Origin of the sequence: Thermanaerothrix daxensis (assembly GCF_001306145.1) — a bacterium.
Classification (GTDB): Bacteria; Chloroflexota; Anaerolineae; order Anaerolineales; family Anaerolineaceae; genus Thermanaerothrix; species Thermanaerothrix daxensis.
In genome coordinates, this window is record NZ_LGKO01000004.1 from 173,015 (window position 1) to 288,357 (window position 115,343).

Consider the following 115,343-nt stretch of genomic DNA (forward strand, 5'->3'; position numbering starts at 1 on the left):
GCTCACCTCAGGAATATTCGGGAGAACTGCTCCACATGCCCGGCTACCCCCAAGAAGGCGCCCAGCGTGGCGGGCATATCCCGGGAGCGATTAACATTCCCTGGGCTCAAGCGGTAAACCCCAACGATAGCACCTTTAAGCCGCCTAGTGAATTACGCACTTTATTCGAAAGTCACGGTATTACCCCAGATAAGGAAGTCATCGCTTATTGCCGCATTGGCGAGCGATCCTCCCTTACCTGGTTTGTCCTTAAGTACCTCCTGGGCTACCCAAAGGTAAAAAATTACGACGGCTCCTGGACCGAATGGGGCAACCTGGTCAATGCTCCCATTGAAAAGTAATGGCTTTATGGAAATATCCACCTCAATCCCTCCACGTCTCTCCGAGATTCTTGATGACTTCCAGCTGAGCGATCGTCACGAAAAGATGGAACTCCTGCTCGATTTTTCCGGGCGCCTCCTCCCACTCCCTGAAGGGCTGGCCACCGCAAACGTTCAGCCCGAACCCGTTCCCGAATGCATGACGCCAGTGACGGTTACGATGCTCAATCAGGGTGGTCGTTTGCGTTTTTACTTTGACGTGCCCGCAGAAGCCCCCACCATCCGTGGTTACGCTGCCATCATCCAGCAGGGGCTGTGGGATGAGACACCCGAAACCATCCTCCAGATCCCCGATGACTTTTATCTAAGAATGGGGTTGCATCAGATCCTAACCCCACAGCGTCTTAACGGCCTCATTGCTATTGTGGCTCACGTCAAACGCCTGGCTGCACAGGTCCTGAACATGCCTGCCAATCCAAAGCCAACAATTTTGTAAAGACAGCCTCGCCCTTTTTGCACTTATAATGTCTTTAAGGAGGCTCTCGATGAATAAAGAGCGAGGCACTTTACTGTTGGTTTCGTTTATCCTGGTACTGGGGATCAGTCTGGGATCCATACCCCCTCACGTTTCGGCAGCAACCCCAACACCCCTTTCACCTGTCTATCCACTAGGACCCGATCAATCCCAGTTTCCGAGTGGATACAACCCCCTGACCGGACTGCCAGTCTCGGACCCATCCTGGCTCGATTTGCCCGCCGTGCTGGTCTCTCTTTCTAATTTTCCGCCCAGTGTACGCCCTCAGACAGGGCTTTCCTTCGCTTCTCAGGTCTATGAGATCTACATTACCGAGGGAATGACGCGCTTTCTAACTGTGTTCTACGGCGAACCACCCCGCCGACTGCCCACTCCCTCTGAACTCACTCCCCGCACCGAACCCCTGGGACTCTCTGGCATTTTGCTGGGCAACCGGGTTTGGTGGGATGAAAACGCAGATGGACTGCAACAACCCTGGGAAGCCGGGCTTGGGGGTATTGAAGTACAACTTTTGGACAGCCAGGGCAACGTACTTCAAACTGCCCGAACGGATGGTAACGGGTATTATGCCTTCTCACCCCTGAGCGGCAACCCATATCGCTTGCGCATTCAACTGCCTGAGGGTTTCACGCTGACGCGTGCACATGCTGGTGACGAAGTAGAAGATAGTGATGCCGATCCGCGTACTGGGCAGACCGAATTATTTGAGTTCATAACCTCGGACTTGACCCGAGACTTTGGCCTACTCTGGCAGCCCCCTGCGGTTTCTACCCCCAGCGGAAGTACCGCCGGTGATTCTAGCCTGCGTGGAATTGAGCAGCCCCAGGATGCCGGTCTTGCGGGGGTTCGTTCCGGGCGCGAAGCCTATGTGCCCATCGTTAATGCGTTCCCCAGTGGGTGTCTGGTTGCGGCTAGCAAATCGGCAGACGTCAATCTCCGCATTTGTCGCAATGTGTTCGGCATAAATGCCCAGGATATTAACAGCGCGGGACTCACTACAGCCCAAATGCGCGCCCTCGCAGAAGCCAACCGCAATCCCCAATTCCCTCCCAATTATTCCGGGAACCTCTTTGATCCCATTCCACCCGCAGGTGGTCAACCAGCCACACAACTTAATGTATTTTATGCTTACCTCAATCAAGCCCAGTGGGTTTATGACGAAAGCGCTCAGGCTTATTGGCGCTATCAGGATTATGGAACAGAAAATCGAGTTGGCCAGTTTACCCCAGCTACCGACCGTCTCACCCAACGCCCTCTGATTTTTGAAAACATTGTTATTCTGTTTGTTGAACACACTGCTCGTCGTCCTACCATCATTGACTTGAACATGGGGCCAGGCAGTAAAGGGCGAGCCATTGTCTTCCGCAACGGTCAGGTTTACACCAATCTGATCTGGAGCATGGTAGGGGAGGAGTACGAAAAGAAAACCGGATTGGCCCGCCCGGTCCGCTTGCGCTATCTTGATGGACGACCTTTCCCGCTGGCCCCCGGACAAACCTGGTTCCATGTCGCTACCCCAGGCTCAACAGTTCGCCAAGATTCAACTCGGCCCGACCTCTGGAAATTCCGCTATTACCCACCTGTTGGGGCCAAATGACCCTCCGCAATCTCAAAACCAGCACAGAACAAAAAGCACCAGTCCTTGACTGGTGCTTTTTTCACCCCTGGTATGGTTACCTTCTCATCCACCTGAGGGATTTGCATTTATCCCTGGCTTATTAAAATTTGAGGTAAATAGGCTATGGAGGAGGCCTCATGAAACGCTGGTATTGGCTGTCTGGCTTGGTGGCTCTGGTGGTTACCCTTGGCATTATTCTTATCCGTTTCATCTTTACCGCCTCCCCCTCAGTGCCCTCGATCCAAGTCGAAAACGCATGGGCACGTCCGACAGAAGCAATGCTAACATCTTCTTCGAGCCACGATTCCCACAGTATGAACCCACAAGCCGAATCCACAGAAACGACATCAACAGCGGTTTACATGGTAATCCGCAATTTGGGACGTACCCCGGATCGCCTGGTTGAAGTCAGTACTGATATGGCAGCCAAATCTGAAATTCACCAGACCGTGAGGAGCGGTGATATGATGCAAATGCAACCCATCAGCGCGCTGGAAATCCCACCTCAAGGTGAAGTACGCTTGGAACCAGGTGGGTACCACATCATGTTGATGGGGCTAAGGCAGTCTCTCAGGGTTGGCGATTCCCTGATTTTGACTCTAAATTTTGAAAAAAGCGGTCGAGTCGAGGTAAAGGTTACAGTACGTCAGCCCTGAGCACAAAATCTAAACCCAGCGACCTCAATTTTTCCGGGGTAGGCCAGCCGGTTGTGCGATCCCAGCCGCTAACAACATAGTACTCGCTCAATAACTTCTCCACATCGGGCACATATCCCTGTTGCCCCCCCTCTGGCAAAGGTTGGAGCAAGAGGCGTGGCAACTTCTCATACTCAGGTCTCAAACCCAGACGCAAATTGATGAGGCGCTTCATATTCCAACCCCGCTCTCCAGCGCGGAGCATGGTTTCCACGTCCCAATCCAATCCCAAAGCCGCATTCAACAATTCGCAGATTGTCATTGGCGAAACCACTGCAAAATAACAGGTGACCAGGCTGTTGCAGACCGTTCGCCAGTGCTGGTGGCGCGCCACCAACCCGGCTTTTCCTTCATCCCGGAAGCGCTCCGGGAGTGAAATTCCAATTTCCTCCAGGGTTCCTCCCATTTCGACCTGGAAGAAATCGCTTTGATTATGACATGCGCCTCTAGGCGAGGTCAGGTAAGATAGGGTTTGTCCGCTAAATGCACGTGGATCGTGCATGGGAACTTCCAGTCCATTGACCTCGACGGCTAATTCTGGCATGCCAAAATGGGCCGCTAGGGCTCGCGTCCCCTGAGCCAGCAAGGCACCAAATCCCTCACGCCGGGCCATTTTCTCCAAAAGCACAAAACACGGCGAAGGATCACCCCAACGTAACGTCCATCCTTCGGTCTCTTTTTCGGTTATAACCCCTCTCTCAAACAGGAGGTAAGCCAGTGCTAACGTATTGCCCGCTGAAATCGAATCCAACCCTAACCGATCACATACCTCCCCCAGCGCAGTAATCGCCGCCAGGTCATCCACCAACAACTGCGAGCCGAACGAACAAATGGTCTCATACTCCGGCCCTTTCGTCTTCCCTTTGGTTGCATAGGGACCTTGAACAATCTCCACTTCTCGCCCACACGCAATGACACACCCCTGACAGGCCTTGGTACCGGTCAGAATGGTTTCAGCCATGGTCGAACCGCTAATACTCGCAGCCCCCTCAAATGTGGCTTGCGTCCAGTATTTTTGGGGCATATCCCCAAGAAATTGAAGATACTCAGCAGCCCCTGAAGTTCCTGTTGCCCTCAATACAGCGGTCATGTTCTGCTCAAGCAGGCTTTTATTCGAGGCTACACGCAATTTTGCGTACTCATCCCCTCGTGCAAGGGGGATTTTTCCGGTTCCACGCACCACAATTGCCTTGAGATTCTTGGCGCCCATCAGAGCCCCCATGCCGGTACGTGCTGCCAGTCGCCCATGATCTGAGAGAATGCCCGCCATCGGCACCCTATTCTCCCCGGCTAAGCCAATACAGGCAACCCGCGCTCGCGGTTCCCCCACTTCTTCCCGCAATAGGGCCTGGGTCGCATACGTGTCTGCTTGTCCCCAAACATGTCTGGCTGACCGAAGGGTCACGTTTTCGTCATGGATATATAAATAAGCGGGTTCCGGCGCCCTTCCGATAATCCATAGCACGTCTATACCGGCCTGGCGCAATTCGGGTCCCACAAATCCCCCTATGTTCGATTCCCCCCATAAACCGGTTTGGGGAGAGCGCCCGCAAATGGTAAACCGCCCGGTGGTTGGGCCTCCCGTTCCGGTCATCGGTCCGGTGATAAAGATTAAAGGATTGTCAGGATGTAACGGATTATGCTGAGGATTTAGAGCATCCCAGAGCAAACGGGATGCCAGACTACTGCCACCGATAAACCCTTCCACATAGTCGCGGGGCAGCATGGAGAAGGCCACATCCCCACGGCTCAAGTCCACCTTAAGCATTCGGCCGTACATGATGCAATCTCCCCGATCAAAGATCTATCTCACCCGAATAGATTTGCCAGAAGATAGTTTGCATTTCAGATTCATCCGGAATGCGCGGGCTCATAATGGTTTGAGTATCGTTCATGGCATGAGCAACCAGCCATTCCATTTCACGTGCCAGATCGTCACGCGAGATGCCTGCCTCGGCCAGGGTCACCGGCTGATCCACCTGTTTCATCAGATCCCAGACTGCCCTTAACAAGGATTGAGCAGCGGTTTGCTCGTTCCCCGCCGGCAACCCAAGGTAAGCAGCCAGCTCCGCATAACGAGTAGAGCCCGGCTCACCGCTAGCACAATAAGCGATTGTGTATGGCAATGCCAGAGCAACAGCCCGCCCGTGAGGAATGTGGAAAATGGCGCCTAGTGCATGCCCCATGCCATGCGCCAGGGCTGCCATTGCGTTACCAAACCCCAGTCCGGCAATGGTAGCCGCAAAATGCATATGAGCACGCGCTTCGGCATCCTCCCGCCCATAGCGGTAAGCGCGAGGAAGGTATTCAAAGACCAATTTCGCTGCTTTCAAACACAATCCATCCGTAAAATCATTGTGATAGGTGCTGGTAAAACCCTCAATTGCATGAGTCAACGCATCCAAACCCGTATCGGCCGTGAGACGGGGGGGCAAATCCAGCACCAGTGCTGGGTCCACAATCGCAATATCCGCAATGGCCTCGCGACTTCCCAGTCCCAATTTACGCCGTTCTGCCCGATTGGTTAACACAATGGCCCAAGTCACCTCAGAGCCAGTACCACTGGTTGTGGGTATGGCCACAAAACGTGCCCTCTCCCGCAGGTTGAAGCGCTCAATTGGGTTAATGGCTTCGGGTTCCAGATCCGGCCGAGCATAGAGGATCCACATGGCTTTGGCAGCATCAATGACAGACCCACCTCCCAAAGCCACAATCCAATCCGGTTGATGTTCTAGGAGGAATCGTGCCCCGGCTTGGACTTGCTCCAGACTTGGCTCTGGCTCGACGTGATCATAACAAACCACCTGCAAGCCCGCCTGCTGAAGGTTTTGAATCACACGTGCGGCAAACCCTAACCGAACCAACGTATCATCGGTAATCAAGGCCGCACGATGTCCCTCTAATGTAGTCAAGTGAGAGAGCGCATCCTCACCATATACAATGAGCGGAGAAGAGAAATACCACATGCAAGCCTCCCTGAAACGACAGTTTTGGGGTTTCTCAAGTGATTAGCGTCTTTGAGGGGTTACACCGGAAAAATGGTGGGAATGCGCGTGCACGACTCGACCAGTTCCTTGGCGGCACGGACGTTCTTCATCACCATAGCCATGTTCCCTCGCAAGCGTAGTTGCCCAGTCATCATCGCCTGAATGGGATCTAATTGACGTGTCATCACTTTCTTCCAAGTCTGCACGGGCCCACTTAACCAAAAAGCCGGTTGGCGAGCCTCCGGGTCTTTAACCTCATAGGCTTCACGACACTTGCCATGCCACAGGTCCATATACAGTATCACCGTGTGATCCAGACTGCCACCGGGTTCAATGACAAAATAAAAATCCCCTTCCCAATTCTTTGCTGCCTCTTCATAAGCCTGGCTTTGGTTCAGATCCTCCATCATGGCCTTAATCCAGGCATCACTGGGAAACGGAATACTCATGACAGCCTCCTGGGCGTGAAATGGGTTTGTAAACTATTATATAATTCCTCTCCCCTCCGCAAACCCAAACGCCTCACCTTTTAGAGAGTTTTTTCGATGAGTGCTTAAATCTTCCCTAAAAGAAACACCCGGCGGTGAGCCGGGTGTTGGGTACATTCTCAAGAAAGGACAAGGAACGGCAAGCGCTCTCGCACCCGTTCTTTGACTGCCTGAGCGCTCTCCAATTTTAAAACCTCCCGGGCCAGTTCCTGGCATTGAGGCAGGCTTAGCGAGCGGATGATTTGCTTGGCTAACGGGATAGCACTGGGGTTCATGCTGAACTCATCCAATCCCAGGCCCAGAAGAATCGGAATCCCCAGGGGTTCACCCGCTAATTCGCCACATAACCCCACCCACTTCCCGTGACGATGGGCCGCCTGAATAACCTGCCCAATCAGAATTAAGACGGCAGGTGAAAAGGCGCTGATCAGATCTGCCAGTTGCGCATTGGCACGATCCGCTGCCAACGTGTACTGGGTCAGATCATTGGTACCGATGGAAAAGAAATCCACCTCACGAGCAAAGTGCTCGGCCATCACCGCCGCGGAAGGCACCTCCACCATGATTCCAATTTCAATGCTTTCAGCCACGGGCTTACCATCGCGGTGTAACTCCTCCCGGCATTCCTCCACAATGCGCTTGGCTGCCCGAACCTCATCCAGTGTCGCAATCATTGGGAACATGAGCTTCAGATTATATCCCACACCCGCACGCAATGCTGCCCGGATCTGGGGACGAAAGAGTTCCGGATGCGCCAAACACAGGCGGATTCCGCGTACTCCCAAGAAGGGATTTTCCTCCTTGGGGAGTTCCATGTAAGCCAGCTCTTTATCGCCACCGATATCGAGCGTCCGCAACACAACTGGTTGTTGGCCAAACGCCTCTAAAATGGCGCGGTAGGCCTGATACTGTTCTTCTTCATCCGGGAGAGTGGAGCGTTCTAAATATAGAAACTCAGTTCGAAGCAATCCCACCCCTTCTGCGCCATGCTCCAGAGCAATACGTGCCCCTTCCACATTCCCAATATTGGCAACGACCTCCACCCGATGCCCATCTAATGTCACTGCCGGTTCTTTACAATGCGCAAAGGCTTCCTGCCGCAAACGGGCCAAGGCTTCCCGGCGCTGTATGAAGGTGATTTGAGTCGGCTCATCAGGTTCAACGATCAACAGCCCTTGCACCCCATCCACAATCACCTGTGTGCCACTCGGAATTTCAAGCACTTCGGGCCCCGCCGCTACCACCGCCGGCAGACCCAAACTGCGGGCAAGAATGGCTGTGTGCGAGGTCTCACCACCCCCAGCAGTACAGAATCCCAGCACCATGGATTTATCCAGGCTTACCGTATCCGAGGGACTTAGATCCTGGGCCAACACCACCACTGACTGGGTCAATTGCACGGGCTCCTCAGTAATACCTTTCAGAATGCGCAAAACCCGCCGTCCCACATCACGAATATCGGCTGCGCGGGCGCGAAAATACTCACTTTCCATTTCTTCCAGAATGGATGCAAATCGCTCAACCGTGCTCCACCAGGCAGCCTCAGCATTCAAACGCTGATCGCGAATGGCTGCCTGGGTCTCTCCCAGGAGTTCCGGATCACGCAACATTTCCAACTGGGCTTCAAAAATAGCCGCCTGATCTGCGCCGGCCTCCCGGCGTGCCTTTTCATGCACCAACCGCAACTGCCCCTCTGCCATTTCAAGGGCCTGGAAGAACCGAGCAAATTCGGCGTCCACATCGTGCACGGTGCGTGCCTCCACATGCAGGTCCATCCGCTGGAAGCGATAGGCGGGCCCAATGGCAATTCCCGGCGAGGCGCCAATCCCCTGAATGGTTTTCATTCGGCCTCCCCAAAATTTGACTCAATTAGACTGATCAGCGCCTGCACGGCCTCTTCCGCATCTTCGCCTTCAGCCTGAAGGACCAATTCCGCTCCTTGATCGGCCCCTAGCGTCAAGACACTAAGAATGCTTTTGGCATTTGCCTTGCGTTCACCGTGAATGGCTGTGATCGCGCTCTTAAACTTGTTAGCCGTCTGAACAAACAAGGAAGCCGGACGAGCATGCAGACCAACTTTATTTTTGATCAACACTTTTGCTTCAACCATGGGCGTGCCTCACCTCAGTGGATATCTGTTTCTTTACCCCAGGTCAGGGGGAACCCTCCCCACCCCAGCATGCTCCTAATTTTACCGAATTTTCCTCTGCATGGAATGGACAACTTTGTGAAAAATTCTGCATACTCAAACCTTTTTGCGCTGGCGCAACCACCCCCAGGAAAAATCATGGCATGATTATCACATAATTCTCGAATAAAATCATCTCTATCGTCATGATTAGGAGGCACGATGGACTCAGGCACTCTATCCAGAAATCGGCCAGCGATCTCCTCCTTCCTCCGCCGCGACCTGGCTCTTCCTCAGGAACACGGCGCTTGGGTCTTTCTTTTGAGCCCACTTACGATTGGCCTGGCAACAGCAAGCCAGGTTCTAAATTCCACCTCCCTCATCCTGCTCCTGACTGCATTAGCTGCTTTTCTGGCCCGTCACCCTCTGACCCTTGTGGTCAAGGTTTATAGCGGCCGTCGTCCTCGTGCAGATCTTCCGGGTGCGTTTTTCTGGTTGACTGTTTATGGATTGCTTGCCCTGCTTGGCTTAGGGGTGCTGATTATCAGGAATCACACTTTCCTGCTCTGGCTTGTCCTACCTGCTTTTCCCCTTTTGGGAACCTACCTCTACCTTGTTAGCCAACGCGCTGAGCGCCATCGCCCTATCCTGGATATTGCCACAGCCTCAGTGCTAGCACTAGGAGCCCCTGCCGCCCACTGGACCGCCCAGGGAGGCTACTCACCGAGCGGTTGGTGGTTATGGGGATTATGCTGTTTGCACGCCCTCGGTTCAATCTCGCACGCCTTTATGCGCCTGGAGCAACGCCGTTGGGTTTCTGTACCTCCTCTTGTGATCCAATTGAAAACCGCCCTCCCGGCTTTGATCAGTAACTTTGTGGCCTTGGGACTGGTCGGTTGGCTCGCTGCTCAACACACTTTGCCCCAGGCCCTCCCCCTGCCTTATGCCTTACAAACCGCAGAAACCCTACTAGGGGCATGGAAACCGGCACTGGGGCACAAGCCCACCCAAATTGGACTGCGCCAGCTAGGTATAAGCGCCCTTTTCACCCTACTTTTCATCGTATTGTGGCGCCTTACCCCACCCTCTTTCAGCCCTTAAGGGCTCCAGCCAGAATGCCGCGGATAAAATAGCGCCTTAGGAGCAAGAAGAAAGTCAAGGGAATCGGCACAAAAATTAACGCAGCCGCCATCTTGCGGGTTATATAAAGCAATAAAGCTCCCTTTGACTTCGGCGAGTTTAACCCGGATGGTGGTTGCCAACGGAGTAGAAAGCGTTAATGCCAGCAAGAATTCATTCCATACCTGGGTGAAAATTATGATCGCCACCGAGGCATACGCCGGGAGAGATATGGGAGTAACTACTCGGAAGAAAATCTGAATCTTACCGGCGCCATCCACCTCGGCTGCTTCTTCGAGTTCGCGGGGAACCACAGATCAATCATCTTGTCCGGTTTACAACCCACCCGCTTAGCAAAACAGCAAACACCGGAGGCAAGCCAATAAGCAAAGCCCACAATACAACTGCCATCTGGTTCAAACGCAAGGGCTCCGCTAACGCCATGAGCCCTACTATGGCCAACCCGCTCCCTGCCCAGGCTCGCCAGGGACTGGCGGGCAATCCTAGCCGCCAACGGGTCAAATAGACCCCCAACCCTGCGCCTAGTGCAATCCCCACCAGCGCCCCCAGGATCGCCAGGCCCAGGTCCGCGAGACCGCCCCCGCCTCGTCCGCGCCCAATGATGCTCCCCAGGAGAATTCCAAGCACCATCAGCAACCCTTCTCCCAGGAGCCCCCCGACCCCCATCAGAAGATAGAACCGCCACAAATTAGAACGCACACCAACCTCCCGCCTGCACACCCAATTTTTGCCATTCTACCACGCACCTTGCGCTTCCTGCTGATCCTGGAAGTAAAATGCCCCGGCGCAGGGTTGCCACGCCAGGGCAAGGGATTCTCATTCCTGTTTAGGTCTCGGACTCTTAGGGTACCAGCGGTCGGGGTTGCTGCTGAGTAATGCAGTGGATGTTGCCCCCACCCAACAAGATCTCCCGCGCATATACCCCCACCACCTTACGCTCCGGCATCAGTTCCTGCAGGGCTGCCAAGGCCTGTTTATCATGGGGATCGTTGAAAACAGGTACAACTGCCCCTCCATTGGCCATATAAAAGTTGATGTAAGAGGCAGCCAACCGATCACCTTCGCGGCGCGGAAGGGTGCCCTCAATCGCATCCACCCACTCGCTTTCCTCCTTGGTGATGTAAACCGGGTTGGGTTGATGGATCTTATGCACCTCAAGCCGCCGTCCGCGTGCGTCCTTAGCCTGACATAAAATTTCATAGGCCTCTGCCGAAATCTCATACTGCGGATCGCTCTTATCTTCTGTCCAGGTCAAGGCCACCACGCCAGGGCGGATAAAACAGCACAAGTTATCCACATGGCCGCTAGTTTCATCGTTGTATACCCCGCGAGGAAGCCAGATAATCGTCTCTACGTTGAGATATTCCTGAAGGAACGCCTCGATTTGCTCCCGCGTGAGTTCAGGGTTGCGGTTGGGATTGAGCAGACACTCCTCAGTGGTAATCAACGTCCCCTCACCATCCACATGAATGGATCCCCCCTCTAACACCAGCGGGGCTTTGTAAACATCCACGCGTTCAATTTCAGCCACCTTGCGGGCCACCAGGTTATCCTGATCCCAAGGAAAGTACAAACCGCCTTGCAGTCCGCCCCAGGCGTTGAATTCCCAATCAATGGCCCGAATCTCCTTACCATTCGTTACAAATGTCGGGCCACAGTCGCGCATCCATGAGTCATTGTAAGACATCTCAACTACACGTACCTCTGGGGGCAACAGCGAGCGAGCGTTGAGAAACTGCCCGGCTGAAACTCCCATAGTTACCGGCTCAAACTGGGAAATGGCCTTTGCTACCTCCACAAAGGCACGCTGGGCGGGCTTGGCGCCTAGGCGCCAGTTATCCGGCCGTTCTGGCCAGAGCATCCAACAGCCCGCATGCGGCTCAAATTCACCCGGCATTCGAAAACCATCCTGTCTTGGTGTGGAGTTCAATCGTCGTGACATGGGCGAATCCTCCTAATATTTATCCTAAATCGTTTCACGGGCACGCTCAGATTGTAATATCCGGCGACGTTGAGCCACCAGAATCTCTCCAATGACCAGAGTCACCACCACGCCAACGATTACAGGGAGTGCAAAATCCCAGTCCACCGGTTGTCCCGGCACCCAGACAAAGAAGAGAATGGCTTGACCAATGAAGATCTCACATAGAACGGTCAAGATCCATGCCATCGGGGTTCCGCCCGGTACCTGATAGGGCCGTGGGCGGGAAGTGTCCGTAAGGCGCAACTTCAAGAAAGTCGGGAACATGACCAGATAGGGCATTAGAAAGACGATTGAACTAAAGGCAAAAAGGCTCCAGAACAGATCCTCCGCTGTGGATGCGAGAAAGCCGTAAAGGATGATGACCCCCGTCGAGATAAGCCCGGTAATGAGATAAGCCCCCAAGGGAGTTTGGTTAACCGGATGCAGACGACCGAAGACTTCTGGTAGCACGCCCTCATTGGCAGCCTCGGCGGCGCTTCGGTTTGCCCCCATGGTCCAGACCACCATATTGGTCAGGAAAGTATATAACGCCCCAATTCCCAGGATTGTTACAATCCCCTGGCCCAACGGACTATTCCCGAACAATACGCGTAAGGTATCAATGATGCCCGAGACCAAACCCAACTGGTCCAGGGGTAGTGCCATGAGCATTCCCACGGTGCCAAGCAGGTAAAAGAAGGCAATTAGCACCCCGGCTGTTATGACCGCAATGGGCACGTCCCGCTGCGGATCGGTCATCTCCTCGCCCGCGCTGGACATTAATTCAAACCCCATAAAGTTGAACACAATGACTGGCAAAAAGGCCAAACCGGCATCCCAGGTGGGCAATAGGGCGCGAAAAGAGAGATCGTTGGCAACGCCATGATTCAAGGCGTAGTAAAACGCCCCCATACCAATGATCATGATGATCGCCACTTTTAAGATTGCCCCCACGTTTGGCACCCACTTCCCCACATCCAGCGCAATAATTCCAATCCAAACGGTAATCCAGGTCATCAAAATCCCGATCCCAATTTGTCCCCATAACGGAAGCTCGGGAACAAACAATTGCGAGAATATCCCGGCAAACAAAATGTACACCGATGGCATCCAGAGTGCGACATTAACCCAGTAGAGCCAGGTGACTCGTGCCGCCCAGGTTTCCCCAAAAGCCCGCCGCACCCAGGCATAAATGCCCCCCTGCTCAGGGTATGTGGAACCCAACTCGGCTGTGATCAGTCCGTAGGGAATAAAGAAAAGCACCAGGGTGATGATCCACCATGAGACAGCCGAAGGCCCAATGGCCGCAGCCGGCGCCAGGGTATCCACAACCAAAATAGCCGCTACGGTGAATAAAATCATATCCAGCCGCCGCAGAGTTTTTTTGAAACTTCCCCCTTTTGTTACCTCATTTCCCGTCGTCATCTTTCCCTCCCAATATAAGAATCAAGTCCCTGGCTAGTGGAGGGATGGGCTTATATGCCCATCCGCTCCGCCAAAAAGGCCTGAATGCGCCCGCGGTAGTGGGCTTCAAGTTCGGTGCTTGGGCGCTTCAGCCGGGGATAGACCAGCCATACTAAAATTCCCTTCTCAGTATGCAATCGGTTCTCTGCCTGGTCAAAAATAATAGATCGCTCAGAGTCCATTACCTCATCGGTAACCTCGACCCCACGTGAGGCTGGCAAGCAGTGCATGAATTTGCAGTGTGCCGGCGCGTGCTTAAACAGGTCCATATTGACCTGGTAACGAGGCATGAAGGCTTTACTGCGTTCGGGAATTTCAGCCTCCTGACCGACCCACCACCACAAATCGGTGTAAATGAAATCAGCATCTCGCACCGCCTCTATCGGGTCCTCAGTGATGCGCAGGGTCCCGCCGGAAATCTTGCAATTTTCTAACGCCATCTTCACCCAGGTCTCGGGAGGCTGGTAACGCTTGGGAGCGGCGTGTGTGAAGTGCATTCCCAGGCGTGTGCAGATTAACATTAGCGACGAGAGAACGTTAGTAGCATCTCCGATAAAGGTGACCCGTAAATCCTCCAAGCGTTTCCCCTCTGGCATGTGCTCCATCATGGTCAACACATCACAGACCACCTGCGTGGGGTGGTTATAATCGGTTAGCCCGTTGATGACCGGCACAGTAGCCGCCTGGGCCAGCCCCAGGATTGTCTCGTGCTTCAGCGTGCGCGCCATGATCACATCCACCATGCGCGAGAGCACCCGCGCTGTGTCAGCCAGGGATTCACGCACACCCAGATGGATCTCGCCCGGCTTCAGATACAACGCATGTCCCCCCAACTCCGTCATGGCTACCTCGAACGAAACACGCGTACGGGTAGAGGGTTCCTCAAAAATCATTGCCAGGCTGGCATCTTGAAGCAATTTGGGTGTACAACCTTGCTTGTCCGCCTCTTTGATCAATCGGGTCAGGGCGATCAAATCCAGAAGTTCTTGTTTGGTAAAATCCTGTGTGTCAATGAAATGTCGTAAAGTCATATCTCGCTCCTTTATTCCGTTTCGGAAGTTATATATTCCGATTACGTATATATGATAGCGATATTAACCATCAATTTCAAGCATTTTCGGAAGACTTAAGAACAACATCCCAATCCAAGGTGACAAAACACACCTTGAGTCGCAAAAGAGAACGAATTCATCACTTGCAGGCTTCTCATCAATCTGTTAGAGTATGAATCACCCGCAAGAAGGAAACACAACCCATGAAAGCCCACCAACCATCTTATATCCGGGTCAGTTGGAAAAAGCGAACGTTAGTTATTACTCTCCTTCTGGTCATCGCCATAGGTGCTTTTCTAATACCGGCTGCAGCCCAATCGGCATCCCAGGTTCGCGTGGTGTTCATCGACGTAAGTCAAGGCGACAGCATTTGGATTCACGACCAGGAAAACCGAGATGTGCTTGTAGACGGCGGACCTTTGTCGGCGGGGCCAACGGTGGTGGCTTACCTGCAAAGCCAGGCCATTGATGATATTGACCTGCTGGTTCTCACTCACGGGGACGCCGACCATGTGGCCGGGCTGATCCATGTATTGCGTTCCAGTATTCCCATCCAGGCTGTTGCCGATAGCGGACAAACCTGCTCAACCGACACCTGCCAAACACTAACAGCCGAAATGGTTAAGCGTGGCCTCACCCCCACCCCACTGACGGCAGGCCAGAGCCTAGAAATGGGGTTGTTGAAAATCCACGTCCTCAACCCCCAGGTCCTCCTTTCGGGTAATGACAACGACGATTCGGTAGTCCTGCGCATCGAGCATGATCAGGTGCGGTTTCTATTAACCGGTGATATTAGCGCCACGGCTGAAAATCGCATAATGAGCGCTGGTCTACCGCTACAGGCCCAGGTGCTCAAGGTAGCCCATCATGGTAGCAAGTACAGCAGCAGCGCGACCTTTCTAGCTACCGTCCAACCCCAGGTAGCCGTGATCTCGGTGGGTTCCAACTCCTACGGGCACCCCGCCCCAGAAACCCTACAACGGCTGAGTGATAGTGGGGCTCAGGTCCTGCGCACCGATCAATCAGGCACGATTGTTCTCCTGAGCGATGGAAGCACGTTCTGGATAGCGCAAGCCCCCTTTCAGGTCTTTCTCCCCTTGCTCATGCGCGATGGTTCGTCTCCCAACCCCCTGCCAACTGCTACCCCCACACCCAACGTTAAGATCACTTATATTGAATACGACCCGGCTGGCGACGACGTTCAGGGAGAATACGTGAAAATAGAAAACCAGGGTGGCGCTTCTCAAACCCTGACGGGTTGGTCTCTATCTGACAAAGCCAACAATAACTACACCTTTCCGCCGTTCACCCTGGAAAGCGGTCAGTGGGTTCTGATCTGGACCAAAGCCGGCACCAACGACGCTCAGAATCTCTACTGGGAACGCAACCAGGCAGTTTGGAACAATGATGGGGATTGCGCCTACCTCAAAGACAACATGGGAGGCCTTCGCTCCACCTACTGTTATCTGGGCGCCACCCCTTGAGCAAGCATTACTGCTTATTCTTCGGCGAATTCTTCCACAGGCGGCATCCATTCGTCAATGTTGCGTAGAATGCGCGGCACCAGCGCATATCCCTTGACATGCACCCCGGGGATGGAAGGCAGAACACTGCGCAGAAATTCACGCAACTGCTCGTTGTTCTTGAAGCGCACCTCAATCGAAAGATCCTGAGTACCCTGACCAAAGGCCAGATACGAGACCTCAGGCATAGCCAGCAGGGCCGTAATGACTGCCTGCTCGTGCTCAAGTTCTACCTCAAGGAAGATATCCGCAGTGATTACGTAGCCGAAGAAAGCCGGGTCCACAATGCAGGTCAATCGAATAGCCCCTGCTTCTACCATGCGCTCAATACGATTGCGCACAGTGCGCTCGTTCAGGTTGAATTTACGGGCAATCTCTGCTGCAGGTTTGCGGGCATCCGCCTGCAGTTCCCGCAAAATTTGGTAATCCACGAGATCAAACGAATGACGACGCATCAGATGAATCCACCTCTTGCAGGAATCCAAACGGCTCGGATACTATAGCATTACCGTTTCGGAAATGCAAGAGGTGACCACCCCTTATTATTGAAACTGGGGGGCTTCCAGTAAACCCCGCCCCAGTAAGAATGACATTTGGGGACGGCGCCTTCGCCATAAGCGCCACCAGGCCACAGTATCACGCAAGGTTTCTTCAAACGGGCGGGGGCAGTATCCCAGCGCCTGCCGCGCCAGGGCCGAAGACACTCGTAATGGGTCGCTCACCGTTTCAATAGCGTAGGGGGTTAAACGCGGCCGCAAGCGAAACCACCGTCCCAAAGTAACGTTCAGGGAGGCCAGACGCATGGCAAGCCCACGCGGAAGTACCATCACACGAACGGGATGACCGCTCAGCCGTCCCACCTCTCGTAGCATGGCTTTCATCTCCACCCATTCACCCGAAAGCAAATAGGTGCTGCCCGGTTGTCCGTGTTCACTTGCCAGGATGAGGCCTCTGGTCACATCCCGCACATCCACAAAGTCAAAGCCCCCTTCAACCGCCAAAAGAACCCGTTGCGACATTGCTTGTCGGATGAGATTTCCCATCTCCGACCCAAGAAAGTCATAAGGCCCCACAATGCCAGTCGGGCAAACGATCACGGCATCCAGTCCCTCCTGGACCGCTGCCCGAACCAGCAAGGACGCCGTCGCTTTTGAACGATCATACACACCCGCAGGGTTTTCTGGGTCAAACGGCACCTGTTCATCAATCACCTGCATATCGCGGGGGCGTTTCAAGGCATGAATAGAACTGGTGTAGATCAGACGCCTGACCCCCGTGGCAAAAGCCGCCCGAATCACGTTACGCGTTCCTTCCACGTTGACCCGCCAAACCCGTTCATCCATTCCAGGGCGAATGGCAATCAGGCTTGCCAGATGAAACACGCGGTCAACCCCTTGCATCGCGAAACGTAAGATATCCTCATCCAGGACATCACCTGGCACAATCTCAACCGGCAATCCTTCCAAGGGCATCAGACTCTCACCGCGTAAAACCAACGCCCGCACCCGCTCCCCCCGAGCCACTAAATTACGCACCAAAACATTTCCCAGGTGCCCGGTTGCACCCGTTACAAGAATAGTCATCCCTGCCTCCACTTTCATAAATACCGACTGGTTGGTATAATTTTATCCGGTTATAATCTGTTGTCAAGGAGAAACGTCATGCCGAAACACGAACGAGCCGAAGAAACGCGCCGCCGCATTTTAGAAGCAGCCCGTGAGGCTTTTGCCAGCCAGGGTTATCAAGCCACTGGTGTGGCCGAGATCTGTCAGCGGGCAGGTGTTACCAAAGGCGCATTTTTCTATCACTTCCCCACCAAGCAGGCCCTCTTCCTGGCTCTTCTGGAAGAATGGCTGACACAACTGGATCGTTATTTGCAAGCCGAGCGTGCGCGCGGGAGCACTGTGGCGCAGAGTCTCTACGCCATGGCCGACATGTTGCGCCTGGGGCTCACCCAGGGACGTGACTACTTGCCCATGTTTCTTGAATTCTGGCTACAAGCGGCTCGCGATCCTGCCGTTTGGCAAGCCACAATTGAGCCCTACCGACGCTACCGCACTTATTTCACCGACCTCTATCGTCAGGGCATGACCGAAGGATCCCTGCGCGATTCCGACCCCGCACTCATGGCGTTAGTGACAGTATCACTGGCATTAGGATTGTTGCTCCAAGGGCTGATGGATTCCGAGAGTGTCGCCTGGGAAGAGGCTGCGCCTGCCGCTTTTCGCTGGATGCTCAGCCTTATGCAGACCTTCCCTTCCACACCATCAGACCCAACTCCAAGATAGTGAACTCAGGGGGTTGGGATGGGCGTAGGTGCCCACAATCCCAGCCCCTCCTCCCGTGCCTGCTGTTCCGCCTCGCGAAACACCTCAGCACATGCCACATCTGGCGGGTAGCGCAAGGCATTTGCATAACCGCCCCGCACCAGTTCATAATTGACAAATACATCTCCGACCAGTACGTAGCGCAAAAGGCGGTTGTAACGGTCGGTCTCACTCACATCCTTGATCAAGGTGACTTTCTGGCCTGCCACCAGAGTACGATTTCGTTCTGTGGCTTCGAGGCCCCAATACTCAACCCGCGTTGTGCTCTCCGGGGTGTCAATACCAATATAGCGCACCTTATATCGCCGGCCACCCAATTCCACCACGATTGTATCCCCATCCGTAATTTCTACCACCTTCGCTTGCTCACGACGTGTCTGGGACGGTAAACAAGCCAGAGCAGCCGCGTTCGTGAAAAGAGGGGGCGCTGGTTGGGCAGTAACAGTCACAGTTGTCTCTGCTCTCCAGATTACGGGTACTTCCGTTGAAGAGATGGAGGCTTGCTCGCTCTCGGGCACGCGCATTTTAATCAAGACCAACACAACTACCACCACAACCGTCAGCAGCAACGTGCTGGGTGAGAGCGAATAATGTCGTGCGCTATGAGATGAAGGAAGGCGTGACATAAACATTCCTGAAAATCCGAATAAGATCTTTGCAGAATATAACCGAGCGTATTTTACCCGGAACTTGTAAAATCCCCCTCATGGGGTGATTGACACTGTGCACCTGCTTCTCTATAATCTAAATAGCCATTAATGTTCGAACATTCGGTCAGCATAACGTTATATAGTTTTCATTCCTAATCCACCCCCTTTCGTCCAATTTCTATCTTCCACCTAAGGAGCGCCATATGCATAAAATCACTCTGCTCGGAACCGGTTTGATCGGCCAGTTCTATGCTGCAAGTCTCATCGGACTGCGCAACCGCGATGAAATAAAAATGGTGTATTCGCGCACTGCCGAAAACGCGCGCAAATTTGCTGAAAAATGGAACATCCCCCGATGGACCACCGACCTGGCCGAAGCCATCCGCGACCCCGAAACCGATGTGGTTGTGATCGGCTTACCCAATCATCTGCATAAGGAAGCCGCCCTATTGGCCGCTGAAGCAGGGAAAGCCATCTTGTGTACCAAACCTCTTGCCCGCACCGCTGAGGAAGCCTGGGACATGCTAGAAATGGTTGAAAAAGCCGGTGTCTTTCATGGTTACCTGGAAGACCTGGTTTATACCCCTAAGACACTCAAAGCCCTGGAAGCCGTCCGCCAGGGCGCGTTGGGCAAGGTACTCTGGGCGCGTTCACGCGAAACGCATGGCGGCCCTCATAGCGATTGGTTCTGGAAAAAGGAGTTTTCAGGCGGGGGGGCGCTAATTGACATGGGGTGCCATTGCATCGAAATCGGACGCAACTTCATAGGCAAGGACATCCGCCCGGTTGAAGCCATGTGTTGGGCAGATACCCAGGTTCACCCCATTGAAGCAGAAGACCATGCCATTGGACTGGTGCGCTACGAAAACGGTGCCATTGGGCAGTTTGAAGTGGCCTGGAACTTCCGCGGTGGCATGGACCTGCGTGATGAGATCGCTGGTACCCAGGGCACCATCTGGTTAAATCACTGGTTGCGCACCGGGTTCGAAATGTTCACCGCGGTGGGTCCCCAGGGGTACGTTGCCGAAAAGGCCGAAGGCACCACTGGCTGGCTCTTCCCGGTGGGCGATGAAATCGGCGCATTGGGATACGTCCACATGTTCCTGGACCAGTTAAACGCCCTGGACCAAGGCCGCGCCCCCATGGAGACCTTTTATGACGGTTATGTGGTCAACGCCATCATGGATGCCTGCTATCGCTCGGTCAACAGCAAACGTTGGGAACCAGTCGAATTGAAGGAATGGCGCGGTGGTGTTAGCGGCGAAGCACAACAGGCACTGGCCGAGTATGACGCCGATCATTGGATCATAAAGACCGAGACCATGCCCGATGGCAGCCTCAAGTACATTCTCCGTCACAAACACAGCGGCGAAATTTCCCAAAAGATAGTTCCTCCCACTCATTAGAAAGTCATGAGCCGGCAGGAATCCCTCCCAGGTTCCTGCCGGCTGTCTAACAAAGCGAACAATTATCGAACTTAGTCAAAGAAAGATAGAAATATTAACACTTTTGCTACTTTACATACAAAGTTTTTATTGCTATAATCAAATTAACTTCTGCCGGCCGGTTGTCCCATGTCCCAGCCCTCCCCCTATGTTCTCAGTCGCGCCGAGAAAATGATTTTAGATCTCCTCAGCCAACACGGAGCGCTCAGCCGCACCGAATTAGCCTGGCGTACCGGTTATTCCCGGGCCAAGATCGGCGCTGCCGTGCAAAGCCTGATTGAGCGTCGTATTCTTGAGGAGGTGGGGGACGATGAATCGCGCGGTGGGCGGCGCGCACGCTTGCTCAATTTCTCCTCCAGCATTGGTTACATCTTTGGGGTCGACGTGGGAGCAACCAGCGTTGATATTGCCCTCTCAGATTTCACTGGCCGCATCTTGCAACGCTTCGATGCACCCGCGGACGTGCGGGACGGGCCCGACGTTCTGCTGGGCATGATCAAAGACCAAATGCTGACAATGCTACAGAACGCGGGACTGATGCCTGATCAAATCCACGGAATTGGCATCGGCGTTCCGGGGCCAGTCGAGTTTTCTACCGGTTTGCTGATTGCACCGCCCATTATGCCCGGTTGGGAAGCCTTCCCCATCCGTGAGTACTTTAACCGCGTTTTTCCCCAAGCCATTGTCATCGTAGATAACGACGTCAACGTCATGGCGCTTGGGGAACTGCGCAGGGGGAAAAATATCAACGCCCAAAATTTCATTTTCATAAAAATCGGAACCGGAATCGGGTGTGGCATTGTCTGCCAGGGCAAAATCTACCGCGGAAGCAGTGGTTGTGCAGGGGATGTAGGCCACATTTGCGTGGATTATAACGGACCCATTTGCCACTGCGGTAACCGTGGCTGTGTGGAGGCGATGGCAGCCGGTCCGGCCATTGCAGCCAAAGCCATGCAAGCCGCACGAGAAGGCCGCAGCCCCATCCTCCAGCAGTTGATGGAAAGCAACAACGGGGTCCTTACCGCCAAGGATGTGGGCATTGCCGCTGCCCGCGGTGATCGTGTCTCAATTGGCCTGATCCAGGAATCCGGCAAACTCATTGGTGAGATGTTGGCTGGTGTGGTCAACTTTTTCAACCCAAGCCTTATCCTTATTGGGGGTGGAGTTAGCAACATCGGTTATCAGTTGCTTTCATCCATTCGGCAGGCTGTGTTGGCGCGCTCACTGCCGCTTTCCACCCGTGACCTGCGCATTGAATATAACTCATTACGCGGTGAAGCCGGGATATACGGCGCCATTTACCTGGCATTGGAGCACATCTTCACCACCCTTGCAACTCCTGGCATTGACGACGAAGACTAACCGGAATGAAGATCTGAAAGGAGGTGGTCGTAAGCCAGATAAAAATCCCCTTCCCACACCCTCGAATCCAGGCCGTTTAAGATTCACCTTGTGTACCTTTTCTGATGTATCCTTTCAAGGAGGAGTGAGATATGTCTCAACGTAAATTCCAACCCACCCTGTGGCTTGTCAGCCTGCTGGTTATCGTGGCCATGATCCTGACCGCGTGTGGTGGGCAGCCAACAGCTGCACCCACTCAACCTGCTGGTGAGCAGCCCGCCACCCAACCGCCCGCTGGCGAGCAACCCACGAAGAAGTTCACCATTGGCATCTCCAACCCCTTTGTGGGCAGCGAGTGGCGTTCCCAGATGATCAAAGACCTCCAGGAGGTCAACGCCGAGTACATGGCTCAGGGCATCACCAATGAACTCATCATCGAATCCTACGACACCGATGTCCAGGGCCAGATCCAGCAAATCCGCAACCTCATGAACAAGGGCGTTGACGCCATCATCGTCAACCCCTCGGACGCCGCCGGCCTCAACGCCGTCCTCCAGGAAGCCATTGACGCCGGCATCCTCGTCGTCTCCGTGGACCAGGAGGTCTCCGCCAAGGGTGCCATCAACGTCGCCATTGACCAGGCCGAATGGGCCCGCATCAGCGCCCGATGGCTGGTCGAAAAACTCGGCGGCAAGGGCAATGTCGTCATGATCAACGGCATCACCGGCCACCCCGCTAACGAAGCCCGCGTCAAGGCCGCTACCGAGGTCTTCCAGCAGGCCGGCATCAACATCCTCAACAGCGTCGAGGGCAAGTGGGATCAGGCCACCGGCCAGCAGAAGATGGCCGACATGCTCGCCGCTTACCCCAACATTGACGGTGTCTGGGCTCAGGATGGCGTTGCCCTGGGTGCGCTGCGCGCTGTGCAGGCTGCTAACCCCGCCAAGTGGCCCGTCATGGTCGGCGAAGCCCGCGCCGGTTACCTCCAGGCCTGGAAGGAGGTCCTCCAGTCCAAACCCGATTTCGAGTCCATCGGCGTCATCAACCCACCCGGCCAGTGCGCCACCGGCCTCCGCGTCGCCGTCAAATTGCTCCAGGGGAAGAAGTTGCGCTCCGATATCCTGAAGGGCGCCGCCGGCAACACCATCTATGTGCCCATCCCCGGCATCGTAACCAAGCGTAACTTCGATACCATCTATGAAACCGTCAAAGACAAGAGTGACTGGTACACCCTGGATTCGATTTTGAGCGACGCTGAAGTGGATGCCTTCTTCGAGGGCGCACCAGCCCCCAAGAAGTTCACCATTGGCATCTCCAACCCCTTTGTGGGCAGCGAGTGGCGCTCTCAGATGATCAAGGACTTCCAGGAGGTCAACGCCGAGTACATGGCTCAGGGCATCACCAATGAACTCATCATCGAATCCTACGACACCGATGTCCAGGGCCAGATCCAGCAAATCCGCAACCTCATGAACAAGGGCGTTGACGCCATCATCGTCAACCCCTCGGACGCCGCCGGCCTCAACGCCGTCCTCCAGGAAGCCATTGACGCCGGCATCCTCGTCGTCTCCGTGGACCAGGAGGTCTCCGCCAAGGGTGCCATCAACGTCGCCATTGACCAGGCCGAATGGGCCCGCATCAGCGCCCGATGGCTGGTCGAAAAACTCGGCGGCAAGGGCAATGTCGTCATGATCAACGGCATCACCGGCCACCCCGCTAACGAAGCCCGCGTCAAGGCCGCTACCGAGGTCTTCCAGCAGGCCGGCATCAACATCCTCAACAGCGTCGAGGGCAAGTGGGATCAGGCCACCGGCCAGCAGAAGATGGCCGACATGCTCGCCGCTTACCCCAACATTGACGGTGTCTGGGCTCAGGATGGCGTCGCCCTGGGTGCGCTGCGCGCTGTGCAGGCTGCTAACCCCGCCAAGTGGCCCGTCATGGTCGGCGAAGCCCGCGCCGGTTACCTCCAGGCCTGGAAGGAAGTCCTCCAGTCCAAGCCCGATTTCGAGTCCATCGGCGTCATCAACCCACCCGGCCAGTGCGCTACCGGCCTCCGCGTCGCCATCAAATTGCTCCAGGGAAAGCAACTCAAAGACGGCATCCTCAAAGGCGCGGCCGGGAATACCCTCTACGTGCCGATCCCGGGTGTGGTGACCAAGGAGAACTTTGACGTGTACTATGAAATCGTCAAAGATAAAACCGACTGGTACACCCTGGATTCGGTCATGAACGACCTTGAGGTTAGCGCGTTCTTCAAATAATGCCCTATGAACAAGGTGTCCCTTTCCGCTCAGCATCTGGTTAAGCATTACGGGGGTGTAGTTGCCCTTGCCGATGGCAACCTTGAAGTTCACGCCGGCGAGGTCATGACCCTGGTAGGTGCAAACGGGAGTGGGAAGAGCACCCTTGGTAAGATCGTGACCGGAGTAGTCGCTCCCGACGGGGGGCGGCTACTCCTCAACGATCGCGAGGTGGTCTTCCGATCCCCCCAGGCAGCCCGTGCGCTTGGCATCGTGGCGGTTTACCAGGAGCTTTCCCTGGTACCCAGAATGACCATTGCCGAGAATATCTGGCTTGGACATGAATGGCAGGGTACCGGCGCCGTGCTTCGTGACGCCGAGATGCGTAAACGTACTGAGGAGATGTTAGCCCTCTTTGAGGGAACAACCCATAATCACCTGGACCCAGATTTACCTATTGCCTCGCTTTCTCCGGGTGAGAAACAAATTGTCGAGATCCTCAAAGCGCTCTCATGGCAACCTTCCATTCTGTTCCTGGATGAGGCCACAGCTTCCCTCGATTCGCGCCAGGTTAATCGCCTCTTTGAACTGATCAATGAATGGAAGAACCAGGGAATGGCCATTGTGTTTATCTCTCACCGCCTGGATGAGATTTACCGCATTGCCGATCGTGTGACAGTGTTACGCAACGGACGCACAGTAGCGACCGCACCCATCAACGAGCTCAGTCAGCAGGAGTTGATCAACTTGATGATTGAGGGTGGCGTGGCAACCCGCACCAATGGCAAGCGACCCGAAACCTCCCAGGCTGAAGAGATACTGAGGGTAGAATCGCTCTCCACAACCACCCTGCGAAATGTGAGTTTTGTCCTACGACGTGGCGAATTGGTTGGTCTCGGCGGCTTGCAAGGTCAGGGACAAACTGAACTCCTTTTAGCCCTGTTTGGTGCTATTCCCTACTCGGGTCGCATTTTCCTGCACGGGCAACCAGTAAGTATTCATCGGCCCCAGGAGGCAATGCGTCATCAAATTGCCTATGTGCCCGGCGAACGCAACACCGCCGGACTCCTTCCCATCCAATCCATTCTGGATAATCTGCTCCTCCCCTCATGGAAGCAATACGGTTTCCCGCTGCGCGTCCGCCAGGCTCAGGAAGATGCCGCCGGGATTGCTAATGTGCTTAAACTGGTAATGGCCGGACTGGATGCCCCAGTAAATACCCTAAGTGGTGGTAATGCTCAAAAGGTAGTCTTGGGTAAGTGGCTGCTACGCCGTCCAAAAATCCTCCTCCTGGATGACCCCACCAAAGGGGTGGACGTGGGCACCAAGAGCGAATTTTACAAACTCCTTTCGGAGTTGCGCGCCGAGGGAACTTCTATCCTCTTCTACAGTACGGATGATGAGGAATTACTAGGTTTGTGTGACCGAGTAATGGTTTTACACGATGGCAAAATCACTGCCGACCTCTCTGGTGAGCGCCTGGTCCATTCGGAACTGGTGGCCGCCTCAATGGGCAGCAGTGTTTAGGAGCGGGTCATGAAAGCAGCATTGAATTCGGGTCTGCTACGCCGTCTAGGGCGCCAGTATTTTCTGTTCTCACTCCTTTTGCTCATTCTGGGAGTGATTATCAATGCCAGTTTACAACAGAATTTTTTCAAACCCATCGCCTTGGTGGGGCTTTTACGCACCTACCTCCCCCTGGTCTTGCTGGCTGCGGGGCAGACGATTGTGATCATCGGAGGGGGAATTGATTTGTCGGTAGGTGCCATTGTTTCCATGGTAAATGTGATCTTAGTTACCCGGATGGGGGCCGATGCTACCCAATCTCAGGTTCTGACAGCACTAGCCCTTGGCCTTCTGGCTGGTACTCTGGCAGGGGCGCTCAATGGCGCATGCATTGCCTTCTTGAGGTTTCAACCCCTGGTCACCACGTTTGCCACCACCTCCATCTTTGCCGGCATTGCGGTGTGGATATTGCCCCGCCCAGGGGGCAGTGTACCGGATTTCTTCATGCAACCCTATCGTAGCGCTCCTTTGGGAATCACCTTCCCACTATGGATCATTCTTGGAGTGGCTTTACTCTGGTGGTACCTGCGCTCCACGCGCTTTGGGCGATACCTTTACGCTACCGGGGGCGACCCTTACGCCGCTTACATGAGCGCTGTTCCTGTAGAATGGATTAAGTTCTTCTCTTACGTCATCTCTGGTCTGATGGCCGCCCTGAGTGGAACCTTACTGACCATGTCCATTGGCACAGGCTCGGCGCTCATCGGACTGGACATGACCATGCCCTCCATAGTCTCGGTCGTCTTGGGGGGCACAGCCCTCAGCGGAGGTGCTGGTGGAGTGATTGGAACCCTTTTGGGGGTCTTTATCCTCGCCATTATCCGCAATATTATCTCATTTGCCAATGTTCCCTCCTGGTGGCAAACGCTGGTCAATGGCCTGGTAGTTATGCTCATTCTAGCCGGGCCAGGGCTATGGGCACTCATTCGTGGGAGGCGTGAGGCATGAAACGACGCATCAGTCCTACCCTAATCGCGCTGGCTCTGGCGGTTGTACTTTTCTTTGTGGGTGGCTTGATTCAGCCCGGCTTCACTTCATTTGAATTGGCCATGAACATCCTGCGTTTGGCTGCCTTCCTCGGCATCGTGGCAGCGGGCCAAACGCTGGTTATCATCAGCGGGGGCGAGGGGATTGATCTTTCGGTGGGGGCCATGGTCACACTAGGAGCCATCATTTCTTATGGTCTGATCAGCAAACGCGATGACCGCATCCTGATTGGGTTCCTGGCTTCGCTCGGTGCTGGGATGATCATTGGGACCCTCAATGGAATCGGGGTAGCCTATTTGCGCATCCCTCCCCTCGTCATGACTCTTGGCATGGCCACAGTTATCCAGGGGCTAATTTTTGCCGTCACCCAAGGCAGTTTGGAAGGAGGTTCGGCGCCCCTCCTCTCCAAGATCACCACCGAACCATTGCTCTTTGGTATTCCCGGAATCCTTTACATCTGGGCGGCCTTTGCCGGCTTGATGTGGTTGCTTCTGCAACGAACCCGTTATGGCAAGAACCTTTTCGCCATTGGCACAAACCGCGTTACAGCACGCCTCTCAGGGGTAAACGTCAAGGCCACCGTGATCACCACATACATGCTGTGCAGTACGCTGGCCTCTTTTGGTGGATTCATCTTCTTGGGCTACTACGAACGCGTCTTCCTCAACCTGGGTAATCCCTATACTCTGCCCTCCATCGCCGCAGTTGTCATGGGGGGAACCGTGCTTTCAGGAGGGGTTGGAAGTTATTGGGGTACCATGGCTGGTTCCATTGTTCTGACCCTGATCACCAGTTTGCTCACCACCCTGCGCATGGAAGAACACCTCCGCCAAATCGTTTACGGTGCCATCTTGCTGGTCCTGTTGGCGGCTTACGGTCGTCAACGCGCTCTCCGACAGTAATCCCTATCACGCGAGGTCAATCCCATGGACTATCCAATTCTCAATAGTCAGACCATCACCTACGAACAACTTGCCAAAACCATTGACCACTCGCTTTTGCGTCCCGAATTGACCCGAGCCGAGGTCATTCAAGGATGCGAACTGGCAGCCCGGTATCATGTAGCCTCGGTTTGTGTAAAGCCCTGCCATGTGCGCCTGGCGTGGGAAGTGCTCAAAGGCAGTGATGTTGCCGTAGGAACGGTGGTTGGTTTTCCACACGGCTCTTCTACTACTGCAATCAAAGTCGCTGAGGCACTCCAAGCCCTTGAAGATGGTGCCACCGAACTTGATATGGTCATCAATATCGGGGAACTGCGCTCAGGTAATGATGATTTTGTGCGCCAGGACATCCAGGCGGTCGTCACCGCCGCCAAGGGCCACATTGTGAAAGTGATCCTCGAGAATGCCTACCTGAGCAAAGAACAAATTGTACGCGGATGCCAACTGGCTGAACAAGCGGGCGCACATTTCGTGAAAACTTCCACCGGCTTCGCGCCCAGTGGCGCAACCGTGGAAGATGTGCGCTTAATGCGTGCCTCGGTAGGTCCGCGCGTTCAGGTCAAAGCCGCGGGAGGCATTCGCACCCTGGAGGCCATCCTGGAAATCATAGACGCTGGCGCCACACGTGTAGGCGCCACGGCAACTGCGGCCATCCTGGATGCCTTCCGCGCCCGCCAAAACTCGGTTCAGTAAGGCTTAATTCTCGTCTGGAGGGGAAAACATGAGCAAAGATAAACCAATCAAGGTAGGAGTAGCCGGGGTTGGATTCATCGGCCCGGCGCATATTGAAGCCTTACGCCGCATTAACATACCCGTCGTCGGTCTGGTCTCCAGCACCCCAGAAAGAAGCCGGCAAAAGGCAGCCGCTCTGGGCGTTCCCAAAGCCTACGCTTCTTACGAGGAGATGATCGCCGACCCCGAAATCACTGCAGTTCACCTGGCAACGCCCAACTACCTGCACTACCAGCAGGCAAAGGCAGCCTTGCTGGCGGGAAAGCACGTCATCTGCGATAAGCCGCTGGCAATGAATAGCCGTGAATCCGCTGAATTGGTCACACTGGCGCGCGAAAAAGGGCTGGTCAACGCCGTGTGTTTTAACCTACGCTTTTACCCCCTCCTTCACCATGCCCGCTCGCTGATCCAACAGGGTGCTTTAGGTGACCTGTTCATTTTGCAGGGGTCCTACTTGCAGGACTGGCTGCTCTATCCGACTGACTGGAACTGGCGGCTTGAACCCGAACTGGGAGGAACACTGCGCGCTGTGGCGGATATTGGCTCGCACTGGCTGGATCTTCTCACCTTCTTAACCGGGCTGAAAGTTAAAGCCGTGTTTGCCGATTTTAAGACCTTCATTCCCGTGCGCAAGAAACCCTCTAAACCTGTTGAGACCTACACCGGCAAACTCCTCACCCCAGAAGATTACGTTGACCAACCCATTTATACTGAAGACTACGCCACCATACTGCTGCGTTACGAAAACGATGTGCGCGGAGTAGTTACCGTTGCCCAGGTCTGCGCGGGACGAAAAAACCGGCTGTACTTTGAAATTGATGGTTCCAAAGCCGCCATGGCTTTCGATTCGGAACGCCCTAACGAACTCTGGCTGGGCTATCGCGACAAACCCAATGAGGTGCTTCTCAAAGACCCCTCGTTGCTTTCACCGGAAGCCCGTGCCATTGCCTCCTACCCGGGCGGGCACAACGAGGGTTTCCCCGATATCTTCAAACAACTGTTCAAGAAAGTTTACGACTACGTTGAACGTGGGGATTACACTGCGCCTGCCGATTTCCCCACCTTCCTGGACGGGCATCATGAAATGCTGATCGCAGAAGCCATTGAGCGCAGTGCTAAAGAGGGCCGTTGGGTCGAAGTTCAGTATGATCTCTAGTTTAAGAGGAGGAGGTTACCATGAAACTTGGACTGTTCAGTGCTGCATTCCCCCAATGGAGTCTGGAACAATTCCTGGCCTGGTCCGCCGAGAACGGTTTTGAAATGGTGGAAATCGCCTGCTGGCCGCCTGGCAAAGCCGAGCGACGCTATGCTGGGGTAACTCACATTGACGTCACCAATCTGACCCCCGCAGGCGCGAAAGAAATTCAAGCCATGTTAAAAAATTATGGCCTGCAAATCTCTTCATTGGGGTACTACCCCAACCCGTTACACCCCGATCCGGACCATCGCCAAACCGTTATTGAACACCTTAAGAAAGTTATCCTTGCCGCTGAGATGCTCGAGGTTCCTATTGTGGGCACCTTCATCGGTAAAGATAAAAACAAAACGGTCCCCCAAAATCTGGAGGAGTACGCCAAAGTTTGGCCACCCATTGTAAAGTTCGCCCGTGAGCACGGCATAAAGATCGCCATTGAGAACTGCCCCATGATTTTCACTTACGATGAGTGGCCGGGAGGCAACAACCTCGCTAGCACACCTGCCATATGGCGCAAAATGTGGGAGATCATCCCGGACGAGAACTTTGGCCTGAATCTTGACCCCTCCCATCTCATCTTACAGATGATTGACTATGTGCGGGTGGTCTACGAATTCAAAGACCGCATCTTCCATGTGCACGCCAAAGACCTGATGATTGACCGGGAAGGCCTCTACAATAACGGGGTGCTTTCTCAGGGGATGGGCTGGCAGGTACCGCGCTTACCCGGGTTTGGAGAAGTTGATTGGGGTAAGTTTATCGGGGCTCTCTACCGGGTCGGCTATGATTATGTCCTGAGCATTGAGCATGAGGATCGGGCTTTTGAAGGCACCGAGGATCTGGTCAAACGCGGCTTCCTGATTGCCCGCGATGTGCTTCGGCCATACGTCCATTAACGAAAATGTGAGAGGGGTTTAAAATTAGAAAAACCCCTCTCACATTTTATTCTCATTGACTCCATGCAACACAGGTGACTATGAAAGAATGGTATATCGGCTGTGACTTGGGTGGCACTAATCTTCGCGCGGCTTTGGTGAACGTCACTGACGGCTCCGTCCATCATGCCATTTCAACCCCCACCCTTTCCCGTGAGGGCCCCAATGCTGTCATTCAACGCATGATTGACCTATTCCACCGGGTGATTCAAGAAAGTGGCCTTTCTCCCCAGGAAATTGGAGGAATTGGCATTGGAGTGCCCGGAACGGTGGACATGGAGCGTGGGGTTGTCTTGTTCCTGCCTAACCTGCCCACCACCTGGCCTAACGTTCCCCTGGCAGATTATGTTCAGGCTGGCACTACCTTGCCAACCGTCATTATCAATGACGTGCGCGCCATTACCTATGGGGAGTGGCGCTTTGGTGCGGGTCAGGGAGTCAATACCATGGCGTGCTTTGCCATTGGAACGGGCATTGGAGGTGGCCTGGTGATCAATCGCCAACTCCATTTGGGGTTCGGAGGCACCGCCGGTGAATTGGGGCACATAACGGTGGATGTGAACGGGCCCCGTTGCGGGTGCGGTAACTATGGCTGTGTTGAGGTCTTTGCTTCGGGTCCGGCAATCGCCGCCATGGGCATGAAAGCCGTAGCACAGGGCTGGACAACGCAAATTGGAGCATTGGTGGACTATGATCTTAACCGCATAACCCCCGAGATCATCGCACGCGCTGCGCGCAACGGCGATGCAGTTGCCCGCGAGATCTTTGAAATTGCAGGTGGCTATATTGGCACAGCGGTTGCCAATGTGGTAGTAGCGGTCAACCCTGAGCGTGTGGTCATAGCCGGCGGGGTCGCTCAAGCAGGTGACCTTCTCCTCGATCCAATTCGGCGCACCCTGCATCAACGCGTCTTTGTCGTGCCCAAAGAGCGCATTGAAATTGTCCCGAGTAGCCTGGGAAATAACGCCGGGGTCGTCGGCGCAGCCCTATGGGCTTACCACAGTCAACACAGAGACTAATCCCTGAGATGTGAACCAAACCATAGCAGGGTAAAGGCATTGTTTATTGTTCGGACATTCGCACTTAAGCACAAATAAGGACTATAATTGCCCAAGGGTTCCCTTGCACATCCGCACGAGTGATAATCATGGCTTCTCAACCGTCTCTTGCCCTCAACCTGGATATTCGCCCAGCCGATCCGCACAACCCCCTTCCCCTATACTACCAGGTCTATGCCGACCTTAAACGCCTCATCCGCACCGGCGCATTACGACCAGGTGAATTGCTTCCGCCAGAACTCACACTGTGTGATCTTTACAGAGTAGGGCGCCAAACCGTCCGAAGTGCAGTAATGCGCCTGGTAGACGAAGGTTGGCTGGAACGTCACCGCGGAATTGGAACTTATGTCATGGCGCCACAACATGCACAGCGATTTTTCCTGGATCGTTCCTTTTCCCAGCAGATGGAGGAAATGGGAAAACACCCCCGCTCAATGGTCCTTAGACAAACTCCCGGGGTTTTAGACGAACAAGCCCCCGAACCATTCCAATCTAAAAAGGGAGCCCCCTGCTTCTACCTGACCCGCTTGCGCTTTGGGGATGAAGAGCCCATAGGCATCCAGCATGCCACCATTGTGACCGAGCATTGCCCTGGACTGGAGGCTTACGATTTCAACACCCATTCTCTTTATGCAGTGCTCTCACAAAATTACAACCTGATCGTTGCTCGTATTACCCATGCGTTCAGTGCTGTATCTGCCTCTCCCTATCAGGCCGAACTCCTACAAACCATGTTGGGAGCTCCTCTGCTTCTGGTGAAAACAACGGCATTCCTTGAAAACGGCGAGCCCATCGAGCACACGCTCAGTTATTATCGTTCCGACCGCTTTGAGTTTACTGTCGTCCACACCCTTTAGCAGCTCTTTTTTATATTCCCTTTCTCTCCTTGAGGGAGGTCACCAATGAACACTGGTCAGGCAGCTCTGGATTACTTAGAACAGGCCATGCATATTTTGGAACGAATCCGCCAGACTCAGATGGATATGATCCAGGAAGCGGCCGAATTATGTGCTCATGCCATTGCAAACGACGGACTGGTGCACCTGTTTGGCACGGGGCATTCTCGGATGATGGTAGAAGAAATGTTCCCCAGGCATGGGAGTTTCCCGGGATTTCATCCCATTGTGGAACTTTCACTCACCTACCACAACCCCGTTGTGGGAGCGAATGGTCAGCGTCAGGCCATGTTTCTGGAACACGTAGAGGGCCTGGGACGGGTGATCATGCGCAATTTTGTCTTCGCGCCGCCAGATGTCTTTATGATCTTTTCCAATAGTGGCGTCAATGAGGTTGTAGTTGAAGTTGGGCTGGAAGCCAAGCGCCAGGGTATGCCGTTAATCGCGGTAGTATCGGTTGAGCATTGCCGGGCTGTGCGTGCCCTTCACTCTTCAGGGAAAAAATTGATAGATATTGCCGACATTGTCATTGACAACTGTACTCCCGCGGGCGATGCTATGGTCTGGATTGAGGGGTTGGAAGATCCCGTCGGCCCCGGTTCGACCATCGGCGGAGCAGCGGTCGTGAATGCCATTAAGTGCGCCATCGCCGAACGCCTGACCCAAATGGGCAAGCCACCTTTGGTGCTGACCAGTAACTACTTTTTAGGCGAAGAACGCTCCCATCAGCGCTTTGAGGCCTGCTACGATGACTATCGCGCCCGCGTTCAGCGTGTATATGGACGTTGTGGAGGCGAAAAGTGAGTAGAGGTTGGCTTGAAGGAAAGGTTGCTGTGGTCACTGGAGCCGCCAGTGGAATTGGTCGTGCCACGGCACGGGTTTTTGCCCAGGAAGGTGCCCAGGTGATCGGCCTGGACATCAATCCTGAGGTGGAGATGGAATTCCTACGCGAAATTCAGGAATCCGGAAGTCAGGGAATGTATATTCCCACCGACATGACCTCTTCCCCCTCATTGGAACGTGCCCTCCAGATGATCCGTGATCATTATGATCACCTGGATATTTGGGTCAACGTAGCGGGTGGCAGCGGACGCAAATACGGCGACGGCCCAATTGCCGAATGCACCGAGGAAGGGTGGGATTACACCCTGGACCTTAACCTGCGCACCGCATTCCTGGGTTCACGCGCTGCTGTTCGCCAGATGCTGCAACAAGGACACGGCGTGCTTATCAATATCGCCTCCGTGTTGGGGCTGGTCGGGGGTGACGAAGATTTTGCCACTCATGCGTATGCGGCTAGCAAAGGCGGAGTGATTGCCCTCACACGGGCAATCGCGGCTTACTATGCCCCCTACCATATCCGTGCCAATGTCATTTGCCCCGGCTTAATCGCCACACCTATGAGCCGACGTACCCAGGAAAGTCTAAAGATCCGAGAGCGACTTTTGCGTTTACAACCACTTACCGGAGATTTCGGCCATCCCGAAGACGTAGCCTACGCAGCCCTCTTTCTGGCCTCTGACCACGCGGCGTTTATTACAGGTGCTATTCTGACTGTGGATGGGGGTTGGACGGTATTATAAAGAGGTGATTTATGGACATCTGGCAACGCAAACCCTATAAGGAGATCGAGGTCGAGGTCCTTGTGGTGGGCGGGGGGGCGGCGGGAGCAACCGCCGCCATTGCAGCGGCCCGCGAAGGTGCGGCGACTCTGCTGGTCGAGCGATACGGCTTCCTGGGAGGGATCAGCACCCAGGTCCTGGATACATTCTACGGGTTTTACACCCCCGGATCTCACCCTCGTAAAGTAGTCGGAGGAATCCCAGATGAAATTGTTGAAGCCCTTGCTCAACACGACTCTATGCTCATCCGCCCAAATACTTATGGGGCGGGGAATGGCATCACCTACAATCCTGAAATTCTGAAAGTTGTATGGGAGACTTTGGCCATTCGCGCGGGGGTAAAGATCCTTTTCCACACGCTGGCCGTGGAGGTTTCGGTTAATCGTGAGCGGATCGAAACCGTCACAGCAGCCACCAAAAGCGGTTTCCTTCGCATCCGCCCACGTGTGGTTGTGGATGCCTCTGGCGACGCCGATATTGCAGCCCTGGCAGGCGTACCTTATGAGAGTGCAAGTCACGGACCAGTGCAGGCGCTAACCACGACATTTCGGCTGCTCAATGTGGACCTTCAGCGCGCCACCCAGGTGACCAGAAAGGAATTACACGAACGAATGGCACAGGCTATTGCTGAAGGTGCCTACGATCTGCCCCGTAAGGAGGGCAGCGTACACATCTCTCCCTTGCCCGGCGTAATGGCAACCAACATGACTCGCGTTGTAGAGGTGGATCCAACTGACATTGAACAACTCAGCCAGGCGGAAATAGAGGGACGTCGGCAAGCCCTGGAATATTTTCGTTTCCTGCGCGAACGTGTTCCGGGTTATGAACGTGCCTGTTTGGCAGGGCTCAGCGTGCAAATTGGGGTGCGTGAGAGCCGACGCATTTGGGGGCGCTATCGCCTGACCCGAGAGGATGTTCTGAATGGTCGCAAGTTCGAGGACGCCATTGCCCAATGTGGTGCACCGATTGAGGAACACCATGCTGGAAAGGATACCCGCTGGGAGTATCTGCCCGAGGGCGAAACCTACCACATCCCATATCGCTGTCTGCTCCCCGCCAATTGCGAAGGGCTAATCGTTGCAGGACGCTGTTTATCTGCCGATCACGATGCACATGCTTCGGTACGCAGCATGGGACAATGTATGGCAATGGGCCAGGCAGCTGGCGTTGCGGCCGCCTGGGCAGCGCAGCACAAAACCACCCCTGCAGAGATCCCAATTTCCCGACTGCAGGAACGCTTGCGTCAGATTGGTGCCATTCTAGATTAATTTTTTGGAGAAGACGATGCCCGCTACAATGAAGCCACGAGAACGTCTGTTAGCCGCCTTGCACCACACCGAACCAGACCGAGTCCCCACGGCCCTATGGGGAAGCGCTTATGGCATCACCGATGGGTTGTACTTTAAGCTAGTCGAATATCTTAATCTCAGACAACCGCTCCCGCCTTTCCGCCGCCGCCTCGGGCACACCGTAAATCATTATGATGACCGTATCCTTGAGGCTTTGGAAATCGACATACGCCACGTGTGGTGTGGATTTCCCGACTTAGGCGGACCTCAAAAAGGGGGTGGTGCCGATGCCTGGGGGGTCACTTACACCCAAAGTGGGCCTTACCTCACCGCCACCTCTCACCCGCTGGCCTCTGCCACGGTGGAGGATCTAGAAACCTACCCCTGGCCTAAGGTGGATGCCTACCTGCGTCTGGATGAACTGAAAGAACGTGCGCGTTATCTGCGTGAGCACACCGCCTACGCTGTGGTCGGACGGGCTCCAGATTCCTACGGAATCTTCGAACGCTGCTGCACACTACGTGGGACAGAGCAATTCTTGATGGATCTCGTTGACAACCCCTCATTTGCCGAAGTGTTGATCGCTCAGGTCTCTCAAGTCCTGGACACCCTTTTTGTCCGTTACCTTGAAACTGCTGGGCCCTGGCTGGATGTGCTGGAACTGCCCGGCGATGATTACGCGGGTGAACATCCAATCATTTCCCCACGCATGTTCGACCGCTTCTTCGCCCCAGCCTGGCGACGGCTGATCAGCACTATCCGAAGCCTGGCCCCGCACATCAAACTGCTCTTCCATTCTGATGGAAATATGGCTCCTTTCCTGGGGCGATTGGTTGACCTCGGCATAGATATTTTCCACAGTGTTGAACCATTGCCCGGCGTTGATTGGGCCTCATTGAAGGCTCGTTATCAGGGTCAACTTTGCTTCTGGGGCGGGATAGACATCAAGCAAGCCCTGCAAGGCCCCCCCGAGCAAGTCATCGAGGAGGTAAAAAATCGAATTCGTCTCTTAGGCGCAGGCGGAGGATACGTGTTAGCCCCCAGTAATCATTTACAGCCCGACATTCCTCCCCAGAACGTGGTGATCCTGTTCAAGGCAGCCCAGGATTACGGTCGCTATCCACTCATCTGAGAAAGGTAGGTGAAAGCCATGGCGTTTATTCGCACCGTCCGCGGTGACCTGAATCCGAGCGATTTAGGGGTCACATACATGCACGAACACCTGTATTTCCTGCCCCCCGAACCATTTGCCTCTCAAGACCCTGACCTGCGTCTGGATGATCTGGGGGCCGCCATTCGTGAAGTCACCTGGTTCAAAAAAGCCGGGGGAAGCGCTATTGTGGAGATGACCACCCCTGAACTCGGCCGTAACCCCGATGTGCTGCGCCGTATATCCGAAGCCAGCGGCGTGCATATCATTGCCACAACGGGTTTCAACAAGGCCAAGTTTAGTGCTTCATGGGTAGCAGAACGTACCCCGGAAACCCTGGCAGAAGAAATGATCCGGGATCTGACTCACGGGATCAATCACTCCGGAGTACGTGCGGGGGTTATCAAAGCATCCAGCAGCCTTAATGAAATCACCCCTTCTGAGGTCACCGTTTTCAAAGCCGCGGCGCTGGCTCATCAGGCCACCGGGGCACCCATTTCCACGCATACCGAGGCCGGGACAATGGCCTTGGAACAGATCCAGTTATTAACCAGCGCGGGGGTTTCACCCCAACGCATTTTAATTGGACATTTGGACCGTCATCTGGATCCGGATTACCTGCTCACGGTTGCCCGCACAGGGGTTTACTTGGGCTTTGATCAAATCAGCAAAGAAAAATACGCCCCTGATAGCCGGCGGATTGAGATGATCAAACAACTGGTTGCCGAGGGCCATGCTGATCAAATCATGCTTTCCGGGGATCTGGCCCGCAAAAGTTACTGGCCGAGTTTCGGCTTTGGAAACGGACCGGGACTGACCTACATTCTATGGCGCTTTGTGTCCCGTTTGATTGAAGAGGGTCTTCCGCCAGTTACCGTACAACGTTTCTTGATAGATAATCCTGCCCGCTTCCTGGCCTGGGTTGAAAAGTAAATAAAAAGGAGAATGGAATGGATCGCCTAATGGTCTATCGCGCCATCCTGGAAAAGCGCATTATTCCCCTTTTCTTCAACCCTCATCCCCAGACCGCCATCGAGGTTACCAGAGCCTGCTTGCGGGCAGGTGCCACAGTAATTGAATTTACCCACCGGGGAAAAAACGCTTTAGAAGTTTTTGCAGCACTGCGCCGAGAATTTGAGGGCGCCGAAGCCGTGATCGGGGCTGGCACAATTTTAGACGCCTCTACAGCAGCTCTCTACCTGACTCGGGGAGCCGACTTTATTGTCAGTCCGGTTTTTGATCCCTCCATCGCCACCCTTTGCCATCGCCACGGAGTGGCCTATATTCCTGGTGCTGCCACACCTACCGAGATTGTGCACGCCCTCTCCGCAGGTGTGGAGATCATTAAACTCTTCCCCGCCGATTCCCTGGGTGGCCCGGCTTACGTCCGCAGCCTGCGCGGCCCGATGCCCTGGCTCAAGCTTCTCCCTACTGGGGGAATCCCCCTCGAAGAGAGAGCGATTCGCGCCTGGTTCGAGGCTGGCGTTGTGGCAATTGGCATGGGTGGCCAGCTTTTGCGCCCAGAATGGATGACCGCACAAGCCTTTGACCAGATTGAACAGGCAGTTGCCCAAGTCCTGACCTGGATCCACTCGCCTCAGGCGTAGCTGAGCATCTTTCGCGCCTCGGTTTGCTCGGGGAAACGCAGGGCATTGATAAAATGGTTTTGAAAACCCGCATCCTGAGGGATGAGTAAGTACTCCATTCGCTCTACCAAGTCCACGGCATGACAACGCAGGGTGCGATTAAGCAGTGCCATGCAAGCCCCTGCTCCTGCTACATTTCCCACCCCGCGAATGCGATCTAGCCTAATAGAAGGAAGCAATCCCAAAGCCATCACATGACGTGGACTGAGCACAGTACCGAAAACCCCTCCCAAAAGGATCGCAGAGAGATCCTCGCCCCTTATCCCCACCCGTTCGAATAAGAGGGTCAGGCTCGAAGCCAGAGCCCCCTTTGCCAACTGCACAGCCCGCACGTCGCTTTGGGTGAGCACCAAAGGGGATCCCGTACTGCTTGCTTCCGCAGGAACAATTTCTAACGCCAACTGATGGGTAGAGTTTCGGATAATGCATGCCGCACCCTGTCCCTCATGGATGCGTCCGTCGGGGGTTATCAACCCTGCCGCCAGGGCTTCGGCAACGATTTCGATCACTGCCGATCCACACAATCCCTTTGCTTTCAGATTGGGTTTATCCATTGCACGATCCTGACCAATCAGAGAAAAAACGAAGCGTCCCCGTAAAGGATCGAAACTAACACGTTCCACGGCTCCTGCCTCTGCCCGCATTCCATGCGTGATCTGAGCCCCCTCAAAGACTGGCCCCATCGGGACGGAGGTGCAGATCAACCGGTCACCATGCTTCAAGATAATCTCGCCGTTCGTCCCCATATCAACCAGCAAAGCATTTCCCTCAATATTTTCGATGCCACTTCCCAGAACTGCGGCTACTGCGTCGGCCCCTACATAACCTGCTTTTAGAGGTAAAACATGCAGCCGCGCTGCAGGAGCCAGAGACAATCCAATTTGGTGGGCTGGAATATCCAGAGCATGCCGAAGCACAGGTTCAAAAGGCAGACTTCCCAATCCTGATGGATCAAGACCTAAGGCCAGATGATGCATCACGCTGTTTCCCACCAAAACGGCTTCCACAATGTCTTCTACCGAAATGCCCACCCGGCATGCCAATTTGGCAATCATTCCATTGAGCACCTTGACTAATGTTTGCTGCAGATCTCTCAAGCCTTCTGGATGGGTCTGGACAAACCCAATGCGCGAAATAATATCCGCCCCATAGGCCACCTGGGGGTTCAATTCTGAACCTGAGGTCAAAATGCGACCCTCAATCAGGTCACACAGATACACCGCCAATGTGGTTGTTCCCACATCTATGGCAACGCCATAACCGTGTACGTGAAATCCTGGCTGTACATGAATCACGTTGTGATCATCACACAGGGTGAGAGTCACCTCTGTGATTCCATCTTGCCAGAGAGAGAAAAGCCTCTTGCCGGCTGAGGGCACCCATTCGAGGTGTCCCTTCCCCACTGCGTTCTTCACAAATTCCAACAGGTCTGTCAAACCCATTTCAGCGAAGGACATGCGCCCAGGCAGAGTAACATGGAGGAGTTGTATTGTGGGCTCGGTCAGGAATTCTGTGCTAAAGAGTGTTTTCTCCTTTACCCAGCGGCGACGTTGGGACGTTTCGGGGACTCGAACCCAAACTTTTCCATGCACCCGGGCATGACAGGCTAAGCGCCAGCCCTCCAGATAACCCCGTCGCTCCAAAAGCACTTTCTCCTCTGAAGAGACCGGGGAAAGGGCATTGGGATCAGCCATTTCCACCGCCACAACGCACTTCCCACACCAGCCCTTGCCTGCACAGGGTGCCAGGAGATCCAATCCTTCCCGCTGAAGCACCTCAAGCAATGTCTCTCCAGGCTGGGCTCCAATTGAGCGATTTTCTGGAAGTAGCACTACCTCTGGCATCTAAATTAGGGAGGGCCTCCATTTATTGGGGGTTTTTCTGATTATAGACCCAGCTGTGTCTCTCCTGGTTATAATTATTGTCAACACATAATTTTCCGTGAGAGGAAAACATGCCCCCAGACACCCTCACCGCAATTTTTCAAGCCGTTGTAGATGGAAACACCCGTGGAGTGGTTGAAGGCATTGATCGCGCTCTCGATCATGGAATTGACGCCGAGGTAATTCTGAATCAGGCGCTCATTGGAGCAATGGGTGAGGTAGGGCGTTTATTTGAGGAAGGCGAGTACTTTGTCCCCGAGATGCTGGTAGCGGCACGCGCCATGCAGGCCGGCCTCAGCCGCTTACGCCCGCTGTTGGTCGCACAAGGCGTTCAACCTCTAGGAAAAATCGTCCTGGGCACGGTCAAAGGCGATTTACATGATATCGGCAAGAATCTGGTCGGAATGATGCTGGAGGGAGCCGGATTTCAGGTCATTGACCTGGGCACCGACGTGGCCCCTGAGAAATTCATTGCTGCTCTGGAAGAACACAAGCCCGACATTTTGGGGATGTCGGCTCTCTTGACCACAACAATGTCGAACATGAAACTCACCCTGGATGCCCTGAAACAGACGAATTGGCGCGATCGCGTTCGGGTGATTGTGGGGGGTGCGCCGGTCACCGAAGCCTTTGCACAACAGATTGGTGCCGATGGCTACGCACCGGATGCCAGCCGCGCCGTTACCCTGGTAAAGCGCTTACTCCAGATCGCCTAGGCCCGCCTTCTATGGGGAGCAACCAGTGCCGCGCACACTTCTTCTCGTTGATGATGATGCTCTTCTACGCCGCTCATTGGGATTCAACCTGGAGCGCGCTGGCTACAAGGTACAGGCCATGGCCACGGCCGAAGATGCACTGGCCTGGCTGAAAACTAACCAGCCCGATCTGGTACTGCTGGACATCACCCTTCCCGAGATGGATGGCCTGGAAGCGCTTCGCATCCTCCGGCGTGAATGGCCTACTCTCCCTGTTATCCTCCTTACAGCGCGACGCCGCGAGTTAGACGAAATCCTGGGTCTAGAATTAGGGGCTGATGATTACGTAACCAAACCCTTTGACACAGATGTTTTACTCGCTCACATCAAAGCCGTCCTCCGTCGTTCCGAGATTGCTGGGCAGCCAGTCTCGCGATCACCGATCACACTATATGATCTTTCCCTTGATCCTCAGACTCGACAAGCCACCCTCAAGGGGACACCCCTTTCTTTATCGCCGCGAGAATTCGATTTACTCTACTTACTGGTCAGCCGTGCTCCCCAGGTCATCAAAACCGAGGACTTGCTTAATCAGATTTGGGGGCCCGAATTCGAAGTTCAGCCCCAGGTTGTGTACGTTCATATTCGGTGGCTGCGTGAAAAGATAGAAGCCGATCCCGAGCACCCTCAACGCATCTTAACCGTGCGCGGGGTTGGCTACCGGTATGAGCCTCAGGGTGGTTCTCCATGAACCGTCTGCGCTATCGCCTTTTATTACTGGGAATCCTCCCGTTGTTACTCATCGTGCCCGCGGTCATTCTTGCCAGTGGTACGCTGGTCCGTTCTCAGGTCATCCTTAACAGCCTTTTGGGCGACTATTCCCGACAGGCTCTTCTCGTCTCAGAACTCCTGGCGAATCGCCCCGAAATCTGGCAAAACCGCCGCCTGGCCCAGGATTTCCTCGTGCGCATTTCTGATATTATTCCCACACGCCTTGAACTCTTTGATAGCCAGGGCTACCTGGTGGCCTCTTCAGATCCGGGAGACGCCTTGCTCATCGGAACGCGCTTTGAATTTCCAAGCCAGGACACAATGGTTAGCGCAGGTAATGTGGTCCTGGCCCAAGTGGGAAATGATGAAGGCCTTCTTACCCCTATTTTGGATAGTTCGAGCAACCTCCGGGGCTTCGTCTTTCTCAGCACCCCTTTTGCAGAAATTGCCCACCGGACGGCGGCACTTCGCTGGATTCTCCTCGCAACAGGTAGTGGGGGTTTGGCTTTAGGCATCCTCTTGGCCTTGAAGCTGACCCGAGATCTTGAACGGCCTCTCCAACGGCTGAGCCGCACCGCTTATGAACTTACCCTTGGCACCGCACCTCCCCAGGCTCTCCCTGAAGAAGGCCCTTTGGAATTGCAATTACTTGCCCATACCTTCAATGCCTTTCTTGAACGATTGCGAACGCTGGAAGAGACCCGCAGACGGCTCCTGGCAAACCTGGTTCACGAACTGGGAACTCCCTTGGGCGCGCTCCTTTCGGCAGTGCAAGCCTTGCTCGCCGGAGCGTCAGAAGAAGCCGAGTTACGCAATGAACTTCTTCATGGCATGGAACAGGAACTCCGACGCCTGAAACGACTGACCGATGAGCTCGCCCATCTACATGAGCAAGCCTTTGGAGCCTTTGAACTTCGCTATCAGACCATTAACACCTCTGAATGGCTGGGGACTTTCCTGGCTACATGGGCTCATGCCGCTCAGGAAAAGCGACAGCAATGGATTGTGGAGCTATCTCCAACCCTTGCCAACCTTGAGGCGGATCCCGATCGCCTCGCCCAGGCGCTGGGCAACCTGATTAACAATGCCATCCGTTATACTCCGGTAGGAGGAACCATCCGGGTCCGCGCTTTTACCAGTGAAAGGGAATTTCATTTCTCCGTATGTGATAGTGGCCCTGGAATTTCTCAGGAAGAACTGACCCGCATTTTTGAGCCATTTGAGCGAGGCAGTGCTGCCCGGCGCTTCCCCCAAGGAATGGGGCTGGGATTGACCATAGCTCGTGATCTGATTTACGCCCATCAAGGGCGCATTGATGTCGAAAGCGCCCCCGGGCGCGGATGTTGTTTCAACGTCACCCTGCCTTTGAATAGGCCAACAACCACGGAGACGAAATCCTGAGCCCGTGTTTGTTCTCCTCGCCTTCACACCATCTTCATAGGGCTTTTATCAAAACTTCATAATGGTACATTAAACTTTCTCACACCATTGAAGGAAAATCCTACTTTCCTCACTATATCTTTCAAGGAGGTGTGAATGAATAAAAAATCGGGTTGGACGGTAGCCCTGATTGTGATCGGAAGTCTTTTAGGGGTAATCCTTCTTATCGGCCTGGTGCTTCTCCTCATAAACCGCTGGGAATTTGGTCTCTACCGAATGCCGATGCGACCCTGGGGATTGCACCGTTGGGTTTATCCACCATTCATGGGATGGTTCGGTCCGCTGGTGATGATCCTCACACCCATCTTACTGATCACCTTTTTGGTTCTGGGTCTGATCTGGTTGATACGAGGCACTTCGTCGGCAAGTTCCACCCCCATCCCGGCCCAGTTGCAATGCCCCCAGTGCAAGCGTTCGGTCCGTGAGGATTGGCTGGTCTGTCCCTACTGCGGTACCCGATTAAAAGAGCCCTCTCAGACCCTTTGATCCACTCGCCCCCCAATCGGCAGGCCGAATTCCTGCCGATTGCTTTTTATCTTTTTGAATTAGCACCTTGTCTGAAATAAGCCCGGCTTTGGGAGCCCTTCCTTGATGAAGATGGTCTCTGACCAGGTTGTTGAGCAGGCGCCGTTTCAACCTTAAGGGGCGGCAATCCCCAAGCCGCACGAGCCCGATTACACCGCTCCAGGGCTTCAGGTGTCACTACTGCCCGATGATTCCTCCATTGAATTCCAAACTCCCGGCATGGAGAAGGACGACGTTCATAGATACGGCAACGCACTGCATGCCCTACTTCACCCTCCAACGCGACACAGCGCGGGGGTATGCGATCCGTACCTCGCATGACATGGGAATACGGCGGCTCGGGGATCGTCAACTCACCAGGAACGTACCCGCCTGGCGCCTGATCAGTCTCACCCCAATAAAATGAAACGCGGAAATAAGCACAGCAAGCTCCGCAGGTTCGGCAAGGATTGGCGGCATGGCCTGGCTGCATACCACACCCCTTACCAATAAAAGCAAGTTAAGACATTAATAAATCAATATTCCAATTTTCGATCTTTGCCAAGAGGTGAATTATGGTTGAGTCTTTTCACGATACTTCATGACCAGGGCTACCGCACTGGCTCGACTATGGACCCCTAACTTGGTAAAGATAGATTTCAGATGCCGTTTTACCGTGTTTAATGAAATCACCAGTTTCTGTGCGATCTGGACATTTGAATAACCCTCTACCAGAAGATCCAAAATTTGGCGTTCCCGGTCAGTCAGTTCCCCTAAAGGTGATTCAGCACTACATCGGGATTGGATCTCTTCCAAAGCACTCAATAACGCTGCCCGCTCAAATGTTTGCTTTTCCAGAAATACGAAGAGACGTTCTTCTCGATAGAGACGTTCAACCAGTCGGGGCGATGAAAGACCGCTGACCACAATGGTCGGGATGCCCCGTGCATGGGTGTGATCTAGCAGGCGAATCCCACCCATCTCCTCGCCCTCCCCCCATGCCCCTCCCCCCTTTTCCTCTACCAACGAAAGATCCACCACGGCAACGTCAAAATGGAAACGGCGCAAACGGCTAAGCGCCTCGCCCAAGCCGGCGCAGACTTGTACACGAAATCCCGCTTCGCTGATTAGATCGCTTAGCAAGGCTCGCCAACCCGCATCATCATCTACGACCAGGGCACTAGGCTTTTTCTCTGCTTTTTCATCGGTCAACTGCTGAGGAACGGCACGGGCTTCACTTGAGGGTACCCCAATCGGCGCGCTGGCTAGAATCTCTTGCACCAGACCACGGAAGTGGGCACGCGTAAAAGTCTCTTTACGCAAGCAGGTCAGTGCCCCATACTCGCGTAATGCCGCAACGGCAATCTCCACCGTGGCATAGCCAGTCAGTAGAATAGAAGGGCAGGAAGGTGCCTGACGGCGGATAGCCGCCAATACTTCCAACCCTTTACGATTTGGTTGATAGGCTTCGCCCAAAGACAAATCCACTACTGCCAGACGGTAAGCATGAAGACGCATCAGTTCCTGGGCTTCCATCAAAGTTTCGGCAAAATCCGCCTCTACCCGTTCATCGGCCAGGGCCTCCGCAATGATGGATCGCCAAGCCGGATCATCTTCTACAATCAACGCACGTCCCAATTGTTCACGCGCCACCGTTAATCTCCTCACCTACAGGAGCGGCTGGCAACCGCAGGTAGAAACTGGTTCCACGTGAAGGGTGGCTTTTCACTTTGACGGACCCACCCAGCCGCGTCATCAGCGTTTTTACCCACCACAGACCAAACCCGATATGGCTAGGCTTGCGGTTGGAAAAGTGCAGTTCAAAAATGCGATCTTGAACATCGGGGGGGATACCGGGACCGTTATCGCTAATCTTGACCTCAACCCACTCACCCTCAGCACGCCCAACAATCTCAATCTTCCCTTGCCCTTCTAAAACTTCACAGGCATTTTCGATCAGATTCTGAAACACCAGGCGCAAATTGGGCTCACTGGCAATCACCCAGGGCAACTGTTCAAGATTAACCAGGGTAACCTCGATGCCCTTTGGAATGGAAACAGCCCGCAAGGCACCCTTCACACACGCCAGAATAGAAACCGGGCTGGGCTGAATCGGGTGCAATAGGATCAGGCTCTCTCGCAAAGCATTCAAGGCATTGCGTGTGGTTTCTTTGATTTCCTCCAGATTACGGGCAAGATAGGCATCCTTCTCAAGAGTTATTCGGCTTTTTTCCTGAAGGGCCTCTATCTTGACAGGAATTACCCCGATTTTGTTATTCATTTGGTGCAGCAGATTAGCCGCCACATCCCCTAGCGCCGCAAACGTCTCGCTCAGCATCTGCCGCTCGTGAGCCGCTCGGATTTCGGCCTGTCGTTCAGCACTTTCCACTGCCAGAACGGCGTAACGAGCCAAAATGGTAAGGACTTTTTTATCCCAATCCGACTCGATAAAATGCCCCGGATCTTGTTGGGTGCTGTAGACCGCAAAAGCCCCAATGGCCTTGGCAGTCTCTCGCTGTCCTACCAATGGCACAATTAGCGCGCGCTGCCAGCCATGCTGGCGAGCCAGTTCTGGGCGGAAGAACCAGGCTTCCTCAGGCAGGTTAGCAGAAATTACCACTTCCCGATGCAACACAGCGCGTCCAATCAAGGAATTATTTAGGGGCAGATTTTCGGCATGCTCATGCCCTTCCAGCGCAGCCACCAAGTGTAAATTTTCTCCCTCCAACAGCCAAATCGCCGCTGTTGCCGCATTGAGAAGATGGCAGGCTTTTGCCACCAAATGGTGCAACACCGTCTGGCACGGTTCTATCAGCAACTTCTCAGTTAATTCCTGCAAAGCATCTAGGAGTTTGACCTCCTGAATGGCAATAACGGCCTGATTAGCCAATGCCTGCACCAGATGGCTGTCTTCCTCAGAAAACGTCCCAGGAATTGGGCTTTCAAGATTTAGTACCCCCTCCACCCGACCACTGGCGCTGATCAGCGGTACCGCCAATTCAGAGCGAATCTCAAGTCCGGGATCCAAGGGGGAGTACATTCCTGCCCAGGGCTCCTCGCGAACATCCGGGATGCACAAAGGCTGACGATGCAAGGCAACCCACCCGGTGACGCTTCCCGCATCAATAGGCAATCTCTCGGCTTTCTGGGTTTGAATGGATTTACCAATTACTACGCTTGGTAGCAGATAGTTACCGCTGATGTCCACCAACCGAAAACTTCCGTACTCGGCGTTAGTCACCTCCAACGCCATTTTTAGAATGGTCTCCAGGGTATCTTCAAGGCGAGGTCGAGAGGAAATTAACATTCCCGCCCGCCGCAAGCGCACCAATTCTTCGTCCCGACGCCAGATCGCCTCCCGCGCCCGCTCAACCTGGCGCGCATGGTAAATCGCCATGGCTGCCTGATTGGCAAAGTTCTCCAGTGCAAAAACCTCTATGGAGGTAAATGGACGGGATTCATACAAGTAAACATAGAGCACACCTACCACTCGGCGAGCCACAATGAGCGGGAATGCCGCCGCCGTCCTGGCGCCCTCGTAACGCCGCTGAGCAGGAAGGTCCAGGTCAGGCTCTTCTTCTAGTAGTACTCGACGCTGACGACTGACCGCCCTCCAACCCAAGCCCTGAGGACGTGGGGCATCCCGGCCGGGATCATTAATTATTAGCCGTTCCCCAGCAGCAACTCGCGATTCAAGGAGAAACGCCTCACGTGTTGGGTCATATAAGAACAAAACCGCACAACTGCCCGGGATAATACATACCACACTGTTAACTACCAGGTTTAACAATCCCTCCAGGGTGATCGAGTCACTCAACCCCAGGTGATTTACCAGGGTAGAGGATTGGTTCAGGGTATTGAGAATGCGGTTGAGTTCGCTCTCAGAAGATATCATAAAGGAGATTCCAACAACCTGTATACACAAATCTGGGTAATTAGGGGAATATTATATACAGGATTGAAGAGACGTAAAGAGCAACGGAGTGCCCTTTTCAGGACACCCCGCGCTACAGAAAACCAACACCCCAGGAGAAAAAGATGCTATTTTAGCCGGCCAACCCCATTGCCATCATCGCCCGTGCAACCCGTAAGAATCCGGCAATATTGGCGCCATGCACGTAGTTCCCGGGCACTCCAAACGCCTCAGCCGTGGAATAGACCTGCTGATGGATGTTTTGCATGATTTTACGAAGTTTTTGATCCACCGTCTCAAAATCCCACTGCTCGCGGCTAGCATTTTGTGACATTTCCAGCCCCGAGGTGGCCACCCCTCCAGCGTTCGCTGCTTTCCCAGGGGCATATAAAACACCCGCCTCAAGAAACACTCTCACCCCCTCAGGAGTGGTGGGCATATTAGCGCCTTCAGCCACCACACGGCAACCATTTTGCACGAGCGCAACCGCATCATCCTCGGAGATCTCGTTCTGAGTGGCACACGGGAAAGCCACATCGCAAGGAATGCGCCAGATGTTTCCCTTTGGCATGTATTTTGCTTGTGGGCGATATTGGATGTAGTCCTTTAGACGTCGCCGCTCCACTTCTTTCAACTGCTTTAACAGCGGCACGTCAATGCCTTGCTCGTCATACACCACCCCATCCGAATCTGAGCACGCCACCACTTTTCCACCCAATTGGTGAACCTTTTCAACCGTGTAAATGGCAACGTTTCCAGCGCCAGAGACCACACAGGTCTTGCCTTCAAGGGTCTCGCTCTGCATCTTAAGCATTTCCTCAACAAAATAGACCAGCCCGTAACCCGTTGCCTCTGTACGAACCAGAGAGCCCCCCCAATCCACTCCTTTGCCCGTCAGCACACCAGCCTCATACCGGTTGGTGAGTCGCTTGTATTGTCCAAAGAGATACCCAATCTCTCGTGTTCCAACGCCAATGTCCCCTGCGGGGACATCTGTATGTTCGCCAATGTGGCGATATAACTCAGTCATAAAGGATTGACAAAAACGCATCACTTCGCGATCGGATTTGCCCTTGGGATCAAAATCACTCCCACCTTTTGCACCCCCCATGCCCAATCCAGTTAACGCATTTTTGAAGATTTGCTCAAAACCCAGAAATTTTATAATCCCCAGATAGACGGATGGATGAAAACGTAATCCCCCTTTATAAGGACCCAGCGCACTGTTGAACTCCACTCGAAAACCGCGATTAACATGGACTTGCCCCTGATCATCCTCCCAGGTGACCCGAAAGATAATTTGTCGTTCGGGTTCACACAAGCGCTCCAAAATGCGCTCCCGACGTAATTCGGGGTAGCGTTCCAACGCCAGGACCAATGAATTTAGCACCTCACGTACTGCTTGATGAAACTCAGCCTCCCCCGGATTACGGCGCACCACCTCATCAAAAACGTTCTCAATAACCTCCTGGGCATCGGGATAGGTGTGAATCCCAATAGTGGTAATAGGCTTGGTTGAGGGGAGAATGCTCATGGCTGCCTCCTTGAAAATGATGGGGTTGTGATATTTCCCCTAATCCTAGCCGCTTCCCCCCATGATGCCTATTACCCGAAAGGGTCATTTTTTACATTACTTCGCCCTTGACCAGGGCTTTCCCCAACTAATCTAGAAACACAAAATTATTCCGACACCTCAAACAAAGAGGGTAATTGTGCAAGCGCTTCGCCCATACGCACACCCGGCCAGGTGATCCATGAACCCTCAACGTAATAAATCCGCCCCCTTTGAGCCGCGGTCGTCTCAGCAAAAATCTCCGCCAGGCGCTGACAATCCTCAGGGTGATATGGATAAGGTTCACTGGGAACCAGGATCACCTCAGGATCGGCACGCAATACTTCCTCCAGACTCACCCGCGGGTATCGAACATCACGCTCACCTGGTGGCTCACCCAGAGTCTCGCCCAGTTCGGCCTCCAGAGGATAGCGGCGTTCGCGCGCCGCAAAGACGTTTTCGCCCCCTGCCAACCGCAGGATATCGTGGCTGTACGTCTCGCGATTAAACGTCATCCACCAGCGCCCATAGCGAGGATGCTCTTCCTCCCATATGGGGCAAAAGTAACGAATCTTGGGATGTTCATCAGCAGCCAATGTAGCGATTTCAACGTTTTTTTCCAACACACGCAGCGCTTGAAAGGCACAATCTCGGGCAAAGAGATGGACAAGTTCCCATAAATCAGCCAATGCCTCCCGCACTGTCTTCGGAAACGTAACCCATACCCGTTGGTTAGCCTCAACCAGTGCCCAGATCACTTCCGGAGTGTTTTCTTCCTGGCTGGCAAGAATGAGGTCTGGCTGCAAGGTCACAACGTCCGCCACACGCACATTTTTGGTCCCGCCCACCCGCGGGTAAGCATCTACCGCTCCTTCAGGATATACACAATAATCTGTAATTCCAACCAATGCATCCCCCAAGCCCAACCGCACCATAGATTCGGTCATTGAGGGCACGAGAGAAACCACACGCCGCGGAGGGCTCTCAAACACAGGTGGCATGCGCAGACTGTTCAGGTCTTTGCCTTTCATTGGGCCTCCAACCTTGCCAAAGTCACTGCGCTCATCAATGCCACTCCATAGATCAAAGCGCGCTCATCAAAATCAAACCGCGGATGATGGTGCCCGTAAACGAGACCGCGCTCAGGATTCGCACTGCCTATCATAAAATAGCACCCAGGCACCTGCGCCATCATAAGCGCCATATCCTCCGAAACCATGGTTCGATAGGTTGTATCCACGTTGACCTCAGGAATGACATCCCGGGCTATCTGAGCCACCCATTTTGCCATTGCCTCATCGTTGATCACGGGTGGGGTCAGGTCCGTGACCTTTACCTCTCCTTCGCACTCCATCGCTCGGGCTAATTCTTCTGTAATCCTAGTCACTCGGCTCAGCACCAAATCGCGGATGGGTTGGGTGAAAGTACGCAGGGTTCCGCGCAAATGAACGCTCTCCGGGATGACATTGTGCGCCTCGCCGCCATGGATCTGGGTCACACTCAGGACTGCTACTTCCAACGGTGAAATATTCCGCGAGATGATGGTCTGCAGAGCCAGCACCAACTGAGCCGCTGCAACAATGGGGTCACGGGTTTGATGGGGCAGGGCCCCATGCCCCCCCTTACCCCGCAAGGTAATTTCCACAATATCAGACCCGGCCATGAAAGGCCCGGGCACGACCGCCACCCAGCCTACCGGTTTCTCATTCCATAGATGCAATGCCAGCGAGAAGTCGGGGTGTGGATTTTCAAGCACCCCATCTTCAAGCATGGCCTGGGCTCCGCCCAATCCTTCTTCGGCAGGTTGAAAAACAAATTTTACTCTTCCATGCAACCTTTCACGCTGCTGGGATAAAATCCGGGCCACTGTGAGACCAATCGCAGTATGACCATCATGCCCACAGGCGTGCATCACACCAGGTTGTGCAGACGCATACTCAGCCCCTGTTTCTTCCTGGATGGGCAGCGCATCCATGTCAAATCTCAAAAGTGCCGTCGGGCCCTCATACTTCCCTTCTAAAATTCCTACCACGCCGGTTCTGCCTACTCCCGTTGTAACTTCCAATCCCAAGTTTTGGAGTTCGCGGGCTACTATCCCAGCTGTACGGTGTTCTTGGAATCCCAGTTCCGGGTGGCGATGGATATCCCGACGTAATTGCCGGGTATACGCGAAAAGAGCCTCGGCTTGCTCGAGCAGGAACCTCATTTCACCTCCTTACCACACAACCCGATAAAAATACTCCTCATAACGTGGATGTTCGGGCGTGCTATCCGGTGCCAGTCGGGCACGCAGTCGCGCTTCTAGATCAGCCATGTCCTCAATCTGGCTGCGATGGGCTCGGAGGGCTGTAATTTTTTGCTCCCAGAAAGCCGTCACATCCAGGCGCACATTCGGTTGCCGTGTGAGCGAAAACCACACTTCTTTGACCTCATGGGGTTCTAGCCCCTCATTGGCAATCAGTTCGGGGAAAAATAATGGATTTCCCGCTGCCGGAAAAACCGCATCTAAAACGATCTGCCCTGCGGCGCGATGATCGGGGTGATTGATGCGATTGGGTCCCGGAAAGTAGTTCAATGGATCGCAGGTGACAATAACGTCCGGACGCTCCTGGCGGATAATTCGCACGGCATCGCGTCGCGCCTCCAGCGAGGGCAGTAAATAGCCATCCGGGTAATCCAGGAAACGCACCCGCCTGACCCCCAGGAGGGATGCCGCATTTCGCTGCTCTTCTTCTCGGATCTGCTTGAGCGTTTCTGGCGGGATCACTCGCCCGTTTACCCCTTTATCACCCTTCGTGAACAGACAATATACGACCTCGTGCCCACGCGCGCACCAATAGGCAATAGAAGCCCCACAGAAAAATTCAGGATCGTCCGGATGTGCCAGAAAAATCAGGATTTTTCGGGGTGCATCCCAATCCACAAAGAGTTCGACGTTGCTTTCCATAGATCAGATCTACAAACTCTAAAAACAAGGTTATCCCTTGGATTTATCGGCAGGCGGCTTGGCAGACGGCGTACCGCCGTTAGCAGGCTTAATCTCCTCCTTGGAGAATTCACGCACTCCCACTTCTGGTATTTCTACCCTGACCTTTCCAATCAGGATATTCAAATCCACCACCTTCCCCTCACCCGCGGGCGTCAGAACACGCTTGTTGCGTTTGGGCAAATCGCGGCAGGCTTCACAATATTGTTCATACTCGTAGATGAGACAGCAGCGCAATCGGCCACACATCCCGGTAATCTCGGCCGGGGTGAGGGAAATATCCTGTTCCTTTGCCATGCGAATCGAAATAGAGTTGAACTCAGTTAGAAACTTTGAACAACAGCGCGTTTCCAGACCACATGCCCCCATCCCGCCCATGTACTTGGCCACGTCTCGAGGCCCTAAAAGGCGGTACTCAATCTGCACGGTGGGGAACAGTTTCTGCACAGCCTGGCGGAACGCCTTGAGGTCTTGTTTTTCCTCTGTATCACTACTGTACAATATCGCCAGGTGCGTCCCATCCAGGCTATATTCCGCACCAATCACTTTCACCCCGCTCAAGCCCAACTCGGTCACTTTTTGGGTACATAAGTAAACGGCTTGTTGCTCTTTTGCCTGCCACAACTGGCGCAAAAGCAAGTCACGCGGCGTTGCCAGGCGGTTGATGGGCTTCCACCCTCCTTCCGGAGGATGAGCGGGGGGCGCAACAATCTGAGCAACCTCCCCAATTTGCCATCCGCGCGTAGTTTCTACCACCACACGATCTCCCACCTCCACCGTCCCCAGATGGGTAGCATCGTAATGGTAGATTTTTCCCACCTTTGAAAATCGGACCCCAACAATCAGCAGGTTGGTGTCTGACGCCATCATGCTAACCTGTGATCTCAATCCTTGGAAGTGGTTGCTCGCCCTGCAAAGCCGCTATGCTGATCTGCGCCGCCAAGCGACGGGCGATGTCCACCAACGCCCTGGCTGGCGCGGATTCGGGCTGAGCAAGCACCACAGGCGAACCATGATCACCCCCAATACGCACGGCTGGATCCATAGGAATGCTGCCCAGAAAGGGAACATTGGCTTTCTGAGCCAATCTTTTACCGCCCCCCTCCCCAAAGATGTCCATACGGCTGCCATCCGGCAATTCGAGATAGCTCATATTTTCAATGACCCCTAGAATCGGGACATTGAGTTCGCGGAACATCTCCAGACTACGGGCTGCATCCTCAACAGAAACCGCCTGCGGTAGAGTTACAATGACCGCACCGGTCAGGGGAATGGACTGCGCCAGGCTTAGGGGAGCATCTCCGGTGCCGGGGGGTAGATCAATGATCAGGTAATCCAACTCACCCCAGGCCACATCCGAAAGAAACTGCCGGATCGCTGAATGAAGCATCGGGCCACGCCAGATCAACGGCTTTCCCTGCGGAACAAGAAAGCCAATGGACATGACCTTAACCCCAAAGGCCTCGGCTGGGACTAATTTTTCTCCCTGGAACGGAGGAAGACGATCCACCCCCAGCATGGTAGGGACATTGGGACCGTAAATATCGGCATCCAAAAGTCCTACTGCAGCGCCTTCTTTTGCCAGCGCCACCGCCAGGTTAACCGCGACGGTAGTCTTTCCAACACCCCCTTTACCAGAAGCCACCGCCACCGCATTTTTGACTGGCAACTGCAGGCTTCCACGAATGCGACCATCGGAAGCTACACTGGCTTGTAAGTTTACTTTTACATCCTTAACACCCGGCAATGCCATTAGGGCTGCCCTCACTTCTTCCTGGATTTGATCCCGCAATGGGCAGGCCGGAGTCGTTAAAACAATCTCTACGCTCACCACCCCATCCATCACGTCAAGGTGGCGCACCATGTTCAAACTAACAATATCGCGCCCCAATTCAGGGTCTTTTACCTGACGTAGAACCGCCAGGAGGGACTCTTTGGACAAAGCATCTGGGCTCATAACTACTCCTTTCGTGAGTTCAATTGTAATGCAAACTCAGGCACTTTACACGCTTTTCGCCTGTTCCAGTAAAAAGGCTTTGACCTCGGCACGGCAATGCTCAAATTGCTCCATTAATTCTTTGTCCTGGCCTCGATAACGGCGGATGGTTGTGCGAGCACATTGTGTGCATCCTCGCATTCCACGAAAGGAGTCCGCATTGCAGGTAAGACAGTTGTTCAACCGCACCATCAAAAGTGTAAAAGCCACTTGATCAACCAGAGAAACATCTGCGGCCTCTAATCGGGATACTAAATTTTGCCAGAGGGGACCCCGCAAATCTCGCAGGTAAGGAAGTACCCGCAATGGAAACAGCAACTCGGTATCTTCATTGTACATACTGACTACCCTGCCGTGGTTTCAGCCTTCTTGGCACTGCCCTTTTGAGCTCGTGCCGCCTCTTCGAGAGCATAATCCGTTGGACGAATGGATGCGTAGTAGGTAACAGGCTTGGCAAGTTTCTCCAGATCGTAGATGTGTTCGCTAAGGCGATCATAAGAGGCGATCTCATAATCGTGATCCATCTTGATCGCGTCAAAGGGGCAGAATTCAGCGCAAAAACCGCAATTCATGCAGATATCAACATCAATATAAAATGCTGCCGGCGTAGGGATCGGTCGCCCCGTCTGGGGGTCATTCTTTCGCACAATCCAAATGCATTGAGGGGGACATACTTTGGCACAAATCCCACAAGATGTACAACGCATCTGTTTCTCACCGTCGGGGCCCTCCTCGTAAATCAGAAAAGGCAAATACCGGAATGCCTCTGGAACTGGAAGTTTCTCCTCCGGGTACTGCACAGTGAAAATTCCGCGTACGTCGCTACTGCGTCGCGCTTCCACTCCCTCGGGAGTGAAATAACGGCGCTTCCCATAACGCAAATCCTCAATGTAGGTGACAACCAAATGTTTGAATGTCACCCACAGGCTTTTCAAAATTCCCCAACCAGTCACACCGACCTCCCTTCTACCGATCTACCTCGCCCAGCACAATGTCAATAGAACCGAGAATGGCAACAACGTCTGCCACCTTGGCACCCCGCGCCATATCCACCAGACTGGTCAGGTTGATAAACGAGGGAGCGCGAACGTGGTAACGCCACGGATTGGGTTTGCCATTGGAAACCACGTAAAAACCCAGTTCACCCTTTGGGCCTTCAACGCGTCCGTAGGCCTCACCCGGAGGAACCCGAACCTGGTACTGGGGCTTTCCCGTCATGATGGGGCCCTCAGGAATATCCCGAACCACCTGCTGCAAGATGCGCAGACTCTGCCGCATCTCATCCAGCCGGATCAGGTAGCGATCATAGATATCGCCATGATAACGAACGGCTACGTCAAACTCCAATCGGTCATAAATGCTATAAGGCTCGGCCCGTCGGACGTCATAAGGAACTCCCGAGGCACGGAGCACCGGCCCTGACGCGGAATTGGCAATGGCCTGTTCGGCTGTCAACACCCCCACGCCTTCGCATCGCTCACGCACAATTTCATTTCGAGTCAGAAACTCATCCATTTCATCCACTTTGCGCGGCAAGCGATCGTACACCAGTCGGCGGACCTTCTCCAGAATATCCGGCGAAACATCGCGCGCCACACCACCAAAACGGAAGTAATTACACATCATCCGCGATCCCGAAACGGCCTCAAAAATATCCAGGATTAATTCTCGTTCTTCTATAGCATAAAGAGCAGGAGTAAAATAGGCGCCCAAATCATTTAGCAGAAAGCCGATCGCAAAAATGTGATTGAGGAAACGGGTGAGTTCAGCCATCATGACCCGGATGTACTCAGCCCGCTCTGGGGGTTTAACTCCCATTAATTTTTCAACCGCCAGTGCGTAACCAAAATTATTGCTCATTGAGCAAAGATAATCCAGGCGATCCGTAAAGGGCATGTTTTGGAGAAACGTGTTCCGTTCTCCAATCTTCTCGTGATTGCGATGCAAATATCCCATGACTGGCTTTAGATCCAGAATCGTTTCCTCGCTCAGCGAAACCACCATCCGGAAAACGCCATGCGTTGAGGGATGTTGGGGGCCCAGATTGACGACCAATGTGTCGGCGTGAAGATCATCCTCCTCACTGGCACGCTTTAGAACGCGGTAAATCGCCTCATCATCAGGAGGGGTCCAGGTTTCTGGATCAAAGCCGGGGGGATATTGCACATTATCCCCGAAGGGATTGCGATCCTCTGCACGAAAGACAAAACCCTCCGGCCAGCGACTTTTGAAAGGCTTAGCCTCCTCTTCAAAATAAGGCTCGCGCCAATCCTTTCGCAGTGGGAAACCAGCAAAACCTTCCCACATCAGAATGCGCCGCAAATCGGGATGCCCCTCAAAACGAATGCCCAATAAGTCCCAGGCTTCGCGCTCCTGAAACTCTGCCCCACGATATAATGGCACCAGCGAAGGTACCCGGGGATCCTCTCGAGGCATTTGTACCTTAAGCACCAGCGCCGGTCCACCAAGGGTCTTATAAAGATGATACACAACCTCCATCTTACCCTCGGGCAAATAGTCCACCCCGGTCACTGAAGAAAGATAATCATAACCGTACTCATCCCGCAATCGCTGTACCACTTCTAGCAAGTGCTCCCGCCCGACAAGGTACCCCTGGTAACCCGGTCGGGTATCCGGTTGAACTTTATCTGGGAAAAGATCCACCAGATTGGGAATCTGAGCAATCCTGGGAACGGCTTCACTCATGAGCGACCTCCCCTTCTTGTTGGTCCTGAACAGCCTGGCGGTGGGTGACCTCACGAATCAAGGCGAATTTACGGGGGTCCATCAAATCCGGACCCAACACCGGCACCGGAATGGGTTCTGCAGGGCCCTTTTGATACCAGGGTAGATCACGCAAAGATTGGCGTTTGATCTTCTTTTGCAAAGCAATCAACCCGTTTAGAAGCGCCTGTGGGGTGGGCGGGCATCCAGGGATGTAGACATCCACTGGAATGAACTTATCAATCCCTGAAACAACGTTATAACCCTCCTTAAAGGGTCCACCCCCAGAAGCACACGCCCCCATGGCGATCACATAACGCGGCTCGGCCATCTGGTTGTAGAGGCGCACAATCTGCGGCACCATTTTTTTAGTCACCGTACCAGAGACAATGAGCACATCGCTCTGACGCGGGCTTGGCCGCATGACCTCCATGCCAAAGCGAGCCAGATCATAGCGGCTGGCGGCAGTAGCGATCATTTCAATCGCACAGCAAGCCAGACCAAACATCATGGGCCAGAGAGAATTGGCACGCCCCCAGTTGTAGATGCGCTCCAAAGTTGTGATGGTCACTTGATGGCGTAGTTCCGGGGGGATCTCATAACCGGGAGAAGTCATTTCATTCTCATTCATTGGTGTATCCCTTCAACTAGCAGTTTATGTCCAATCCGGGAAATTACCTCATAAATGGTTTTTTCATTGTACTGAAGTTCGCAGGTTTGTCAACTGTACTTTTAGAAAAAATATTTTTGCTTAATTCATTCAATAATACTAAAATAACATCACAATGAAAGACACACGTTCCCTTATTCTCGATTTTGTCCGACACCATCCCCACAGCACGGCACACGAGATCGCGCAGGCCCTCCACCTGACCTCCGCGGATGTTCGTTACCACCTCAATCATCTGGTTCAAGAGGGAAGCCTTCGTCGCCTTACCTCTCAGAGGCAGCCCAGGCGAGGCAGACCGGCAGCTGTATATGCCTCAGCACATCTACCATCTCCGGATGCGCTATCTTGGCTATGCGAATTGCTTATAGGTGCTCTCACTTCACTTCAACCTTTTCCATCAGACACCCTCAGAGATTTGGTTAACTCTCTTATTATTAGCCCCCCTACCCCTACTACCTCGCCGTCAGCCAGACGCCTCAACGAGATGGTGCGCTACTTACAACAGGTGGGATATGAGGCCCATTGGGAAGCTCATTTCCCCGGTCCCAAGATCACCCTCTCCCATTGCCCCTACTGGCCCCTCCCCAAACGTCTCCCTCAATTATGTTTGTTCGATAAATATCTTCTGGAACGCTTAAGCGGACTAACCCTGGAACAGGTTCAGCGCGCCAACCTTGATGAAGGGCATCCAGAAACTTGCCTTTTCAAAATAAACACCCCGGCACATGAAGAACCGGGGTGATAAACGCGGTCAGGAGGAGTGTTAACGCTCTAGTGCGCCAGCAGCAATCCACTCGCGAATCACCGTTAGTTCAATCTCAGTAAAAGCCCCTGGATGTTTTCCCTCACCCACCACCTGGATCAGACGGCTGCGGTCCGGATCGCCCGGCACAATGACAGTACCGCTTTTGCCCCCCTTCATGATTGAACGGTAATCCGCCACCGAGAAACCACCCGCCTGTCCATGACAAGCACTGCAACGCCGCGCAAAGATGTCCGCTACCCCCCCATCCCAGGTCAGGCTTCCAGCCGCTGCCGGCTGAGTCGCCTGCATTGTTGGGGTCACAGTAGGCGAAGGTATTGGGGTAGGAGTGCGCCGCACGAAAGCTGCCACCTCACGCTCAGCAGGGGGCAATGTGGTAATGGCCGTTTCTTCAAAGGTGACAAACCGGAAAACACCGTACAGCAACGCCAGCGATAACACACTTGCCACCGGGATGAAAACCCGCAATCGGCGTTTGCGTTCCTCGGGGCTTATTTCCGGTTCAACCTGCCCTTGCTCCAGCATTTCCAACTCGAGGGCATGTTCTTCTTCCATTTCCTCGCGAGTTAAATACCCGGTAAACATGCTGGCATTCCAGTGACGAATGTGCACATGATAAAAGTGCCATAACATGATTGCCAGCACGGCCAGCACGGCCTCGGCTCCATGGGCAGCTTTTGCCGCCGGGACAACCTCACCCGGAAGCAAGCGGGTTGTGGCAATTGGATTCCATAGCATGAAGCCGGTCAGGGCCATGATAACCAATCCCCATACCAATGCCCAATATTCGGCCTTCTCTACAAAGTTGTAGCGCCCCATCTTTGGGCGTTCCTTCGCCAAGCCCAGGTTGAACGCCAGGGTTTGAAAAGCATCCTGAAGGTCCTTAAATCCTGGTAGCATACTGGCGGATTTCTTTTCAACATAGAGCTTATACCCGATTGAGACAAGATGGTAAATCGCCTCCACCATAAAAACAGTGGCGGCTATACGATGAAGGATGCGCACCATTTCAATGCCACCCAGCAAGCGCACAATCACGGGTGACAAGGGAAAAAGCGCAAATTTTTGTACCAGACCGGTTACTGCCAGGGTTGTAAACGAGGCAACCAGCAACCAGTGCTCAATCCTTTGCAAGATGTCGAAGCGTAAATAGACCTTATGTGTCGGTGTTGCAGTCGTGGTATCCATTCCTTACTCCTCATCAGAGGTACGATCAGATGAAACAACCTCATCCGTACCTGCTTCCGCCTGGCTTGCAACGTCTTCTCCTGAAGAAATCAACGAATCGCCTGCCAAATCCTCCCGATCAGCGGGTTGAACCGGTGCCGCCTCTGGTGTTGATTCAACTGGCTGATTCGCTTCAGCCGAACCCCCTTCCCGGGGCGGAAGTGGTGTTGCTGAAGCCTCCTTCCCTCTCAAGCGGCGCTTGCGCCCCCACACGCGGTAGTAAATATCACTAGCCACAAAGATTGCCATTCCTCCTAAAACCGTGGGAATGAAAATTTTATAGAAAAGATTAACGTAGTACACCAAAGGATGACGATCTGGGCTGGGTATATAATGCCCAAGCCACGAATCCGGAAAGTTTGTTGAGGCATCCGGGTGGCATCGTTGACATGTCCTTAGCAGATTTTCCTTGATAGCGATTCCTTTATTAGGATCATCCACCCGTTGAATATCATGAACACCATGACAGTCATAACAGACCGGCTTGTTGGTTTCCTGGTCTGGATCGGTCTTCTCAAACAGAACCACCGTCGTGCCGTGAAAATCAGCCACATATGTATTGAGCACCTGGGTGGAAAGGCCATACTTGCTCATAATAGTCTCGTCAGTATGGCACTTCGCGCACAATTGAGGTGAAGAGAGGCGAAAAGCCGCTGTCTTGGGATTGGTAATGCGATGAACCCCGTGGCAATCCGTACATGCAGGCACATCCGGGTTGCGATTTTCAATAATACCGGAACCATGCACACTGCTCAGGTACTCCTCGTAAATCGCTGCATGGCAGGTTGAACAGGTTTGGGCAATGCGGGCGTGCTCAGATGGAGCAGGCAGTCCATCCGGCGTTTTTTCAATCACTTCTTGTGTATGAGGGTTGTGGCAATCTGCGCAAATGGGTGCGTCTCGATTTCCCTCCTGAAAGAGCCGGGTATGGACGCTATCTGCTAATTCTTTGACCTGATTGGGGTGACACTGATTGCATGTAGTCTGATATTGAAGGGTGTAGTCTCGTCGATCTTTAGCCGTATTCTCGGGGTGGGGAAAACCCGTGATATTGGTATGACAGACTTGACAACTCAGACGGGCGTGAACAGATTGATCATACCCCTTGGGATTTATGGTCAAGGGAAGGACTTCGCCACTTGGCAGTGGCCACGTGATCCCCTCGCGCTGATGACAACTCAAACAAGCCGAGTTATCCGGTTTTTGTGGGGATACTCCTGTAGAGGGAGTGGCCAACGTCTTACTCTGCGCTCCCTCCGTAAAAATCAAAAACCCTGCAACCAGGGTGAAAATCACTGCAGCAACGATCCTGGGAAATTGTAGCCTACGCATTGTCGTTAGTTCCGCTCCTCATTTCAGAATGGGGAGCATCCCCTGCTCCCTTTTTGGGAATGGCAGGGGATGCCCCCATAAACACCTATTACGGTCGCACCAGTTTGCCAAGATCTACGGCTCTGACCTTCGTGCTCAAGTCCGCAATCGAGTCGTACAGTGCCTGTAGCACGTACACCCCGTTGTGAACGTAGCCGCCCGGATCTTTCATTGCGTATTGATAGTTATAAGCCGCGGTTAGCAAGCGTGGTGTCCAGGCGTTATAACGATTCTGGAAGTTAACCTCATCCGGATCCGCCTGTCCGTTAGCGTTGGTGTCAATGAAGAAATAGGGATAGGCCACCGGGGAGTACACAATGGGCTTACCTGCCACATCCTTCGCATACGCCTGAATGGCAGTGTAAAGCAAGTCACGCAGGGTTTCGACTTCACCCTTCAGACCTTCCTGGGTGTCCCCATCACCATCGTAATCGGCTTTGGAGGTCATGCGGATCAAGCCTGGATCATCCACCTGGTGACATCCCTTGCAACTAGCCTCTTTGACCTCCAGGCTGTGGGCATCGTGGCAGTCCGTGCAGGTCTCTACACCCTGAACGTGTTTAAACTGCCCGACATAGGTTTTGCCGGCATACTCGTAGATGCCCTTAGCCTCGGTACCGAAGAGGGTCGCACCCGCGGCAAAGTAATGCACATTGCGGAATGAAAGTTTCTCATCAACCGTATCGGGATCTTTCCCCGCAATGGCACGGTTAACAGTGACCGTGGAATCGCGGCCCTGGTGGCAGTTCAGGCATAGATTGGCATCGGCCTTGTCGGCAAAGCCCAATTTGGCCCCGCTTGGGAAGGTCACCGCTTCCACCTGGTAACGCTCAAAGGTGGACACACTGCTATGACAGGTCTCGCACATCAGACCATTGGAAGGCACCATAGAGATATTCACGCCCTCGGCCAGGAACTGCGGCAGACCCTCAGCAGTATGGCACTTGACACAGGTATTCGGAACTTTACCCTCGGCATCCCAATGGCGGAAAGCCTCTTCCGAACCGGCAAAGTGCCCCGGATCATTGCGATGTGCTTTGCTCAAATCTACTGGCTGACTCAGTTTCTCATTCAGGCTCTCAATGGAATCATAGAGCAACTGGATGATGTATTTCGCACCGTGGGCATAACCACCTGGATCCTTAACCGAAACCTGGTAATTGAAGGCGGCCTTCTCCAGACGCGGCGTCCAGGCGTTATAACGGTTCGGATATTGGGCCTCTTCTGCATCTGCCTGCCCGTTCTTGTTGGTATCAACGAAGAAGTAAGGGTAGGCTTCAGCCGAATAGACGATAGGCGTGCCAGCCACCTCGGAGGCATACGCCTGGATAGCCTGATACAGCAATTGGCGCAGGCCTTCAATCTCGTAGTAAATGCCTTCCTGCACATTGCCGTCGCCATCGTAATCTACCTGCGAAGAGGCCATGCGGATATCTCGCAGTGTCTCAACGGTGGAAGCGCCCTCATGGCAGGTACTGCACGTTTCCACTTTGACTTCTAGAGAATGGGAATCATGGCAGTCCGTGCAGGTCTGCGTGCCTTTCACGTGCTCAAAGAGCACGTCGTAGCGCTTACCCTCATATTCATAACCACCCTTGACCTGAGCGCCGTAGCGGCTGATGGCAGCAGCATAGTAGTGCACATTGACAAAGCCCAATTCACCCACCACCTGGTCTTCATCCGTTGCGCCGGCCTTTTGAATAGCCTCATCCACCTGAACCTTTGAGGCCGCACCCTGATGGCAGGTCATACAAATCGCCTCACGACCCAGGCCCGTCAATTCAGCGCCTGAAGGGAACTTAACGGTATTGAGAGCCAGGGTAGCCTCGTTATGGCAGGTCGTACAGGTGATGACGCTTCCCACTGGCGCATTGGCATCCACCTTGAAGGCTTCACTTCCATCGGCTCCTATATAGTCCAGGAAGCCCTGCGAACTGTGACACTTCGCGCAGGTAGCAGGTATCTCAGGGGGTTGCTCATTGTTCCAGTGGGTGAAAGCCGCCGCTTCTGCATCTGCATGCCCAGAAGCCTGCCATTTCTGCCAGAACGGAATCTCGCCGCTTAAATCAGGTGGACAGGCTTCCGGAGTCGGGCAAATCTGAGGAGCCGCTGTGGGCGCTGCGGTCGGCGTTGAGGTTTGCGATTGGCATCCCACCAAAGCAGCGATCAAGATTAACCCACTTGCGAGGTAGAGAACATACTTCAACGGTAGCTTCATACACCCTCCCTTGCAAAGAAGTAAAGTTAGGGATCGAGAACTGAGCATCTTTTTGGCAACTTTTCTTCCCCAATCACCTCCCTTCACCAGGAATACTGTCTCCAGTATGGCTACATTATAGAAAAATTAGAGCATTAATACAAGATTAATGTTAAGGCGAAAACGGCCCTTTCTGTCATAATTGATACGTGAAATTTATCACCTTATTGATAAGACATTCCTTATGTTCTTCTATATAAAAACATGAATGTAAAGATGAACGAAACCACCCCCGAGTCCGACAGACTTTGGGGGTGGCAAGTGGCTAACTCACTTCAATGTGCCTATTCAACGGTTACTGATTTGGCCAAATTGCGGGGTTGATCCACATCCAGTCCACGCAAGGCAGCAATATGATAGGCAAAGAGCTGCAGAGGAATCACCGTGACCACCGGTGAGAGCATCCACGGGGCATCCGGAACCCAGAAGATATGATCGCAAAGCGCAGGCAGGCGTTCATCTCCTTCGGTGGCAACTGCGATCACGCTCCCTCCCCGTGCTTTGGCCTGTTCAATCTGGCTGATCATCTTCTCGTACCAGGGGTCCTTAGGAGCAATGGCCAATACAGGCATATCCCGGTCAATCAACGCAATCGGACCATGTTTCATCTCCCCCGCAGGATAAGCCTCAGCGTGAATATAGGAAATCTCCTTAAGCTTAAGAGCTCCCTCATAGGCGATGGGCATATTAATCCCACGCCCCAAGTACAGAATATTGCGAATATAACGCATTTCTCGCGCCACCTGGACCACCTCTGCTTCGCGATCCAAACAACGGCTGACCAGATCCGGGATCAGGCGCAAATCAGCCACAAGACGTTTACGCTCTGTTTCGGGTAGGGTTCCGCGTAAATCCCCCAAAAGAATGGCCAGCATATAAAGATCCACCAAAGGGGCTGTAAACGCCTTCGTGGAAGCCACCCCAATCTCAGGTCCAGCCTGCATAGCGATATAACCATCGGCAATGCGCATGGCCTGAGACCCAATGGCATTGACAATGGCCCATAGGGTAGCCCCCTTACGCCGACTCTCGTCCATGGCCGCAAGAGTATCTGCCGTTTCCCCCGATTGGCTGATCGCCAGGACCACAGTATCCGCATCTATGATCGGGTCGCGGTAGCGGAACTCTGAGGCAATATCCACTTCAACAGGGATGCGGGCAATGCGTTCAATGAGAATCTTTCCCACCATGCCTGCGTGTGCCGCAGTTCCACAGGCGGTGATGTAAATACGTTGAATGCGACGCGCCAGTTCAGGGGTGAGATTAAGTTGCGGTAAGCGAATGGTACCTTCATCAAAATCTACACGCCCTGCCAGCGTATCCGTCAAGGAACGCACTTGCTCATGGATTTCCTTTTGCATGAAGTGACGGTATTCCCCCTTCTCTGCGGCGACTGGGTCCCAACTGATGTGGTGAACCTGAGGAGTCACCACCTGCCCGCTCAAAGTTTTAACAACCACGCCATCCGCTTTCACCACAGCCATCTGATGGGAATCCAGAAAGATCATTTGCCGGGTATGCTCTAGAATGGCAGGGATATCTGAGGCAACAAACATTTCACCCTCTCCCACGCCCACCACAACGCCACCCGCATTACCAATACGAGCCGCGATAATCTTGTCTGGTTCACGAGACGAGAGCACAACGATGCCGTGGGCGCCGCGCAACTGACGCAATGCCTGACGCACTGATTCTTCCAGTGAGGTGCCACTGGCCAGAAACCGCTCAACCAGGTGCACAATCACCTCAGTGTCGGTATCAGAGTTGAACTTAACCCCCTCTGCCTCTAGATCGGCCCTCAACTCAAGAAAGTTTTCAACGATCCCATTGTGAACAACTACCACCTCACCAGTGCTTCCAACGTGAGGGTGCGCATTCCGTGCACTGGGCTCCCCGTGCGTCGCCCACCGTGTATGCCCGATTCCCACATGACCGTTCAGAGGCTGGCTTTCTACCAATGCGGCCAGTTTACTGAGTTTGCCCGCATCACGTCGGACTTCAATGCGGCCATCTTGCAAGACAGCCAACCCTGCCGAGTCGTATCCGCGATATTCAAGACGCTTTAACCCATTCAAAATAATGGGGGTAGCGTTTCGATGACCAATATAACCCACAATTCCGCACATGGAATTTCCTCCTCGTTGTTTACAAATTCCACAAAAACCCGGATACCCCTGACAGGCATTAAGTCAGGATATCCCGCTCACCCACCCCTTTATATCGGGTGGTAATCTTATGTGTGTGATCTGTTGGGGAAAGCGTTCATTGCCTAGTGGCAATGGGAAGGCTTCCGCTGATCTCTCGATTTTCCCGGCGACCAGGTTAGCAGCCTGTTCCCACCGGTTAGCCCCACTTTTGCAGTGGGGAACCTTCCTCCTCGTCACCTCAGGCCTACCCACCCCCTGCGACCCAAGGCCATGCGCTTAACTTTCCCACGTTAATCCCAATCTACCAGACTATGTCTCAACCTCCTTTCCCTTCAAAGAATTTATTGGTGGCAATTTCTGGGCAACCTCCATACAAAGTAATTATACCGTGTAAAACGTTTGTTACCTCAAAACGCTGAGAGTCCAACAGTAAATATCAGACAACTTATAAAATTTTCTGCCTGATAGGCTTTGCGCGTGCTATAATCAATTCAGAAAGAGGTAGATTCCAATGGTCAAACACATCCAGCGCTTCGAAGAACAACTTGATATCTACCTCCGCGCGCGCTTTACCTTGCTGATCCTGATTACCCAGGAAGAAGAGCGGGCACTCCAAAAGATTCGCGAGGTATGCGAACGGACTCGGCGTCATTGTCTGACCTGGGACATCGCCGACGGTTTCCAACGCCTGGTCGGTCAGGGGCCTCTTCCTGTAGCACGCGACCCATTAACGGCACTGGAACAGATTGACCACACCGAGGCTCCAACCAGCACCTTGTTTGTCCTTAAAGATTTTCATGAGACGTGGGCCAATCCCCAAATAAAGCGCAAACTACGTAACCTGGCTCAACGGCTAAAATTCACCAAAAAATCCATCCTGATTACAACCGTTACCTCGCGCATCCCTGAAGAACTGCGCGATGAATCTGTCATCATTGATTTTGCCCTTCCATCCGCCGAAGAACTGGAGGAAGTGCTCAACCGACTTACGGCCACCCCTGGCGTCAAAGTCAACCTAACGCCCCTGGGCCGCGAAAAGCTGGTCCAAGCCGCCATCGGGTTAACCGCTTCCCAAGCCCAGCGCGTGTTTGCCAAAGCCATCGTAGAGGATGGCTCCCTGGATGATCGTGACATTGATCTGGTTACCGAGGAGAAAAAACAGATCATCCGTGAGAGTGAGGCCCTGGAGTTTTACCCGGTCACGGAAACGCCCGAGGATGTAGGCGGACTTGGGGTGCTCAAAGAGTGGCTACGTTTGCGGGAGAAGGCTTTCACACAAGAAGCCCGCCAGTACGGGCTACCGGCACCTAAAGGAATTGGCCTGATCGGTATTCCGGGCACCGGCAAAAGTCTGACCGCCAAAATGATCGGCGGTCTGTGGCGGCTTCCCTTGATCAGGTTGGATATCGGTGCGCTCTTCGGCAGCCTGGTAGGTGAATCTGAAGAACGCACCCGACGCGCTCTACGGCTGGCTGAAACCATTGCCCCCTGTATTATCTGGATTGACGAGGTTGAGAAGGCATTAGCCCACGGGGGGTTGGATAGCGGCACCAGTACCCGCGTCTTCGCCACGATTCTGACCTGGATGCAGGAGAAAACCGCTCCCTGCTTTGTGGTTGCAACGGCGAATGACATCTCGGCGCTGCCCCCAGAACTGTTGCGCCGTGGTCGCTTTGATGAAATCTTTTTTCTTGACTTGCCCACTTTCTCTGAGCGACGCGAGATCTTCGCCGTGCACCTGCGAAAGCGCAACCGCATCCCAGAAGACTATGACCTCGATCGTTTAGCCGCTGCATCCGAAGGTTACGTGGGAGCCGAGATCGAGCAAGCCATTATTGACGCCATGTACATTGGGTTCAACGACAACCAACGCGAATTCACCACTGAAGATATCCTGCTTGCCCTAAGCCGACAGGTACCTCTCTCTCGCTCCCAGCGTGAGACAATTGAAACTCTCCGCAACTGGTTACGCGAGGGCCGTGCTCAGTCTGCCTCTTTCCGAGAGGTAACTGAGGCCGAAACACAGTTTGTCCCTATCCAATTGGACTTTAAGAAATCCTGAACTTTACCCATGAAAAGTCATCCATCCTTATCCCCTCTGGAATCGAGCGTATATATAATAAATTCTGGGCGGGTCAATCCAGACCCTGGTGGGTCTGATCAAATCTCAATTCCCAAAATATCACCCCAGGAGGTCTAATTATGAACATCCCCAGTGATCTCAAATACACCACAACCGACGAATGGGTCAAGGTGGAGGGCAACACAGCAATTGTGGGGGTCACCGATTATGCCCAGTCTCAACTTTCCGATATCGTCTTTTTCGAGTTCCAGGTCGAAATTGGTGATGAGGTCAAAAAGGGAGGGGTCATCGCAACCCTTGAATCCGTAAAGGCTGCCGCTGATGTAAACGCCCCGGTTTCAGGCAAGGTCATTGCCCGCAACGAATCTCTCACCGAAAAATTTGAACTGGTCAATAGTGATCCCTATGGGGAGGCCTGGATGCTCAAGATCGAGATGAGCAATCCTCAGGAATTGGATACCCTGATGGATGCTACGGCCTATCAGAAGTATTGTGAAGAAAGGGAGCATTAATATGTTCCTGCCACATACCGACTCCGAACGCTCTGAGATGTTGAAGACCATCGGGGTGTCTTCCATTGACGAGCTCTTCAAGGATGTCCCCGAAAAGGTACGTTATCCGGCTCTGAATCTCCCGCCGGCTTTGACCGAAATGGAAGCTGCCGCACAACTCCAACAAATGGCCATGGCCAATGAGACGACACAGGACCTGGCGTGCTTCCTGGGAGCAGGCGCTTACAACCACTACATCCCGGCGGCTGTAGATCATATCCTGCGCCGGAATGAGTTCTATACTGCCTACACCCCCTACCAGCCCGAAGTTTCCCAAGGCACCTTGCAGGCCATTTTCGAGTATCAGAGCCTGATGTGCGCGCTCACCGGCATGGAAGTGAGCAACGCCTCACATTACGACGGGGCCACGGCCACTGCCGAAGCGGGAATCATGGCCTACCACAACTTCCGCGGCAAGCGCACCCGCTTCATTCTCTCACCCGGTGTTCACCCCCAATACCGCCAGGTCTTTCGCACCTACATGTCAGGCTATGAAAACCTGGAAATCGTGGGGGACGAAGCCAACAACGATCCGATGAATTACTTGGAGCGCCTGGAAGCCTTGATTGACGGAAACACCGCCTTGGTGGTAGTGCAATATCCCGACTTCTTCGGCCAAATCCATGATTTTGCCCCATTGGCCGAGAAAGTCCACCAGGCAGGAGGGCTTTTCGCAGTGGTGATTAATCCCATTGCGCTGGGCCTCTTAAAGCCACCGGGGGAATTCGGCGCCGATATCGTGGTTGGTGATGGTCAGCCGTTAGGGATTCCGCTTTCTTTCGGAGGCCCTTACCTAGGCATCTTCACCACCCGCAAAGAGTACGTGCGCCGGATCGCAGGCCGTCTGGTTGGTGAAACCGTGGATGTGCAAGGACGACGGGGCTACGTGCTAACCTTGACGGCACGCGAACAGCATATTCGCCGCGAGAAAGCAACATCCAACATCTGCACCAACCAGGGGTTAATGGCATTGGCCGCCACCGTTTACCTTGCCCTGGTGGGTAAAGAAGGGCTACGCCAGGTAGCAGAATTGTGTTACCACAAGGCCCATTATGCCGCCCAACGCATTGCCGAAATCCCCGGCTATCGCGTTTTGAATACCAAGCCCTTCTTCCACGAATTCGTTGTGCAATGTCCCAAACCCGTGGCGGAGATTAATGAGTACCTCCTCGATTACGGCATCCTGGGCGGGTACGACCTGGGTCAGGATTATCCAACACTGTCGAATCACATGCTGATTGCCGTGACCGAGATGAACTCCCGTGAAGAAATCGAAACCCTGGTGGAGTACCTGAAGGAGTTCGCCCATGACTGAGCCTACCCTGTTCGAACTTTCATCTCCTGGTCGGCGGGGCGTGCGCTTTCCTGAACCCGATGTTCCTAAGAGCGCCCTTCCCGAAGGTTTTGTGCGCAAGGACCTGCCCCTGCCGGAACTCGCCGAGGTGGATGTGGTGCGCCACTTCGTGCGCCTTTCGCAAAAAAATTACGCTGTGGATTACGGGTTGTACCCTCTGGGCTCCTGCACCATGAAATACAATCCAAAGATCAATGAAGACGCAGCCCGCCTACCTGGGTTCGCCCTGGCTCATCCCCTGCAGCCCATTGACACAGTGCAGGGCAGCCTGGCGCTCATGTACGAATTACAAGAATTGCTAAAAGAAATCACCGGGATGGGGGCAGTCAGTCTTCAACCCGCAGCCGGTGCTCACGGCGAATTGACCGGTGTGCTCATTATTCGTGCCTATCACCAATCCCGCGGAGATACTAAACGCACAAAGATCCTCATCCCCGACTCGGCACACGGTACCAATCCCGCTTCTTCGGCCATGAGCGGCTACGAAGTGGTACAGCTGCCCAGCGACAAACGCGGGAACGTGGATCTAGAAGCCCTGAAAGCCGCTTGCGATGAAACGGTGGCGGGATTGATGTTAACAAACCCCAACACCCTGGGGCTATTTGAAGAAAATGTTCTCGAAGTTACCCGCGTCGTACACGAAGCCGGCGGCCTCGTTTATGGCGATGGAGCCAATCTTAACGCCCTGCTGGGAATTGCTCGCCCCGGCGATATGGGATTCGACATCCTCCACCTCAACCTGCACAAGACGTTCTCAACCCCGCATGGTGGGGGTGGGCCGGGATCGGGTCCGGTTGCCGTCACTGAGACTCTCGCCGAATTCCTTCCGGGTCCGATTGTGACCATCCTCGAGGAAGGCAGTGAGGAAGTTCCTCCGCTCTATGGTTTCAAAATGCCCAACCGCTCGATTGGACGTGTAAAGGCTTTCCACGGCCACTTCGGAATGATGGTACGGGCTTACACCTACATCTTGATGCACGGTGCCGAAGGGCTACGTAAAGTAGCCGAGCACGCCGTATTGAACGCCAATTACCTGTTGGCACGCCTTCGTCATGTCTACCACATCCCCTACGATCGCATTTGCAAACACGAGTTTGTCGCAGAAGGGATTTGGGACGACGCACCCGGAGTTCATGCCCTGGATATTGCCAAGCGGCTCATTGATTATGACTTCCATCCCCCCACAAATTACTTCCCTCTGATCGTGCGAGAAGCGCTCATGATCGAGCCTACCGAGACTGAAAGCAAGCAAACCCTGGATAAATTTGCCGATGCGTTAATTAAGATCGCCGAGGAAGCTCACACTCAACCCGAACTACTAAAGAGCGCACCGCACCACACACCCGTTGGGCGTCTGGACGAGGTCAAAGCCGCTAAAGAACTGGTTTTGTGCTGCTGGTTCCCCGAAAAAGAATCTCAGGCCGCCTAACCGTCAAAACCGTTTTTCACCTCACAAGCGGGACGCCGGTTTTACTGGCGTCCCGCTTGTGTATTACCTGATCGGACTGGCCCTTTAAGACCATTTCCCACATGGTCAAATGTCACCTCGCAGGTATTAAGTTTTTCATTAGCCAAATAACGCATGGGGGGTTAGGCATTATTACTCTTTCACCAGAAACATGCAAGGTCTAGAATGAGGCTCAGAAATCTCATTCTCTCTTCATCAAGGAGTAAGAGCAATGGCCACATCACAATTAGCCAAATCCCCAACTTTTGCAAGTCCACCCTGGGCCGAACTTCTTTTCCGCGACCCCAAATCTGCCTGGTTCTGGCTGGTTGTCCGTCTGTATCTTGGCTATTCCTGGCTAGAACACGGTCTGGAAAAACTCAGCAACCCCGCCTGGGTACAAACGGGAGAAGCGCTCAAAGGTTTCTGGCAACGTGCAGTTGCCATCCCAGAGCCGCCCGCGCGCCCGCCAATTGCCTTTGATTGGTATCGCGCTTTTATCCAATCCCTCCTTGATAGTGGCAGTTACACATGGTTCTCTAAACTGGTCGTTTTCGGCGAAATCGCAGTAGGGATAGCTCTGATTTTGGGTATATTCGTTTGGTTCTCAGCCTTCATGGGCGGATTCATGAACTGGAACTTTATGATGGCCGGCACAGCCAGCACCAATCCGGTAATGTTGATTCTTGCCATTCTGCTGGTCCTCGCCTGGCGAACGGCCGGTTGGATCGGACTGGACCGATGGCTACTGGTCTACATTGGAACTCCCTGGCAACCAGGGTTGCTCTTCCAACGCAAGACAGGAACGCAAGCCTAGCCCAATAAACATACTTTATGGTTCATTTCGCTGAGGGCTACCCAAAGGTAGCCCTCAATCTGTTATAGCGAACCTGACTCCTAGCACAAGGCGTTATAATGAAGTCGATATTCTCAAACAATAAGGAGGAAACCCCTATGCGACTCAAAGGAATGCGTGTTGTTTATCTTATCGGTCCCGGATTTGAAGACCTAGAATTCTATGTTCCTCTGATGCGCCTTAAAGAAGAAGGAGCCGAGGTCATTGTTGCCGGCCTCAAGGCAGGTGAAGAATTGGTGGGCAAAGGCGGACTAACGGGACGTGCTGAGGTGAATGTGGCCGACCTGAAAGCGGAGGACTTTGATGCCATCGTGGTTCCCGGAGGATGGGCACCTGATAAACTCCGCCGTTACGAGGCGGTGAAAAAATTGGTACGCGATTTCTACACTCAGGGCAAGACGGTCGCCATGATTTGCCACGCAGGGCTTGTCGGCATTAGTGCCGGGATCGTCAAAGGACACGAGGCAACCGGCAGTGAGGGGATTAAGGACGACCTGATCAACGCTGGGGCCATCTGGCGAGATGCCCCCGCCTTCCGTTCCGGCAACATCGTGTGGGGACGCGTAGTAGCCGACATTCCCGATTTTTGTCGAGAACTCGTTCAAGCCCTCCTTGAACAAAAAGAAAAACAACCCAAATAATTAAGAGGCCGACCCCCATATAAAAAGCCATCCCCTTTACCAACCGGGGGATGGCTTTCTCTCAGTCAACGTGCATCCAGCCTATTGGTTGCTCAAGCGCTGCCGTAACCACGGGATGACCCTATCCAATGCGGCTGATAGTTTCGAGGCGTCCTTCCCACCCGCCTGGGCTAAGTGAGGACGACCGCCTCCGCTTCCCCCAATAACCTGGGCCACCTCCTTCGCCAGTTCACCAGCGTGGAAACCGCGCTTGACGAGATCCTCGGTCAGGGCCGCAATGATAATGGGACGTTCCTCACTCACCGTAGCCAGCACCACCACACCATTTTCAGGATATCGCTGACGGAAGCGATCGCATAACTGGCGTAGAATGTCCGCATCTGCCTCTTTGATCACTGCGGTGAGCACCCGGATTCCATCAACAGAACGCACCCCCTGCAGCAACTGATCAAATTCCGCCAGCGCCATTTGGCGGCGCAACTGAACGTTCTGCTTACGCAGATGCTCCACTTCTTGAACCAAAGCGGCCACTTTCTCAGGAACCTCATCCATACCACAGTTTAAAAGCGCCGCAACACCGGAAAGGTCATTCAAACGCTTGCGAATCAGAGCATACGCTTCGCGCCCAGTGACCGCTTCAATGCGGCGGATGCCAGCCGCCGCACTGCCCTCACTGGTGATGATGAAAATGCCAATATCCCCGGTGGATTCTACGTGCGTACCGCCGCACAATTCATAAGAAATTGGCTGCTCTTCGCCGATCACAATAGTACGCACAACCTCACCATACTTCTCACCAAACAGCGCCATGGCCCCCTCCTGGAGGGCCTGACTCAGGGGTTTATGCTCGACTTCCAGTTCATAATCTTCATAAATCGCTTGATTCACAGCGGCTTCAATGGCTTCTAACTGTTCCGGGGTCAGCGCTTCGGGGTACGTGAAATCAAAACGCAAGCGGTCAGGTGCCACCAACGAACCCGCCTGGCGCGCCTCTTTCCCCAATATGGCTTGTAATTTGGCATGCAAAAGGTGGGTGGCGGTGTGATTACGCATAATATCGCGCCGACGTTCGCCATCCACCTGCGCCAGGGCCTTATCGCCCACTCGTGGTCGCCCCCGAATTACCTCGCCGATGTGAACCACCACTCCTGCTGCCGGTTTGCGAGTATCGTTGACTCGAATCTCCCAATCAGCGCCCTCCAGGCCTATAATGCGCCCGGTATCCGAAACCTGGCCACCCGCTTCAACATAGAAGCAGGTGCGAGGTAAAATCACCTCAATTGCATCACCGACAATGGCCTCTTCGACGCTCACGCCGTCACGAACAAGAGCCAATACCTGACCTTCGACCTCCAGCGTGCTATAGGGATCATAAATCACCCCCTCAGGCCCAAGTTGACCACGCCGCTGTAAGTCCTCTAGAATAGTACGGTATACATCTACATTTTCGCCTCCCAGAGGACCAAAGGCCTTGCCTGCTCCCGAGATGGTTCGATGTTCTTCCATCGCTCGCAGGAAGCCCTCTTGATCCACCTCCAACCCTTCCTCTTGGGCCACATCGCGAATCAACTCCAATGGCAGCCCGTGAGTGGCATAGAGGTCGAAAGCGCGTTCCCCGTCCAAGACTTGCTCACCCCGTGCTTTGACGTCCTCCAGGTAAGCCTCAAGCTGGCTCAATCCCTGCTCAACGGTGCGTCGGAAGCGAACTTCCTCGCGAGTTAGGTTATCCTTGATCACCTCCCGATTCTTGACCAGTTCGGGATAGGCATCCCCATAAATCTCGATCACCGTATCAGCCACTTTGGCCAGGAAGGGATCAAGCAAACCGATTTTGCGCCCAAAACGCGCCGCCCGGCGAATAATCATGCGACACACATAATTACGACCCACATTACCGGGCACCACCCCATCTGCAATTAGAAACGTGGCCGCCCGGGAATGATCGGCGATGACCCGGTAGGGAGTGATGTTTGCTTTGCGCTCTTCGAGGGTATGTCCAGTTAATTCCTGCACCTTATCCAAAAGGGGCGAAAGCAAATCAGTGGCGTAGTTGGACGAAACTCCCTGCAAAATGGCCGTAATGCGCTCGAGCCCCATTCCAGTATCCACATGACGGGCAGGCAAGGGCTCCAACCGCGTGGGACTCAATCGGTTGTATTGGATAAATACCAGATTCCACAACTCCAAAAAGCGCTTACAATCGCCATTAACACGGCAAACATGGCCAGGCACATCCCGTTTATCACAAGCCTCTGGGCCTAGATCAATGTGAATCTCGCTGCAAGGGCCACATGGCCCGGTCTCAGCCATCTCCCAAAAGTTGTCCTTACGCCCGAAGAAAAGGATGTGACCAGGGTCCATCCCTGGCTGTTTGGCCCAATTTTCGGCGGCTTCCTCATCGGTAGGAATTTCTCCATGTTCATCCTTGAAGCAGGTTACCCACAGCCGATTTTTATCCAGCCCCCACACCTCGGTGAGCAGCTCCCAGGCCCAGGCAATGGCTTCCTTTTTGTAGTAATCCCCAAACGACCAGTTGCCCAACATCTCAAAAAAGGTATGGTGGGTGTCATCACGTCCCACATCCTCAAGGTCGTTATGTTTACCGGCTACACGCATACATTTCTGTGAATTGACGGCCCGTTTGTAGGGACGCTGATCCGTGCCCAGAAAAACATCCTTAAATTGCACCATCCCAGCGTTGGTAAACAACAGGGTTTGATCACCCCCCGGCACCAGCGACGACGACGGCACAAAAGTGTGACCGCGTTCCACGAAAAAATCAATGAACGATTGACGAATGTAGGCTCCACTAAACCGCTTGTTTGTCATAGGCCGCCTCTAACACACAAATTTTCAAGCATAAAATGTCTGACGAAGATTATAAGGCATCCTTAAGTAAGAATCAACTATCCCCGTGATTGGATTAGAGTCCAATCAGGTAAACACCAATCTAAGCCACATGCCACTTTACTTCAGCCAGTAAAGCAGACCCTCTAAAGCGATTGCATACACTCGATAAGGCTTTGGCCCCACAAGCGCTTCATTCCGGATAAATACAGTGGGGGTACCGTAGAAATTTGTCTTTCGCACCTCAGCCAGTTGCTGTTTTACCACCCACTCGGTCTGGAAATCTTTGGCGCAAAATTGCACCGATTGAGCGTTGAAACCACTAGCCTTCAACAATTCCTGTACAAATGCTTCATCTTCCAACCGGGTTTTATCCGCAGCAAAGAGGCGATCATTCAAGTCCCAGAACTTTTGCGGATCCTGTTTATAAGCACAATAGCCCACCTTTGCCAGGTAATCACTGTGTTCCTTAACAGGGTAATAAAGAAACACCAACTCCGCACCGTACTTCTGGGCCAATCGTCGGATCATGGGATAGGCTTTACGCGAGTAATCACAGCCATAAGATCCGATGAAGACAATTGATTTGGCATTCGGGTTGCCTGCAAGTTTTGGAAAACCGCCCAGGTCCACTCCCTCAAGAGTCAAGTTGAGAACATTGCCTTCGGATGATACCGGGCAACTCTCATCCACACCGGAGAATTGGGTGTTTTGCCCGGTAGGGTCAAACACACAAAACCCGCCCTGATTAAGACCGTTACAACTCCCCGTGGTGTAGTAGAGGTAGACTCCTCGCACCGCAAAAAATGTACTCCCAACCAGAAGGAAAAAGAAAATCCACGAAAGTGGCTCGAAATAGCGATTGAGAAAACGGGCGCCGGCTTCAGAACGCGTGATCACATACCCCAATATCTTAGCCTTCATTTTTTCATCAAAGCCGGTAGTGCATGGGCGCAGGGTTACCCGACGTAAAACACAATCCAGAGCCTCCCTGGCCAATTGGCGATTGGAAGCGCTAAAAATGCCTAGAATTGAAAGCACAATAAACGCAATGATGCAAAACATGGCTTACAGGACCTTTCGTATCTTGATAAGTGAGTCGAGAAACAATTTAGCCTCTTCCAGGGTGTTATAAACATAAACTGAAGCTCGAACCGAACCAATCACGCCTCGTGCGTTGAACCAGGAATGAACACAATGCTGCCCGGAACGCACGGCGATATTTGCCATCTGATCCAGCATTAAAGCAATGCGATGGTGGTCAATCCCTTCAACATAGAAAGAAATAATCCCGCCCCGCAGACGTGGATCCGAAGGCCCAATGATCCTAACACCCGGGATTTCCTCAAGACCCTCGCTTAAGAATTCGTTGAGCATCCTCTCTTGTTTCTCAATGGCTTCGTAACCGATGCTCTGTAAGTACTGTACGGCAGCCGCTAACCCCATTATTCCGGCGTAATCTTGTAATCCGGCTTCAAACTTCTCGGGTGGTGGTAAAAACTGACACGAGTCATAAGTGGAGGTTGAGACAGTATCCCCACCCACCAGGAAAGGCTCTAGTTGTTCCAACAGACGATATTTTCCATACAACACACCCGTTCCAGAAGGCCCTAGCATCTTGTGCCCCGAGAACGCCAGGAAATCCACATCCAGGGCTCGTACATTTACTCGTTGATGGGGCACGGTCTGGGCTGCATCCAGAAACACCAAAGCCCCTTGACGATGAGCCCGCTTGATTATTTCAGCAGCAGGGATTGTGACTCCATCCAGATTGGAGGTATACCCCATCGCAACCAGCCTGACCGGGCCTGCTTTCAGAGCCTGCTCGAATGCCTCCATATCAAATGTATTGTCCTCGCAAGTGCGGACGATGCGCAAGATGGCACCATGCCGTTTGGCTACCATCTGCCAGGGAATTAAGTTTGAATTATGTTCTTTATCCGACACCAGGATCACATCACCGGTTTTCCAATTCAGGGTTGAAGCGATTAAGTTGACTCCTTCAGTGGTATTTCGGGTAAAAATGATCTCCTCTTTGCGCCCCGCGTTCAGGAACTTAGCCACCCGTTCGCGGGCCTGGTCAACTTCACGCGTCACTTCGGCGGCCATGCGATGCATGCTTCGACCACTACACGCCGGAAATTCCTGATAATAACGCTGAATGGTTTCAATCACCTGGCGCGGCCTCAGTGTCTGGCAGGCGTTGTCAAAGTAAATTACTGGCTTACGCCCATCTCGGGCTTCCAGGGTTGGAAAATCGGCACGAATCTTGGCTGCAATATCCATGGGCAATGCTCCCAAAGGTTCACTCAGACATTGATGCAGGAATTACCCCCTCAATTATAAGGCAGATTGTGACCACGTGAACAAACTTACCACGGGCCACAAAGGTGTGGACAAAAACCGTTTCACGCCGCCATATCTGCACTTCCCTTGATATAATAAGGTTACTTTTGTTAGGATTATCACATTCATTAACACCGGGGAGGACGCTCATGGGACATAAAATCATGTTCGGCACCGACGGATGGCGTGGCGTCATCGCCGAGGATTATACATTTGATAATGTACGTCGGTGTGCGCAGGGATTCGCCCATTATCTCAAAACCAAGGGGTACAAAGACGAATGGGTCGTAGTTGGCTACGATAAGCGTTTTCATTCCGAGAATTTTGCGCAAGCAGCCGCCGAAGTTTTGTGTGGGAATGGATTCCGAGTTTACCTCACCGACAAGGCTACTCCCACACCAGTCATTGCCTACGCTGTAGTCGAGCGGAAGGCCATTGGCGCCGTTAATATTACCGCCTCGCACAACCCGCCCACGGATAACGGTTTCAAGGTACGGGATGCCAGTGGAGGAGCCATTGACCCCGAAGGACTTAAACGGATCGAAAGCGCCATCCCTGACGAAATGAGCGCTGTCAAGCGGATGCCCGCCTCTGAGGCCGAAGCTCAAGGACGCCTGGTGCGCTTTGACCCCGCCCCTGCCTATATCGAGCATCTCAAATCGCTTATTGATCTACAACCCATTCGAGATGCCGGCTTGAAAATAGTGGTGGATGCCATGTGGGGCAACGGGGCTGGGTGGTTCCCACGCCTGCTGGCTGGCGGAAAGACCGAAGTATATGAAATCCACAACACGCGCAACCCCATCTTTCCGGAAATGAAACGCCCCGAGCCCATTCCGCCCAACATTGATGTTGGACTTCGAACAACCGTTGAACGCAGAGCCGATGTACTGGTGGTCACCGATGGCGATGCGGATCGCGTTGGTATTGGTGATGAGCATGGACGCTTTGTCAATCAATTGCAGGTATATGGGTTACTGGCATTTTATCTTCTTGAAGTACGCGGCGAACGCGGTCCCATCATTAAAACGCTTTCAACCACCAGCATGTTAGAAAAACTTGGGGAGATTTACGGGGTTCCCGTTTACGAGACAGGAGTTGGTTTTAAGTACGTCGCCCCCAAATTCCTCGAAACCAATGCCTTGATCGGGGGCGAGGAATCGGGCGGTTACGCGTTTCGCGGCAATGTGCCGGAACGGGATGGCATTTTAGCCGGGTTATATTTCCTGGATATGATGGTGCGCCTCAATCGCAAACCCTCCCAACTTCTGGAACTGCTTTTCAGCAAGGTGGGGCCCCATTACTACGACCGGGTTGATCGGCAATTCACCGGTGACCGAAAAACCCGCGAAGAGATGATCCTCAATGCTAATCCGCACACTATCGGGGGTCTTAAAGTGGTGGGCCTCAATACACTGGATGGTTTCAAGTTCCTGTTAGAAGACGGTGGGTGGATGCTTATTCGCTTCTCGGGCACCGAGCCAATTATCCGCGTGTACTGTGAAACCACCCATCCCGATCGCGTTCAGCCCATTTTGCAGGATGGATTACGCATTGCCGGACTTGCCTGAGATTTTTTGGATAGACACACATTGTCACCTCTACCTGGAACCGTTCCAGCAAGATTTGCACGAGGTGATGTTGCGGGCCCAATCTCATGGGGTAGATGTGTGGATCGTGCCGGGAATTGACCTCGAAACAAGCCGGGCCGCCATTGCGCTCAGTGAGCAATACCCCGGGATTTTCGCCGCGGTTGGCGTTCATCCCAATCACGCAACTTCCTGGAACGCCACTACCCTTTCAGAACTCCGCGCCCTTTGTACACACCCCAAAGTGGTGGCCATTGGTGAAATAGGACTGGATTATTACCGAGATTATGCCCCGCCCGACTTGCAACGCGTGGTCCTGAAGGCCCAGTTAGATCTGGCGGCTGAGCAGGGGCTACCAGTGATCTTGCATCAACGCGCCTCTTTTCAGGATCTACAAGCAATGATAGGACAATGGGTGGAAGCCCTACACACTTCCAAGGCACCTTTGGCGCAATCCCCTGGGGTTTTCCATGCATTTGAAGGTGACCTCAGCGAAATGACCTGGATCACCCAGCAAGGCTTCTGCCTCGGCCTGGCGGGCTCTATTACCTATCGCACTCCCGAGCGAATTAACGGTATTATCCAGAACGCACCGCTGGAAAATCTGGTCCTTGAGACCGACTCCCCATACTTGACCCCCGTACCCCATCGAGGAAAGCGTAATGAACCCTCTAACCTGGTGCTGATAGCCGAAAAGATCTGCTCTCTTCGCAATATCCCCCATCCTGATCTGGCGCGAATGACCAGTGCCAACGCCATTCGTCTTTTCAATCTGCCTCTATATCGGAGTTTGCTTTGAGCACCATGACCTCTTTCTTCGTTCCTGTCCTAGATCAAATTCATCAGGTCGAGGAATTAATCAGAGTCCAGGCCGAAGGTTACCACACCGATTTGCAGGCTGCGCTTGAGCATCTTTTGAAATCAGGTGGAAAACGAATCCGTCCCACCCTCACCCTGTTGGTTGGGCGAATGTTGGGAGCCGCTGAATCTCAATTGATTACCCTGGCGGCTTCGATTGAATTATTACACACGGCAACCTTAGTGCACGACGATCTCATTGATGGCGCCTTACTCCGCCGTGGCATTCCCACCCTTAATGCACGTTGGTCACCCGGAGCAACGGTCCTCACGGGCGACTTTCTCTTTGCACGTGCGGCAAAACTGGCCGCCGAAACCAATTCCATCCCGGTGATGCGTCTTTTTGCTGAGACCCTGACCATCATTGTCAATGGCGAAATTAGCCAGATGTTTGGTCAGCCGTGTCAAACTGCACTGGATCACTACTATCGGCGCATTTATGCCAAAACGGCCTCACTGTTTGAGGCATCTACAGGCTGTGCTGCAATGATCAGTACCGCGGACGATGCTTTGATTGCCCGTCTGCGCCACTTTGGTCGTGAATTGGGAATGGCATTTCAGATTGTAGATGATATTCTTGACCTCACTGGCGAAGAAGCCCAATTGGGCAAACCGATTGGCAATGACCTGCGCCAGGGAATTGTGACCCTACCTGTTATTAACTACTTGCATACTTACCCTGAAGATCCGCTTTCTCAGGTCCTGCTTCAAGGAAAATGTCTACAAAATGAGGCAGATATATTGGGCCTGATCGAGCGCATTCGCCAGAGCCCGGCCATTGAAGAGGCCCATCAAGAAGCAGAACGTTTCATCAAAAATGCGTTAGATGATTTGTATACCCTGCCCGAAAGCCCAGAACGTCAATATCTGGAGGAATTAACCTGGTTTGTTACTCGCCGGAGAACGTAAAAAGACCCACCTGACAGGTGGGTCCCTTCCTGTGCGCTGGGCGGGAGTTGAACCCGCACGCCTTTCGGCACATGGCCCTCAACCATGCCTGTCTGCCAGTTCCAGCACCAGCGCGTCATCCGCGGCTTATTATATAATTCACTGGGTATTAATGTCAAGCCGATGAACCCCTAATCTACACCAACCTCAAAAAGGAGTGACCATGGCAATCGCACTTGATGCAATGGGGAGCGATCACTATCCCGAGCCCGAAATCCAGGGAGCGCTAATGGCGGCGGAGGCCTTGGGCATTGAGGTCATCCTGGTCGGTGATCAATCTCGCCTGGAACCCCGTCTCAGTGTCCTGAATACTCGCAACCTACCCGTATCTGTTGAGCACGCCCCAGACGTGCTGGAAATGGCGGATAAACCCGTTGAGGCGGCACGTCTCAAACCTCGGAATTCCATGGCTGTCGGGCTTGAACTGGTCAAAAAAGGCACGGCTGAGGCTTTTGTCAGTGCTGGCAATACAGGCGGGGTCATGTTCAATGCCCTCCGGGTCCTCGGTCGCATCCCCGGCGTGGCTCGTCCAGCCCTGACTGCCATGTTCCCAGTTCGAGGTGGCCACTGTGTTGTATTAGACATCGGGGCAAATGCCGATTGTCGCCCAGAGTTCTTGCTCCAGTTCGCCATCATGGGAAGTGTTTACGCCGAGAAAGTGCTGCATAAACCCCAGCCGCGGGTTGGGTTGCTTTCTAACGGTGAAGAACCTGGAAAAGGCAATCAATTGGTTAAAGAAACCTATCCTCTCCTGGTAAAAAGTGGCTTGAATTTCATCGGCAATGTAGAGGGGAAAGAAGTCTTCAATGGGGAAGCCGACGTTGTGGTTACCGATGGTTTTACCGGTAATATCATGCTCAAGTCCAGCGAGGCGGTAGCCAAACTGATTACCGATGTATTGCGCGAGGCGCTCATGGCCTCATGGCGCACCAAATTGGGAGCCCTATTAGCCAAACCGGCTTTCAACCATATTCGAAAATTGCTTGACCCTTCAGAGGTTGGTGCCGCTCCCCTTTTGGGCATTGATGGACTGGTGTTCGTTGGGCACGGTCGTTCAGATGCCCGTGCAATTATGAATGCATTGCGAGTTGCCCACGAGGCGATTCAGGCCAATCTCTTGGTAAACATCCGCGATGCTTTGAAGGAAAAACTTTCCAACCTTGAAACCTCTACCCCAGAAAACTCCTGAGGTCATCCATGAAAGTCATTCGTAACTCACGCCTGATTCAACGCAACCGCCGCATCGGCCAAATTGCTACCATTATTGCACTGGTCATCCTCGGATTCGGGCTTTACATCTCCTTCGCCCATCCTGAACAATACACTTTAAGTCTAACGGCCCTGATTATTGGCTTCGTTCTCTCACAAGCCGGAATTTACTTTGGCAACCGCTGGGGGCGTTCCCCTCGCCCGGATGAACTACTAACCAATGCCCTTAAAGGCCTGGAAGACAAATACGCGCTGTATCACTACGTTTCGGGCATCCCTCATATGTTGATCGGACCGGCAGGCGTTTGGGCTCTGATTCCGGTCATGGTGGCCGGCACGATTACTTACGACCCCGGCAAGCGCCGCTTTCGCCAAAAAGGTGGTAATCTCTATCTTAGAATTTTTGGACAGGAAAACCTTGGCCGTCCCGACCTGGAAGCCGCATATGCAATCGAGGACCTGAACAAGTTCCTCAAGCAGACTCTGGGTGATGCCAACCCGCTCCCCACCCCCAAAGCCATCCTGGTCTTCACCAATCCCAACGCCGCCCTAGATGTAGAAGAATCTCCCATACCAGCAGTGCCATTGGCCAAACTCAAGGAGTTTATGCGTCGCCAGGCCAAGGAAAGCCCGGCACCAGCGGCACTTATTCAAGAACTGCAAAAAGCGCTCCCCAATGAAAAATGGGAGGGTCGTTAAACACCCTCTAAACGGCTCGTACCCGGCGGGTGCGTCTTGCGCCTGAACGAAGCGACTCGCTCATCGCGTAAGCCCTTAGGCGCTCCACCTCGTCTGGCGTCAGGTGTCGCCACTCGCCGGGCTTCAAATTTCCAAGCTCGATGGGCCCAATTCGCGTCCGCACCAATCTCCGCACGGGCAAGCCAATCGTACGGGCTATTTCGCGAATTTCGCGCTTACGCCCTTCGCACATCACGACTCGTAGCCAGGCCCCTTCTCGAACTACACCTTCCAAAGTGACTTCGGCTGGGGCCGCCCTTCGCCCATCTGGTAAGACTACGCCATGGCGCCAGGCTTCTAATTGTTTTTCATCAGGACGCTTTGCTACTAGAACCCGATACTCTTTTTCCTTACCGTAGCGCGGATGAGTAAGGCGGTTTGCTAACTCCCCATCATTGGTAAGCAGGATCAACCCCTCGCTCTCGTAATCCAGCCGGCCCACAACGAAAAGATGTCCCGGAAACGGCACCAGATCGTAAACAGTACGCCGCTTTTCATGGAGCGCATGATCTGAGAGCACCCCCTGGGGCTTATTGAGGATGATGTAGGTAAATTGGGATACCGGCTTGGGAATTGGGTGACCATCCACGGTAATTTGGTCCCTTTCTGGATCGGCCTTCATTCCCAGAGTGGCCGTAACACCATTGACTTTGACCCGCCCTTGCGCGATGAGCGTTTCCGCTTCACGCCGTGAGCCCAAACCTGCACGGGCTAAAATCTTCTGCAAACGTTCTTCAACCATATATATCAATCCTTCAGTAAAGAGGTATCGGAAGGTTCTTCGTTGGCCTCCTCAAGCGGTGGCAATTGATCGAGAGATTCTAAGCCAAAATAAGCGAGAAAATCCGCTGTGGTACCGTAGAGCAGCGGACGCCCCGGCAAATCAGCACGCCCACGTTCCTCGATCAGCCCTTTAGCCAGCAAACTACGCACCACCGAATCGCTATTCACCCCGCGAATGGCTTCGATCCCCGCACGGGTAATAGGTTGACGATAGGCAATAATAGCAAGGGTTTCCAATGCCGCCTTGCTCAACCGGGACCCGACCTCAAGCCCTAACAGGCGTTCCACGTAAGGCGACACCTCTGGCGCGGTGGTGAGTTCATAATGCCCCCGATGAATACGCAGACGCAATCCTCGCTGGCAATAGGACTCTTGAAGGCGTAACAAAGCTGCCTTAACCTCCTCTTCACTCACCCCAATGGCCGTTGCCAGTTGAGCCACAGAAAGGGGGGAAGAAGCCACAAAGATCAGGGCTTCCACAATGCTTTCAAGCGGGAGAGAGAGCGCGTCAAGATTATCCTGCTGCATGCTATAATTGAAACCGCCTAAGAATCTTCCTCTATGAACCCTATGAACTCAACGACGATGGAAATCTTCCGCCGTATCGGCTTTGTCCCTTTGTTGCTCCTGATCCTCGCACTAATGGTGCTGCATGCTTGCACGCCTTTATCAACCTCCAGTCATGAGATCAGCGTCACCGTCGAGGATAACGGGCAACTATATGAGGCTAAGGTACCTAATGGCACTAACGTCCAGACGGTCCTTGAACGGCTGGGGCTTACCTTGGGAGTGTTGGACCGCACCGAACCGCCCACATATACCATTCTGAATAGTGCTTCGAGGATTACTATTATACGCGTTAAAGAGGTTTTTGAGACCGAAGAGGTTGTGGTTCCCTTTGAACAGCAGATCGTAAAAAACGAATCGCTCGCTGAGGGAGAAACGCGCCTGGTACAGCCAGGAGAAAACGGCCTGCAGCAGATCACCTACCGCCGCTTGCTGGAGAACGGCAAAGAGGTTGCGCGCACTGTGTTCAAGGTGGAAATCCTGAGTGAACCGCGCCCTGAGATTGTCATGGTGGGAGTCCAATCCCCCCTTGCCCCCGTTGATCTGCCGGGTCATTTGGTGTATCTGGCAGGAGGGAACGCCTGGTTAATCCGCGAGAGCACTGGCAATCGTTACCCATTGGTCACTTCTGGAGACCTGGACGGGCGCATCTTTTCGCTCTCCCCAGATGGAAAATGGCTCCTCTACACGCGGCAGAGCAAAGAGGCCGGACAAATCAATACTCTCTGGGTCGTCAACCTCACCACAGAGCGACCTCAACCGATTAACCTCAAGGTCAATAATGTCGTTCACTATGCTGAGTGGGTGCCCGGTACTTCATTAACGATCACCTACTCCACTGTTGAACCGCGTAGCGCACCCCCAGGATGGCAAGCCAATAATGATCTTTACCGATTGATCATATCACCAGATGGTCGCGTCTTAAAAAATGACAGACTGATCGACTCCAATGCTGGCGGAATTTACGGGTGGTGGGGTACCACATTTGCCTGGTCGCCCAACGGGAACTATCTGGCCTACGCACGCCCCGACTCGGTAGGATGGGTTAACCTGAAAGAACAAACTTTCGAACCGCTTTTATCGCTTCAACCGTTGGAAACCGGAGGGGATTGGGCGTGGGTGCCCACCCTGGGATGGACGGCCGATGGGCGCTTTCTTTTTACTATTGCCAATGGGTCCCAGGGGGAAGCCGGTGCCTCGTCATTCACTCTCAAAGCCCTGTCTTTTGATCCCCTGATGATGCTAGATATCGTCAAAGATACGGGCATGTTTGCCAACCCGGTGCCTGTCCCTGAAACCCAGAGTTCCCCCCAGTGGGTGGCTTATTTGCAGGCTATTTTTCCCTCTCAAAGCGAAACAAGCCGCTATCGCCTGATGTTAATGGATCGTGATGGATCGGACCAGCGTGCCCTCTTTCCTCCCGAAGGGTCAATCGGTCTTGAACCCCAGCGTCCGGTTTGGTCCCCTCTTTCTTCATCCAACTCGCCGCGCTGGATTGCGATTATCTATCAAGGTAACTTGTGGCTGGTTGAAATCCCTTCTGGACAGGCCCGTCAAATCACAGGCGATGGCCTAACCCGCCGAATAGATTGGAAATAGATCCAGAATTTTTACAAGGAGAGGCATATGCGAATTCTCGTTACCGGTGCGGCAGGGTTTTTGGGTTCCCATCTATGTGACTACCTGCTCCAACAGGGCCACGAAGTCATTGGGATGGATAATTTCATCACCGGCAGCCCTGACAACCTTGCTCATTTAGCGGGAAATCCTCGTTTTCTCTTTATTCGTCACGACGTGTCCAACTTTATCTTCGTACCCGGCAAAGTTGATGCCGTGCTCCACTTTGCTTCTCCGGCCAGCCCGAATCCGAACTCTCCGTACGGGTACACCAACCTCCCCATTCAAACCATGAAGGCAGGAGCCCTGGGGACTCATAATACCCTGGGGGTTGCTCGAGCACATAATGCTCGTTATCTTCTAGCCTCCACCAGCGAAATTTACGGTGACCCCCTTGAACATCCACAGAAGGAGAGCTACTGGGGACATGTGGATCCCATTGGGGTGCGTTCCGTTTACGACGAAGCCAAGCGGTTTGCCGAAGCGCTAACCATGGCTTACCACCGCTACCACGGTCTGGATACGCGCATTGTGCGTATTTTCAACACCTATGGCCCCCGTATGCGCCTGGACGATGGGCGCGTCGTGCCCAATTTTATTCAGCAGGCACTGCGCGGCGAACCCCTTACCGTATATGGAGATGGATCACAAACCCGCAGTTTCTGCTACGTGGATGACTTAATCGAAGGGATATACCGCCTTCTGCTTTCCGATGAACATTATCCGGTCAACCTGGGTAATCCCCAGGAAATTACCATCCTGGAATTCGCCGAGGTTATCAACCGTCTGACTGGGAACAAGGCTGGGATTGTCTTTAAACCGGAGAACCGCCTGGGAGACGACCCCCAACGTCGGCAACCCGATATTACCCGCGCCCGCCAGATCCTGGGATGGGCACCAAAAACATCCTTAGAGGAGGGCATACGGCTGACCATACCGTATTTCCGCCAAAAAATGGGGTTGTGATCGCTCTTTTCATTGATCCCAAAGAGCAAGGGCGTTTTCTGCGCTTTGCCGTTGTCGGTGCTATTGGGGCGGTCATAGACTTTGGAATTTTCAACGCCCTAACCCAGGCATTTGCCTTCTTCCAGCATAATGCAGTCTGGGCAAGCGTGATCTCATTTATTGCCGCCGTGTTAAGTAACTTCACCTGGAACCGCTTCTGGACCTACCCCGATTCACGCAGTAAGCCCCTTGCTCAGCAGGGCATTCAGTTCTTCCTGGTCAGCACAGCGGGATTGCTAATTCGCACTCTACTCTTTGCTTTTCTCGAACCGATACTGATCCGTTTTTTCCAGGGATGGTGGAAACTGGCCATTCTCTCCCCCATTGTGGTGGCTCACAATTTTGCACTGGCTATTGTGATTGGAATTGTGATGATTTGGAACTTCTTTGCCAACCGCTATTGGACATATAATGACGTTTAACCATCACCTATGAACGACGTACCTGCATTATCCAAAAACGAGCAATCCTCAACCAGTCCCCCTCAGCCGCGTTCGCTACGGGAACTGATTGACATTGCATCCGGACGCGCTCTTAAGGACATCTATCCTCAAGAAGACGCAGGGCTGGCCGAACCACTACCGTTCCCCTTCCTGGCCATTGTCGGTCAATTTGAAATGCGGTTGGCATTGTGTCTAAATCTCATCAATCCCGCCATCGGCGGGGTACTTTTGATTGGACCACGCGGTACTGGCAAGACCACCGCCGTACGCAGTTTATTAGATTTGCTCCCCGAAATCGAACGGAGTGCATGCTTTTATGGTTGTCTTCCCGAGGACATTGAAACTGGCGGAATGGATGCCGTATGCCCGGACTGCGCTCGCAAGTACGCCGAAGGGCGCCCCCTTACCGTCAAAGACCGGGTTAAACTGATCGAACTTCCCCTCAATGCTCGTTTGGAGGATGTGGTCGGTGGTTTGGATGAACGTGCTGTAGCGCATGAGCGCTTTCGCCTCAAGCGGGGCATTCTAGCCCAGGCAGACCGCAACATCCTTTATGTGGATGAGGTAAATTTGTTGCCTGATGAGATTGTGGATGCCATCCTGGATGCCGCCTCTAGTGGTACCTACACCGTACGGCGAGGGCCTCTCTCAGCAACTTACCGCGCCCGCTTCGCGCTGATTGGCTCCATGAATCCCGAGGAAGGCAATCTCCGCCCCCAAATCCTGGACCGTTTCGGATTACGGGTCCTGGTGCATGGATTGAAAGATGCCCACCAACGGCTGGAAGCCTATCGCCGCAGCCTGTATTATCGTATCAACCCACGTGCGACGGTGGCCCATTATGCCGAAGAAACGGCTTTAATGCGAGAGGAAATTACGGCTGCTCGTCGCCTGCTCCCTTCAGTGCAGATCTCCGATCAGGTGGCTCTTAAGGCTATTGCGCTTATTCAGGGCCTCCGAATTGACTCACTGCGAGCAGAGATCACCCTGTTGGAAGCCGCCCGCGCTTATGCGGCTGCTGATAATCGAACGGAGGTGACGCTGGAGGATATCCGCCAAGTAGCACCAATGGCCCTACGAATGCGTCGCTCGGCTTTCATGGAGAAATATATCGAAAGCCAGAGTAATGAGGATGAGGAAATCTTAAGCCGCTTCTCAACCTTGATTCTGTCCCATTTAGAGGTTTCGCCTTCAAAGGAGGATGAGAATGTCAACGCTTGATCATTTCACGCGCCTGGAGCGCTGTCTGGCAGGCGAACCGGTGGATCGGATCCCGGTAGCCCTATGGCGTCATTTCCCGGTGGATGATCAAAGCCCTGATGGGCTGGCAGCCGCCATTATCGCCTTTCAGGATACCTACGACTTCGACCTCATTAAAGTGACACCGGCTTCCTCCTATTGTTTGCACGATTGGGGTGTTACTGACCGCTGGGAGGGCGATCCCGAAGGCACACGCACCTATATACATCATCCTATTCAGAATCCCGAAGACTGGGATCGGCTCCCCCTCCTGGATCCTCAGCGTGGCGCCCTTGGTGACATGCTGAGGACCTTACACCTTCTCAAAAAATATTATGGGAGCAAGGTACCCATCCTGCAGACCATTTTCTCCCCCTTGGCCCAGGCTAAGAACCTGGCCGGGGAAGATCGCCTCATCCTTCATCTTCGCACAGCGCCTGATGCGTTGCATGCAGGCTTGAAACGGATCACCGAAACAACCCTTACATTTGTTGAGGCCCTAAAGGGCATCGGTATAGATGGCATCTTTTTCGCTGTCCAGCATGCCCGCTTTAGCGTGCTTTCCGCTTCCGAATTTAGAGAATTTGGGCGGGCTTACGACCTGAACATACTGGACGCCGTTCGGGATTTCTGGCTTAACATAGGGCACATTCATGGCGAAAACATCATGTTCGAACAGATACGTGGCTATCCGGTTCAGGTCCTGAACTGGCACGATCAACAAACACCCCCTTCGCTCAAAGAAGCGCTGGAACAGGTGCCAGTTGCCGTATGCGGCGGATTATCCCAATGGAGCACCATGGCGCTGGGCACTCCTGAAGATGTACGACGCGAAGCCTCCAAAGCCATTCAAGAAACCCAAGGCAGGCGGTTTATTCTGGGCACAGGATGTGTCTTACCCATCATCACGCCTCATGGAAACATCAGAGCCGCTCGCGAAGCCGCAGCGGCCATTTAGGGCAGTTGATATGGCTCCCCCGCGCATCATCAGCGGCAAGGCAGGAGGTATTCGTCTTCGTAGCGTTCCGGGTAGTGGAACCCGTCCGATCACTGATCGGGTCAAAGAAGCGCTGTTTAACATCATTGGCCCTGAAATTGAGGGAGCCTCATTCCTGGATTTATTTGCTGGGACCGGCAGTGTGGGAATCGAAGCCCTCAGCCGGGGAGCCTCCTACGTGTGCTTCCTCGATACTAGCCGGCAAGCAATCGCCACCATCAGAGAAAACCTCCGCCTCACCCATCTGGAACAGGGTGCGGAGGTTCTACATATGGATGCATTCGTCTTTCTAAAGCGTTCTCCAACCCGGGCCTTTGACTTTATCTTTATTGCGCCCCCCCAATACAAGGGCTTATGGGAAAAAGCCCTACAAACTCTGGATTCAAACCCTGCCTGGCTATCCCCGGATGGCACAGTTATTGTGCAGATTGATCCCAACGAATATAAACCGCTTGAACAACTAACCCATCTGGAAGAAATCGAGCAACGTCACTATGGCTCCACCGAACTGGTTTTTTACCGTTGTAAGACTACTCAGGAAGCCAGTGCTGCCGCTTCGTACGAAGAAGACTAAGAAATTTCAAACCGAATTTGGAGCATGTCCCGATCATCATAAAAGTAATGGGCTACAAAAACCGGATCATTTTCGCCATGGGCTAGCACGCGGGGTAATAAAGTGAAAAGGTCCGGCACAAGGGGCAAATCAGATAAGGTTTCTTGCCGAACCCACTCGGCTGTTCCCTCAGGTGAAGGCTTCACGTCCCCCCCGTCATAGTTCCCACGAAAGACATATAACCCAATGCCGATGGCTTCGCCAGTATCTATCATCACCACTCCGCATAACCGCAGGTTAGCGACATTCAATCCGGTTTCCTCGCGCACCTCGCGCCTGGCCGCCGCCAGAATGCCCTCTCCGCGTTCTATGTGCCCCCCAATCCCATTGTAAAGCCCAGCCCACAGGCGTTTGGTCGGCGCCCCCTTTAAAAGCAAAACCTCCTGCCCACGAGTAATAAATACCAAGGTACGCGGGATGATCATGTACCGATCGTGAGTGACACCTTGCTCCTCTCGACCCATCGGCCCCTTTCCTAACTCCCAAAAATTAAAATAAACTGCAGGCCCTGGCCAGAAGCCAGGGCCTGGAAAACCGACTAACTCAAGAACATTGGCACGCCCATAAAATCCTTGACGCGCGGGCGATAACTTTCAATATCATAATAACTGGGTACATCTACCCGCTTGCGCCCCGCCATCACAATCTCAACCGGCACGGTCGTATATTTGCCGCCGTGGAGGGCCACCATCTTACCAGTTTCTTTGCGCCGGATCAATTGAATGGCCAGATTGCCAAATGACATGGCAACCATCCGATCGAGAGAGTCCGGTGCACCTGAACGCATCAGGTACCCGAGTTGTTGATACATGGTATTTTGTCCGGTGCGGCGCTTGATTTCCTCGCTTACAATCATTCCAATCCCACCGAGTTTGCGATGACCATAAGCATCGGCTTCCCCGGTTACGAAGAGCTCTCCCCCCTCCATGATGGCGCCTTCTGAAATGGTCATAATGGCATAATTTGAGGGGTTATTACGCTTGTCGTACATCAAAAAGTCGCATAACTTCTGGATATCAAACGGGACTTCTGGAATGACGGCGCGATCCACATAAGCCAGATATCCACTGATCAGGCAGGTCTCACCACAATAGCGGCCAAATAACTCCACCACGCCAATCCGCTCATGCGATCCCACCGAGGTACGCATATTCGTAATAAATTCCACACTCCGCGTTACCGCGGTTGAAAAACCAATGCAGTAATCGGTACCAAAAACGTCGTTGTCCATCGTTTTGGGGATGGCAACCACAGGAAAACCCTCACGATGCAAACGCACAGCGAATGAAAGGGTGTCATCTCCACCAATAGGGACCAAAACATCAATCCCTAGATGGCCCAAGACGTTAAGCACATAATCCGTATAGTCGGTTTTCCCCTCCTCGGGAATGGGTTTGCCCCATTTGGAATTCTTTAGGAAATCCGGTGTATCCTTGGGCGAAACGCGCTGTGGATTGGTTCGCGATGTGTGCAACACTGTTCCACCTGTGCGGTCAATTGTGCGCACATCTTCCGCATGAAGTTCCCGGATGTAATAATCACGGGTGGAGGGTTCGTCCGGATTGTAGTGCAGCAACCCGGCCCATCCTCGGCGAATACCAATGACGCGATAGCCCAATTCAAGCGCCCCCATCACTACCGATTTGATGCAGGGATTCAACCCTGGCACATCCCCACCACCGGTCAAAATCCCAATCGTCAGTGTCATAAGCAGATCCTCCCGTGAAAGATTTCGATCGTGTTTAGTCTCAGAGTGTAATGTTATTTAAGGGGATTTGCAAGGTCACCCGACACCCCTGTCCCGGTGCAGTATCAATGTCCACGCTTCCGCCCAACATCTCCACTCGCTCCCGGATCAAGCGCAATCCCAATCCTCCGCTTTCTTGCAATTGGCGCGGATCAAACCCCTTCCCATCATCCCGAACCACAACCCGGATGAACTGATCTCCCACCTCCAAGAAGACCTCAATATTAATCTTGCGCAGTGCATCCTGATTGTGACGGTAGGCGTTATTCATTAATTCCTGGATAGCGCGGAAGATCATGACCTCGGCAAAAGGAGCGAAGCGCTGCTGAGCCCCCCGCGTTATTACGTTGACTTCCGCGCCGGTCTCACTACTGAATGTTTCACCATATCGTTGTACGGTAATGAACAACCCCAGGTCGTCTAACATCATCGGTCGTAAACCTGCGATGAAGAGACGAACCTTTTGGAACGTTGCCATGGCAGCATTCTTGAGGTTTTCCAGTTCTTCCCTGGCCTTAAGCGGGTCTAGATCAAATAAGCGAGCCACAATCTCGGCTTGCACAATAAAATTCGAAAGGTCCTGAGCTGGGCCATCGTGCATCTGGCGAGAGAGTTTCTGCCGCTCGGCTTCTTGGGCATCAATGAGCTTTTCCAGCATGGCCATTCCCCCATCACGCCCTTGCCTGCCTCCCGCTGATGCGCCCTCTCCGACAAAGCCCTGAACTTTCTCGAGCAATTGGATGTATTTTTCCAGGTGCGCCTGATCACTTTGCAGTTTCTCAACCTGACTGCGCATGACCAAAAGCCGCCGCTGGGCATCTAGCGCCGAATCATACACTGTGCGGATGTCACTGCGTGGCACCGCGTCAAACTGAGCGTGGAGTTGCTGTAAATGGGCGTTAATATTAGCATTCCGCTGTGTCAGGCGGGTTAATTCCACCTGACTGCGTTCAATCATCTCGGCCACTTCATCACGAGCGCGTCGCGCTTCCTCGAGTTCTGAAGCAATGAAGTCTATGAAGGACTCCCACGCATTTTTTTCATTAGCCGCCTGAATCTCCATGCTCGTCTCCGCTCTATGCTGCTCCGGCACTCGGATCGGATTTTGAGGCATCCAAAATCAGGTGTAAGTATAGCACAATTGTCTAAGCCTGTTTGCAAAAATCAGCGACAAGTCGCAGCCGCATCCCGTAACTGCAGAAGGTGAACCCCGTGCACTGTTCCCAGATACACAAGTGCCTCAACCTCGGTGGGGTGCGCGTACAGCCAGGCAAGATTTTCCTGGTCTCGCTCCAACACAATATAATTGGCTCTATAACGGCACACCGCGGCTAATAATTGCGAGATATCTCCCCCTGGTATTACAATACTGGGTCGTCCGGTCAAAACAAAAAACGTAGGTGGGTTATTGACTGCCCCTAGCGAACTTTCGGGATCGTATCCTAACTCAAGCAATTTCTGATGAACGGCCAGGTACGTCTCCTGTGTCATCTTCCAGGTTGGAGGCGAACCGCTTACCCCTGACACCCGGCGGATATAAATGCCCGTTGACGCCATGAGGAGGATGAGCAAAAGCCCTACCCCTAAAACCCTCTGACTGATTTTCCGATCCCAACCGCGTTTTTCCACCCCCCATTCAATCCAATACCAGAAACCCCACCACCCCAGCATCCACAGGAAAGGCTGCAAAGCCGCGCCAGAGTGGAAAAACCCTCCCCTCACTCCGGCAAAGGGGAAGAGAATCGAGAAAACCAGCCATAATCCCCCCCACATTCCTATCCCAAATCTGGTTTCAAGGCGATCACGCCCTTTCCAGAATCCCAGAAGGATCAGCGGAAAGAGCACGATTTGCCCTTGAACTGCGATTGCACTCAGCAAGTTTTGCCCTAAGGCCCATAAACGGTCTCTTAATATGGCAAGCCACCCCTGGTCAAGCCAGCGGGCAAACGTCAATTCAGAGGCCGGGAAAAAAAACAACTCATTGTATTCTCGGATCCACAAAGCTCGCCCAGAGCCCGGCTGTAAAAACGTACCGAACGCGCTTAAATTATGCAGTACCCAGGGGGCAATGACTAACCCGTATCCAACCCCCACCCCTGCTCCATTAATAACGGCTATACGAAGTTCATCAGTCAACTTATGCTTGTTCTCACTCAGCACTTGCCGCAGCGAAACGCCCACAAGCAAGAAACTTGCCACTAACCAGAGCAAGCCATCGGCTCGAGCCAAATGCAAAAGACCACATAGTCCCCCTACCCCGATTGAACGCCCTGGGCTCAACCGCTCCGCCCACACTCTCTCCCCTTCAAAAACAGTCAAAAAATACAAGGTCCCCAAAGTCATGAGCGGGGCAAACGACTCAGGAAGCGAGATAAAACTGGCGTAGAAAAGCGGGATGGAAGCGCTAAGCCCCCCCAACCAGGCAAGGAAGGTTTGTTTCGTGCGTTGATGGATCAAATAAGCCACCAGCGCCACATTAACGCCGTGCAACACGATAAACGGCAAACGTGCTGCCCATAAGACTTGTACCCCCGTTATCCCCATGCCCAAGGCAGCTACAAAGGCCGGCAAGGGCATCCAGTAATCGAAGGAGGGCATTGGCACCCCAGGCGGATCGGCTAAATAATTCCAGATGAAAGGTTGTTCATCCCCTCGCCCCTGCACAATTTGTCGACCCAGTGCATAGTAGTAATCACTATCCATTGAAGCAGACAGGGGCTGGATCCATACCATTGCACCCGCGATAAGCCCTCCGATAAGCACCAGCATCCCGTAATGAAAACGCCTCATCCCCTTGCCTTATTCCTCAAGCAACGGCTCAATGTCTTCCTGCTGAATAAGGTCCATCCACACGCTGGGAGGGCGGATAGCCCACCAACGCACCCAGTATAGGAGCGCTATGCCTATCAAGGGAACAAACAGCACATTTAAGGCCAGGTTCTGAGGGGGAAGTTTTTCCACAATTTGCCAGCCAGCCACACCCCACGTTCCCACGCCCAAAGCCACTAGCGCTGCTCCAATCAGGAAAAGACCGGTATAGCGCCAACGCTCGTTCCATAAGCTTCCTACCAGGACAATGGCGGGCAAAAAGAGGCTAAGATCCTCTGGCCGCAGGCGCACCCCTAACCAGGGAGTCGCCACCAGGCTTAATGAAGCCAGCCATAAGAACGCTCGGCTACCTGTCCGACGATGAAACATCAGTTCCACTAGAAACACTACCCCCATCACCCCACTAACTGCCACCCCCAATCGCATTCCAACGCCCGGGAAAAACACCTTTAGCGCCTCCCCCACTGCCAGCCCCGGCAGAGGACGCTGACGGGTGATGAGCATCGCCAGATATTCGATTGGCCAGGAAGGCACAAATAGAGCAAAAAAGAGGCTTAGAAGTGCCACGGTGATAAAAAACCATAAGACAATCAGGCCACGCCGATTGAATATGGCCCATAAAAGGATCATCCCGATCAAGATGCCCGCCACATGCGGACGCACCGTGGCAAGGCCCAGAGCCACCCCGGCAATTTCGTCGCGCCGCATCCGCACTGCCCATAGGGCCAACGCCACGATTAGCACAAGGGCCGGTATAACACTGCCGCTCAATAGGGCCATAGCGCTGGGGAACCACCCCACCCCGAAAATTATTAGTGCGCCCCACATCCATGCCTTGGGGCGCCATGTGGTCAGGCGCAGGCTCAGAAAGAGCGCCAGCCCCATTGAGATTTCGGCTACACTCAGCGCTAGCGCACGGGCCAAACTAAAATCCTTTACGATGGCAAAGGGTAAGTATAAAATCAAAGCATATAGCGGTGCATTAAAGGGCGCCAAAATGCCGTCCAGGCCGATTTCTGTAGCCATCTGCTCAATTCGCTGAGCAGTACCATTAGCGTAAGGGCTAACCCCCTCTTGCAACAGCAAACGTACGGACTGCCAGCCCACGAAAAATTCTGATCCAGTTTGACGCTGGTACTGCACCAGGCGGTAGTTCAAGAAAACAACCAGGCCGATTGAAACTGCCAGGGTCAGGAAGATAAGGCCATAAATCCAAAAATTAGAGCGCTTCAATGTCAAGGTATCCTAAGAAATCGAGGGAATTATTGGCTATAAATCAATTATAACGTGAGGAGATCATGGAACTAACCGTATCTCTCGCCCAAATGAACATTCAGATCGGCAATCTGGAGAAGAATTACCTCAAAGCGCTTGAGTTCCTTAAGGAAGCCCGCAAGAGCCACACGCAACTCATCCTTTTTCCGGAATTGTGGAGCAGCGGGTACGATCTAAAAAATCAGGCTCAATATGCTCGCCAGAACCAGGAACTGATCTCCGAATTGTGCCGCCAGGCACAGGAAAATGGGCTTTACATCGGTGGCTCTTTCATTACATATGAGGCAGATCACTACTACAACACCTTCACCTTAATCGCGCCTTCTGGGCAGGTCATTGGGCGCTATCATAAGATACATCTCTTCGGCCCCCTTAATGAAGATCGGTACTTTTCACCCGGACATGCTCCCACTGTGACACCGGTGGCTGGTTTAACCAGCGGGCTGACCATCTGCTACGATCTACGCTTCCCCGAACTCTTCCGTGCCTACCTTAACCACAATGTCGATTCATTCTTACTCGTGGCCCAGTGGCCTGCTCCTCGCTTGGAACACTGGGAAACCTTACTGCGCGCTCGCGCCATCGAAAACCTGGCGCTCGTGGCCGCCTGCAACGCAGTCGGAACCACCGGCAAGGTAACCAACGGCGGGGGTAGTATGATTGTTTCCCCCTGGGGGGAGGTCCTTGCTCGGGGCAGCACTCGAGAAGAGGACTTTGTCCGAGCAACAATTGACCCTGCCAGCATCGGCGAGATTCGCTCCAATTTTCCTGCGCTTCAGGATCGGCAGCAGTTACACCTCACCATACGTCATTAAGGGCGGGTTTCCCCCAAGCCAATCTCTTGTGGGTGAACCGGCCTGGAAAGGCGGTAGTAAATCCGGTAATCACCAATGTGTGCCTCCTGGTAACTGATGCCCAAACGGGTAAACGCTTGCTTCAAATAATCATCCAGAGCAGGGTTGTTAGTAGTAACATAAGCCACCCGCTCACTTTGGCTCACCATTAATGCATACGGTGGGTAGCGATCGTCTCGGCTTGTGTATCGCAAATCCAGGTGATAAGGTAAGCGGGGGGTGAAAATCAATTCTTCCTGCGAAATGAAAGCCAGTGGATAGGCAACCCAGTAGTTCGAATACCCCCGAGTTTCCCCGGTCTGCTTTAAAAAGGCCGAAAGAGCAGGTAGGTGGCGCTGATCAATCTGGGTTGGTGCATAAAACTGAGTCGTGATCCCGGGGGGATTCTGCGCCGCACAAGCCACAATACCCCACAAGTGATAAAGTGGGATCAGCCCTGCACATGCCAGGCGAAGACCTTTAGGTTGCAGACGAAGGATCCAACGCGCTGCCCAAAAAGCCAGTGGGAGAGCCAGGGGCAGAAAATAGCGCCCCGAAGGGTCCACACCAAATGACGTAAATAAGAACCCCGCTACTAAAGTCAATCCGATACCTGCAAAAAGCATGTCGGCAAAGGAGATGGACTTTTTGGATCTCCAGTACCGAATTCCATCCCACGCCACAAACATCCACAAACTCAACACAAAAGGCATCAGCGGCAGACCCAGCCATTGCACAGCCCAGGGGGGACGAAATCCCAAGGTAACCGTTGATCCCAGAATCACCAGGTTAAAGGCATGCTGAAGGAGTTTCTGCCACCATGATCCTGCCTCAACCGCTACCGCGCTGCCCAACAGTTCCGTCAGCAGGGGCTTCCATCCCTGGGTCAGGGCAAAATACCACCAGGGCCAGGCCCCCACAACAAATCCCACTCCTAAAAGCGCAAGTTGCTTCGCCATCCTGCGTTGATGCTTAAGATGCCAGAGCAGCACCCCAACGGCCGGTACGCTATAAACCAACGTTAGTCCATGGACCCATAATCCTAAACCCATCCAAAACCCTAACAGCCCCCACAATTCCCACGGATCTCGCACAGTCGCGGCCTGATGCTGAGCCTTTCGAGCCAGCGTTACCGTGGTCATCAAGATCAAATTACCGATGAGTAGGGCTTCACCATATCCCCCCAGACTGACCGTAGTGTATAGGGTGACATTCACATTTGGAATTGCGAGAAACACCCCTGCCAGCACCCCGATGCGACGGTCCTCCCAAAGCATCCAGCCCAAAAGAATCGCACTGAAAACGGTTAACGCGTACAATAATATTTGGACTAGGCGGATAACCTCGACATGCTCACCAAGGAGTGCAAAACCCAGCGCGACCAGCCAGGCATCCAGGCTCCCCATGTAAGCCTGGCCATAAAAAAAGATGGGGTGGGCACCTTGTAAGATATGGCGCGCCATAAGACCAACCACCGCCTCATCTGCATTGAAAGGGAAGGCCCCAATAGTTAGTAGAACAATCTTGAGAACAATGCTTAAGCCGGTTATCCCCAGGGCCAACCCCAGCCGAATTCTCTTAGATGAATGATTTGGCCACCATGAGTGCTTTATTGCCATCATCCTTCCCCACTCCGTCGAAGTGGATACCACACCTTTCTAAGTGGACTCACACTCACGCAGAGCACCTCGGCGTAGTTGTCGTGGTAAGTCTAATAACTCTATTTTATACGCTCGGGATACCACATATCCCTTTTCATCCCGATGAAAGCACCCAAATTTACATGAGCCAAGACTGGAGTGACTATCTGAGGAATCCTTCTAATCTGGCCTGGCAGCCCGGGGTGCCGCTCAGCGACCGCATGGTCTATCGCCTTCTTGACCCTCCGCTGACTCGCTATTGGATTGGTTTTCTACTTACACTGACCAACCAGCCGACCCCATCCCAGGATTGGAATTGGAGCCAAGACTGGGAAACCAACGTACAAGCAGGGGCTCTTCCCTCGCCTGCCACCCTCTTCATCGCTCGCCTGGGGATGACCCTGCTACTGCCCGTTTCCCTGCTGAGCATATACGCCTTAGGACGTATCCTGCGTGGGCGCCGTACTGCCTGGATGGTTTTAATTCTTACCAGCACTAACGCTCTGGTGCTTCTTCACACCCGCCGTGCCATGGCAGAAGCCCTGCTCCTGAGTGGAAGCACATTAACCCTATGGCTTCTCAGTCTCCCCACCCCTAACCCCTGGCTACTCGGGCTGAGTGCAGGGCTGGTCTTCAACGCCAAGTACACAGCGGCGCCGCTGATAGGTTTGGGGCTTTTGCGTTTAGGCCTACTAGGGCAGGTCAATTCTGCTAATCCGTTTCGAGCTCGCCTGGGCACCATCCTGGCTTTTCTGGGCACCTTTTTAGTGCTCACTCTGGCGCTTAACCCCTTCCTCTGGAAACATCCCATTGAAGCCCTTAGACAGGCAGCCGCAGCGCGTCAACGTTTGCTTACCGCCCAGGTGGCAGATTTCAAGATTGCCAATCCCCTGATGGTAGCCGAAACCGTTCCGAGCCGCTTGCAAAACATGCTGCTACAAATCTTTTTCGCCCCACCCCAGCTCAGTGAAGCCGCTAATTACAAAGAGGCATTAGCGACTTCCTATCAGGCTTATGAGGAAAAACCATTTCACAACCTGCTGAGAGGCGGAACAGGAGGGGGGCTCATGCTTGCCATAACCCTCCTGGGGATCCTCACCTTACCCATCGAACGACGCGAGGATGCTTCCTCTTCTCGCCTTCCCACCCAGATCGTGACTTTGGGAACCCTCTTCCAGGCTGGCTTTTTCCTGGGCTGGCTTCCACTCTCGTTTCAGCGCTACTACATCCCCTTAGTCCCTTATGTGATGCTGTGGGCAGCCATGGGAATGGATAGCCTCATAAACGCCTTAATTCGTCTGGCCGATCAGATATGGCGGAAATAGACACGATGATTCTTATAAGCCTTACCGCCAATGGTGATCAGATCTTTGCGTATCTGCACAGCCGATTCAGCCACCTGGGTAAGTTCAGCGTGTTCAAAACCATGATCTAAGACCGTTTTCTGCATCTCGGCATAGAGCAAAGCATTCCCGCCTCGCCCATGGTACTCTGGGAGCACCCCCGCCCCATTGAGGGAAATCCATTTGGTCCGCCGCATCTCCAGCAGCAGATCAACGATGGCCCAGGGGGTTAAGCGCCCACGCGCCCGTTGCAAAGCCGCAGAGACATCCGGAAAACCGAAGAGGAACCCAACTACTCTGTCCTTACTCAAAATAATCTTGATCAAGCGAGGGTTAGCAACGGTAATGAGGGTGTCTACGACAAAATCCACTTCACGCTCGGTTAACGGGTAATATTCCCAATTATTAATAAAAGTTTCGTTGTAAGCCTTACCAATCTTTTTTGCCCATTGGCGTAATTCGGCTTTAGTCTCAAAACTTTTGACCTCAAAATACCCCCGTTCCTGAACCCGCCTGGCAACCTCGCGCACTTTCTCGGGTAAGTTGAAATTGCTACGGTGTAAATAACAGGAAACAAAATCTACTTCCTTCTGAAAACCCAAGGCCTCCATGAACTGAGGATAATAAGGCGGGTTGTAATTCATCATGGTCATCATCTGACGATGCTCAAATCCCTCAATGAGGATCCCATAGCCATCAAAAGGGCTGAACCCCTTGGGACCAACAATTTCATTCAGTCCGCGTTGATGAGCCCACTCATACGCTCGTTCAAATAAGGCCCGTGCTACTTCAAGGTCTTCGATACTCTCAAAGAGATAGAACTGGGCTTGCTGAGTCCCATGGTACTGGTTATATGGGCGATTCTCCATGACCGCGATCCGCCCTACAATCTCACCCCCGTCTCGTGCAATGAAAAAGTCGGCATCGGAATGCTCATAAAAAGGATGCTTTTTTCGATTGAGCATCAATCGAATATCGCTTAAGATCGGCGGTACCCATTGAGGGCAGTCCTTATAGATCTTGAATGGAAATCGCACAAATGCTTCAACCTGTGCCTTATTTGCCGTATCCAATTGCTCAATCTGGATCGCCATAAGACCTCGCTTGGTGTTTGGGGTTTGGAATAATCCTCAGTATACCCACATTTACATGATTAGCAAGGGGGGTTCTCTCACATTATTCTTAAACACCGGAACCCAAGATGCGTTTTATTCGACTATAATAGGATAAACATTATCTGAATACCGGGTCACATCATGAATCGCTTACAGCATTCCGCCTCTCCCTACCTTTTGCAACACGCCCATAACCCCGTAGATTGGCATCCCTGGGGCGAAGAGGCGATTAACAAGGCCCGCCGCGAAAATAAACCTATCTTTCTCAGCATCGGCTACTCCGCATGTCACTGGTGCCATGTGATGGCGCACGAATCCTTTGAAAATGAGCAAGTGGCGGCCTTTCTCAACGCCCACTTTATTCCAATCAAAGTGGACCGCGAAGAACATCCCGATGTGGATGCCCTCTACATGAATGCCGTCATTGCAATGACCGGGCAAGGTGGATGGCCCCTTTCGGTTTTCCTGACGCCATCCCTAGAACCTTTTTTCGGCGGTACCTATTTTCCCCCCGTACCCCGGCATGGGCTACCTTCGTTTTTACAGGTATTGCAAGCGGTTCATCACACCTGGGTGCATGATCGGCAAAGCCTTCAGGCCCTGGCCAGCAAAGTGTACGAGCACCTGCATCAATCATACACCTGGCAACCCACCCCGCAAGCCATCAATTATGAAGCCGTGCTCACAACGGCCCTGAACGAACTCGAGCGCACTTACGACTGGCAGCATGGTGGCTGGGGACGGGCTCCCAAATTTCCTCAACCCCTTGCTATTGAATTTCTCTTAAGCCAGGCCAGCCGTGGTCATTCTCAAGCCGGGAGCCTTGCTTTCCATGCTCTGCACATGATGGCAACTGGTGGGATATTTGACCTTGTTGGCGGAGGATTTCATCGTTATAGCACCGATGCTGACTGGTGCATACCTCACTTTGAGAAGATGCTTTACGATAATGCTCAACTCGCTACCGTTTACCTCCAGGCCTACCTTCTATCAAGAGACGAAACCTTTCGTTATATCGCTGAACGCACTCTGGATTTCATTTTGAATGAACTCGCCCATCCTCCAGGTGCATTCTATGCCAGCCTGGACGCTGATTCAGAAGGAGAGGAAGGGAAATTCTACACCTGGCCGATAGAGGACCTCAAAACTCTCCTAACCCAAGCCGCTACCTGGGAGGATTTCACCCGGTTATTTCGCCTGGATGAGAGAGTCACTCACGAGGGAAAATGGGTGCTTAAAGCCAGGTCCACCTGGCCCGAACTGGCACAAATCCAGGGCCTTACAGTGTCAAAATGTCTGGAACACGCCCAAAACCTCCTGCATTCACTCTTTATTCACCGCCAGCAACGGCCACGCCCGGCCACCGACGATAAGATCATTGTGGCCTGGAATGCGCTGGCTATCCGGGCATTTGCTCTGGCCAGCCGTTGTTTAGGACGTCCGCAGTATCTAAAGGCGGCCCAAGATGCCGCTAGATTTATTCTGGAAAACCTGTATCAAGATCACCATCTTTACCGCTCATGGCGCCAAGGCACACTTGGCCCCTTTGCCCGCCTGGAAGACTATGCCTCGCTTATTATTGCCTTGCTTGAACTTTATCAGGCTGATTTCGATAATACCTGGTTCATTCAAGCCAAATCACTGGCCCACGAAATGCTGGAACGCTTTCGCGATCATGAGGGTGGCTTCTTCGATACCCCCCAAGAGGATACCTCCCTGCCTCTTCGCCCCAAAGAAATTCAGGATAGCGCCACCCCTTCAGGTAACGCTCTGGCAACCCACGCTCTACTTCTCCTCTCGTACCTGGACGAACATGAAGAATGGATGGCCATGGCGCAAAATCTCTTAACCTGGATTGCAAATGCCTGCCGGCGTTACCCACTGGGATTCGCATCTTTTTTACGTTGCATAGATTTGGCCTTCGGGCCAGTCCAACAAATCGCATTGCTATGGAGAGACTCGCAGAGCGCACTCCCCTACCTAAATCACCTGCACACTCAGTATCGCCCACGGATGATCCTAGCGGGGAGCACAATACCCCCCGCTCCCAGCGCCCCTACCTTGGTGCGCATTAACTACCCTGCTCCCGAGGCACCGCTAACGGCTTTCATTTGTAACAATTTCGTGTGCCTGCGCCCTCTCACCTCGTTTGCAGAGTTTGTCGCGCAGGTCTAGCCCCCCACACCCAGTGCTTGTAAGAACTTGGTGGCCATACGGCGTACTTCGGAGGCTTTGGCGCACTTCACTGCCTTTTGGGCCAGACTTTGAGCCTCACTCATGGTCATGGCGCGAAGGATCGCTTTAACCTTTGGAATACCGGCAGGGTTAATGCTCAATTCGTCAACACCCAATCCCACCAGGATAGGCACTGCTTCCGCTTCGCCGGCCAGTTCTCCACATACTCCCACCCATTTTCCCTCTTGATGAGCGGCCTGCACCACCTGCTCGATCAACCGCAACACAGCCGGATGCAAGCCATCCCCCAGATAAGCCAGATGGGGATTTCCCCGCTCGGCTGCCAGCGTGTACTGAGTCAGGTCATTCGTACCGATACTGAAGAAATCCACTGCAGGAGCCAGGGCTTCCGCTTTGATGGCCGCCGAGGGTATTTCAACCATGATGCCGGTCTCAATCGGCCAAGCATGCACAATACCCTCACTCTCAAGATCACTATGAACCTGAGACAGGAACTCGCGTGCCTGCTCGACCTCTTCCAGAGTAGCAACCATGGGGAACATAATTCTCAAATTGGCCAATGCCCCCGCGCGCAAAATTGCCCGCAACTGGGTGCGAAACAAATCAGGCTGCTGAAGGGAAAGGCGCAAAGCCCGCACCCCCAGAAACGGATTGGCTTCCGGTTCCATTGGAATGTACGGCAATGGCTTATCCCCACCCACGTCCAGGGTGCGCACGATAACCGGCTGGCCTTTTAAGGCTAATCCAATGTCACGTATCGCCTGAAACTGCTCCTCCTCCGAAGGAGGCGTTTGCCGCGTCAAGAAGAGAAACTCGGTGCGTAGTAACCCAATACCCTTTGCCCCATTCTGAGCCGCCAGCTGGGCATCGGTCAGGTTACCAGCATTGGCCACCACCTCAACCCGCTTGCCATCGCGCGTTACTGCAGGTTGCAGACTGCTAGCAAGAAGTTTTTGGCGTTCCTCAAGCCAGCGCCTCCGCTCGACCTCCAGTTCATTTCGCACCCGTTCATCGGGGTTGACCCAAACACGCCCGCGGAAACCATTCAGCCCCAATTCGGTCTCTGAAGACAACCGCTTGATGGCAGGGGGCAATCCGGTCACAGCCGGGATACCCAACGACCGCGCCAAAATAGCACTGTGCGACGTTGGCCCTCCACTCAGAGTAATAATCCCTTGAATGTGTTCGAGATCCAGTTGAGCCGTCTCGGAGGGCGTAAGTTCATCCGCAACCAGGATTACGGGATATTCAAAAACGATTTTCTCCCGGCTCTCCCCACTCAAGGCCCGCAATACTTGATTACCCACGTCCTGAACATCCTGAGCCCGCTGACGCAGGTAAGGGTCGTCCAGGCTCTGATATTGGGCTACCATAGCCTCCACGCTGGTCTGCCATGCCCATGCCGCGTTATAACGTTGCTCAAAAATGAGCCGTCGAGCAGGTTGAAGCAGGTCCGGATCATCTAACAGCAAAGCATGAGCCTCAAAAATCGCTGCCTCCTCCGGACCGACGCGGGCCACCATTTCACGATAACGAGCCTGGATGGCTCCACGCACTTTTTCAAGGGCATCCTGTAAACGCTCCCATTCGGCCTCTGGGTCGGAGGTATAGTCGTGAGGTACCATTGGGGGTAGGGATTCATAGTGATAGAGTCGCGCTACCGCCACCCCATCGGAGACGGGAAGGCCCACAAACACGCCCTCTTCCCCCTGCACCTCAACCTCTGCCTCTGCAACAACCGGCTGTATCGGAGGAGGCCCGCCTTCGGCAGCACCCACAGGCTCACCAAAGCGATCCTCAACCAGCCGCCGCAGAGCCTCCAGTGCCTCAGTTGCCTGCTTACCACGTGCCATAATACGGATGCGGTGATCACGTAAAGCCCCCAGAGTTGCCAACGCGTTTAAACTCTTTGCCGAGACAGGGCCCTTCTGGTTGGTTAAATTTGTCACCAGAATTTCGGCATCAAATTTCGAAGCCAATTGCACAAAACGCGCCGCCGGACGTGCATGGAGTCCGTGCGCGTTCTTGAGCACGACTTCTACTTGGTGAAAGTCTTGGGCTTCCAATGGAGGAGCAACCTCTACAACCGGCGCCACCCCCTCAACGCTACCCTCCAATTGCTCCGCTTTGGGTTGCAGAGCTCGATGGGCTTCACGACATACAGTCTCAATATCACTGCCCAGGCTAGCCTGAACTCCAGCGGCAATCCCCCCTTCCACCAGGGGGCCGGGGCAGAAGCGAACCCGTTGGCGTATGTCGGGAGGAATCAACTCCAGAGCCATCTCTGCGCTCAGGATGGCACTGCCCAAGTCCATCAGCACCAGAACCCCGTCGGGGCTATCCACTTCGGTGATGGCTCGCGCAATGTCGGTTGCGTCGGTCCCAAATTCCTCGTGGTCAGGCCCGGCGCCTGCGGCTACGCCAATCTTGAGTTCCCGGCCGGCCATCTGTCGAATCAATCCCACCAGTGATTCGGCCAGAGATTTGCTATGAGAAACCAGAACGAGGCTCACCATAAAAGGCGACTCATGCTCCCCAATTGATGACGGCAAACAATAACCAGATGCCATAGCCGGTGGCCACCAAACCAATAGCCACCAGCAGAGCATCTATAACCCGCATGATATTTTTCTTAAGGTTCAAATCTAGCAGGATGCTCCGCGTACCGATCAAGGAGTGAGATACCACAAAGACGAGGAAAAACCCCTCCATAATAGGCACGATGGGGTAGTTCCGGTAGTAGGCAACGACTTCAGCGTGGGAAAGCAACCCCTCGGGTGCCAGATAGTGATTGACCAAAAAGTGAATGAACAAGATCACTATGATCAGCAACCCGGTCACGATTTTGATAAACCATAAGAGGTAACTCTCACCAGCTTTGGGTTGGGAAACTGCGTTTTGCATGGTACCTCCTCATTTAGTGCGCTGCGAGCATGCGCAGTCCAAAAATAAGCGAACCCACCAGCGTGAGCCCCAGCACCCCATATAACAACTGTTTTTGGGCCGGCACAGCCACTCCAAAACTATTGAGTGCAATGCGCACGCCGTTCAAGCCATGATACAGACCGCCGATGATCACCAGCATCTCTCCGAACATGATCAGGGGTTGCTTGGCAAAAGCGATAAAAGAATCATAGGCTTCTGGTCCCTGGGCTAATTTACCTAACATGACCAGGTGAAGATAAAGGTACACGGTTAAGCCAATAGCGGTCAAGCGGTTAAGAATGAACCCCCATCCACCAACCTGCCGCCCGCGTGGATCAAACCAATCCAGAATGCCCCGAGTGTTGGGTTTCTTTGCAGGACTTTCCATGGTAGTACACTCCTTTTCCTGGGTTAGGCTCCTCCAAACCAGCGTTTAATACGCTGGGCCAGTACCTGCCGCCGCAGATCCATGATCCGCCAGCCCGGATCCACGTTAGAGGGACACACCGCTGTACATTCGTAAGCACTATGACAGCGCCAGACGCCATCCACGCAATCCACCACTTCCGCCAAGTCAGGAGCACGTTTCAGCCCCTGCAGTTGCGCCGCCGCGAGGACAGCCGGCCCAAGGTACTCTTCAGCAGTACCAGCCACCGGACAGGCACTTATGCATAGTCCACATTCTATGCAATCTGCCAAACGCAGGTATTCCTTTCCACCATCCATCGGCACGTCACGGGGTGGCTTAATCCCTTCCCCCTCCAACGGTGCCAGCGAGAGCGGGTGAACGGCAGGAGCATGAACTTTGTCCATCCCTACGTAAAGGCGGCTCATATCAACGACCAAATCGCTTATGACAGGGAAATTGCGCAAAGGTTCAATCCGCAAGGTGCCGCCATTTTTGGTGACATCTCGAATGCGAGTAATGCAGGTTAACTTTTCCACCCCATTGACCCGCATTCCACACGCGCCGCAGGTGGAATGATGGCAAGCGTGGGCAAAGACTAATGACCGATCATGAAATGCCCAGATACGTTCAACCCCATCAATAACATACTCATCGGGGCTGACCTCAAGTGTAAACGTCTGATAATGGGGTTCTCCATCCCCTTTCTTGCGATACACCACAAAATTAACGGTCCACTTTTCCTCGCTCATAGGTGTGCTCCATGCAAGAGTATGGGCTGGTTCGGGGGATTAATCCACGTAAAATTTACGATACGATATCAACGGCGTTTCGGCTGTGGTACAGGGAACATTCACACCCAGTTTCTTGCATACCAGATCCACAGTCTTTTCCGCCATTAGGCGCAAGGTAGTCGCCTTCCCGCCGGTAATGGTGACCAACCCCTCGATGTTATCGGTTTCTTTGTGGTCATAGGCTTTGAAGGTGCGCGAAATACTTCGGCCAGGCGCCCCACTACCGATCAGCGGACGGGTAGCCATATAGGCACCCCGTTCTTTAGTCTGTCGCAGGGCGGGGATTAATTCGGACCCACGCTCAATCATCAAGGCGACATGATCCGGTAAAACCGGCACATAATCTGGATCTTCAATGGAGAACGAGGTGGTCCCGACCACCATCATCCGCCGCTGAGGCAAAACGATATCTCCATCGCCCGGTTTGTTCAACCGATTGATGGCTCGTTGGGTCAAGCGCTTGTCATAAGCCACCATGACACCAGGAGTCGGTGCAATTGGCACCCGAATACCCGCCATGGAGGTAATCTGCCCCACCCAGGCACCGGTAGCATTGACCACAATATCCCCTTCGATCTCAAAGCGCTTATCATTGGCGCGATTCCAAACCTTCACTCCCTTGATATTCCCCTGACCATCGGTAAGCAAATCCACCACATCGGTGTACAGATGAAATACGGCTCCATTCGATTTAGCCGTGGCCGCAAAGGCCAGTGCCAGGCGTAGAGGATCAAAAGTACCATCAGGTACGGTAAAGGCGGTCAACAGTTTGGGGTTCAGGTTGGGCTCAATGCGCAATGCTTCCTTCGGGGTCAGCTCACGGATCGGAATTTTGCATTCCTCACAGCCCTGGATGAATTTTTCGCGATATTCCAAATCACTCTCGTCTACAGCAATGAACAATCCCCCATTGGGCTCAATCGCATCCGGAACTATTAATCGCAAGATTTGATTTTCCTGGATACACTCAATTGCCGATTCTTGATCATTCACAGCATAACGTGCCCCCGAGTGTAGCAGCCCATGGGTGCGTCCGGAAGTCCCATTGGCAATCGGTCCACGTTCAACCACTGTGACGCGGAAACCACGCAATGCCAGATCATGAGCAATTGCCACACCCGTGAAGCCAGCCCCTATCACAATCGCATGAAATTGGCTCATAGATACACTCCTCTACTCGAGAACTTCTAGCCTTGTGAAAACGTGCCTAACTTCCATTTGCCTACCGTCGAAATAGACGATGAATGAGCAAAAACAACAAAAACACAATCCACAGGCTTCCACCGAAGACCAGCCCCCACAATAAACTTTCTCCCAGGGGCTTAGAATAAGAACCCTGCCAGGTCACCCACACCACCATCAAGACACTGACAACCGCCATGGTAATAATGCCGCTCTTCATAGATAGCCAGGGTTGTCCGGTTGCAAAAGGATCTTGTTCAACCTGGCGTTTCTTTTTTTTGCTCATGAATCACCATCCAGCCGTATGTGAATTTTATCATTAATGGAGAGCGTCTCATCCAACTTTCAAAAAAATCACCCGTGCAACTGGCATATAAAGGGCGGTCACCGGTCAATCGGGCTTTGCCGTCTTGACCACACCGCCCTGCGCCTCTAGGGCGCACATGCTGGGGGGCAGGAATGGCCTGCCCCCCACAACAGACACTCAGAACGACTTACTCGACCCACCCAAAGGTGCGCTGGACGGCCTTCTTCCAACCAGCATAGAGCCGCTCGCGTTCCTCAGCTCTCATTTGCGGTTGCCAGACCTTATCCACCTGCCAGTTGGCGCGCAGTTCGTCAAAGTTGGTCCAGAAGCCCACGGCCATACCGGCTGCATACGCCGCACCCAGTGAGGTGGTCTCGGCTACCTTCGGACGAATGACCGGTACACCCAGGATGTCCGCCTGGAACTGCATCAGCAGTTCATTGTACACCATGCCACCGTCCACCTTGAGGGCGGTTAGCGGCACGCCAGAGTCGGCGTTCATCGCATCCAGCACCTCGCGGGTCTGGTAAGCCGTGGCTTCCAACGCCGCCCGTGCAATGTGACCGCGGTTAATGTAGCGGGTCAGACCCACAATCACGCCGCGGGCATCGCTGCGCCAGTAGGGTGCGAACAAGCCGGAGAAAGCAGGCACAAAGTAGATGCCACCGTTGTCCTCAACCGTGCGGGCCAGCGGTTCAACATCCTTTGAGGACTCAATCATCTTTAGGTTGTCGCGCAGCCACTGCACCAGCGCCCCCGTGATGGCGATCGAGCCTTCCAGCGCGTAGACAGCCGGTTGATCACCAATCTTGTAGGCCAGCGTGGTCAACAAACCGCTCTTGCTGGGCACCGGGCGCGTACCGGTATTGAGCAGCATGAAGCAGCCGGTACCGTACGTGTTCTTTGCCTCGCCAGGGCTGTAGCAGGCCTGCCCAAAGAGAGCCGCTTGCTGATCGCCAAGGTCACCGGCAACCGGAATGCCATCCAGCAAGCCCTTGGCATAGCCATAGACCTCAGAGGACGGGCGAATGGCCGGCAGCATCGCGCGCGGAATTCCCAGGATACCCAAGATTTCATCATCCCAATCCAGCGTTTCCAGGTTCATGAGCATGGTGCGCGAGGCATTCGATACATCCGTCACATGCACACCGCCCTGCGGACCGCCGGTCAGATTCCAGATCACCCAGGTATCAATGTTGCCGAAAATCACTTCTCCCTTCTCGGCTTTTTCGCGCACTCCCGGCACATTGTCCAGGATCCACTTGATCTTGGGTCCCGAGAAGTAAGTGGCCAGCGGCAGACCGGTCTTGGGGCGGAAGCGGTCCTGTCCACCATCGGCGGCAAGCTCGTTGCAGATTTTGTCAGTGCGGGTATCCTGCCAGACGATAGCGTTGTATACTGGCTTGCCGGTTGCCTTTTCCCATACAATGGTGGTTTCGCGCTGATTGGTCACACCAACCGCGGCGATATCCTTGGGGCTCACCCCACTCCTGCGCAACGCGCCTTCGATCACCTCTTGTGTTCGCGTCCAGATTTCCATCGGGTCATGTTCGACCCAACCCGGCTTGGGGTAAATCTGCTCATGCTCTTTCTGATCAACCCCTACCACGTTGCCGCTGTGGTCGAAGATCATAAAGCGAGTACTGGTCGTACCCTGATCAATAGCGGCAGCATACTTGGCCATACCACACCTCCTGAAGATTTTAGTTTTGGGATTGAGAAGTTCTTTTACGCGTCACGCCAAACATCGGCGGCCGCCCGCAACATAAGATAGGACGAAGTTGCCCCTGGATCTTGATGACCAGCGCTGCGTTCGCCCAGATAACTGGCACGACCTTTCCGCGCCACCAGCGGGATCGTGGCTTTCATTCCCTCCTCGGCAGCACGTGCACACCGCTCCAGGGCCTCGCCCAGGTTACTACCGTTTTCTGCGGCTTGCTTGAGCGCATTCCAGGCCGGTACCAGGGCATCAATCATGGTCTTATCGCCCAACTCGGCTTTGCCACGGTTCTTTACCCCCGTGATCCCAGCCTCCAAGGCGTTGATCCAGTCCTCTAATGTCATTTCCATTTTGCCGGTAGTCTTCATCCCGGCCTGGAGGAAGAGGGTGCCGTAAAGAGGACCACCCGCACCGCCAACGGTAGCCAATAGCGTCATGCCCACCGTCTTCAGGATCGTGCCAATATCCTTGTCGGCCATTTCCGGCATTTTGCTCAGTACGGCCTTAAAGCCGCGATCCATATTGGCCCCATGGTCGGCATCACCAATAGCCGCATCCAGTTGGGTCAGGTAATCACGGTTCTCCGCCAGAAGATCGGCGTAACGCTTAATCCAATCCAGTACTTTGTCCCGAGTAATGACCATACGACGCTCCGTTATGGCCGGGGGCATCATCAGGCAAACCCCGGCAAGTCTTCATGGGTATTACATGCCCCAGCGCAGGCCCGGGGTCTTGACCGGCGCATCCCACAACTTAATCATGTCCTCATCCATCTTGAGGAGCGTGATCGAAGTACCGGCCATCTCCAGGCTGGTAATATAGGACCCGATCAGATTGCGCACCACCTTTAGCCCGTGCTTGGTCGCAATCTGATGCGCCTTGCGGTACACAATGTACAATTCGATGAGTGGCGTGCCTCCCATGCCGTTGACAAAGAGCAACACCTCATCGCCTGCTTTGTAGGGGATATCATTGATGATCGGCTCCATCAGCATTTCAACAATTTCATCAGCCGGTTTTAGCTTCATGCGCGTGCGCCCCGGCTCCCCATGGATGCCGATCCCGATTTCCATTTCGTCTTCGGGAAGGTCAAAGGTTGGGCGCCCCACATGAGGCACGGTGCATGAGGTCAACGCCATGCCCATGCTGCGTCCCCAATCCTTCACTTTGCGACAGACATCCGCTACTTCTTTGAGCGAGCGCCCCTGCTCGGCAGCCGCCCCGCACAACTTTTCGGCCAACACAGTGCTCCCAACCCCACGGCGACCAGCCGTGTAGAGGCTATCCTTCACCGCCACGTCATCATCAATGACGACGGACTCGACCTCAATCCCCTCGGCACGTGCCAGGTCTGCTGCCATTTCGAAGTTCATGATGTCGCCAGTGTAGTTTTTAACAATGTGCAGCACACCAGCGCCGCCGTTGATTGCCCGCGTGGCTTCCAGCATCTGGTCGGGGGTGGGAGAGGTAAACACTGCTCCAGGGCAGGCGGCATCCAGCATACCGATGCCCACAAAACCACCGTGCATGGGCTCGTGCCCCGAACCACCTCCGGAGAGGACCCCTACTTTCCCCTTGACCGGTGCATCTACACGCACAACGTAATTAGGATCAAAGTGCACCCGAATCAGGTCGGGATGAGCCAGCGCCATCCCCTCCAGTTCCTCTCGTACAACATCTTCGGGTTTATTGATTAACTTCTTCATCTCTCACTCTTCCTTTCTAGCACTCTAGCACCCTGTGGTGGAGGCGCTTTTGGACACCTTTTCCACCCCTACCTATAGCATGCCCGCTCTTTTTAGATGGGCCTGCCCCTCAAGAAAAGGAGCAGGCCCAATCCCAAACTCATGAAAATTACTCACTCTTCTCGGGCAAGAAGGCGGTGACGAACCAATCGTAAAGCAGCACGCCCAAAATACCGCCGATGATCGGCATAATCACGGGGGCGACGATCCAGTAGGAGCCATCGAAGAGGCCTTGCGTCCCAACCAGAGCGCCGAAGATGCGCGGACCCAGGTCACGAGCCGGGTTGATGGCATAACCGCTCGGGCCACCCAGGCTCAGACCGACCGAGAGCACCGTGCCACCCACCAGGAACGGCCCCATATTGAACTTCAGGCCCAGGTTGCGCTGATCACCGCTGGCAAGCACACCGAAGAGCAGCACCATGGTGCCAAAAATTTCCGCAATGCTGGCATTCAGCAGCGAATAGGAGCCCTGTGCCGCAGCACCCTGGCCGCCCCAGAAGGCCTGCCCGAATACCGAGCCGGGGCCAGTGCACCACACATTGGGCATGCCCGCTGCCACCAGACCCTCACGGTAGACCAGGTACACACCCAGCGCGCCCAGGAACGCACCCACCAATTGGCCCAAGATATAGGTGGGCACTTTGGACCACGGGAAGCCGCGCTTAACCGCCAGCGCAATGGTCACCGCAGGATTGAGATGGGCGCCCGAAACGCCACCCGCAACATAAACCGCAACAATGACTGCGAAGGCCCAGCCGATGGTGATGGTGTTCCAGTTATAGGCTGGTGCTGCCAAGCGCGGGGCAAGCCCCACATTGGCGACCACACCATCACCCAGCAAGATCAGGGTGAAAGTACCAATGACTTCGCCCAGAAACTCGCCTAAACCTTTGGATTTCATGTCGGACCTCTCCTTTCATAAAGGATTTGAAGAATGGGATTATGGGTGAAGAACAAAGTGCTACCTCCGCTCGTCTCTCCGTTCACCTCCTTTGGTATGAAATTGAGCAACCAGAAAAACAATGGGTTTTGCAAAAAATACCGCCTATCAGGAACTTCCTAATGGCGGTATCTCTTGCCTAAAGAAAGAACACCAACATGGCATTCCGCACCCCACAACATTACCGCAGGGCACATCGGCATCACCCAACTACCTTGAAGCCACATTGCGCAGGACATCACAATCCATTGTAAGGCGTACGCCCGTCCTGTCAAATTAATCCCCGATTAATGTATCGGTTTGAAACATTTTAGCGACATTGTGTTTCATAATGAAACACCGCTTTCGCGCCGCCCATCTTCACGATAGGAATCCAGTGAGATATTCATGCGCCGTAAGTGGCGCCACAAGGTAGTTCGTCCCACCCCCAACAGACGCGCCATTTGAGAAACATTGCCATGGCATTGTTGGGCAGCCTGGAGAATGGCCTGCCGCTCAATCTCTTCCAGGCGGGGGAGATTGGGCATCCACATGGGAACACCTGCATCAGTACTGGTTTGCAGAGGGGGCAAGTGTGCCGGCATGATAATCTGGGAGGGACTGGCCTGCACCGCCGCCCGCGTCAATACCGACTCCAGTTCTCGCACATTCCCCGGCCAGGAATGTGCTCTCAGGATGGCCAGGGTATCCTTGCTCAGACTAAGCGGATGCCCTAATTGCCTTGCCAGGCGCTGCAACACCTGTTCGATCAACAATTCCAGGTCCTGTTTGCGTTCCCGCAAAGGGGGAAGAACGATCTCAAACAGGCTTAGACGATAAAAGAGATCGGCTCGAAAGTTACCCTCAGCCACCAGGTGTTCCAGATTGGCCGAACTCGAAGCAATGATGCGAACATCCACCTCAATCGGCTTGCGGCTGCCAATGCGCTGGATAATCCCTAACTCCAGGTAATTCAGCAATACCGACTGCGCCTCCAGGGGTAGCGCCTCTACATCCTGAAAGAAGAGGGTACCCCCGTCAGCCAGTTCAAATTTGCTGGCATGTGAAATGCCCTCCCCCACACCGCGCTCCACCCCCAGCAACTCGGGCAAGACCAATTCACTGGGCACCGCGGTACAAGCAAACACCACAAAAGGCCCATGACTGCGCGGGCTGTGGTAATGGATGGCACGGGCGAGCAAATTTTTACCGGTTCCACTTTCTCCCCGGATAAGCACACACCCCCGTGCTGCAGCCGCGCTGCGTGCCAGGCGCCGCACGCGGCGAATGGCGGGTGACTCGCCAATTAGATTCTGAAGATCAAAAGTGGGAGAACCCACCTGACGCTGGACGTACTCGCGCAGACTCTTGAGCGGACGTAAAACTGCCAGAATGGCTCGCAGACCACGCCGTCCACGGACATATTGCAGGCTCAGCAAGCAGGAAACTGTTTCCCCTAATACCGAAAGTTGAACCTCTAGATCCGAGACCGGAATTTGGCGATGGAGGGCATCCAGCACATATGGCGGGAATTTCACAAAAGCATCCAGATGAGCCCCCATGAGCGACTCCTGGGGAACCTTGAGAATTTCAGCCGCAGTGGGATTAGCGTGGATCACAATTCCCTCTGTATTCCACGCCAGAATGCCTTCGTTGATACTGGCCAGAATGGCATTTATTCCGGCCAACTGGCTGTTTTGCTCTTCCAACAACTGATCTGACTGACGTTGGGCTTCAATGGCGCGCGCACCTGCCACCACCATACCCAACGCATACGGGTGGAAATTACTGACCCGCGTCACCACTCCTAATGCCCCGAGCAACTTGCCGCTGATATCAAAAACCGGCGCTGCTGCCCAACCAAAATCGTGCAACGGCTGACAAAAATGTTCATACCCGACCACTTGAACGGGCTCACGTTCAAGCAGTGCCACGCCAATGGCATTGGTGCCCAATTCGCTCTCGGCCAGCAACGTACCTGGTTCAATCTGCATGCTCTCCAGGGTAGCCAACATCCCCGGATCTCCTACCCAATCCAGCAAGTACCCCACGCTGTTGGTAAAAAGCACCGCTGAATTTGAGTTTTCAATGTACTGATAAATGTCCTCCATGACGGGCCGGGCAATAGCCATTAACTCAAAATAATTAACTTGCATGGAAAACAAATGCTGGTCAGACAACCGCGGCGGCTTTAGGGAAGTATAGGGGTCCACCCGTGCCCAACAGCGCCGCCATGACGCTGCGATTATAGGTCGCACTTGGGGCATAACGATATGACGAGTTATAAATGCATGCCATGCATCGTAAAGTTGCTCTTTGATCGCCCGATCCATTCCAGCACCCTCTTTTTATCCGCTCATCCATCATCTCCCCCGTGGTTTCTATTGTAGCAAAAACCCGCCCATTATGCCAAAGGTGTAGATATAATAACTCTGGAGGTGACAATGGAAAAGTTTGTGATCGAAGGTGGTTATCCTCTTCACGGCGAAGTGACCCCCTCTGGAAACAAAAACGCCGCCTTACCCCTGCTGGCCGCCTGTCTCCTAACCGATGAACCGATTATCCTGCACAACATCCCCAACATCCTTGATGTGCGCACGATGCGAGCCCTCCTCGAATCATTGGGAGTGGAATTTACGGACTTAGACGAGCACACCTGGAAGGTTCAGGCCAGGGAGGTCCGCCCAGCGGATCTGGACCCCGATCTCTGCCGCAAGATACGCGCTTCCATCCTACTGGCCGGACCCATGAGCGCGCGCACCGGGGTGCTGCGCTTGCCCCCTCCCGGGGGGGACGTAATT

104 protein-coding genes, 1 tRNA gene and 1 pseudogene (2 of these 106 running past the window's edge) are annotated in these 115,343 nt (G+C 53.6%); 50 read left to right on the forward strand and 56 right to left on the reverse strand.

The genetic code is table 11. The annotated features are described in order from the left end of the window. The 4 genes from SE15_RS07885 to SE15_RS07900 all read left to right on the forward strand — a co-directional run. Positions 1-341, forward strand: the end of a protein-coding gene (locus tag SE15_RS07885; RefSeq protein WP_054521577.1) for a sulfurtransferase. 508 nt of this gene lie to the left of the window's left edge; only the last 341 of its 849 coding nucleotides appear in the window; its start codon lies off the left edge, out of view; it ends in the stop codon at positions 339-341. Between the two features lie 7 nt (positions 342-348). Further along, positions 349-816, forward strand: coding sequence for a SufE family protein (locus SE15_RS07890; RefSeq protein ID WP_054521578.1), 468 nt, complete (start codon positions 349-351; stop codon positions 814-816). Positions 817-865: 49 nt separating this feature from the next. After that, a complete protein-coding gene (locus SE15_RS07895; protein WP_054521579.1) occupies positions 866-2,452 on the forward strand; it encodes an SdrD B-like domain-containing protein in 1,587 nt (528 codons plus the stop codon). Between the two features lie 158 nt (positions 2,453-2,610). Beyond that, entirely contained in the window at positions 2,611-3,129 is a 519-nt protein-coding gene (locus tag SE15_RS07900; protein ID WP_054521580.1) for a copper chaperone PCu(A)C, read from the forward strand. Here the strand turns inward: SE15_RS07900 and SE15_RS07905 are convergent. The 5 genes from SE15_RS07905 to SE15_RS07925 all read right to left on the reverse strand — a co-directional run bounded on the left by SE15_RS07905 (position 3,110) and on the right by SE15_RS07925 (position 8,753). Beyond that, positions 3,110-4,948 carry an aldehyde ferredoxin oxidoreductase family protein gene (locus SE15_RS07905; protein ID WP_054521581.1) on the reverse strand — a complete coding sequence of 613 codons (1,839 nt, stop codon included), beginning with the start codon at positions 4,946-4,948 and terminating at the stop codon, positions 3,110-3,112. The two genes, SE15_RS07900 and SE15_RS07905, sit on opposite strands and share 20 nt — an antisense overlap. Before the next feature lie 16 nt (positions 4,949-4,964). Beyond that, entirely contained in the window at positions 4,965-6,134 is a 1,170-nt protein-coding gene (locus SE15_RS07910; RefSeq protein ID WP_054521582.1) for an iron-containing alcohol dehydrogenase, read from the reverse strand. Positions 6,135-6,193: 59 nt separating this feature from the next. Then, entirely contained in the window at positions 6,194-6,604 is a 411-nt protein-coding gene (locus tag SE15_RS07915) for an SCP2 sterol-binding domain-containing protein (RefSeq protein WP_054521583.1), read from the reverse strand. Between the two features lie 158 nt (positions 6,605-6,762). Continuing rightward, complete coding sequence (gene ptsP / locus SE15_RS07920; protein WP_054521584.1) at positions 6,763-8,487, reverse strand: phosphoenolpyruvate--protein phosphotransferase; 1,725 nt, start codon at positions 8,485-8,487, stop codon at positions 6,763-6,765. After that, on the reverse strand, positions 8,484-8,753 hold the full coding sequence (locus tag SE15_RS07925; RefSeq protein ID WP_054521585.1) for an HPr family phosphocarrier protein: 270 nt from the start codon (positions 8,751-8,753) through the stop codon (positions 8,484-8,486). The genes ptsP (SE15_RS07920) and SE15_RS07925 overlap by 4 nt, the downstream gene beginning before the upstream one ends. Before the next feature lie 240 nt (positions 8,754-8,993). Between SE15_RS07925 and SE15_RS07930 the strand changes: the two genes are divergently transcribed. After that, positions 8,994-9,872 carry a YwiC-like family protein gene (locus SE15_RS07930; RefSeq protein WP_054521586.1) on the forward strand — a complete coding sequence of 293 codons (879 nt, stop codon included), beginning with the start codon at positions 8,994-8,996 and terminating at the stop codon, positions 9,870-9,872. Here the strand turns inward: SE15_RS07930 and SE15_RS07935 are convergent. The 5 genes from SE15_RS07935 to ptcA all read right to left on the reverse strand — a co-directional run bounded on the left by SE15_RS07935 (position 9,869) and on the right by ptcA (position 14,369). Then, on the reverse strand, positions 9,869-10,204 hold the full coding sequence (locus tag SE15_RS07935) for an ABC transporter permease subunit (protein ID WP_054521587.1): 336 nt from the start codon (positions 10,202-10,204) through the stop codon (positions 9,869-9,871). The genes SE15_RS07930 and SE15_RS07935 overlap by 4 nt on opposite strands. 7 nt (positions 10,205-10,211) lie before the next feature. Continuing rightward, positions 10,212-10,610 carry a hypothetical protein gene (locus SE15_RS07940; protein WP_054521588.1) on the reverse strand — a complete coding sequence of 133 codons (399 nt, stop codon included), beginning with the start codon at positions 10,608-10,610 and terminating at the stop codon, positions 10,212-10,214. 142 nt (positions 10,611-10,752) lie between these two features. Then, positions 10,753-11,853: an agmatine deiminase gene (gene aguA, locus SE15_RS07945; RefSeq protein WP_054521589.1), complete on the reverse strand. Its 1,101-nt coding sequence runs from the start codon at positions 11,851-11,853 to the stop codon at positions 10,753-10,755. Between the two features lie 24 nt (positions 11,854-11,877). After that, complete coding sequence (locus tag SE15_RS07950; protein ID WP_083461806.1) at positions 11,878-13,299, reverse strand: APC family permease; 1,422 nt, start codon at positions 13,297-13,299, stop codon at positions 11,878-11,880. Between the two features lie 50 nt (positions 13,300-13,349). After that, entirely contained in the window at positions 13,350-14,369 is a 1,020-nt protein-coding gene (gene ptcA / locus SE15_RS07955; RefSeq protein WP_054521590.1) for a putrescine carbamoyltransferase, read from the reverse strand. Positions 14,370-14,593: 224 nt separating this feature from the next. Between ptcA and SE15_RS07960 the strand changes: the two genes are divergently transcribed. Continuing rightward, positions 14,594-15,874, forward strand: coding sequence for a lamin tail domain-containing protein (locus SE15_RS07960; RefSeq protein WP_054521591.1), 1,281 nt, complete (start codon positions 14,594-14,596; stop codon positions 15,872-15,874). A gap of 14 nt (positions 15,875-15,888) precedes the next feature. On the opposite strand, the gene SE15_RS07965 is transcribed toward SE15_RS07960, so the two are convergent. Then, complete coding sequence (locus tag SE15_RS07965) at positions 15,889-16,368, reverse strand: Lrp/AsnC family transcriptional regulator (protein ID WP_054521592.1); 480 nt, start codon at positions 16,366-16,368, stop codon at positions 15,889-15,891. Positions 16,369-16,455: 87 nt separating this feature from the next. Further along, the gene (locus SE15_RS07970) at positions 16,456-17,496 is read right to left on the reverse strand and encodes an SDR family oxidoreductase (protein WP_054521593.1); all 1,041 of its coding nucleotides are present in this window, start codon (positions 17,494-17,496) and stop codon (positions 16,456-16,458) included. A 78-nt stretch (positions 17,497-17,574) separates the two neighbouring features. Here SE15_RS07970 and SE15_RS07975 point away from each other — a divergent pair, with 78 nt between their 5' ends. Continuing rightward, on the forward strand, positions 17,575-18,201 hold the full coding sequence (locus tag SE15_RS07975) for a TetR/AcrR family transcriptional regulator (RefSeq protein WP_054521594.1): 627 nt from the start codon (positions 17,575-17,577) through the stop codon (positions 18,199-18,201). Between the two features lie 5 nt (positions 18,202-18,206). On the opposite strand, the gene SE15_RS07980 is transcribed toward SE15_RS07975, so the two are convergent. Beyond that, a complete protein-coding gene (locus tag SE15_RS07980; protein WP_054521595.1) occupies positions 18,207-18,866 on the reverse strand; it encodes a thermonuclease family protein in 660 nt (219 codons plus the stop codon). Positions 18,867-19,093: 227 nt separating this feature from the next. Here SE15_RS07980 and SE15_RS07985 point away from each other — a divergent pair, with 227 nt between their 5' ends. The 17 genes from SE15_RS07985 to eda all read left to right on the forward strand — a co-directional run bounded on the left by SE15_RS07985 (position 19,094) and on the right by eda (position 37,894). Continuing rightward, entirely contained in the window at positions 19,094-20,296 is a 1,203-nt protein-coding gene (locus SE15_RS07985) for a Gfo/Idh/MocA family protein (RefSeq protein ID WP_054521596.1), read from the forward strand. A gap of 168 nt (positions 20,297-20,464) precedes the next feature. Continuing rightward, positions 20,465-21,697 carry an ROK family transcriptional regulator gene (locus SE15_RS07990; RefSeq protein WP_201778076.1) on the forward strand — a complete coding sequence of 411 codons (1,233 nt, stop codon included), beginning with the start codon at positions 20,465-20,467 and terminating at the stop codon, positions 21,695-21,697. Between the two features lie 131 nt (positions 21,698-21,828). Next, on the forward strand, positions 21,829-23,937 hold the full coding sequence (locus tag SE15_RS14615) for an ABC transporter substrate-binding protein (protein WP_083461808.1): 2,109 nt from the start codon (positions 21,829-21,831) through the stop codon (positions 23,935-23,937). 6 nt (positions 23,938-23,943) lie between these two features. Continuing rightward, entirely contained in the window at positions 23,944-25,443 is a 1,500-nt protein-coding gene (locus SE15_RS08000; protein ID WP_054521597.1) for a sugar ABC transporter ATP-binding protein, read from the forward strand. 9 nt (positions 25,444-25,452) lie between these two features. Continuing rightward, positions 25,453-26,430 carry an ABC transporter permease gene (locus SE15_RS08005; protein ID WP_054521598.1) on the forward strand — a complete coding sequence of 326 codons (978 nt, stop codon included), beginning with the start codon at positions 25,453-25,455 and terminating at the stop codon, positions 26,428-26,430. After that, the gene (locus SE15_RS08010; protein ID WP_054521599.1) at positions 26,427-27,371 is read left to right on the forward strand and encodes an ABC transporter permease; all 945 of its coding nucleotides are present in this window, start codon (positions 26,427-26,429) and stop codon (positions 27,369-27,371) included. Before SE15_RS08005 ends, SE15_RS08010 begins: the two co-directional genes overlap by 4 nt. 24 nt (positions 27,372-27,395) lie before the next feature. Further along, entirely contained in the window at positions 27,396-28,103 is a 708-nt protein-coding gene (deoC, locus tag SE15_RS08015) for a deoxyribose-phosphate aldolase (RefSeq protein WP_054521600.1), read from the forward strand. 28 nt (positions 28,104-28,131) lie between these two features. Then, entirely contained in the window at positions 28,132-29,298 is a 1,167-nt protein-coding gene (locus SE15_RS08020) for a Gfo/Idh/MocA family protein (RefSeq protein WP_054521601.1), read from the forward strand. A 20-nt stretch (positions 29,299-29,318) separates the two neighbouring features. Next, positions 29,319-30,233 carry a sugar phosphate isomerase/epimerase family protein gene (locus tag SE15_RS08025; protein WP_054521602.1) on the forward strand — a complete coding sequence of 305 codons (915 nt, stop codon included), beginning with the start codon at positions 29,319-29,321 and terminating at the stop codon, positions 30,231-30,233. A gap of 80 nt (positions 30,234-30,313) precedes the next feature. Next, on the forward strand, positions 30,314-31,291 hold the full coding sequence (locus tag SE15_RS08030; RefSeq protein WP_054521603.1) for an ROK family protein: 978 nt from the start codon (positions 30,314-30,316) through the stop codon (positions 31,289-31,291). A 128-nt stretch (positions 31,292-31,419) separates the two neighbouring features. After that, positions 31,420-32,187: a GntR family transcriptional regulator gene (locus SE15_RS08035; protein ID WP_054521604.1), complete on the forward strand. Its 768-nt coding sequence runs from the start codon at positions 31,420-31,422 to the stop codon at positions 32,185-32,187. A gap of 45 nt (positions 32,188-32,232) precedes the next feature. Beyond that, on the forward strand, positions 32,233-33,030 hold the full coding sequence (locus SE15_RS08040) for a sugar isomerase domain-containing protein (protein ID WP_054521605.1): 798 nt from the start codon (positions 32,233-32,235) through the stop codon (positions 33,028-33,030). Further along, positions 33,027-33,809 carry an SDR family NAD(P)-dependent oxidoreductase gene (locus tag SE15_RS08045; protein ID WP_054521606.1) on the forward strand — a complete coding sequence of 261 codons (783 nt, stop codon included), beginning with the start codon at positions 33,027-33,029 and terminating at the stop codon, positions 33,807-33,809. The genes SE15_RS08040 and SE15_RS08045 overlap by 4 nt, the downstream gene beginning before the upstream one ends. A gap of 11 nt (positions 33,810-33,820) precedes the next feature. Then, complete coding sequence (locus SE15_RS08050; RefSeq protein WP_054521607.1) at positions 33,821-35,116, forward strand: FAD-dependent oxidoreductase; 1,296 nt, start codon at positions 33,821-33,823, stop codon at positions 35,114-35,116. Positions 35,117-35,132: 16 nt separating this feature from the next. Continuing rightward, positions 35,133-36,269, forward strand: coding sequence for a uroporphyrinogen decarboxylase family protein (locus tag SE15_RS08055; RefSeq protein ID WP_054521608.1), 1,137 nt, complete (start codon positions 35,133-35,135; stop codon positions 36,267-36,269). An 18-nt stretch (positions 36,270-36,287) separates the two neighbouring features. Then, a complete protein-coding gene (locus SE15_RS08060) occupies positions 36,288-37,220 on the forward strand; it encodes a phosphotriesterase family protein (protein ID WP_054521609.1) in 933 nt (310 codons plus the stop codon). Between the two features lie 17 nt (positions 37,221-37,237). Next, on the forward strand, positions 37,238-37,894 hold the full coding sequence (gene eda, locus SE15_RS08065; protein WP_054521610.1) for a bifunctional 4-hydroxy-2-oxoglutarate aldolase/2-dehydro-3-deoxy-phosphogluconate aldolase: 657 nt from the start codon (positions 37,238-37,240) through the stop codon (positions 37,892-37,894). Here eda and SE15_RS08070 read toward each other — a convergent pair. Then, entirely contained in the window at positions 37,885-39,777 is a 1,893-nt protein-coding gene (locus tag SE15_RS08070) for an ASKHA domain-containing protein (protein WP_054521611.1), read from the reverse strand. The two genes, eda and SE15_RS08070, sit on opposite strands and share 10 nt — an antisense overlap. Before the next feature lie 110 nt (positions 39,778-39,887). Between SE15_RS08070 and SE15_RS08075 the strand changes: the two genes are divergently transcribed. The 4 genes from SE15_RS08075 to SE15_RS08090 all read left to right on the forward strand — a co-directional run bounded on the left by SE15_RS08075 (position 39,888) and on the right by SE15_RS08090 (position 43,208). Beyond that, positions 39,888-40,532, forward strand: coding sequence for a corrinoid protein (locus SE15_RS08075; RefSeq protein WP_054521612.1), 645 nt, complete (start codon positions 39,888-39,890; stop codon positions 40,530-40,532). Positions 40,533-40,557: 25 nt separating this feature from the next. Next, positions 40,558-41,262, forward strand: coding sequence for a response regulator transcription factor (locus SE15_RS08080; RefSeq protein WP_054521613.1), 705 nt, complete (start codon positions 40,558-40,560; stop codon positions 41,260-41,262). Beyond that, a complete protein-coding gene (locus SE15_RS08085; protein ID WP_054521614.1) occupies positions 41,259-42,683 on the forward strand; it encodes a HAMP domain-containing sensor histidine kinase in 1,425 nt (474 codons plus the stop codon). Before SE15_RS08080 ends, SE15_RS08085 begins: the two co-directional genes overlap by 4 nt. 135 nt (positions 42,684-42,818) lie before the next feature. Further along, on the forward strand, positions 42,819-43,208 hold the full coding sequence (locus tag SE15_RS08090) for a zinc ribbon domain-containing protein (protein ID WP_054521615.1): 390 nt from the start codon (positions 42,819-42,821) through the stop codon (positions 43,206-43,208). 46 nt (positions 43,209-43,254) lie between these two features. Here SE15_RS08090 and SE15_RS14920 read toward each other — a convergent pair whose 3' ends face one another. The 14 genes and pseudogenes from SE15_RS14920 to SE15_RS08150 all read right to left on the reverse strand — a co-directional run bounded on the left by SE15_RS14920 (position 43,255) and on the right by SE15_RS08150 (position 57,028). Next, positions 43,255-43,719: a YkgJ family cysteine cluster protein gene (locus tag SE15_RS14920; protein WP_083461809.1), complete on the reverse strand. Its 465-nt coding sequence runs from the start codon at positions 43,717-43,719 to the stop codon at positions 43,255-43,257. 80 nt (positions 43,720-43,799) lie between these two features. Next, a complete protein-coding gene (locus SE15_RS08095) occupies positions 43,800-44,879 on the reverse strand; it encodes a response regulator (protein ID WP_054521616.1) in 1,080 nt (359 codons plus the stop codon). Beyond that, complete coding sequence (locus SE15_RS08100) at positions 44,869-47,121, reverse strand: GAF domain-containing protein (RefSeq protein WP_054521617.1); 2,253 nt, start codon at positions 47,119-47,121, stop codon at positions 44,869-44,871. Before SE15_RS08100 ends, SE15_RS08095 begins: the two co-directional genes overlap by 11 nt. A gap of 151 nt (positions 47,122-47,272) precedes the next feature. Then, a complete protein-coding gene (gene gdhA, locus SE15_RS08105) occupies positions 47,273-48,673 on the reverse strand; it encodes an NADP-specific glutamate dehydrogenase (RefSeq protein ID WP_083461811.1) in 1,401 nt (466 codons plus the stop codon). Between the two features lie 146 nt (positions 48,674-48,819). Beyond that, the gene (locus SE15_RS08110; protein WP_054521618.1) at positions 48,820-49,722 is read right to left on the reverse strand and encodes a helical backbone metal receptor; all 903 of its coding nucleotides are present in this window, start codon (positions 49,720-49,722) and stop codon (positions 48,820-48,822) included. Further along, positions 49,719-50,897, reverse strand: a complete 1,179-nt coding sequence (locus tag SE15_RS08115) for a M20 metallopeptidase family protein (RefSeq protein ID WP_054521619.1) — start codon at positions 50,895-50,897, stop codon at positions 49,719-49,721. The genes SE15_RS08110 and SE15_RS08115 overlap by 4 nt, the downstream gene beginning before the upstream one ends. A 9-nt stretch (positions 50,898-50,906) precedes the next feature. After that, positions 50,907-51,638, reverse strand: a complete 732-nt coding sequence (locus SE15_RS08120) for a PIG-L deacetylase family protein (protein WP_054521620.1) — start codon at positions 51,636-51,638, stop codon at positions 50,907-50,909. 30 nt (positions 51,639-51,668) lie between these two features. Continuing rightward, the gene (locus SE15_RS08125; RefSeq protein ID WP_054521621.1) at positions 51,669-52,547 is read right to left on the reverse strand and encodes a PSP1 domain-containing protein; all 879 of its coding nucleotides are present in this window, start codon (positions 52,545-52,547) and stop codon (positions 51,669-51,671) included. A gap of 1 nt (position 52,548) precedes the next feature. After that, complete coding sequence (locus tag SE15_RS08130) at positions 52,549-53,634, reverse strand: Mrp/NBP35 family ATP-binding protein (protein ID WP_054521622.1); 1,086 nt, start codon at positions 53,632-53,634, stop codon at positions 52,549-52,551. A 45-nt stretch (positions 53,635-53,679) separates the two neighbouring features. Beyond that, the gene (locus SE15_RS08135) at positions 53,680-54,012 is read right to left on the reverse strand and encodes a hypothetical protein (RefSeq protein WP_054521623.1); all 333 of its coding nucleotides are present in this window, start codon (positions 54,010-54,012) and stop codon (positions 53,680-53,682) included. 5 nt (positions 54,013-54,017) lie between these two features. After that, on the reverse strand, positions 54,018-54,626 hold the full coding sequence (locus SE15_RS08140; RefSeq protein WP_054521624.1) for a 4Fe-4S binding protein: 609 nt from the start codon (positions 54,624-54,626) through the stop codon (positions 54,018-54,020). 13 nt (positions 54,627-54,639) lie between these two features. Then, complete coding sequence (locus SE15_RS14135; protein ID WP_408033395.1) at positions 54,640-55,782, reverse strand: NADH-quinone oxidoreductase subunit D; 1,143 nt, start codon at positions 55,780-55,782, stop codon at positions 54,640-54,642. A gap of 213 nt (positions 55,783-55,995) precedes the next feature. Next, positions 55,996-56,379, reverse strand: a pseudogene (locus tag SE15_RS14925) (NADH-quinone oxidoreductase subunit C); the annotation flags it as partial. Beyond that, entirely contained in the window at positions 56,372-57,028 is a 657-nt protein-coding gene (locus tag SE15_RS08150; protein ID WP_054521625.1) for an NADH-quinone oxidoreductase subunit B, read from the reverse strand. The pseudogene SE15_RS14925 and the gene SE15_RS08150, both read right to left, overlap by 8 nt. A gap of 154 nt (positions 57,029-57,182) precedes the next feature. On the opposite strand from SE15_RS08150, the gene SE15_RS14930 reads away from it, so the two are divergent. Next, positions 57,183-57,809 (forward strand): helix-turn-helix transcriptional regulator, encoded by a 627-nt coding sequence (locus SE15_RS14930; RefSeq protein ID WP_083461813.1) that lies wholly within the window; start codon positions 57,183-57,185, stop codon positions 57,807-57,809. Positions 57,810-57,830: 21 nt separating this feature from the next. Here the strand turns inward: SE15_RS14930 and SE15_RS08165 are convergent, their stop codons facing one another. From SE15_RS08165 to glmS, 4 genes are all read right to left on the reverse strand, one after another. After that, positions 57,831-59,018: a cytochrome b/b6 domain-containing protein gene (locus SE15_RS08165; protein WP_054521628.1), complete on the reverse strand. Its 1,188-nt coding sequence runs from the start codon at positions 59,016-59,018 to the stop codon at positions 57,831-57,833. A gap of 3 nt (positions 59,019-59,021) precedes the next feature. Then, entirely contained in the window at positions 59,022-60,179 is a 1,158-nt protein-coding gene (locus SE15_RS08170; protein ID WP_236690007.1) for a cytochrome c3 family protein, read from the reverse strand. 298 nt (positions 60,180-60,477) lie between these two features. Further along, a complete protein-coding gene (locus SE15_RS14620) occupies positions 60,478-62,646 on the reverse strand; it encodes a cytochrome c3 family protein (RefSeq protein WP_054521630.1) in 2,169 nt (722 codons plus the stop codon). Positions 62,647-62,969: 323 nt separating this feature from the next. Continuing rightward, positions 62,970-64,811 (reverse strand): glutamine--fructose-6-phosphate transaminase (isomerizing), encoded by a 1,842-nt coding sequence (gene glmS, locus SE15_RS08180; RefSeq protein ID WP_054521631.1) that lies wholly within the window; start codon positions 64,809-64,811, stop codon positions 62,970-62,972. A gap of 532 nt (positions 64,812-65,343) precedes the next feature. Between glmS and SE15_RS08185 the strand changes: the two genes are divergently transcribed. The 6 genes from SE15_RS08185 (at position 65,344) to SE15_RS08210 (ending at position 71,764) form a co-directional block, all read left to right on the forward strand. Further along, positions 65,344-66,894, forward strand: coding sequence for an AAA family ATPase (locus SE15_RS08185; RefSeq protein ID WP_054521632.1), 1,551 nt, complete (start codon positions 65,344-65,346; stop codon positions 66,892-66,894). Positions 66,895-67,034: 140 nt separating this feature from the next. Further along, positions 67,035-67,427 (forward strand): glycine cleavage system protein GcvH, encoded by a 393-nt coding sequence (gcvH, locus tag SE15_RS08190; RefSeq protein WP_054521633.1) that lies wholly within the window; start codon positions 67,035-67,037, stop codon positions 67,425-67,427. Between the two features lies 1 nt (position 67,428). After that, the gene (gene gcvPA / locus SE15_RS08195) at positions 67,429-68,781 is read left to right on the forward strand and encodes an aminomethyl-transferring glycine dehydrogenase subunit GcvPA (protein ID WP_054521634.1); all 1,353 of its coding nucleotides are present in this window, start codon (positions 67,429-67,431) and stop codon (positions 68,779-68,781) included. Then, positions 68,774-70,249, forward strand: a complete 1,476-nt coding sequence (gene gcvPB, locus SE15_RS08200) for an aminomethyl-transferring glycine dehydrogenase subunit GcvPB (RefSeq protein ID WP_054521635.1) — start codon at positions 68,774-68,776, stop codon at positions 70,247-70,249. The genes gcvPA and gcvPB overlap by 8 nt, the downstream gene beginning before the upstream one ends. A 250-nt stretch (positions 70,250-70,499) precedes the next feature. Beyond that, positions 70,500-71,084 (forward strand): DoxX family protein, encoded by a 585-nt coding sequence (locus tag SE15_RS08205; protein WP_054521636.1) that lies wholly within the window; start codon positions 70,500-70,502, stop codon positions 71,082-71,084. A gap of 137 nt (positions 71,085-71,221) precedes the next feature. After that, the gene (locus tag SE15_RS08210; protein ID WP_054521637.1) at positions 71,222-71,764 is read left to right on the forward strand and encodes a type 1 glutamine amidotransferase domain-containing protein; all 543 of its coding nucleotides are present in this window, start codon (positions 71,222-71,224) and stop codon (positions 71,762-71,764) included. An 81-nt stretch (positions 71,765-71,845) separates the two neighbouring features. Here the strand turns inward: SE15_RS08210 and alaS are convergent, their stop codons facing one another. From alaS to SE15_RS08225, 3 genes are all read right to left on the reverse strand, one after another. After that, complete coding sequence (alaS, locus tag SE15_RS08215) at positions 71,846-74,593, reverse strand: alanine--tRNA ligase (RefSeq protein ID WP_054521638.1); 2,748 nt, start codon at positions 74,591-74,593, stop codon at positions 71,846-71,848. Positions 74,594-74,731: 138 nt separating this feature from the next. After that, positions 74,732-75,676, reverse strand: coding sequence for a DsbA family protein (locus SE15_RS08220; protein WP_054521639.1), 945 nt, complete (start codon positions 75,674-75,676; stop codon positions 74,732-74,734). A gap of 3 nt (positions 75,677-75,679) precedes the next feature. Next, positions 75,680-76,897, reverse strand: a complete 1,218-nt coding sequence (locus SE15_RS08225; protein ID WP_054521640.1) for an aminotransferase class V-fold PLP-dependent enzyme — start codon at positions 76,895-76,897, stop codon at positions 75,680-75,682. Between the two features lie 209 nt (positions 76,898-77,106). Between SE15_RS08225 and SE15_RS08230 the strand changes: the two genes are divergently transcribed. The 3 genes from SE15_RS08230 to SE15_RS08240 are packed head-to-tail and all read left to right on the forward strand — an operon-like array spanning position 77,107 to position 80,313. Continuing rightward, complete coding sequence (locus SE15_RS08230; protein WP_054521641.1) at positions 77,107-78,528, forward strand: phosphoglucomutase/phosphomannomutase family protein; 1,422 nt, start codon at positions 77,107-77,109, stop codon at positions 78,526-78,528. Next, positions 78,500-79,345, forward strand: coding sequence for a TatD family hydrolase (locus SE15_RS08235; RefSeq protein ID WP_083461814.1), 846 nt, complete (start codon positions 78,500-78,502; stop codon positions 79,343-79,345). The genes SE15_RS08230 and SE15_RS08235 overlap by 29 nt, the downstream gene beginning before the upstream one ends. 5 nt (positions 79,346-79,350) lie before the next feature. After that, a complete protein-coding gene (locus SE15_RS08240; protein ID WP_236690015.1) occupies positions 79,351-80,313 on the forward strand; it encodes a polyprenyl synthetase family protein in 963 nt (320 codons plus the stop codon). A 32-nt stretch (positions 80,314-80,345) separates the two neighbouring features. Here SE15_RS08240 and SE15_RS08245 read toward each other — a convergent pair. Continuing rightward, positions 80,346-80,427 (reverse strand) — tRNA-Leu (locus tag SE15_RS08245). Positions 80,428-80,515: 88 nt separating this feature from the next. On the opposite strand from SE15_RS08245, the gene plsX reads away from it, so the two are divergent. Then, complete coding sequence (gene plsX / locus SE15_RS08250) at positions 80,516-81,541, forward strand: phosphate acyltransferase PlsX (RefSeq protein WP_054521644.1); 1,026 nt, start codon at positions 80,516-80,518, stop codon at positions 81,539-81,541. An 8-nt stretch (positions 81,542-81,549) separates the two neighbouring features. Further along, entirely contained in the window at positions 81,550-82,260 is a 711-nt protein-coding gene (locus tag SE15_RS08255; RefSeq protein ID WP_054521645.1) for a hypothetical protein, read from the forward strand. 7 nt (positions 82,261-82,267) lie between these two features. On the opposite strand, the gene SE15_RS08260 is transcribed toward SE15_RS08255, so the two are convergent. Continuing rightward, on the reverse strand, positions 82,268-83,041 hold the full coding sequence (locus tag SE15_RS08260; protein WP_054521646.1) for a pseudouridine synthase: 774 nt from the start codon (positions 83,039-83,041) through the stop codon (positions 82,268-82,270). 5 nt (positions 83,042-83,046) lie between these two features. Then, positions 83,047-83,610, reverse strand: a complete 564-nt coding sequence (gene scpB, locus SE15_RS08265) for an SMC-Scp complex subunit ScpB (RefSeq protein ID WP_054521647.1) — start codon at positions 83,608-83,610, stop codon at positions 83,047-83,049. A gap of 33 nt (positions 83,611-83,643) precedes the next feature. Between scpB and SE15_RS08270 the strand changes: the two genes are divergently transcribed. The 6 genes from SE15_RS08270 to rsmD are packed head-to-tail and all read left to right on the forward strand — an operon-like array spanning position 83,644 to position 89,524. Continuing rightward, complete coding sequence (locus SE15_RS08270) at positions 83,644-85,248, forward strand: G5 domain-containing protein (RefSeq protein ID WP_083461816.1); 1,605 nt, start codon at positions 83,644-83,646, stop codon at positions 85,246-85,248. A gap of 27 nt (positions 85,249-85,275) precedes the next feature. After that, complete coding sequence (locus SE15_RS08275) at positions 85,276-86,232, forward strand: UDP-glucuronic acid decarboxylase family protein (protein WP_054521649.1); 957 nt, start codon at positions 85,276-85,278, stop codon at positions 86,230-86,232. After that, positions 86,229-86,693: a GtrA family protein gene (locus SE15_RS08280; RefSeq protein ID WP_054521650.1), complete on the forward strand. Its 465-nt coding sequence runs from the start codon at positions 86,229-86,231 to the stop codon at positions 86,691-86,693. The genes SE15_RS08275 and SE15_RS08280 overlap by 4 nt, the downstream gene beginning before the upstream one ends. Positions 86,694-86,702: 9 nt before the next feature. Beyond that, positions 86,703-87,935 carry an ATP-binding protein gene (locus SE15_RS08285; RefSeq protein WP_201778077.1) on the forward strand — a complete coding sequence of 411 codons (1,233 nt, stop codon included), beginning with the start codon at positions 86,703-86,705 and terminating at the stop codon, positions 87,933-87,935. Continuing rightward, on the forward strand, positions 87,922-88,911 hold the full coding sequence (locus SE15_RS08290; protein WP_054521651.1) for a uroporphyrinogen decarboxylase family protein: 990 nt from the start codon (positions 87,922-87,924) through the stop codon (positions 88,909-88,911). The genes SE15_RS08285 and SE15_RS08290 overlap by 14 nt, the downstream gene beginning before the upstream one ends. A gap of 10 nt (positions 88,912-88,921) precedes the next feature. Next, positions 88,922-89,524, forward strand: coding sequence for a 16S rRNA (guanine(966)-N(2))-methyltransferase RsmD (gene rsmD / locus SE15_RS08295; protein ID WP_054521652.1), 603 nt, complete (start codon positions 88,922-88,924; stop codon positions 89,522-89,524). Here the strand turns inward: rsmD and SE15_RS08300 are convergent. The 5 genes from SE15_RS08300 to SE15_RS08320 all read right to left on the reverse strand — a co-directional run bounded on the left by SE15_RS08300 (position 89,521) and on the right by SE15_RS08320 (position 95,372). Next, complete coding sequence (locus tag SE15_RS08300; RefSeq protein WP_054521653.1) at positions 89,521-90,027, reverse strand: NUDIX hydrolase; 507 nt, start codon at positions 90,025-90,027, stop codon at positions 89,521-89,523. The genes rsmD and SE15_RS08300 overlap by 4 nt on opposite strands. Positions 90,028-90,101: 74 nt before the next feature. Then, positions 90,102-91,271, reverse strand: coding sequence for a 6-phosphofructokinase (locus tag SE15_RS08305; protein ID WP_152965577.1), 1,170 nt, complete (start codon positions 91,269-91,271; stop codon positions 90,102-90,104). Between the two features lie 40 nt (positions 91,272-91,311). After that, on the reverse strand, positions 91,312-92,373 hold the full coding sequence (locus SE15_RS08310) for a sensor histidine kinase (protein ID WP_054521654.1): 1,062 nt from the start codon (positions 92,371-92,373) through the stop codon (positions 91,312-91,314). A gap of 101 nt (positions 92,374-92,474) precedes the next feature. Next, positions 92,475-94,100 (reverse strand): hypothetical protein, encoded by a 1,626-nt coding sequence (locus tag SE15_RS08315; RefSeq protein ID WP_152965578.1) that lies wholly within the window; start codon positions 94,098-94,100, stop codon positions 92,475-92,477. A 9-nt stretch (positions 94,101-94,109) separates the two neighbouring features. After that, complete coding sequence (locus SE15_RS08320; RefSeq protein ID WP_054521656.1) at positions 94,110-95,372, reverse strand: glycosyltransferase family 87 protein; 1,263 nt, start codon at positions 95,370-95,372, stop codon at positions 94,110-94,112. A gap of 65 nt (positions 95,373-95,437) precedes the next feature. On the opposite strand from SE15_RS08320, the gene SE15_RS08325 reads away from it, so the two are divergent. After that, positions 95,438-96,229, forward strand: coding sequence for a carbon-nitrogen family hydrolase (locus SE15_RS08325; protein ID WP_083461819.1), 792 nt, complete (start codon positions 95,438-95,440; stop codon positions 96,227-96,229). On the opposite strand, the gene SE15_RS08330 is transcribed toward SE15_RS08325, so the two are convergent. After that, positions 96,226-97,710, reverse strand: a complete 1,485-nt coding sequence (locus tag SE15_RS08330) for a glycosyltransferase family 39 protein (protein WP_160316689.1) — start codon at positions 97,708-97,710, stop codon at positions 96,226-96,228. The genes SE15_RS08325 and SE15_RS08330 overlap by 4 nt on opposite strands. Positions 97,711-98,030: 320 nt before the next feature. Between SE15_RS08330 and SE15_RS08335 the strand changes: the two genes are divergently transcribed. Beyond that, the gene (locus SE15_RS08335; RefSeq protein ID WP_054521659.1) at positions 98,031-99,212 is read left to right on the forward strand and encodes a hypothetical protein; all 1,182 of its coding nucleotides are present in this window, start codon (positions 98,031-98,033) and stop codon (positions 99,210-99,212) included. Here SE15_RS08335 and SE15_RS08340 read toward each other — a convergent pair. Beyond that, positions 99,194-100,324 carry a GNAT family N-acetyltransferase gene (locus SE15_RS08340; RefSeq protein WP_054521660.1) on the reverse strand — a complete coding sequence of 377 codons (1,131 nt, stop codon included), beginning with the start codon at positions 100,322-100,324 and terminating at the stop codon, positions 99,194-99,196. The two genes, SE15_RS08335 and SE15_RS08340, sit on opposite strands and share 19 nt — an antisense overlap. A 162-nt stretch (positions 100,325-100,486) precedes the next feature. Between SE15_RS08340 and SE15_RS08345 the strand changes: the two genes are divergently transcribed. Next, a complete protein-coding gene (locus tag SE15_RS08345) occupies positions 100,487-102,520 on the forward strand; it encodes a thioredoxin domain-containing protein (protein WP_054521661.1) in 2,034 nt (677 codons plus the stop codon). Here the strand turns inward: SE15_RS08345 and ptsP (SE15_RS08350) are convergent. The 11 genes from ptsP (SE15_RS08350) to SE15_RS08400 all read right to left on the reverse strand — a co-directional run bounded on the left by ptsP (SE15_RS08350) (position 102,517) and on the right by SE15_RS08400 (position 114,875). After that, positions 102,517-105,057 (reverse strand): phosphoenolpyruvate--protein phosphotransferase, encoded by a 2,541-nt coding sequence (gene ptsP, locus SE15_RS08350; RefSeq protein WP_054521662.1) that lies wholly within the window; start codon positions 105,055-105,057, stop codon positions 102,517-102,519. The two genes, SE15_RS08345 and ptsP (SE15_RS08350), sit on opposite strands and share 4 nt — an antisense overlap. A 10-nt stretch (positions 105,058-105,067) precedes the next feature. After that, on the reverse strand, positions 105,068-105,445 hold the full coding sequence (locus SE15_RS08355) for a hypothetical protein (protein WP_054521663.1): 378 nt from the start codon (positions 105,443-105,445) through the stop codon (positions 105,068-105,070). 13 nt (positions 105,446-105,458) lie between these two features. Further along, complete coding sequence (locus SE15_RS08360; protein WP_054521664.1) at positions 105,459-105,854, reverse strand: succinate dehydrogenase, cytochrome b556 subunit; 396 nt, start codon at positions 105,852-105,854, stop codon at positions 105,459-105,461. 23 nt (positions 105,855-105,877) lie between these two features. Beyond that, on the reverse strand, positions 105,878-106,624 hold the full coding sequence (locus SE15_RS08365; RefSeq protein ID WP_054521665.1) for a succinate dehydrogenase/fumarate reductase iron-sulfur subunit: 747 nt from the start codon (positions 106,622-106,624) through the stop codon (positions 105,878-105,880). A 39-nt stretch (positions 106,625-106,663) separates the two neighbouring features. After that, complete coding sequence (locus SE15_RS08370) at positions 106,664-107,827, reverse strand: FAD-dependent oxidoreductase (protein ID WP_083461822.1); 1,164 nt, start codon at positions 107,825-107,827, stop codon at positions 106,664-106,666. Positions 107,828-107,888: 61 nt separating this feature from the next. After that, positions 107,889-108,134: a hypothetical protein gene (locus SE15_RS08375; protein ID WP_054521666.1), complete on the reverse strand. Its 246-nt coding sequence runs from the start codon at positions 108,132-108,134 to the stop codon at positions 107,889-107,891. A gap of 208 nt (positions 108,135-108,342) precedes the next feature. Beyond that, positions 108,343-109,839 carry a glycerol kinase GlpK gene (gene glpK / locus SE15_RS08380; RefSeq protein WP_054521667.1) on the reverse strand — a complete coding sequence of 499 codons (1,497 nt, stop codon included), beginning with the start codon at positions 109,837-109,839 and terminating at the stop codon, positions 108,343-108,345. 44 nt (positions 109,840-109,883) lie between these two features. After that, on the reverse strand, positions 109,884-110,519 hold the full coding sequence (gene dhaL / locus SE15_RS08385; protein WP_054521668.1) for a dihydroxyacetone kinase subunit DhaL: 636 nt from the start codon (positions 110,517-110,519) through the stop codon (positions 109,884-109,886). Positions 110,520-110,579: 60 nt separating this feature from the next. After that, on the reverse strand, positions 110,580-111,581 hold the full coding sequence (gene dhaK / locus SE15_RS08390) for a dihydroxyacetone kinase subunit DhaK (protein WP_054521669.1): 1,002 nt from the start codon (positions 111,579-111,581) through the stop codon (positions 110,580-110,582). Positions 111,582-111,729: 148 nt separating this feature from the next. Beyond that, on the reverse strand, positions 111,730-112,524 hold the full coding sequence (locus SE15_RS08395) for an MIP/aquaporin family protein (protein ID WP_054521670.1): 795 nt from the start codon (positions 112,522-112,524) through the stop codon (positions 111,730-111,732). A 365-nt stretch (positions 112,525-112,889) separates the two neighbouring features. After that, positions 112,890-114,875, reverse strand: a complete 1,986-nt coding sequence (locus tag SE15_RS08400; protein WP_083461823.1) for a sigma-54-dependent Fis family transcriptional regulator — start codon at positions 114,873-114,875, stop codon at positions 112,890-112,892. Between the two features lie 111 nt (positions 114,876-114,986). Here SE15_RS08400 and murA point away from each other — a divergent pair, with 111 nt between their 5' ends. Continuing rightward, positions 114,987-115,343, forward strand: the beginning of a protein-coding gene (gene murA, locus SE15_RS08405) for a UDP-N-acetylglucosamine 1-carboxyvinyltransferase (protein ID WP_054521672.1). 924 nt of this gene lie beyond the right edge of the window; only the first 357 of its 1,281 coding nucleotides appear in the window; the start codon lies at positions 114,987-114,989; the stop codon falls past the right edge of the window.

Bases quoted from the DNA above. Each gene is read 5' to 3' on its own strand.
- SE15_RS07985 (WP_054521596.1), top strand. From the start codon at position 19,094: ATGCATAAAATCACTCTGCTCGGAACCGGTTTGATCGGCCAGTTCTAT.
- SE15_RS07915 (WP_054521583.1), bottom strand. From the start codon at position 6,604: ATGAGTATTCCGTTTCCCAGTGATGCCTGGATTAAGGCCATGATGGAG.
- rsmD (WP_054521652.1), top strand. From the start codon at position 88,922: ATGGCTCCCCCGCGCATCATCAGCGGCAAGGCAGGAGGTATTCGTCTT.
- SE15_RS08210 (WP_054521637.1), top strand. From the start codon at position 71,222: ATGCGACTCAAAGGAATGCGTGTTGTTTATCTTATCGGTCCCGGATTT.
- ptsP (WP_054521662.1), bottom strand. From the start codon at position 105,057: ATGGTGAGCCTCGTTCTGGTTTCTCATAGCAAATCTCTGGCCGAATCA.
- SE15_RS08270 (WP_083461816.1), top strand. From the start codon at position 83,644: ATGAACCCTATGAACTCAACGACGATGGAAATCTTCCGCCGTATCGGC.
- eda (WP_054521610.1), top strand. From the start codon at position 37,238: ATGGATCGCCTAATGGTCTATCGCGCCATCCTGGAAAAGCGCATTATT.
- SE15_RS08325 (WP_083461819.1), top strand. From the start codon at position 95,438: ATGGAACTAACCGTATCTCTCGCCCAAATGAACATTCAGATCGGCAAT.
- SE15_RS08235 (WP_083461814.1), top strand. From the start codon at position 78,500: ATGGATTACGCATTGCCGGACTTGCCTGAGATTTTTTGGATAGACACA.
- SE15_RS08400 (WP_083461823.1), bottom strand. From the start codon at position 114,875: ATGGATCGGGCGATCAAAGAGCAACTTTACGATGCATGGCATGCATTT.
- scpB (WP_054521647.1), bottom strand. From the start codon at position 83,610: ATGCAGCAGGATAATCTTGACGCGCTCTCTCTCCCGCTTGAAAGCATT.
- deoC (WP_054521600.1), top strand. From the start codon at position 27,396: ATGGACTATCCAATTCTCAATAGTCAGACCATCACCTACGAACAACTT.
- SE15_RS14615 (WP_083461808.1), top strand. From the start codon at position 21,829: ATGTCTCAACGTAAATTCCAACCCACCCTGTGGCTTGTCAGCCTGCTG.
- glpK (WP_054521667.1), bottom strand. From the start codon at position 109,839: ATGGCCAAGTATGCTGCCGCTATTGATCAGGGTACGACCAGTACTCGC.
- SE15_RS08090 (WP_054521615.1), top strand. From the start codon at position 42,819: ATGAATAAAAAATCGGGTTGGACGGTAGCCCTGATTGTGATCGGAAGT.
- SE15_RS07970 (WP_054521593.1), bottom strand. From the start codon at position 17,496: ATGACTATTCTTGTAACGGGTGCAACCGGGCACCTGGGAAATGTTTTG.
- SE15_RS08025 (WP_054521602.1), top strand. From the start codon at position 29,319: ATGAAACTTGGACTGTTCAGTGCTGCATTCCCCCAATGGAGTCTGGAA.
- SE15_RS08060 (WP_054521609.1), top strand. From the start codon at position 36,288: ATGGCGTTTATTCGCACCGTCCGCGGTGACCTGAATCCGAGCGATTTA.
- SE15_RS08290 (WP_054521651.1), top strand. From the start codon at position 87,922: ATGTCAACGCTTGATCATTTCACGCGCCTGGAGCGCTGTCTGGCAGGC.
- dhaK (WP_054521669.1), bottom strand. From the start codon at position 111,581: ATGAAGAAGTTAATCAATAAACCCGAAGATGTTGTACGAGAGGAACTG.
- alaS (WP_054521638.1), bottom strand. From the start codon at position 74,593: ATGACAAACAAGCGGTTTAGTGGAGCCTACATTCGTCAATCGTTCATT.
- SE15_RS08040 (WP_054521605.1), top strand. From the start codon at position 32,233: ATGAACACTGGTCAGGCAGCTCTGGATTACTTAGAACAGGCCATGCAT.
- SE15_RS08035 (WP_054521604.1), top strand. From the start codon at position 31,420: ATGGCTTCTCAACCGTCTCTTGCCCTCAACCTGGATATTCGCCCAGCC.
- SE15_RS08360 (WP_054521664.1), bottom strand. From the start codon at position 105,854: ATGGAAAGTCCTGCAAAGAAACCCAACACTCGGGGCATTCTGGATTGG.
- SE15_RS14920 (WP_083461809.1), bottom strand. From the start codon at position 43,719: ATGCAGCCAGGCCATGCCGCCAATCCTTGCCGAACCTGCGGAGCTTGC.
- SE15_RS14620 (WP_054521630.1), bottom strand. From the start codon at position 62,646: ATGAAGCTACCGTTGAAGTATGTTCTCTACCTCGCAAGTGGGTTAATC.
- SE15_RS07905 (WP_054521581.1), bottom strand. From the start codon at position 4,948: ATGTACGGCCGAATGCTTAAGGTGGACTTGAGCCGTGGGGATGTGGCC.
- gcvPA (WP_054521634.1), top strand. From the start codon at position 67,429: ATGTTCCTGCCACATACCGACTCCGAACGCTCTGAGATGTTGAAGACC.
- aguA (WP_054521589.1), bottom strand. From the start codon at position 11,853: ATGTCACGACGATTGAACTCCACACCAAGACAGGATGGTTTTCGAATG.
- SE15_RS07890 (WP_054521578.1), top strand. From the start codon at position 349: ATGGAAATATCCACCTCAATCCCTCCACGTCTCTCCGAGATTCTTGAT.
- SE15_RS08300 (WP_054521653.1), bottom strand. From the start codon at position 90,027: ATGGGTCGAGAGGAGCAAGGTGTCACTCACGATCGGTACATGATCATC.
- SE15_RS08000 (WP_054521597.1), top strand. From the start codon at position 23,944: ATGAACAAGGTGTCCCTTTCCGCTCAGCATCTGGTTAAGCATTACGGG.
- SE15_RS08370 (WP_083461822.1), bottom strand. From the start codon at position 107,827: ATGAGCCAATTTCATGCGATTGTGATAGGGGCTGGCTTCACGGGTGTG.
- SE15_RS08275 (WP_054521649.1), top strand. From the start codon at position 85,276: ATGCGAATTCTCGTTACCGGTGCGGCAGGGTTTTTGGGTTCCCATCTA.
- SE15_RS08130 (WP_054521622.1), bottom strand. From the start codon at position 53,634: ATGAGCCCAGATGCTTTGTCCAAAGAGTCCCTCCTGGCGGTTCTACGT.
- SE15_RS07895 (WP_054521579.1), top strand. From the start codon at position 866: ATGAATAAAGAGCGAGGCACTTTACTGTTGGTTTCGTTTATCCTGGTA.
- SE15_RS08165 (WP_054521628.1), bottom strand. From the start codon at position 59,018: ATGGATACCACGACTGCAACACCGACACATAAGGTCTATTTACGCTTC.
- SE15_RS08110 (WP_054521618.1), bottom strand. From the start codon at position 49,722: ATGAAAGGCAAAGACCTGAACAGTCTGCGCATGCCACCTGTGTTTGAG.
- SE15_RS08315 (WP_152965578.1), bottom strand. From the start codon at position 94,100: ATGAGGCGTTTTCATTACGGGATGCTGGTGCTTATCGGAGGGCTTATC.
- SE15_RS07910 (WP_054521582.1), bottom strand. From the start codon at position 6,134: ATGTGGTATTTCTCTTCTCCGCTCATTGTATATGGTGAGGATGCGCTC.
- gdhA (WP_083461811.1), bottom strand. From the start codon at position 48,673: ATGAGCATTCTCCCCTCAACCAAGCCTATTACCACTATTGGGATTCAC.
- SE15_RS08115 (WP_054521619.1), bottom strand. From the start codon at position 50,897: ATGAGGTTCCTGCTCGAGCAAGCCGAGGCTCTTTTCGCGTATACCCGG.
- glmS (WP_054521631.1), bottom strand. From the start codon at position 64,811: ATGTGCGGAATTGTGGGTTATATTGGTCATCGAAACGCTACCCCCATT.
- SE15_RS07965 (WP_054521592.1), bottom strand. From the start codon at position 16,368: ATGCGTCGTCATTCGTTTGATCTCGTGGATTACCAAATTTTGCGGGAA.
- SE15_RS08070 (WP_054521611.1), bottom strand. From the start codon at position 39,777: ATGCCAGAGGTAGTGCTACTTCCAGAAAATCGCTCAATTGGAGCCCAG.
- SE15_RS07960 (WP_054521591.1), top strand. From the start codon at position 14,594: ATGAAAGCCCACCAACCATCTTATATCCGGGTCAGTTGGAAAAAGCGA.
- SE15_RS14930 (WP_083461813.1), top strand. From the start codon at position 57,183: ATGAAAGACACACGTTCCCTTATTCTCGATTTTGTCCGACACCATCCC.
- SE15_RS08330 (WP_160316689.1), bottom strand. From the start codon at position 97,710: ATGGCGCGCCATATCTTACAAGGTGCCCACCCCATCTTTTTTTATGGC.
- SE15_RS08285 (WP_201778077.1), top strand. From the start codon at position 86,703: ATGAACGACGTACCTGCATTATCCAAAAACGAGCAATCCTCAACCAGT.
- SE15_RS08120 (WP_054521620.1), bottom strand. From the start codon at position 51,638: ATGGAAAGCAACGTCGAACTCTTTGTGGATTGGGATGCACCCCGAAAA.
- gcvPB (WP_054521635.1), top strand. From the start codon at position 68,774: ATGACTGAGCCTACCCTGTTCGAACTTTCATCTCCTGGTCGGCGGGGC.
- SE15_RS07980 (WP_054521595.1), bottom strand. From the start codon at position 18,866: ATGTCACGCCTTCCTTCATCTCATAGCGCACGACATTATTCGCTCTCA.
- SE15_RS08030 (WP_054521603.1), top strand. From the start codon at position 30,314: ATGAAAGAATGGTATATCGGCTGTGACTTGGGTGGCACTAATCTTCGC.
- SE15_RS08225 (WP_054521640.1), bottom strand. From the start codon at position 76,897: ATGGATATTGCAGCCAAGATTCGTGCCGATTTTCCAACCCTGGAAGCC.
- SE15_RS08005 (WP_054521598.1), top strand. From the start codon at position 25,453: ATGAAAGCAGCATTGAATTCGGGTCTGCTACGCCGTCTAGGGCGCCAG.
- SE15_RS08050 (WP_054521607.1), top strand. From the start codon at position 33,821: ATGGACATCTGGCAACGCAAACCCTATAAGGAGATCGAGGTCGAGGTC.
- SE15_RS08260 (WP_054521646.1), bottom strand. From the start codon at position 83,041: ATGGTTGAAGAACGTTTGCAGAAGATTTTAGCCCGTGCAGGTTTGGGC.
- SE15_RS08010 (WP_054521599.1), top strand. From the start codon at position 26,427: ATGAAACGACGCATCAGTCCTACCCTAATCGCGCTGGCTCTGGCGGTT.
- SE15_RS08230 (WP_054521641.1), top strand. From the start codon at position 77,107: ATGGGACATAAAATCATGTTCGGCACCGACGGATGGCGTGGCGTCATC.
- SE15_RS08355 (WP_054521663.1), bottom strand. From the start codon at position 105,445: ATGCAAAACGCAGTTTCCCAACCCAAAGCTGGTGAGAGTTACCTCTTA.
- SE15_RS08255 (WP_054521645.1), top strand. From the start codon at position 81,550: ATGAAAGTCATTCGTAACTCACGCCTGATTCAACGCAACCGCCGCATC.
- ptcA (WP_054521590.1), bottom strand. From the start codon at position 14,369: ATGACTTTACGACATTTCATTGACACACAGGATTTTACCAAACAAGAA.
- ptsP (WP_054521584.1), bottom strand. From the start codon at position 8,487: ATGAAAACCATTCAGGGGATTGGCGCCTCGCCGGGAATTGCCATTGGG.
- SE15_RS08220 (WP_054521639.1), bottom strand. From the start codon at position 75,676: ATGTTTTGCATCATTGCGTTTATTGTGCTTTCAATTCTAGGCATTTTT.
- SE15_RS08240 (WP_236690015.1), top strand. From the start codon at position 79,351: ATGACCTCTTTCTTCGTTCCTGTCCTAGATCAAATTCATCAGGTCGAG.
- gcvH (WP_054521633.1), top strand. From the start codon at position 67,035: ATGAACATCCCCAGTGATCTCAAATACACCACAACCGACGAATGGGTC.
- SE15_RS08185 (WP_054521632.1), top strand. From the start codon at position 65,344: ATGGTCAAACACATCCAGCGCTTCGAAGAACAACTTGATATCTACCTC.
- dhaL (WP_054521668.1), bottom strand. From the start codon at position 110,519: ATGGTCATTACTCGGGACAAAGTACTGGATTGGATTAAGCGTTACGCC.
- SE15_RS07930 (WP_054521586.1), top strand. From the start codon at position 8,994: ATGGACTCAGGCACTCTATCCAGAAATCGGCCAGCGATCTCCTCCTTC.
- SE15_RS08335 (WP_054521659.1), top strand. From the start codon at position 98,031: ATGAGCCAAGACTGGAGTGACTATCTGAGGAATCCTTCTAATCTGGCC.
- SE15_RS07990 (WP_201778076.1), top strand. From the start codon at position 20,465: ATGTCCCAGCCCTCCCCCTATGTTCTCAGTCGCGCCGAGAAAATGATT.
- SE15_RS07900 (WP_054521580.1), top strand. From the start codon at position 2,611: ATGAAACGCTGGTATTGGCTGTCTGGCTTGGTGGCTCTGGTGGTTACC.
- SE15_RS08205 (WP_054521636.1), top strand. From the start codon at position 70,500: ATGGCCACATCACAATTAGCCAAATCCCCAACTTTTGCAAGTCCACCC.
- SE15_RS08310 (WP_054521654.1), bottom strand. From the start codon at position 92,373: ATGGAGATTCAGGCGGCTAATGAAAAAAATGCGTGGGAGTCCTTCATA.
- SE15_RS07925 (WP_054521585.1), bottom strand. From the start codon at position 8,753: ATGGTTGAAGCAAAAGTGTTGATCAAAAATAAAGTTGGTCTGCATGCT.
- SE15_RS08305 (WP_152965577.1), bottom strand. From the start codon at position 91,271: ATGACACTGACGATTGGGATTTTGACCGGTGGTGGGGATGTGCCAGGG.
- SE15_RS08075 (WP_054521612.1), top strand. From the start codon at position 39,888: ATGCCCCCAGACACCCTCACCGCAATTTTTCAAGCCGTTGTAGATGGA.
- SE15_RS08395 (WP_054521670.1), bottom strand. From the start codon at position 112,524: ATGAAATCCAAAGGTTTAGGCGAGTTTCTGGGCGAAGTCATTGGTACT.
- SE15_RS08125 (WP_054521621.1), bottom strand. From the start codon at position 52,547: ATGATGGCGTCAGACACCAACCTGCTGATTGTTGGGGTCCGATTTTCA.
- SE15_RS08150 (WP_054521625.1), bottom strand. From the start codon at position 57,028: ATGAATGAGAATGAAATGACTTCTCCCGGTTATGAGATCCCCCCGGAA.
- SE15_RS08085 (WP_054521614.1), top strand. From the start codon at position 41,259: ATGAACCGTCTGCGCTATCGCCTTTTATTACTGGGAATCCTCCCGTTG.
- SE15_RS08340 (WP_054521660.1), bottom strand. From the start codon at position 100,324: ATGGCGATCCAGATTGAGCAATTGGATACGGCAAATAAGGCACAGGTT.
- SE15_RS08375 (WP_054521666.1), bottom strand. From the start codon at position 108,134: ATGAGCAAAAAAAAGAAACGCCAGGTTGAACAAGATCCTTTTGCAACC.
- SE15_RS08135 (WP_054521623.1), bottom strand. From the start codon at position 54,012: ATGTACAATGAAGATACCGAGTTGCTGTTTCCATTGCGGGTACTTCCT.
- SE15_RS07975 (WP_054521594.1), top strand. From the start codon at position 17,575: ATGCCGAAACACGAACGAGCCGAAGAAACGCGCCGCCGCATTTTAGAA.
- SE15_RS08345 (WP_054521661.1), top strand. From the start codon at position 100,487: ATGAATCGCTTACAGCATTCCGCCTCTCCCTACCTTTTGCAACACGCC.
- SE15_RS07950 (WP_083461806.1), bottom strand. From the start codon at position 13,299: ATGACGACGGGAAATGAGGTAACAAAAGGGGGAAGTTTCAAAAAAACT.
- plsX (WP_054521644.1), top strand. From the start codon at position 80,516: ATGGCAATCGCACTTGATGCAATGGGGAGCGATCACTATCCCGAGCCC.
- SE15_RS08100 (WP_054521617.1), bottom strand. From the start codon at position 47,121: ATGATATCTTCTGAGAGCGAACTCAACCGCATTCTCAATACCCTGAAC.
- SE15_RS08365 (WP_054521665.1), bottom strand. From the start codon at position 106,624: ATGAGCGAGGAAAAGTGGACCGTTAATTTTGTGGTGTATCGCAAGAAA.
- SE15_RS08055 (WP_054521608.1), top strand. From the start codon at position 35,133: ATGCCCGCTACAATGAAGCCACGAGAACGTCTGTTAGCCGCCTTGCAC.
- SE15_RS08020 (WP_054521601.1), top strand. From the start codon at position 28,132: ATGAGCAAAGATAAACCAATCAAGGTAGGAGTAGCCGGGGTTGGATTC.